This window comes from Burkholderia torrens (assembly GCF_984668525.1).
The window spans coordinates 623,068-735,715 of record NZ_OZ480211.1; the positions used below are offsets into that span (position 1 = coordinate 623,068).

Annotated in this window: 100 protein-coding genes, 1 other RNA gene and 1 pseudogene (2 of these 102 running past the window's edge); 50 read left to right on the forward strand and 52 right to left on the reverse strand. The window is 67.8% G+C overall.

Annotated features, from left to right (window positions below):
- Positions 1-537, reverse strand: partial view of a polyamine aminopropyltransferase gene (gene speE / locus AC5LXX_RS02880; protein WP_493410413.1) — the 5' portion only. 321 nt of this gene lie to the left of the window's left edge; the window shows 537 of its 858 coding nt (coding positions 1-537); its start codon is at positions 535-537; the stop codon falls past the left edge of the window.
- A gap of 218 nt (positions 538-755) precedes the next feature.
- Between speE and tkt the strand changes: the two genes are divergently transcribed.
- Together tkt and gap are read left to right on the forward strand one after the other, a co-directional pair.
- Complete coding sequence (tkt, locus tag AC5LXX_RS02885) at positions 756-2,828, forward strand: transketolase (protein WP_124455365.1); 2,073 nt, start codon at positions 756-758, stop codon at positions 2,826-2,828.
- A gap of 87 nt (positions 2,829-2,915) precedes the next feature.
- Entirely contained in the window at positions 2,916-3,926 is a 1,011-nt protein-coding gene (gene gap, locus AC5LXX_RS02890) for a type I glyceraldehyde-3-phosphate dehydrogenase (RefSeq protein WP_166964849.1), read from the forward strand.
- A 77-nt stretch (positions 3,927-4,003) separates the two neighbouring features.
- Here gap and AC5LXX_RS02895 read toward each other — a convergent pair whose 3' ends face one another.
- Positions 4,004-4,894 (reverse strand): LysR family transcriptional regulator, encoded by an 891-nt coding sequence (locus tag AC5LXX_RS02895; protein ID WP_493410414.1) that lies wholly within the window; start codon positions 4,892-4,894, stop codon positions 4,004-4,006.
- Between the two features lie 151 nt (positions 4,895-5,045).
- Between AC5LXX_RS02895 and AC5LXX_RS02900 the strand changes: the two genes are divergently transcribed.
- Complete coding sequence (locus tag AC5LXX_RS02900) at positions 5,046-5,819, forward strand: SDR family NAD(P)-dependent oxidoreductase (protein WP_493410415.1); 774 nt, start codon at positions 5,046-5,048, stop codon at positions 5,817-5,819.
- 13 nt (positions 5,820-5,832) lie between these two features.
- Complete coding sequence (locus AC5LXX_RS02905) at positions 5,833-6,891, forward strand: L-idonate 5-dehydrogenase (protein WP_124455368.1); 1,059 nt, start codon at positions 5,833-5,835, stop codon at positions 6,889-6,891.
- Between the two features lie 108 nt (positions 6,892-6,999).
- Here AC5LXX_RS02905 and AC5LXX_RS02910 read toward each other — a convergent pair whose 3' ends face one another.
- Positions 7,000-8,199, reverse strand: coding sequence for an MFS transporter (locus tag AC5LXX_RS02910; RefSeq protein WP_493410416.1), 1,200 nt, complete (start codon positions 8,197-8,199; stop codon positions 7,000-7,002).
- 296 nt (positions 8,200-8,495) lie between these two features.
- Here AC5LXX_RS02910 and cynR point away from each other — a divergent pair, with 296 nt between their 5' ends.
- Positions 8,496-9,386, forward strand: a complete 891-nt coding sequence (gene cynR, locus AC5LXX_RS02915; protein WP_493410417.1) for a transcriptional regulator CynR — start codon at positions 8,496-8,498, stop codon at positions 9,384-9,386.
- Between the two features lie 36 nt (positions 9,387-9,422).
- On the opposite strand, the gene AC5LXX_RS02920 is transcribed toward cynR, so the two are convergent.
- Positions 9,423-10,145 carry a FadR/GntR family transcriptional regulator gene (locus AC5LXX_RS02920; protein WP_493410418.1) on the reverse strand — a complete coding sequence of 241 codons (723 nt, stop codon included), beginning with the start codon at positions 10,143-10,145 and terminating at the stop codon, positions 9,423-9,425.
- A 213-nt stretch (positions 10,146-10,358) separates the two neighbouring features.
- On the opposite strand from AC5LXX_RS02920, the gene AC5LXX_RS02925 reads away from it, so the two are divergent.
- The 3 genes from AC5LXX_RS02925 (at position 10,359) to AC5LXX_RS02935 (ending at position 13,339) form a co-directional block, all read left to right on the forward strand.
- A complete protein-coding gene (locus AC5LXX_RS02925) occupies positions 10,359-11,678 on the forward strand; it encodes a C4-dicarboxylate transporter DctA (RefSeq protein WP_124455372.1) in 1,320 nt (439 codons plus the stop codon).
- Between the two features lie 105 nt (positions 11,679-11,783).
- The gene (gene alc / locus AC5LXX_RS02930) at positions 11,784-12,791 is read left to right on the forward strand and encodes an allantoicase (RefSeq protein WP_493410419.1); all 1,008 of its coding nucleotides are present in this window, start codon (positions 11,784-11,786) and stop codon (positions 12,789-12,791) included.
- A 14-nt stretch (positions 12,792-12,805) separates the two neighbouring features.
- On the forward strand, positions 12,806-13,339 hold the full coding sequence (locus AC5LXX_RS02935; protein ID WP_124455374.1) for an ureidoglycolate lyase: 534 nt from the start codon (positions 12,806-12,808) through the stop codon (positions 13,337-13,339).
- A 113-nt stretch (positions 13,340-13,452) separates the two neighbouring features.
- Here AC5LXX_RS02935 and fur read toward each other — a convergent pair whose 3' ends face one another.
- Positions 13,453-13,881: a ferric iron uptake transcriptional regulator gene (gene fur / locus AC5LXX_RS02940; RefSeq protein WP_006400349.1), complete on the reverse strand. Its 429-nt coding sequence runs from the start codon at positions 13,879-13,881 to the stop codon at positions 13,453-13,455.
- 141 nt (positions 13,882-14,022) lie between these two features.
- Between fur and AC5LXX_RS02945 the strand changes: the two genes are divergently transcribed.
- From AC5LXX_RS02945 to AC5LXX_RS02985, 9 genes are all read left to right on the forward strand, one after another.
- Entirely contained in the window at positions 14,023-14,823 is an 801-nt protein-coding gene (locus AC5LXX_RS02945; RefSeq protein ID WP_124455375.1) for an outer membrane protein assembly factor BamE, read from the forward strand.
- Positions 14,824-14,886: 63 nt separating this feature from the next.
- On the forward strand, positions 14,887-15,684 hold the full coding sequence (dapB, locus tag AC5LXX_RS02950) for a 4-hydroxy-tetrahydrodipicolinate reductase (RefSeq protein WP_124455376.1): 798 nt from the start codon (positions 14,887-14,889) through the stop codon (positions 15,682-15,684).
- 17 nt (positions 15,685-15,701) lie between these two features.
- Positions 15,702-16,370, forward strand: coding sequence for a MotA/TolQ/ExbB proton channel family protein (locus AC5LXX_RS02955; protein WP_124455377.1), 669 nt, complete (start codon positions 15,702-15,704; stop codon positions 16,368-16,370).
- A gap of 24 nt (positions 16,371-16,394) precedes the next feature.
- Positions 16,395-16,853: an ExbD/TolR family protein gene (locus AC5LXX_RS02960; protein ID WP_493410420.1), complete on the forward strand. Its 459-nt coding sequence runs from the start codon at positions 16,395-16,397 to the stop codon at positions 16,851-16,853.
- Between the two features lie 181 nt (positions 16,854-17,034).
- Entirely contained in the window at positions 17,035-19,629 is a 2,595-nt protein-coding gene (gene leuS, locus AC5LXX_RS02965) for a leucine--tRNA ligase (RefSeq protein ID WP_124455379.1), read from the forward strand.
- Between the two features lie 38 nt (positions 19,630-19,667).
- Positions 19,668-20,219 carry an LPS-assembly lipoprotein LptE gene (locus AC5LXX_RS02970; RefSeq protein ID WP_322083753.1) on the forward strand — a complete coding sequence of 184 codons (552 nt, stop codon included), beginning with the start codon at positions 19,668-19,670 and terminating at the stop codon, positions 20,217-20,219.
- An 18-nt stretch (positions 20,220-20,237) separates the two neighbouring features.
- The gene (gene holA / locus AC5LXX_RS02975; protein ID WP_124455381.1) at positions 20,238-21,332 is read left to right on the forward strand and encodes a DNA polymerase III subunit delta; all 1,095 of its coding nucleotides are present in this window, start codon (positions 20,238-20,240) and stop codon (positions 21,330-21,332) included.
- Positions 21,333-21,499: 167 nt separating this feature from the next.
- On the forward strand, positions 21,500-22,771 hold the full coding sequence (locus AC5LXX_RS02980) for a glutamate-5-semialdehyde dehydrogenase (protein ID WP_493410421.1): 1,272 nt from the start codon (positions 21,500-21,502) through the stop codon (positions 22,769-22,771).
- Between the two features lie 23 nt (positions 22,772-22,794).
- Positions 22,795-23,217, forward strand: a complete 423-nt coding sequence (locus tag AC5LXX_RS02985; protein WP_493410422.1) for a CopD family protein — start codon at positions 22,795-22,797, stop codon at positions 23,215-23,217.
- A 102-nt stretch (positions 23,218-23,319) separates the two neighbouring features.
- Here the strand turns inward: AC5LXX_RS02985 and AC5LXX_RS02990 are convergent, their stop codons facing one another.
- On the reverse strand, positions 23,320-24,168 hold the full coding sequence (locus tag AC5LXX_RS02990; protein ID WP_493402318.1) for a MurR/RpiR family transcriptional regulator: 849 nt from the start codon (positions 24,166-24,168) through the stop codon (positions 23,320-23,322).
- A gap of 294 nt (positions 24,169-24,462) precedes the next feature.
- Here AC5LXX_RS02990 and edd point away from each other — a divergent pair, with 294 nt between their 5' ends.
- The 4 genes from edd to AC5LXX_RS03010 all read left to right on the forward strand — a co-directional run bounded on the left by edd (position 24,463) and on the right by AC5LXX_RS03010 (position 29,062).
- Positions 24,463-26,319, forward strand: a complete 1,857-nt coding sequence (gene edd / locus AC5LXX_RS02995; RefSeq protein WP_493410423.1) for a phosphogluconate dehydratase — start codon at positions 24,463-24,465, stop codon at positions 26,317-26,319.
- A 19-nt stretch (positions 26,320-26,338) separates the two neighbouring features.
- On the forward strand, positions 26,339-26,965 hold the full coding sequence (gene eda, locus AC5LXX_RS03000; RefSeq protein ID WP_493410424.1) for a bifunctional 4-hydroxy-2-oxoglutarate aldolase/2-dehydro-3-deoxy-phosphogluconate aldolase: 627 nt from the start codon (positions 26,339-26,341) through the stop codon (positions 26,963-26,965).
- 218 nt (positions 26,966-27,183) lie between these two features.
- Positions 27,184-28,545, forward strand: coding sequence for a GntP family permease (locus AC5LXX_RS03005; RefSeq protein WP_493410425.1), 1,362 nt, complete (start codon positions 27,184-27,186; stop codon positions 28,543-28,545).
- A gap of 13 nt (positions 28,546-28,558) precedes the next feature.
- Positions 28,559-29,062, forward strand: coding sequence for a gluconokinase (locus tag AC5LXX_RS03010; protein WP_493410426.1), 504 nt, complete (start codon positions 28,559-28,561; stop codon positions 29,060-29,062).
- Positions 29,063-29,136: 74 nt separating this feature from the next.
- Here the strand turns inward: AC5LXX_RS03010 and AC5LXX_RS03015 are convergent, their stop codons facing one another.
- Entirely contained in the window at positions 29,137-29,784 is a 648-nt protein-coding gene (locus AC5LXX_RS03015) for a TetR/AcrR family transcriptional regulator (RefSeq protein ID WP_493410427.1), read from the reverse strand.
- A gap of 277 nt (positions 29,785-30,061) precedes the next feature.
- Here AC5LXX_RS03015 and AC5LXX_RS03020 point away from each other — a divergent pair, with 277 nt between their 5' ends.
- Complete coding sequence (locus AC5LXX_RS03020; RefSeq protein WP_493410428.1) at positions 30,062-31,483, forward strand: NAD(P)/FAD-dependent oxidoreductase; 1,422 nt, start codon at positions 30,062-30,064, stop codon at positions 31,481-31,483.
- Positions 31,484-31,558: 75 nt separating this feature from the next.
- Here AC5LXX_RS03020 and purB read toward each other — a convergent pair whose 3' ends face one another.
- On the reverse strand, positions 31,559-32,947 hold the full coding sequence (gene purB, locus AC5LXX_RS03025; RefSeq protein ID WP_124455391.1) for an adenylosuccinate lyase: 1,389 nt from the start codon (positions 32,945-32,947) through the stop codon (positions 31,559-31,561).
- A gap of 255 nt (positions 32,948-33,202) precedes the next feature.
- On the opposite strand from purB, the gene AC5LXX_RS03030 reads away from it, so the two are divergent.
- The 6 genes from AC5LXX_RS03030 to AC5LXX_RS03055 all read left to right on the forward strand — a co-directional run bounded on the left by AC5LXX_RS03030 (position 33,203) and on the right by AC5LXX_RS03055 (position 39,062).
- Positions 33,203-34,156, forward strand: coding sequence for a LysR substrate-binding domain-containing protein (locus tag AC5LXX_RS03030; RefSeq protein ID WP_124455392.1), 954 nt, complete (start codon positions 33,203-33,205; stop codon positions 34,154-34,156).
- A gap of 282 nt (positions 34,157-34,438) precedes the next feature.
- On the forward strand, positions 34,439-35,725 hold the full coding sequence (locus tag AC5LXX_RS03035) for a Glu/Leu/Phe/Val family dehydrogenase (protein WP_124455393.1): 1,287 nt from the start codon (positions 34,439-34,441) through the stop codon (positions 35,723-35,725).
- A 219-nt stretch (positions 35,726-35,944) separates the two neighbouring features.
- Entirely contained in the window at positions 35,945-36,838 is an 894-nt protein-coding gene (locus AC5LXX_RS03040) for a glutamate/aspartate ABC transporter substrate-binding protein (RefSeq protein ID WP_185658228.1), read from the forward strand.
- Between the two features lie 84 nt (positions 36,839-36,922).
- Entirely contained in the window at positions 36,923-37,663 is a 741-nt protein-coding gene (locus AC5LXX_RS03045) for an amino acid ABC transporter permease (RefSeq protein ID WP_027788374.1), read from the forward strand.
- Positions 37,663-38,340 carry a glutamate/aspartate ABC transporter permease GltK gene (gene gltK / locus AC5LXX_RS03050; protein WP_006483854.1) on the forward strand — a complete coding sequence of 226 codons (678 nt, stop codon included), beginning with the start codon at positions 37,663-37,665 and terminating at the stop codon, positions 38,338-38,340. Before AC5LXX_RS03045 ends, gltK begins: the two co-directional genes overlap by 1 nt.
- Entirely contained in the window at positions 38,337-39,062 is a 726-nt protein-coding gene (locus AC5LXX_RS03055; protein ID WP_011350949.1) for an amino acid ABC transporter ATP-binding protein, read from the forward strand. The genes gltK and AC5LXX_RS03055 overlap by 4 nt, the downstream gene beginning before the upstream one ends.
- A 96-nt stretch (positions 39,063-39,158) precedes the next feature.
- Here the strand turns inward: AC5LXX_RS03055 and AC5LXX_RS03060 are convergent, their stop codons facing one another.
- Together AC5LXX_RS03060 and AC5LXX_RS03065 are read right to left on the reverse strand one after the other, a co-directional pair.
- Entirely contained in the window at positions 39,159-44,384 is a 5,226-nt protein-coding gene (locus tag AC5LXX_RS03060) for an autotransporter outer membrane beta-barrel domain-containing protein (RefSeq protein ID WP_493410429.1), read from the reverse strand.
- Positions 44,385-44,987: 603 nt separating this feature from the next.
- The gene (locus AC5LXX_RS03065; RefSeq protein WP_493410430.1) at positions 44,988-45,911 is read right to left on the reverse strand and encodes a class II glutamine amidotransferase; all 924 of its coding nucleotides are present in this window, start codon (positions 45,909-45,911) and stop codon (positions 44,988-44,990) included.
- Positions 45,912-46,116: 205 nt separating this feature from the next.
- Here AC5LXX_RS03065 and pyrC point away from each other — a divergent pair, with 205 nt between their 5' ends.
- On the forward strand, positions 46,117-47,181 hold the full coding sequence (pyrC, locus tag AC5LXX_RS03070) for a dihydroorotase (protein ID WP_493410431.1): 1,065 nt from the start codon (positions 46,117-46,119) through the stop codon (positions 47,179-47,181).
- A gap of 60 nt (positions 47,182-47,241) precedes the next feature.
- Positions 47,242-47,653: RNase P RNA component class A (gene rnpB, locus AC5LXX_RS03075), an RNA gene on the forward strand.
- A gap of 70 nt (positions 47,654-47,723) precedes the next feature.
- Here rnpB and AC5LXX_RS03080 read toward each other — a convergent pair.
- Together AC5LXX_RS03080 and AC5LXX_RS03085 are read right to left on the reverse strand one after the other, a co-directional pair.
- Entirely contained in the window at positions 47,724-48,188 is a 465-nt protein-coding gene (locus AC5LXX_RS03080; protein WP_175028623.1) for an OsmC family protein, read from the reverse strand.
- Between the two features lie 411 nt (positions 48,189-48,599).
- Positions 48,600-48,905 carry a hypothetical protein gene (locus AC5LXX_RS03085; protein WP_493410432.1) on the reverse strand — a complete coding sequence of 102 codons (306 nt, stop codon included), beginning with the start codon at positions 48,903-48,905 and terminating at the stop codon, positions 48,600-48,602.
- Positions 48,906-49,216: 311 nt separating this feature from the next.
- Between AC5LXX_RS03085 and rplM the strand changes: the two genes are divergently transcribed.
- The 3 genes from rplM to erpA all read left to right on the forward strand — a co-directional run bounded on the left by rplM (position 49,217) and on the right by erpA (position 50,652).
- Positions 49,217-49,645 carry a 50S ribosomal protein L13 gene (rplM, locus tag AC5LXX_RS03090; RefSeq protein ID WP_041490553.1) on the forward strand — a complete coding sequence of 143 codons (429 nt, stop codon included), beginning with the start codon at positions 49,217-49,219 and terminating at the stop codon, positions 49,643-49,645.
- 10 nt (positions 49,646-49,655) lie between these two features.
- The gene (gene rpsI / locus AC5LXX_RS03095) at positions 49,656-50,048 is read left to right on the forward strand and encodes a 30S ribosomal protein S9 (RefSeq protein WP_006476904.1); all 393 of its coding nucleotides are present in this window, start codon (positions 49,656-49,658) and stop codon (positions 50,046-50,048) included.
- A gap of 229 nt (positions 50,049-50,277) precedes the next feature.
- Positions 50,278-50,652, forward strand: coding sequence for an iron-sulfur cluster insertion protein ErpA (erpA, locus tag AC5LXX_RS03100; protein WP_124449485.1), 375 nt, complete (start codon positions 50,278-50,280; stop codon positions 50,650-50,652).
- A 107-nt stretch (positions 50,653-50,759) separates the two neighbouring features.
- Here erpA and AC5LXX_RS03105 read toward each other — a convergent pair whose 3' ends face one another.
- Positions 50,760-51,908, reverse strand: a complete 1,149-nt coding sequence (locus AC5LXX_RS03105; RefSeq protein WP_493410433.1) for an anhydro-N-acetylmuramic acid kinase — start codon at positions 51,906-51,908, stop codon at positions 50,760-50,762.
- A gap of 142 nt (positions 51,909-52,050) precedes the next feature.
- Between AC5LXX_RS03105 and tyrS the strand changes: the two genes are divergently transcribed.
- Genes tyrS through AC5LXX_RS03120 form a run of 3 tightly spaced genes read left to right on the forward strand, consistent with a single transcriptional unit; the run spans position 52,051 to position 54,433 of the window.
- Positions 52,051-53,292: a tyrosine--tRNA ligase gene (gene tyrS, locus AC5LXX_RS03110; RefSeq protein ID WP_493410434.1), complete on the forward strand. Its 1,242-nt coding sequence runs from the start codon at positions 52,051-52,053 to the stop codon at positions 53,290-53,292.
- Positions 53,289-53,747, forward strand: coding sequence for a D-aminoacyl-tRNA deacylase (gene dtd / locus AC5LXX_RS03115; protein WP_059834559.1), 459 nt, complete (start codon positions 53,289-53,291; stop codon positions 53,745-53,747). The genes tyrS and dtd overlap by 4 nt, the downstream gene beginning before the upstream one ends.
- Before the next feature lie 23 nt (positions 53,748-53,770).
- Positions 53,771-54,433 carry a histidine phosphatase family protein gene (locus AC5LXX_RS03120; protein ID WP_493410435.1) on the forward strand — a complete coding sequence of 221 codons (663 nt, stop codon included), beginning with the start codon at positions 53,771-53,773 and terminating at the stop codon, positions 54,431-54,433.
- 54 nt (positions 54,434-54,487) lie between these two features.
- Here AC5LXX_RS03120 and AC5LXX_RS03125 read toward each other — a convergent pair.
- The 10 genes and pseudogenes from AC5LXX_RS03125 to AC5LXX_RS03170 form a co-directional block, all read right to left on the reverse strand.
- A pseudogene (locus AC5LXX_RS03125) lies at positions 54,488-54,688 on the reverse strand (ParB/Srx family N-terminal domain-containing protein); the annotation flags it as partial.
- A gap of 38 nt (positions 54,689-54,726) precedes the next feature.
- Positions 54,727-55,680, reverse strand: coding sequence for an oxygenase MpaB family protein (locus tag AC5LXX_RS03130; RefSeq protein WP_493410436.1), 954 nt, complete (start codon positions 55,678-55,680; stop codon positions 54,727-54,729).
- 25 nt (positions 55,681-55,705) lie between these two features.
- A complete protein-coding gene (gene ruvB / locus AC5LXX_RS03135) occupies positions 55,706-56,776 on the reverse strand; it encodes a Holliday junction branch migration DNA helicase RuvB (RefSeq protein WP_493410437.1) in 1,071 nt (356 codons plus the stop codon).
- Between the two features lie 108 nt (positions 56,777-56,884).
- Positions 56,885-57,466, reverse strand: coding sequence for a Holliday junction branch migration protein RuvA (ruvA, locus tag AC5LXX_RS03140; RefSeq protein WP_493410438.1), 582 nt, complete (start codon positions 57,464-57,466; stop codon positions 56,885-56,887).
- A gap of 165 nt (positions 57,467-57,631) precedes the next feature.
- Positions 57,632-58,174 (reverse strand): crossover junction endodeoxyribonuclease RuvC, encoded by a 543-nt coding sequence (gene ruvC, locus AC5LXX_RS03145; protein ID WP_124449473.1) that lies wholly within the window; start codon positions 58,172-58,174, stop codon positions 57,632-57,634.
- Between the two features lie 159 nt (positions 58,175-58,333).
- Positions 58,334-59,899 carry a bifunctional phosphoribosylaminoimidazolecarboxamide formyltransferase/IMP cyclohydrolase gene (gene purH / locus AC5LXX_RS03150; protein ID WP_493410439.1) on the reverse strand — a complete coding sequence of 522 codons (1,566 nt, stop codon included), beginning with the start codon at positions 59,897-59,899 and terminating at the stop codon, positions 58,334-58,336.
- A 44-nt stretch (positions 59,900-59,943) separates the two neighbouring features.
- Complete coding sequence (locus AC5LXX_RS03155; protein WP_006476892.1) at positions 59,944-60,177, reverse strand: Fis family transcriptional regulator; 234 nt, start codon at positions 60,175-60,177, stop codon at positions 59,944-59,946.
- Positions 60,174-61,241, reverse strand: coding sequence for a tRNA dihydrouridine synthase DusB (gene dusB / locus AC5LXX_RS03160; protein WP_322081903.1), 1,068 nt, complete (start codon positions 61,239-61,241; stop codon positions 60,174-60,176). Before dusB ends, AC5LXX_RS03155 begins: the two co-directional genes overlap by 4 nt.
- A gap of 137 nt (positions 61,242-61,378) precedes the next feature.
- Complete coding sequence (locus AC5LXX_RS03165; protein ID WP_493410440.1) at positions 61,379-62,566, reverse strand: UbiH/UbiF/VisC/COQ6 family ubiquinone biosynthesis hydroxylase; 1,188 nt, start codon at positions 62,564-62,566, stop codon at positions 61,379-61,381.
- Between the two features lie 37 nt (positions 62,567-62,603).
- Positions 62,604-63,989: an aminopeptidase P N-terminal domain-containing protein gene (locus AC5LXX_RS03170; protein WP_124449463.1), complete on the reverse strand. Its 1,386-nt coding sequence runs from the start codon at positions 63,987-63,989 to the stop codon at positions 62,604-62,606.
- Positions 63,990-64,171: 182 nt separating this feature from the next.
- Between AC5LXX_RS03170 and AC5LXX_RS03175 the strand changes: the two genes are divergently transcribed.
- Entirely contained in the window at positions 64,172-64,786 is a 615-nt protein-coding gene (locus AC5LXX_RS03175; RefSeq protein ID WP_493410441.1) for a glutathione S-transferase family protein, read from the forward strand.
- Between the two features lie 104 nt (positions 64,787-64,890).
- Here the strand turns inward: AC5LXX_RS03175 and AC5LXX_RS03180 are convergent, their stop codons facing one another.
- From AC5LXX_RS03180 to AC5LXX_RS03195, 4 genes are all read right to left on the reverse strand, one after another.
- Complete coding sequence (locus AC5LXX_RS03180) at positions 64,891-66,510, reverse strand: FMN-binding glutamate synthase family protein (protein ID WP_124449460.1); 1,620 nt, start codon at positions 66,508-66,510, stop codon at positions 64,891-64,893.
- 118 nt (positions 66,511-66,628) lie between these two features.
- On the reverse strand, positions 66,629-67,804 hold the full coding sequence (mnmA, locus tag AC5LXX_RS03185; RefSeq protein WP_124449458.1) for a tRNA 2-thiouridine(34) synthase MnmA: 1,176 nt from the start codon (positions 67,802-67,804) through the stop codon (positions 66,629-66,631).
- Entirely contained in the window at positions 67,801-68,310 is a 510-nt protein-coding gene (locus AC5LXX_RS03190) for an NUDIX hydrolase (protein WP_493410442.1), read from the reverse strand. The genes mnmA and AC5LXX_RS03190 overlap by 4 nt, the downstream gene beginning before the upstream one ends.
- Positions 68,311-68,558: 248 nt before the next feature.
- Positions 68,559-69,479 (reverse strand): LysR family transcriptional regulator, encoded by a 921-nt coding sequence (locus AC5LXX_RS03195; RefSeq protein WP_493410443.1) that lies wholly within the window; start codon positions 69,477-69,479, stop codon positions 68,559-68,561.
- Between the two features lie 80 nt (positions 69,480-69,559).
- On the opposite strand from AC5LXX_RS03195, the gene AC5LXX_RS03200 reads away from it, so the two are divergent.
- Positions 69,560-70,483 (forward strand): carbon-nitrogen hydrolase family protein, encoded by a 924-nt coding sequence (locus AC5LXX_RS03200; protein WP_493410444.1) that lies wholly within the window; start codon positions 69,560-69,562, stop codon positions 70,481-70,483.
- Positions 70,484-70,542: 59 nt separating this feature from the next.
- Here AC5LXX_RS03200 and AC5LXX_RS03205 read toward each other — a convergent pair whose 3' ends face one another.
- Together AC5LXX_RS03205 and AC5LXX_RS03210 are read right to left on the reverse strand one after the other, a co-directional pair.
- Entirely contained in the window at positions 70,543-71,229 is a 687-nt protein-coding gene (locus tag AC5LXX_RS03205; protein ID WP_034182756.1) for a helix-turn-helix transcriptional regulator, read from the reverse strand.
- A gap of 73 nt (positions 71,230-71,302) precedes the next feature.
- The gene (locus AC5LXX_RS03210; protein WP_124449450.1) at positions 71,303-71,707 is read right to left on the reverse strand and encodes a VOC family protein; all 405 of its coding nucleotides are present in this window, start codon (positions 71,705-71,707) and stop codon (positions 71,303-71,305) included.
- 143 nt (positions 71,708-71,850) lie between these two features.
- Here AC5LXX_RS03210 and AC5LXX_RS03215 point away from each other — a divergent pair, with 143 nt between their 5' ends.
- Complete coding sequence (locus AC5LXX_RS03215; protein ID WP_493410445.1) at positions 71,851-72,012, forward strand: toxin-antitoxin system, toxin component; 162 nt, start codon at positions 71,851-71,853, stop codon at positions 72,010-72,012.
- 73 nt (positions 72,013-72,085) lie between these two features.
- On the opposite strand, the gene AC5LXX_RS03220 is transcribed toward AC5LXX_RS03215, so the two are convergent.
- The 6 genes from AC5LXX_RS03220 to AC5LXX_RS03245 all read right to left on the reverse strand — a co-directional run bounded on the left by AC5LXX_RS03220 (position 72,086) and on the right by AC5LXX_RS03245 (position 79,754).
- Positions 72,086-73,387, reverse strand: coding sequence for a THUMP domain-containing class I SAM-dependent RNA methyltransferase (locus tag AC5LXX_RS03220; protein ID WP_493410446.1), 1,302 nt, complete (start codon positions 73,385-73,387; stop codon positions 72,086-72,088).
- Positions 73,388-73,542: 155 nt separating this feature from the next.
- Positions 73,543-75,666, reverse strand: coding sequence for a site-specific recombinase (locus tag AC5LXX_RS03225; protein WP_493410447.1), 2,124 nt, complete (start codon positions 75,664-75,666; stop codon positions 73,543-73,545).
- 462 nt (positions 75,667-76,128) lie between these two features.
- Positions 76,129-76,854, reverse strand: a complete 726-nt coding sequence (locus tag AC5LXX_RS03230) for a PqiC family protein (protein WP_493402349.1) — start codon at positions 76,852-76,854, stop codon at positions 76,129-76,131.
- Positions 76,851-78,470, reverse strand: a complete 1,620-nt coding sequence (locus AC5LXX_RS03235; RefSeq protein ID WP_493410448.1) for a PqiB family protein — start codon at positions 78,468-78,470, stop codon at positions 76,851-76,853. Before AC5LXX_RS03235 ends, AC5LXX_RS03230 begins: the two co-directional genes overlap by 4 nt.
- Positions 78,463-79,092: a paraquat-inducible protein A gene (locus AC5LXX_RS03240; protein ID WP_493410449.1), complete on the reverse strand. Its 630-nt coding sequence runs from the start codon at positions 79,090-79,092 to the stop codon at positions 78,463-78,465. The genes AC5LXX_RS03235 and AC5LXX_RS03240 overlap by 8 nt, the downstream gene beginning before the upstream one ends.
- On the reverse strand, positions 79,089-79,754 hold the full coding sequence (locus AC5LXX_RS03245) for a paraquat-inducible protein A (RefSeq protein WP_493410450.1): 666 nt from the start codon (positions 79,752-79,754) through the stop codon (positions 79,089-79,091). Before AC5LXX_RS03245 ends, AC5LXX_RS03240 begins: the two co-directional genes overlap by 4 nt.
- A 257-nt stretch (positions 79,755-80,011) precedes the next feature.
- On the opposite strand from AC5LXX_RS03245, the gene AC5LXX_RS03250 reads away from it, so the two are divergent.
- The 4 genes from AC5LXX_RS03250 (at position 80,012) to AC5LXX_RS03265 (ending at position 83,265) form a co-directional block, all read left to right on the forward strand.
- Positions 80,012-80,572 (forward strand): cytochrome b, encoded by a 561-nt coding sequence (locus tag AC5LXX_RS03250; RefSeq protein ID WP_124449436.1) that lies wholly within the window; start codon positions 80,012-80,014, stop codon positions 80,570-80,572.
- Between the two features lie 8 nt (positions 80,573-80,580).
- Positions 80,581-81,141, forward strand: coding sequence for a YceI family protein (locus AC5LXX_RS03255; RefSeq protein ID WP_034187440.1), 561 nt, complete (start codon positions 80,581-80,583; stop codon positions 81,139-81,141).
- Between the two features lie 71 nt (positions 81,142-81,212).
- Positions 81,213-81,794: a YceI family protein gene (locus AC5LXX_RS03260; protein ID WP_006476873.1), complete on the forward strand. Its 582-nt coding sequence runs from the start codon at positions 81,213-81,215 to the stop codon at positions 81,792-81,794.
- Positions 81,795-81,987: 193 nt separating this feature from the next.
- A complete protein-coding gene (locus tag AC5LXX_RS03265; protein ID WP_493410451.1) occupies positions 81,988-83,265 on the forward strand; it encodes an MFS transporter in 1,278 nt (425 codons plus the stop codon).
- Between the two features lie 12 nt (positions 83,266-83,277).
- Here AC5LXX_RS03265 and AC5LXX_RS03270 read toward each other — a convergent pair whose 3' ends face one another.
- The 6 genes from AC5LXX_RS03270 to queA form a co-directional block, all read right to left on the reverse strand.
- The gene (locus AC5LXX_RS03270; RefSeq protein WP_493410452.1) at positions 83,278-84,822 is read right to left on the reverse strand and encodes a S41 family peptidase; all 1,545 of its coding nucleotides are present in this window, start codon (positions 84,820-84,822) and stop codon (positions 83,278-83,280) included.
- A gap of 217 nt (positions 84,823-85,039) precedes the next feature.
- Positions 85,040-85,990 carry a protein translocase subunit SecF gene (gene secF / locus AC5LXX_RS03275; protein ID WP_124449430.1) on the reverse strand — a complete coding sequence of 317 codons (951 nt, stop codon included), beginning with the start codon at positions 85,988-85,990 and terminating at the stop codon, positions 85,040-85,042.
- Positions 85,991-86,008: 18 nt separating this feature from the next.
- A complete protein-coding gene (gene secD, locus AC5LXX_RS03280) occupies positions 86,009-88,030 on the reverse strand; it encodes a protein translocase subunit SecD (protein ID WP_493410453.1) in 2,022 nt (673 codons plus the stop codon).
- A 106-nt stretch (positions 88,031-88,136) separates the two neighbouring features.
- The gene (gene yajC, locus AC5LXX_RS03285) at positions 88,137-88,460 is read right to left on the reverse strand and encodes a preprotein translocase subunit YajC (protein ID WP_006476868.1); all 324 of its coding nucleotides are present in this window, start codon (positions 88,458-88,460) and stop codon (positions 88,137-88,139) included.
- Positions 88,461-88,701: 241 nt separating this feature from the next.
- Complete coding sequence (gene tgt / locus AC5LXX_RS03290) at positions 88,702-89,889, reverse strand: tRNA guanosine(34) transglycosylase Tgt (protein ID WP_493410454.1); 1,188 nt, start codon at positions 89,887-89,889, stop codon at positions 88,702-88,704.
- A gap of 196 nt (positions 89,890-90,085) precedes the next feature.
- Positions 90,086-91,153, reverse strand: coding sequence for a tRNA preQ1(34) S-adenosylmethionine ribosyltransferase-isomerase QueA (gene queA, locus AC5LXX_RS03295; RefSeq protein ID WP_493410455.1), 1,068 nt, complete (start codon positions 91,151-91,153; stop codon positions 90,086-90,088).
- Between the two features lie 167 nt (positions 91,154-91,320).
- Between queA and recG the strand changes: the two genes are divergently transcribed.
- The 4 genes from recG to katG all read left to right on the forward strand — a co-directional run bounded on the left by recG (position 91,321) and on the right by katG (position 97,532).
- Positions 91,321-93,633: an ATP-dependent DNA helicase RecG gene (gene recG / locus AC5LXX_RS03300; protein ID WP_493410456.1), complete on the forward strand. Its 2,313-nt coding sequence runs from the start codon at positions 91,321-91,323 to the stop codon at positions 93,631-93,633.
- A 127-nt stretch (positions 93,634-93,760) separates the two neighbouring features.
- Positions 93,761-94,720, forward strand: coding sequence for a hydrogen peroxide-inducible genes activator (locus AC5LXX_RS03305; protein WP_069255817.1), 960 nt, complete (start codon positions 93,761-93,763; stop codon positions 94,718-94,720).
- Positions 94,721-95,115: 395 nt separating this feature from the next.
- Positions 95,116-95,244, forward strand: coding sequence for a hypothetical protein (locus tag AC5LXX_RS03310; RefSeq protein WP_493410457.1), 129 nt, complete (start codon positions 95,116-95,118; stop codon positions 95,242-95,244).
- A 101-nt stretch (positions 95,245-95,345) separates the two neighbouring features.
- Positions 95,346-97,532, forward strand: a complete 2,187-nt coding sequence (gene katG, locus AC5LXX_RS03315; RefSeq protein WP_493410458.1) for a catalase/peroxidase HPI — start codon at positions 95,346-95,348, stop codon at positions 97,530-97,532.
- A 65-nt stretch (positions 97,533-97,597) separates the two neighbouring features.
- Here the strand turns inward: katG and AC5LXX_RS03320 are convergent, their stop codons facing one another.
- Positions 97,598-97,834 carry a hypothetical protein gene (locus tag AC5LXX_RS03320; RefSeq protein WP_493411136.1) on the reverse strand — a complete coding sequence of 79 codons (237 nt, stop codon included), beginning with the start codon at positions 97,832-97,834 and terminating at the stop codon, positions 97,598-97,600.
- A 428-nt stretch (positions 97,835-98,262) separates the two neighbouring features.
- Between AC5LXX_RS03320 and ubiA the strand changes: the two genes are divergently transcribed.
- Complete coding sequence (gene ubiA / locus AC5LXX_RS03325; RefSeq protein WP_493410459.1) at positions 98,263-99,126, forward strand: 4-hydroxybenzoate octaprenyltransferase; 864 nt, start codon at positions 98,263-98,265, stop codon at positions 99,124-99,126.
- A gap of 101 nt (positions 99,127-99,227) precedes the next feature.
- On the opposite strand, the gene proC is transcribed toward ubiA, so the two are convergent.
- From proC to AC5LXX_RS03355, 6 genes are all read right to left on the reverse strand, one after another.
- Positions 99,228-100,040, reverse strand: coding sequence for a pyrroline-5-carboxylate reductase (gene proC, locus AC5LXX_RS03330; RefSeq protein ID WP_493410460.1), 813 nt, complete (start codon positions 100,038-100,040; stop codon positions 99,228-99,230).
- A 52-nt stretch (positions 100,041-100,092) separates the two neighbouring features.
- Positions 100,093-100,791: a YggS family pyridoxal phosphate-dependent enzyme gene (locus tag AC5LXX_RS03335; protein ID WP_493410461.1), complete on the reverse strand. Its 699-nt coding sequence runs from the start codon at positions 100,789-100,791 to the stop codon at positions 100,093-100,095.
- Between the two features lie 129 nt (positions 100,792-100,920).
- Positions 100,921-102,147, reverse strand: a complete 1,227-nt coding sequence (glcF, locus tag AC5LXX_RS03340; RefSeq protein WP_493410462.1) for a glycolate oxidase subunit GlcF — start codon at positions 102,145-102,147, stop codon at positions 100,921-100,923.
- A gap of 7 nt (positions 102,148-102,154) precedes the next feature.
- Positions 102,155-103,243 (reverse strand): glycolate oxidase subunit GlcE, encoded by a 1,089-nt coding sequence (glcE, locus tag AC5LXX_RS03345; RefSeq protein ID WP_493410463.1) that lies wholly within the window; start codon positions 103,241-103,243, stop codon positions 102,155-102,157.
- A gap of 185 nt (positions 103,244-103,428) precedes the next feature.
- Complete coding sequence (locus AC5LXX_RS03350; RefSeq protein WP_124449406.1) at positions 103,429-104,922, reverse strand: FAD-linked oxidase C-terminal domain-containing protein; 1,494 nt, start codon at positions 104,920-104,922, stop codon at positions 103,429-103,431.
- A gap of 40 nt (positions 104,923-104,962) precedes the next feature.
- On the reverse strand, positions 104,963-106,372 hold the full coding sequence (locus AC5LXX_RS03355; protein WP_493410464.1) for an FAD-binding oxidoreductase: 1,410 nt from the start codon (positions 106,370-106,372) through the stop codon (positions 104,963-104,965).
- 136 nt (positions 106,373-106,508) lie between these two features.
- On the opposite strand from AC5LXX_RS03355, the gene AC5LXX_RS03360 reads away from it, so the two are divergent.
- Both AC5LXX_RS03360 and hmpA read left to right on the forward strand, forming a co-directional pair.
- Entirely contained in the window at positions 106,509-107,060 is a 552-nt protein-coding gene (locus tag AC5LXX_RS03360; RefSeq protein WP_493410465.1) for a cob(I)yrinic acid a,c-diamide adenosyltransferase, read from the forward strand.
- A gap of 94 nt (positions 107,061-107,154) precedes the next feature.
- The gene (gene hmpA / locus AC5LXX_RS03365) at positions 107,155-108,363 is read left to right on the forward strand and encodes an NO-inducible flavohemoprotein (RefSeq protein ID WP_493410466.1); all 1,209 of its coding nucleotides are present in this window, start codon (positions 107,155-107,157) and stop codon (positions 108,361-108,363) included.
- A gap of 78 nt (positions 108,364-108,441) precedes the next feature.
- Here hmpA and aroG read toward each other — a convergent pair whose 3' ends face one another.
- From aroG to AC5LXX_RS03385, 4 genes are all read right to left on the reverse strand, one after another.
- A complete protein-coding gene (gene aroG, locus AC5LXX_RS03370; RefSeq protein WP_124449397.1) occupies positions 108,442-109,515 on the reverse strand; it encodes a 3-deoxy-7-phosphoheptulonate synthase AroG in 1,074 nt (357 codons plus the stop codon).
- A gap of 396 nt (positions 109,516-109,911) precedes the next feature.
- Positions 109,912-111,378 (reverse strand): metalloprotease TldD, encoded by a 1,467-nt coding sequence (tldD, locus tag AC5LXX_RS03375; protein WP_059528967.1) that lies wholly within the window; start codon positions 111,376-111,378, stop codon positions 109,912-109,914.
- An 85-nt stretch (positions 111,379-111,463) separates the two neighbouring features.
- Positions 111,464-112,291: a carbon-nitrogen hydrolase family protein gene (locus tag AC5LXX_RS03380; protein ID WP_493410467.1), complete on the reverse strand. Its 828-nt coding sequence runs from the start codon at positions 112,289-112,291 to the stop codon at positions 111,464-111,466.
- Between the two features lie 51 nt (positions 112,292-112,342).
- Positions 112,343-112,648: the 3' portion of a YhdP family protein gene (locus AC5LXX_RS03385; protein ID WP_493410468.1), read on the reverse strand. 3,897 nt of this gene lie beyond the right edge of the window; the window shows 306 of its 4,203 coding nt (coding positions 3,898-4,203); its start codon lies off the right edge, out of view — the gene reads right to left on this strand; the stop codon is at positions 112,343-112,345.

Consider the following 112,648-nt stretch of genomic DNA (forward strand, 5'->3'; position numbering starts at 1 on the left):
AATGCGCTTGAGCCGCGCGTAGAACGCGCGCGTATAGAGGCCGGCCGCCGGCGAGTCGGGCGGCGTGAGGTCGAACACGACGAGATCGAAATGCTCGACGGTCGATTCGACGAAATGCGCGGCGTCGCCGATCACGACCTCGACGCGCGGGTCGTCGAGCGCGCCCTGGTGCACGTCGTCGAGATAGCGGCGCGCCATCCCGATCACTTCGTCGTCGAGCTCCGCGATCACGATCCGCTCGAGGCACGCGTGCTTGAGCAACTGGCGCGCCGCACCGCCGTCGCCGCCGCCGAGCACGAGCGCCTTCCTCGGCGACGGGTGCGCGAGCGCGGCCGGGTGCGTCATGCACTCGTGATAGACGTACTCGTCGCCGACCGACGTCATCGGCCGGCCGTCCAGCGTGAACAGGCGGCCGAGCTGCGGCGTTTCCCAGACTTCGATCTGCTGGTGCGGGGACGCGACGTGCGCGAGCCGCCGGGCATTCGGGAAGCCGTAGGTGGCGTGGGGCGTAGGGTGAAAGAGAAGCGTGGTGCTCACGGGCGGGGCCACTCGGGGGCAGGCAGTTCCGACGTCTGAATTATAGGAGGCCGGCGCTTTGACGGAAAACCGTGCCGGAACACTACGCGCGGACAAGGGAAATGTCAGCCCATCTGTTAAAATGACGAGCTTTGCAGCCCCGTCCGTAGGCTCCGTCCGCTTCGCGTCCGTCAGGCGCCGCACCGCGCGCCGGGAACGATTGACGCTCGAGCTTCCGGATGCCGCCGTGCCCCCGTTTCCTCGACTCGTTCTCCGGACTCGACATGACGACTTCGTCTCCCGCCTCCACCACCCTGATGGCCAACGCGATCCGTGCGCTCGCGATGGACGCCGTCCAGCAAGCGAACTCCGGCCACCCCGGCATGCCGATGGGCATGGCCGAAATCGGCGTCGCGCTCTGGTCGCGCCACCTGAAGCACAACCCGACGAACCCGCACTGGGCCGACCGTGACCGCTTCGTGCTGTCGAACGGCCATGGCTCGATGCTGCTGTACTCGCTGCTGCACCTGACCGGCTACGACCTGCCGATCGAAGAGCTGAAGAACTTCCGCCAGCTGCATTCGAAGACGCCGGGCCACCCGGAATACGGGATCACGCCGGGCGTCGAGACGACCACCGGCCCGCTCGGCCAGGGCCTCGCGAACGCGGTCGGCATGGCGCTCGGCGAAGCGCTGATGGCCGACGAGTTCAACCGCGACGGCGCGAAGATCGTCGATCACCACACGTACGTGTTCCTCGGCGACGGCTGCCTGATGGAAGGCATCTCGCACGAAGCCTGCTCGCTCGCGGGCACGCTGAAGCTGAACAAGCTGATCGCGCTGTACGACGACAACGGCATCTCGATCGACGGCGACGTCGTGAACTGGTTCCACGACGACACGCCGAAGCGCTTCGAAGCATACGGCTGGAACGTGATCCCGAACGTGAACGGCCATGACGTCGACGCGGTCGACGCGGCCATCGCGAAGGCGAAGCTGTCGGACAAGCCGACGCTGATCTGCTGCAAGACGGTGATCGGCCAGGGCGCGGCAACCAAAGCGGGCGGCCACGACGTGCACGGCGCGGCGCTCGGCGCGGAAGAAATCGCGAAGACGCGCGAAGCGCTCGGCTGGAAGTGGGAGCCGTTCGTGATTCCGCAGGAAGTCTACGCGGCATGGGACGCGAAGGAAGCCGGCAAGCGCGCTGAAACCGAATGGGACGCGACGTTCGCTGCTTATCGCGCCAAGTTCCCGGCAGAAGCCGCCGAATTCGAGCGCCGGATGGCCAACCAGCTGCCGGCCGACTGGGCCGAGAAGGCGGCAGCGATCATCGCCGGCGCGAACGAGCGCGGCGAGACGGTGGCGACCCGCAAGGCGTCGCAGCAGGCGATCGAAGGCCTGGCTGCCGCGCTGCCCGAACTGCTCGGCGGCTCGGCCGACCTGACCGGCTCGAACCTGACCAACTGGAAGGCGTCGAAGGCGGTCCGCGCGAATCCCGAAGGCCCGGGCGTCGCGCTGGGCAACCACATCAACTACGGCGTGCGCGAATTCGGCATGAGCGCCGCGATCAACGGCCTCGCGCTGCACGGCGGCCACAAGCCGTTCGGCGGCACGTTCCTGACGTTCTCCGACTACAGCCGCAACGCGCTGCGCGTCGCCGCGCTGATGAAGGTGCCGTCGATCTTCGTGTTCACGCACGATTCGATCGGCCTCGGCGAAGACGGCCCGACGCACCAGTCGATCGAGCACGTGTCGAGCCTGCGCCTGATCCCGAACCACGACGTGTGGCGTCCGGCCGACACGGTCGAGACGGCCGTCGCGTGGACGCACGCGGTCGCCGCGGATCGTCCGTCGAGCCTGATCTTCAGCCGCCAGAACCTCGCGTTCAACCCGCGTACCGACGCGCAGATCGCGAACATCGCGAAGGGCGGCTACGTGCTGAAGGACTGGGACGAAGAGATCGTCGCGCGCAAGATCATCCTGATCGCGACGGGCTCGGAAGTCGAACTCGCGATGAAGGCCGTCGAGCCTCTCGCGCAGCAGGGCATCGCGGCGCGCGTCGTGTCGATGCCGTCGACCAACGTGTTCGACCGCCAGGACGCCGAATACCGCGAACGCGTGCTGCCGCACGGCGTGCGCCGCGTCGCGATCGAAGCGGGCGTGACGAGCTTCTGGCACAAGTACGTCGGCCTCGAAGGCGGCGTCGTCGGGATCGACACGTTCGGCGAATCGGCGCCGGCCGGCGTGCTGTTCAAGTACTTCGGCTTCACCGTCGAACACGTCGTCGAGACCGCGAAGGCCGTACTGGCCTAAGACCATAAGCGACGCGCGCCGCCCCTCGCGCGCGTCGCACCGTGAAGCTGCACGAAACGAATTTTTTCAGCCATCAGGAGATAGACCATGACGATTCGCGTCGCAATCAACGGCTACGGCCGTATCGGCCGCAACACGCTGCGCGCGTTTTATGAAAACGGCAAGAAGCACGATCTCGAGATCGTCGCGATCAACGACCTGGGTGATGCGAAGACCAACGCGCACCTGACCCAGTACGACACCGCGCACGGCAAGTTCCCGGGCGAAGTGTCGGTCGACGGCGACTACCTCGTCGTGAACGGCGACAAGATCCGCGTGCTGGCGAACCGCAACCCGGCCGAACTGCCGTGGGGCGAGCTGGGCGTCGACGTCGTGATGGAATGCACGGGCTTCTTCACGACGAAGGAAAAGGCGAGCGCGCACCTGAAGGGCGGCGCGAAGAAGGTGATCATCTCGGCGCCGGGCGGCAAGGACGTCGACGCGACGATCGTCTACGGCGTGAACCACAACGTGCTGAAGGCCGAGCACACGGTCATCTCGAACGCATCGTGCACGACGAACTGCCTCGCGCCGCTCGTCAAGCCGCTGAACGACAAGATCGGCCTCGAAACCGGCCTGATGACGACGATCCACGCGTACACGAACGACCAGGTGCTGACGGACGTTTATCACGAAGACCTGCGCCGCGCGCGCTCGGCCACGCACAGCCAGATCCCGACGAAGACGGGCGCGGCTTCGGCCGTCGGCCTCGTGCTGCCGGAACTGAACGGCAAGCTCGACGGTTACGCGATCCGCGTCCCGACGATCAACGTGTCGATCGTCGACCTGTCGTTCATCGCAAAGCGCGATACGACGGTCGAGGAAGTCAACGCGATCATGAAGGAAGCATCGGAGGGCGCGCTGAAGGGCATCCTCGGCTACAACGAAGCACCGCTGGTGTCGATCGACTTCAACCACAACCCGGCTTCGTCGACGTTCGACGCGACGCTGACCAAGGTGTCGGGCCGCCTCGTCAAGGTGTCGAGCTGGTACGACAACGAGTGGGGTTTCTCGAACCGCATGCTGGATACGGCAGTCGCATTCGCGAACGCGAAGTAATCGCGCACGTTGCGCGGCCGCTGCGAGGCGGCTTGCGCAGCGAACGAGCCCGGCCCGGGGTTTCCCGGCCGGGTTTTTTATTGCCCGGCGTTCGCCGTCACCTGCTCGATCGCATCGACGAACGCCCGCTTCAGCGCGCTGTCGAGATCGGTCCACGCGAGGCCGATGCCGCTGCGATGCCCGGCCAGGTCGAGCGGCCGCGCGAGCACGTTCGGCGGCAGCGCGCTCGCGGCTTCCGCCGGGATCAGCCCGATCCCCATTCCCGCCGCGACGAGCGCGAGCATCGTCGTGAATTCCCCGAACTCCTGTGCAATCTCGAGCGTCGTGCCCGCGCGGCTCAGCGCGAGCAGCATGTCGTCGTGAAAGCCGGGCGCGTAGCGGCGCGCGAGCACGAACGCCGGCTGGCCGCGCAGCGCGGCCGGCGAGATCGCATCGTGCGCGGCCAGCGGATGGCCGAGCGGCAGCGCGACGACGAATCCTTCCTCGAGCACCACGCGCGTGTCGATGCCCGCATACGCGGCCGGCAGCCGGATCATCCCGAAATCGATCCGCCGGTCGCGCAGCGCGGCGATCTGGTCGGGCGTCGGCATGTCCTTCAGTTCGAGCGCGATCAGCGGATAGCGCTCGCGCATCGTGCGCAGCACGGCCGGCAGCAGCGCGGGCAGCACCGACGACACGAACGCGATCCGCAGCGTGCCGATTTCGCCGCGGCTCGACAGCCGCGCCAGCTGCTCCGCGCGCGCGGCCTGCTGCAGTGTGGCGCGCGCCTCGGGCAGGAACACGCGCCCCGTGTCGCTCAGTTCGACCTTGTGCCGGTCGCGCTCGAACAGGCGCGCGCCCAGTTCTTCCTCGAGTGCCTTGATCTGCATGCTCAGCGCGGGCTGCACGATGAACAGGCGCTGAGCGGCGCGCCCGAAATGCAGCTCTTCCGCGAGCGTGACGAAGGCGCGCAATTGCTTGAGTTCCATGGGCGGCAGGCTCGGGAAGGCGGTAATCAGATTTCATGATAACCGGATCAAAAAAGACCATTGGCACGGGTTCCGTCCGGCGGCGCAAGATAGCGTCGACGCGAGACCGGCCGCGATGGGCCGCCGGCTCGACTGGCACGAGGAGACATCCATGACCCATGCGCTTGACCGGTTCCGCCTCGACGGCCGCCGCGCACTGATTACCGGCTCCGGACGCGGGATCGGGCTGACGCTCGCCCGCGGGCTCGCGGAAGCCGGCGCCGCGATCGTCATCAACGATCGCAATGAGGAGAAGGCCGCGACGCTCGCGCGCCAGTTCCGCGACGAAGGCTTCGCGGCCGACCATGCGGTGTTCGACGTGGCCGAGCACGGGCAGGTACGCGCGGCGATCGACGATTTCGAGGCGCGCGTCGGCGCGATCGACATCCTCGTGAACAACGCCGGCATCCAGCGCCGCGCGCCGCTCGACACATTCGAACCGGACGACTGGCATGCGCTGATGCGCGTGAACCTCGACGGCGTGTTCAACGTCGCGCAGGCCGTCGCACGGCACATGATCGCGCGCGGCCACGGGAAGATCATCAACATCTGTTCGGTGCAGAGCGAACTCGCGCGGCCGACGATCGCGCCGTATGCGGCGACCAAGGGCGCGGTGCGGATGCTGACGAAAGGGATGTGCGCCGACTGGGCACGCCACGGCATCCAGGCGAACGGCCTCGCGCCCGGCTACTTCGAAACCGAACTGAATCGCGCGCTGGTCGACGACGCGGCGTTCTCGGACTGGCTGTGCAAGCGCACGCCGGCCGGCCGCTGGGGGCGTGTCGACGAGCTGTGCGGCGCGGCGATCTTCCTCGCGTCGGCCGCGTCCGATTTCGTGAACGGCCAGACGCTGTTCGTGGACGGCGGGCTGACCAGTGCCGTCTGACAAGGAGCGTGTCATGCGTATGCGTTGCATGTGTGTGGTGATCCACGGGCCGAACGACCTGCGGGTCGAGGAGCAGGACGCGGGCGAGATCGGCCCGGGCCAGGTGCGCGTCGACGTCGCGATGGGCGGCATCTGCGGCTCCGACCTGCATTACTTCCGGCATGGCGGCTTCGGCGCGATCCGGCTGCAGCAGCCGATGGTGCTCGGCCACGAGGTGGCCGGCACGGTCGCGGAAGTCGCGCCGGACGTCACGTCGGTGAAAGTCGGCGACCGCGTCGCGGTCAACCCGAGCCGGCCGTGCGGCGCGTGCCGCTACTGCCTCGAAGGGCTGCCGAACCAGTGTCTCGACATGCGCTTCTACGGCAGCGCGATGCGGATGCCGCACGTGCAGGGCGCGTTCCGCAACGCGCTCGTGTGCGACGCGGTGCAGTGCGTGAAGGTTGCCGACCACGTGCCGCTGTCGCTCGCGGCGCTCGCCGAGCCGTTCGCGGTCGGGCTGCATGCGGTGTCGCGCGCGGGCCCGCTGATCGGCAAGCGCGTGCTCGTGTCGGGCTGCGGGCCGATCGGCGTGCTCGCGGTCGCGGCGGCGCGCGTGCACGGTGCGACGGAGATCGTCGCGACGGATGTCGTCGAGGCGCCGCTCGCGGTGGCGAGCGCGCTCGGCGCGGACCGCACGATCAATGCGGCGGCCGATGCCGGCTGGGTCGAGCGCTACGCCGCCGACAAGGGCACGTTCGACGTGATGATCGAGTGTTCGGGCAATGCGCGCGCGTTGCGCGACGGGCTGGACGTGATGCGGCCGCGCGGCGTCGTCGTGCAGCTGGGGCTCGGCGGCGACGTCAGCCTGCCGCAGAACGTCGTGGTCGCGAAGGAGCTGTCGATCTGCGGATCGTTCCGCTTCCACGCGGAATTCGCGCTCGCGGTGCAGCTGATCAATGCGGGGCGCGTCGACCTGCGGCCGGCCGTCACGCGCGTGTTCCCGATGCGCGACGCGAACCTCGCGTTCGAACTGGCCGGCGACCGGCAGCGCGCGATGAAGGTGCTGATCGATTTCGCGGACGCGGCCGCGTGAGCGGCCGGCGCTGGCGCGTCACGCACGGTATCGACGTCGTCAAACAGGCACGCCCGCGATTCGCGCGGCGTGCCTTTGTTCGTCAGGCGGCGGAAGCGGACGGCCGCATTACTGTGTGACCTGCCGCGTGCCGGCGCGCTGCGAGGCGAGCCACAGCGCGAGCAGCACGCCCGACAGCGCCGCGCCGGCAATGCATACGCCGCGCCAGCTGTCGATGCGGTACGCGACGCTCGCCGCGAACGACCCGAACGCGCCGCCGATGAAGTAGCTCGTCAGGTAGATCGTCGTCACGCGGCTGCGCGCGTTGCCGGCCAGCGCGTAGATCACGCTCTGGTTCGAGATGTGCGTGCCCTGCACGCCGATGTCGAGCAGCAGGATGCCGGCGATCAGCGCCGCGAGCGAGTGCGAGCCGGTCGCGATCAGCGCGAACGACGCGAGCACGGCCGCCGCGAACAATCCCGTCGCGGCATTGCCGTGGCCGCGATCGACGAGCCGGCCGGCCGACGTCGCCGCGAGCGCGCCCACCGCGCCGACGACGCCGAACAGGCCGATCCGGCCTTCGGAATAGCTGTACGGCGGCTGGCTCAGCAGGAACGTGAGGCCCGTCCACAGCAGGCTGAAGCACGCGAACACGAGCGCGCCGTAGGTCGAGCGCAGCGCGATCAGCGGTTGTGCGCGCACCAGCGCGACGAGCGACTTCATCAGGGCCGCATAGTCGAGGCGCGTGTCGCGGCGATCCTTCGGCAGCTTCGCGGCGAGCACGCCGGTCAGCGCGAGCACCATCACCGCGGCGACGCCGTACACCGCGCGCCAGCCGAACCAGTCGGCGATCGCGCCGGCCGCGACGCGCGCGAGCAGGATGCCGAGCAACAGGCCGCTCATCACGGTGCCGACCGCGCGGCCGCGCGAGCGCGCGTCGGCAAGCGATGCCGCGAACGGCACGAGCAGCTGCGTCGAGCAGGTGACGAAGCCGACCGCGACGTTCGCGACGACGAACATCGTGAAGTTCGTGCTGAACGTGACCGCGGCCAGCGCGACGACGTTGAGCATCAGCAGCCGCACGATCAGCGTATGGCGGTTGACCGCGTCGCCGAGCGGGACGATCAGCAGCAGGCTCGCCGCATAGCCGAGCTGCGTCAGCGTGACGAGATAGCCGAGTTCGGTCGGCGCGCGGCCGAAGCTGTGCGCGATCGCGGCGAGCAGCGGCTGCGCGTAGTAGATGTTGCCGATGACGATGCCGCACGCGCAGGCGAACAGCAGCGTCATGCCGCGGGTCAGGGGAGGATGGTTGTCTTGATGCGGTTCCATGGTCGCGAAAAAACAGCGGCACCGGCCGGCGGCACGGGACCGTCGGCTGCGCGAGGTGATGGAAATCGGGGCCGGCGTCAACGGATCGGCGGTGAACCGATGCGCGCCGGGCGAAACGCGGCCGGGCCCCGATCGGGCGGGCGGCGGATCGTCGTGCGGCGGGCCCGTGCGGGCCGCTTCGGTGCGGTGACAGGCGAGGCACGGGAGCGGATGTGCGTATGATGCGGGAATCGTCCCATAGCGTCCAAGACTGGATCGTTATGGTATCCATTGGTGAAACCAATACATTGGCCGCGATGCTTCTCCGCCACATACGCTATTTCCTGGCCGTCGCCGAGGAGCGCAGTTTCACGCGCGCGGCCGACGCGCTGCACGTGTCGCAGCCGACTTTGTCGCAGCAGGTGCGCCAGCTCGAGGACACGCTCGGCGTGCAGCTGTTCGACCGTTCGGGCCGCGCGGTGCGGCTCACCGAATTCGGCGAGGTCTATGCGCGCCACGCGCGCGCCGCGCTGCACGAGCTCGAAACGGGCGAGCGCGCGCTGCACGACGTCGCCGATCTCGGCAGCGGGGCGCTGCGGCTCGCGATGATGCCGACCTTCGCGGCCTACCTGAGCGGCTCGCTGATCGACGGCTTCCATGCCGATTATCCGAACGTCGCGCTGACGATCGACGCGATGCCGCAGGAGCGCATCGAGGCCATGCTCGCCGACGACCGGCTCGACGCGGGTTTCGCGTTCATGCCGCCGCGTGCGCCGGACATCGATGCGCTGCCGCTATGGGACGAGCCGCTCGCGCTCGTGACGGGCCGCACGCACCGTCTCGCGCGGCGCCGCCGCGCGCTGACGCCGGGCGAGCTCGGCGGCGAGCCGCTGGTGCTGCTGAGCCGTGCGTTCGCGACGCGCGAGCGCATCGACCGGTATTTCGTCGAGCATGGCGCGCGGCCGAAGATTGCGATCGAGACGAACACGATCAGCGCGGTGCTGGAGCTCGTGCGATGCGGCCGGCTCGCGACGGTACTGCCCGACGCGATCGCCCGCGCGAGCGGCGACCTGTGCGCGCTGGAGATCGATCCGCCGCTGCCGACGCGCACGGCCGCGCTGCTCACGCGCAAGGGTGCGTACCGCAGCGTCGCGGCACGCGCGTTCATCGAGCGCGCGCTCGCGTATCGCGATCCGCAGGAAGGGTGACCGGAACGACCGCGCGGCTGGGGCGCCGGCGGCGCGTTACGCGCCCGGCGTCGGGAAGAAGATGCCCGCGCGCTGCGCGGCGTTCGCGATGTGCGTTTCGATCGCGGTGCCCGCGGCGGCCGCGTCGCGCGCGATCAGTGCATCGACGATCGCGCGGTGCTCGTGCCACGTCGACAGCAGCAGCTCGCGCCGGTAGAACGGCATGCGCTGGCTTTCCTTCATGATGTCCGCGCTGCTGCGCAGGATGGACTCGATCGCCGCGTTGCCGGCGAGATGGATGATCCGCATGTGGAAGTCGAAGTCGAGCTGCGACGCTTCGTCGATCGCGTTGTCGGTCAGCGCGACGTGCAGGTCGGCGAGGTTGTCCTCGAACCATGCGATGTCGGCGTCGCTGACGACGTGCGCGGCCATCCGCGCGGCGAATCCTTCGAGCGCATAGCGCATCTGGTACGTGTCGGGCGGCGACGACTGTTCGGCGAACTGCCACGCGTGCGCGGCCGATGCCTGCGCGCTTTCGACGTAGACGCCCTTGCCTGCCCGGATGCGCAGCATCCCGAGCGCCTCGAGCGTCGACAGCGCCTCGCGCAGCGACGCGCGGCTGATCTCCAGCTCCTCGGAGAGCTGGCGTTGGGCCGGCAGCAGGCTGCCGACCGGATAAACGCCTGCCTCGATCCGTTCGCGGATCGTCGCGATGGCGGCGTCGGTCACGGTATGCGGAACGTTTTTCATGATGTGAACGATGGCCGGTCTGACCGGCATTGTAATCCGCACGCAGGCGGTGCACGACCGTCCTACGGGAAAGCCACGATCCGCCCCTTTCCAAGTGCGCCGAGACCGGGCGGGGAGGGGCGGGAAATCCCTATTTTGTCCGTCCTTGACGTCACTATATCGGCTTCCTACTATCCACCATAACATCACTGGTCTTACCAGTATGAACAGACGAAACTGCAACCGTTGGATCGGGAGAGCGCCGTGTCGAAATTCCTCAATTCGCTGTTTGGCCGGGTAGTCGTCGCATTGATCCTGGGGGTCGCGCTAGGCGCGTTCTTCCCGCACTTCGCCGAGTCGCTGCGGCCGCTCGGCGACGGCTTCCTGAAGCTCATCAAGATGGTCATCGGCCCGATCGTGTTCTGCGTCGTGGTCAGCGGCATGGCCAATGCGGGCGACCTGAAGAAGGTCGGCCGGGTCGGCCTGAAGGCCGTCGTCTACTTCGAGGTGATGACGACGCTCGCGCTCGGCATCGGGCTCGTCCTCGCATGGCTCACGCGTCCGGGCGTCGGGATGAACATCGACCTGCGCTCGCTCGACGCGGCGTCGCTCGCGACGTACGCGAAGAATGCCGAAGGCCTGAAGGACACGGCCGGCTACCTGATGAAGATCATCCCCGAGACCGCGATCGACGCGTTCGCGAAGGGCGACATCCTGCAGATCCTCGTGTTCGCGGTGCTGTTCGGCTCCGCGCTGTCGCTGCTCGGCGACAAGGCGCAGCGCGTCAATTCGCTGATCGAGGAACTGTCGCACGTGTTCTTCCGGATCATCGGCTTCATCATCAAGCTCGCGCCGCTCGGCGTGCTCGGCGCGATCGCGTTCACGACCGGCAAGTACGGCGTCGCGTCGCTCAAGCAGCTCGGCTACCTCGTCGCGGTGTTCTACCTGAGCTGCTTCGTGTTCGTCACGGTCGTGCTCGGCGCGGTGATGCGGCTCGCGGGCTTCTCGGTGTTCAAGCTGATCCGCTACCTGCGCGAGGAACTGTCGATCGTGCTCGGCACGGCGTCGTCGGACGCGGTGCTGCCGCAGGTGATGAGCAAGCTCGAATACATGGGCATCAAGGATTCGACGGTCGGCCTCGTGATCCCGACCGGCTATTCGTTCAACCTCGACGGCTTCTCGATCTACCTGACGCTCGCGGTGCTGTTCATCGCGCAGGCCACCAACACGCCGCTGTCGACGCATGACCTGATCGTCGTGCTGCTCGTGTCGCTCGTCACGTCGAAGGGCGCGCACGGCATCCCCGGTTCGGCGATCGTGATCCTCGCGGCGACGCTGTCGGCGATCCCCGCGATTCCCGTGCTCGGCCTCGTGCTGATCCTGCCGGTCGACTGGTTCGTCGGCATCGCCCGCGCGCTGACCAACCTGATCGGCAACTGCGTCGCGACGGTCGTCGTCGCGGTGTGGGAAAACGACATCGACCGCGCCCGTGCGAAACGCGTGCTGGACCGCGAGCTGCGTTACGTGGCCGACGCGCCGGGCAGCGCCGCACCGGTCGCCGGCGACCAGGCCCACGCGCTCTGAGCGCGACGCTCGCGCGGCGCGGCGCCCCTGGCCGCACCGCCGCGAACGAATTTCCCGTGACCGGCGCGCCGACGCGCCGGCGCTTCTCAAAATAATGGAGACGACATGGCAGCCCCCATCCTCGATCCGAACGCGCCGGCTTTCACGCGGCGTTACATGAACCTCGCCGACCCGCGCCTCGGTGCGCAGGCGCTGCTCGCCAGCGACGAATTCTTCGCGCCGAAGGAGCGCATGCTGAATCCGGAGCCGGCCGTGTTCATTCCCGGCAAGTACGACGACCACGGCAAATGGATGGACGGCTGGGAAACGCGCCGCAAGCGCACGACCGGCCACGATTTCTGCGTGGTGCGCCTCGCGCGGCCGGGTGTGATTTACGGCGTCGATCTCGATACGAGCCACTTCACCGGCAACTTCCCGCCGGCCGCGTCGATCGAGGCGTGCGCGGTCGACGGCGACACGCCGCCCGACGGCACCGAATGGCGCACGATCGTCCCCGCGACGACGCTGCAGGGCAATTCGCATCATTACGTGAGCGTCGACGACGCGCGGCCGGTCACGCACCTGCGCGTGAACCTGTATCCGGACGGCGGCCTCGCGCGCTTGCGCGTGTACGGCCAGCCGCAGCGCGACTGGCGTCACGTGCCGGCCGGCGAGCTCGTCGATCTCGCGGCGATCGAGAATGGCGGTTATCTGGTGGCCGCAAACAACCAGCACTTCGGGCCGGCGTCGCAGATGCTGATGCCGGGGCGCGGCGCGAACATGGGCGACGGCTGGGAAACGCGGCGGCGCCGCGAGCCCGGCAACGACTGGGCGATCGTCGCGCTCGCGCGGCCGGGCATCATCCGGCGCGTCGAGGTCGACACGGCGTTCTTCAAAGGCAACTTCCCCGACCGCTGCTCGCTGCAGGCCGCGCACGTCACGGGCGGCACCGACGATTCGCTCGTCACGCAGGCGATGTTCTGGGCCGAATTGCTCGGCGAACAGAAGCTGCAGATGGATCACGTGCACACGTTCGATCAGCTCGCCGCGCTCGGCCCGGTCACGCACGTGCGCTTCAACATCTTCCCGGACGGCGGCGTGTCGCGCCTGCGTCTGTGGGGCGAGCCGGCCTGAAGGAGGGCGACGTCATGACCGGATCCCGCATCCTGCGCGTCGAGCGCCTGACCCGCGAGGCGTTCGCGCCGTTCGGCGACGTGATCGCGCTCGAAGGCGCGCGGCACTTCCCGATCAACGGCGGCACGACCGAGCGCTTTCACGATCTCGCGACGATCGACGTGTGCGCGGACGGCGGCCGGCCGCTCGTCAGCGTGTTTCGCGCGCAGCCGCGCGCGCTGCCGGTCGCGGTCACGTTGATGGAGCGCCATCCGCACGGCAGCCAGGCGTTCATCCCGCTCGCGGCCGTGTCGCGCTATGCGATCGTCGTCGCGCCGGCCGGTGACTTCCGGCCCGACGCGATGCGCGCTTTCCTCGCCGAGGGCTGGCAGGGCGTGAACTATGCGAAGGGCGTCTGGCACCATCCGCTGCTCGCGCTCGACGCGGTCAGCGATTTCGTGATCGTCGATCGCGGCGGCCCGCAACCGAACTGCGACGAGATCCCGCTCGAGGTCGCCTGGGCGCTCGAGTTCGAGCCGGCCTGCGCGAGCGTCGAAGGGCATTCGTAAGCGTTGCGGCCGGCCCGCGCGACGCGACCCGACCCGACCCGAAAAGAACCACGGCCCGGGCGGCGAGATGCCGGCCGGGCCGTGCTGCGTGCGTGACGCGCGCGAATCAGCGATCAGTGCTTGCGGTGCGGGCAGTTCTCGGTCGTGCACGAACCGTACATCGCGAGCGAGTGCTCCTGGAGCCGGAAGCCGCGCTCCTTCGCGATCGCCTGCTGGCGGCTTTCGATCTCGGCATCGAAGAATTCCTCGACGCGGCCGCAATCGAGGCACACGAGGTGGTCGTGGTGCGAGCCTTCGTTCAGCTCGAACACGGCCTTGCCGGATTCGAAGTTGCTGCGCGACAGCAGGCCGGCCTGCTCGAACTGCGTGAGCACGCGGTAGACGGTGGCGAGCCCGATGTCGAGCTGCTCGTTGAGCAGGTTGCGGTAGACGTCTTCTGCGGTCAGGTGGCGTACCGGGCTCTGCTGGAAGATCTCGAGAATCTTGAGGCGCGGTAGGGTGGCCTTTAGCCCGATATTCTTGAGATCCGTCGGATTGGTCATGGCTAGGCGTCCCTAGAGTACAATGCAGGGCTTCAATGTTACCGGCTTTTCGCCGTTCCAGAAACACGCGCGGCCTGTTCGCGGGCCAGCACGGTGAAGGAAATGATCCCAGAATCGCTTTCGCACTTTCAGAGGAGTCGCATGCGGAGTGCCATCATCGCTGCCGCCGCCGTCGTCGCGCTGGCGGGTTGTTCGTCGTACGACAGCGTGACGCAGCGCATTGCGCAGAGCATCACGCCCTATCGGATCACCGTCGTGCAGGGCAACTTCGTGTCGCAGGAGAAAGCCGCGCAGTTGCAGGCCGGCATGACGCGCGAGCAAGTCCGCGCGCTGCTCGGCACTCCGCTGCTCGCGGACATGTTCCACGCGGATCGCTGGGATTACCTCTTCTACTTCAAGCGCGGCTCGACGTCGATCGTCCAGCAGCGCGACCTCGTGGTGACTTTCTCGGGTGACCGTCTCGCGAGCTGGAGCGGCGCCGACAACCTGCCGTCCGAGCTCGACCTGCTGGCCGACATCGACGGCGACCGCGGCGGCAAGAAGGCGAAGGCTGCCGCAGCGGCGAAGAAGGCGTCCGAAGCCGCCGCCGCGAGCGCTGCGCAAGCGGCGAACGCGCCGGCGCCCGAGGCTGTCGCCAGCCCGGCGGCCAGCGCAGTGGTCGACCAGGATGCGAACGCACAGGCTGCCCGCGCGGCGAACCGCGCGACCAACCAGGTGTCGGGGCAGGGTTCGGGGTCGCGCCGGTTCACGCCGGCCGCGCAGGCTTCGGGCGGCGCGCCGGTGCCGGGCGGCCAGCCGCCGGGCGCCGCGCCGGCGATCCAGCCGCAGTTCCAGTTCCATCGTCCGCCGCAGCCGAACGTGTCGAACGAGGCGTCGCCGCCGGTCGGCCCGCAAGGCTCCGACAACCTGCAGAACCAGCCGCTCACCGCGCCGGCGCAGTAAGCCCGGCTTGCGGAACCAGGGCGGCTCGCGCCGCCCGCCTTTAGACCTGTCGTGTAGAAAGCCATGAAGATTGCGATTGCCGGCGCATCGGGCCGAATGGGCCGGATGCTGATCGAAGCCGTTCTCAACGAACCCGACGCGCAGCTCGTCGGCGCGCTCGACCGCGCCGATTCACCGTTCCTCGGCCAGGACGCCGGTGCGTTCCTCGGCAAGGAAACCGGGATCAAGCTGACCGACGACCTCGACGCCGTGTTCGCGCAGGCCGACTATCTGATCGACTTCACGCGCCCGGAAGGCACGATGGCCCACATCGCGGCCGCGCTGCGCCACGACGTGAAGCTCGTGATCGGCACGACCGGCTTCACCGCCGAGCAGAAGGCCGAGCTGCAGGCTGCTGCGGGCAAGATCGGCATCGTGTTCGCGGCGAACATGAGCGTCGGCGTGAACGTCACGCTGAAGCTGCTCGAATTCGCGGCGCAGCATTTCTCGCACGGCTACGACATCGAGATCATCGAGGCGCACCACCGCCACAAGGTCGATGCGCCGTCGGGCACCGCGCTGATGATGGGCGAAGCCGTCGCCGGCGCGCTCGGCCGCTCGCTCGACGAGTGCGCGGTCTACGGCCGCCACGGCGTGACGGGCGAGCGCGATCCGTCGTCGATCGGCTTCGCGGCCGTGCGCGGCGGCGACATCGTCGGCGACCACACCGTGCTGTTCGCCGGCGTCGGCGAGCGCATCGAGATCACGCACAAGTCGTCCAGCCGCGTGTCGTACGCGCAGGGCGCGCTGCGCGCGGTCCGCTTCCTGTCGGCGCGCGGCGCCGGCCTGTTCGACATGCAGGACGTGCTCGGCCTGCGCTGACCCACGGGGAAACTCCGATGGCGATACCCACCGGCGTTGTCCACTACCTTGAAAGCGGCGATGCGATCACGCATGCGGTCGCCTATGTCCTGCTGGCGATGTCCGTCGCCAGCTGGTGCTTCCTTTTCATGAAAGCCTGGCTCCTGGTCCGCGCGAAGCGGCAGGGGCCGCGTGCGCTCGCCGCGTTCTGGCGCGCGCCGTCGCTCGACGCGGGCATCGCCGCGCTCGCCGGCGCCGATCGCGAGCGCGTGTTCGTGCCGCTCGCCGAAGCCGCGCGCGACGCCGCTGGCGACCACGACCCGGCCGCGCTGGCCGCGCGCGTCGAGCGCGGCGAACGCGTGCTGCGTGCGCTGCGCCACGCGATGCTGCGCTCGCAGCGGCGTCTCGAATTCGGCCAGGTGCTGCTCGCGTCGATCGGTAGCACCGCGCCGTTCGTCGGGCTGCTCGGCACCGTGTGGGGCATCTATCACGCGCTCGGCAGCATCGCCGCGAGCGGGCAGGCGCAGATCGAGAACGTCGCGGGGCCGGTCGGCGAGGCGCTGATCATGACCGCGTTCGGACTCGTCGTCGCGATTCCGGCGGTGCTGGCCTACAACATCCTCGGGCGGCTCGTCCGGCAGCTCGCCGAGGAACTCGACGGTTTCGCGCGCGACCTGCACGTGTTCGTGTGCGCGGAAGGCGCCTGACTCAAGGCCCCGGGAGGAGCGACCATGGCATTCGGCGGGCTCGAGCACCACAAGACGTCCGCGCCGATGGCGGAGATCAACATGACGCCGCTGATCGACGTGATGCTCGTGCTGCTCGTCATCTTCATCATCACCGCGCCGCTGATGACGCACGCGATCCGGCTCGACCTGCCGAAGGTCGCGGCCAGCGTCGCGCGCGACACGCCGCAATCCGTCACCTTGTCGATCGACGACGCTGGCAAGCTGTACTGGGACGACACGCCCGTCGCGCTCGACGCACTGCCCGCGCGCTTCCGGGCCGCCGCCGAGGGCGGCACGCCGCCCGAACTGCGGCTGCGCGCATCGCGCGCGACGCGCTACGACGTGATCGCGCAGGTGATGGGCGCCGCGCAGGCCGCGGGCCTCACGCGGATCGGCTTCGTGACCGACATGCCGCCGCAGGCCGGCGCTGCCGCCCCGGCCGCCGCCGCGCCGAAACCCTGACACGCCGTCGTTGCGGGCCCCGGCCCGCGAGACCGGCCGTGCGGGCCGGCGCGGGCGGTATAATCGACGTTTTTCCCGGCCCGGAAGCAGCCCGCCTGTTCCTGCGCCGGGCAAGCACGCCTTTCGATCCACTTCTGCGCGCGAGCCGTCGCGCCGCTTAAAGCCTAGCCCGAACCACACCATGCACGAAAGATACGTACCCGCCGACGTCGAAGCCGCCGCCCAGGGCGACTGGCGCGCAGCCGATGCCTACAAGACGCAGGAAGATTCGCAGAAGCCGAAGTTCTACTGCGTGTCGATGCTGCCGTACCCGTCCGGCAAGCTGCACATGGGTCACGTGCGGAACTACACGATCAACGACGTGATGTACCGCTATCTGCGGATGAACGGCTACAACACGCTGATGCCGATGGGCTGGGACGCGTTCGGGATGCCGGCCGAAAACGCCGCGATGGCGAACGGCGTGCCGCCCGCGAAGTGGACCTACGACAACATCGACTACATGAAGGGCCAGATGCAGTCGATGGGCCTCGCGATCGACTGGTCGCGCGAGATCGCGACGTGCAAGCCCGACTACTACAAGTGGAACCAGTGGCTGTTCCTGAAGATGCTCGAGAAGGGCATCGCGTACAAGAAGACGGGCACCGTGAACTGGGACCCGGTCGACCAGACCGTGCTCGCGAACGAGCAGGTGATCGACGGCCGCGGCTGGCGCTCGGGCGCGCTCGTCGAAAAGCGCGAGATCCCGATGTACTACCTGCGGATCACGCAGTACGCCGATGAGCTGCTGAACGACCTCGACGGCCTCGGCTGGCCCGAGCGCGTGAAGATCATGCAGCAGAACTGGATCGGCAAGAGCTTCGGCGTGAACTTCGGCTTCCCGTACGAACTCGACGGCGAGCAGGCGCTGCTGCGCGTGTTCACGACGCGCGCCGACACGATCATGGGCGTCACGTTCTGCGCGATCGCGGCCGAGCACCCGCTCGCCACGCGCCTCGCACAGGGCAAGCCGGAACTGCAGGCGTTCATCGACGAATGCAAGCGCGGCGGCGTCGCCGAAGCCGACGTCGCGACGATGGAGAAGAAGGGCGTCGCGACGGGCTTCTCGGTCAAGCACCCGCTCACCGGCGAGCCGGTCGAGGTGTGGATCGGCAACTACGTGCTGATGAGCTATGGCGAAGGCGCGGTGATGGGCGTGCCGGGCCACGACGAGCGCGATTTCGCGTTCGCGAAGAAGTACGGCCTGCCGATCAAGCAGGTGATCTCGGCCGAAGGCCAGGCGTACTCGCTCGACGCATGGCAGGAGTGGTACGGCGACAAGGAAACCGCGGTCTGCGTGAACAGCGGCAAGTACGACGGCCTGCGCTACGCGGAAGCGGTCGATGCGGTCGCGGCCGACCTGAACGCCGGCGGCTTCGGCGACAAGCAGGTCACGTGGCGCCTGCGCGACTGGGGCGTATCGCGCCAGCGCTACTGGGGCACGCCGATCCCGATCATCCACTGCCCGTCGTGCGGCGACGTGCCGGTGCCGGAGCAGGACCTGCCGGTCGTGCTGCCGGAAGACCTCGTGCCGGACGGCTCGGGCAACCCGCTCGCGAAGTCGGAAGCGTTCCTGAACTGTTCGTGCCCGAAGTGCGGCGCGGCCGCGAAGCGCGAAACCGACACGATGGACACGTTCGTCGATTCGTCGTGGTACTTCTCGCGCTACACGGCGCCGGACGCCGACACGATGGTCGACGCGCGCACCGATTACTGGATGCCGATGGACCAGTACATCGGCGGCATCGAGCACGCGATCCTGCACCTGCTGTATTCGCGCTTCTGGACCAAGGTGATGCGCGACCTCGGCCTCGTGAAGTTCGGCGAGCCGGCGAAGAACCTGCTCACGCAGGGGATGGTGCTGAACGAGACGTTCTACCGCGAAGACGCATCGGGCAAGAAGACCTGGTACAACCCGGCCGACGTGACGGTCACGCACGACGACAAGGGCCGCCCGGTCGGCGCGACGCTGAACGCGGACGGCGAGCCGGTCGTGCTCGGCGGCATCGAGAAGATGTCGAAGTCGAAGAACAACGGGGTCGATCCGCAGGTGCTGATCGACCTGTACGGCGCCGATACCGCGCGCCTGTTCGTGATGTTCGCCGCACCGCCCGAGCAGCAGCTCGAGTGGTCGGGCTCGGGCGTCGAAGGCGCGAGCCGCTTCCTGCGCCGCGTGTGGAGCTTCGGCTACGGCAACCGCGAAGCGCTCGCCGCCCGTGCGGGCTTCGATGCAGCCGCGCTCGGCGAAGCCGACAAGGCGCTGCGCCGCGAGATCTACAGCGTGCTGAAGCAGGCCGATTTCGACTACCAGCGCCTGCAGTACAACACGGTCGTGTCGGCCACGATGAAGATGCTGAACGCGATCGACGGCGCGAAGGGCGCGACGCCCGGCGTGCTGCGCGAAGCGTACGGCGTGCTGCTGCGCGTGCTGTACCCGGTCGTGCCGCACGTCACGTTCGAGCTGTGGAAGGCACTCGGCTATGCGGACGAATTCGGTCCGCTGCTCGACGCGCCGTGGCCGAAGGTCGACGAGGCCGCGCTCGAGCAGGCCGAGATCGAACTCGTGCTGCAGGTGAACGGCAAGGTGCGCGGCGCGCTGAAGGTCGCGAAGGACGCGAGCCGCGAGGCGATCGAAGCCGCGGCAGTGGCCGACGAGGCATTCGCGAAGTTCAGCGACGGCAAGCCGGCGAAGAAGATCGTCGTCGTGCCGGGCCGCCTCGTGAACATCGTCGTCTGACGGCCGCCGGCCATCGGACGTACCCAGAAGGAGCGAAGGTGATCCGCAGATCGTTTTTGATGCTCGTCGGCAGCGCGGTCGCGCTGTCGGCATGCGGCTTCCAGTTGCGCGGCCAGCAGGACTACGCGTTCAAGCACCTGCTGGTGGCCGGCGCGCCGGCGCCCGTCGAGGCGCGCCTCGTGCGCCTCGTCGAGGCCGGCAGCGACACGAAGATCGTCAAGTCGGCGGACGACGCCGACGCCGTGCTGCGCATGTGGGAGTCGCGTGGCCAGAACACGCTGACGCTCAACAAGTACGGCTCGGCGCAGGAATACGCACTGTTCTATACGCTGAACTACACGCTGACGAGCAAGGACGGCACCGTGCTGATCCCGCCGAGCGCGATCGCGCTGAACCGCGCGATGACGTACAGCGACCAGTACACGAACGCGAAGGCGCAGGAAGCCGACATCCTGTACGGCGACATGCAGAACGATGCGGTCGACCAGCTGATGCGGCGTCTCGCGATCGTCCACTCGCTGACGCCGGCGCCGGAGGACGTGGTGCCGGGCGTGGCGCCGCGCGCGCCGCTGCCGCCGCCGCCGCTCTGATCGACGGCGCACGTAGCGATGCAATTGCGACTTGATGCGCTGGAGCCGCACCTCGCGAAGGGGTTGGCCGGGCTCTATACCGTCTTCGGCGACGAGCCGCTGCTCGCGCAGGAAGCGTGCGACCGCATTCGTGCGGCCGCGCGCGCGGCCGGCTTCACCGAGCGTTCGGTGCATACGGTCGAGCGCGGCTTCGACTGGAGCGTGCTGCTCGGCGCGACCCAGGCGATGTCGCTGTTCGGCGAGCGTCAGCTGATCGAGCTGCGCATTCCGTCGGGCAAGCCCGGCAAGGAAGGCGCCGATGCGCTGAAGACGCTCGCGGCCACGCCCAACCCCGACGCGCTGATGCTCGTCACGTTGCCGCGTCTCGATGCGGCCACGCAGAAATCCGCGTGGTTTACCGCGCTGCAGAACGGCGGCGTCGCGCTGAAGATCGATCCGGTCGACCGCGCGCAACTGCCGAACTGGATCGGCCAGCGTCTCGCGATGCAGGGCCAGCGTGCCGCACCCGGCGACGACGGGCGGCGTGCGCTGCAGTTCATCGCCGAGCGCGTCGAGGGCAACCTGCTCGCCGCGCACCAGGAAATCCAGAAGCTCGGGCTGCTGTATCCGCAAGGCGCGCTGTCGTTCGAGCAGGTGCACGACGCGGTGCTGAACGTCGCGCGCTACGACGTCTTCAAGCTGAACGAAGCGATGCTCGCCGGCGACGCCGCGCGGCTCGCGCGGATGATCGACGGGCTGAAGGGCGAGGGCGAGGCGATCGTGCTCGTGATGTGGGCCGTCGTCGAGGAATTGCGCACGTTGCTGCGGATCAAGCGCGGCGCGACGGCCGGCAAGCCGCTGGCGACGCTGCTGCGCGAGAACCGCGTGTGGGGGCCGCGCGAGCGGCTGATCGGCCCCGCGCTGAACCGCGTGTCGGAAGGCGTGCTCGAGAAGGCGCTCGCGTTCGCCGCGAAGCTCGACCGGCAGGTCAAGGGGCTCACGGCCGTCGCGCCGGGCCGCCGCACGCAGGACGAACCACCGCCCGATCCGTGGGACGGGCTGTTCCAGCTCGCGATGACGGTCGCGGGCGCGCGCGGCGAGCGACCGCCGACCGCGGGTCGTGTGCGACGCTAAGTCCCGTCAGGGCCTCCAGCGCGCGCTGCGCAACCCGCTTACAATGTTTTGATTGCTGGCGCGGCCTCCCGGCCGCTGCTTCGCCGGATGGCCGTCCCGCCGATGGCCATGCCACGCTTCCCCACGAATTCATGCCGCCCCGCGCGGCTCGCTTCTCGAGTCACACGATGGATATCGATCAGTACATGACCGACCTGGGCCGTCGCGCCCGGCACGCTTCCCGCGCGATGGCGCGCGCCAGCACGGCCGCGAAGAACGCGGCGCTCGACGCAGTGGCCCGCGCGATCGAACGCGACGCGCAGGTGCTGAAGGACGCAAACGCGCGTGACGTCGCCCGCGCCCGTGAAAAGGGGCTCGATGCAGCGTTCGTCGACCGCCTGACGCTGTCGGACAAGGCGCTGAAGACGATGGTCGAAGGGCTGCGCCAGGTCGCGTCGCTGGCCGATCCGATCGGCGAGATCGGCAACCTCAAGTACCGCCCGAGCGGGATCCAGGTCGGCCAGATGCGCGTGCCGCTCGGCGTGATCGGCATCATCTACGAATCGCGCCCGAACGTGACGATCGACGCGGCCGCGCTGTGCCTGAAGTCGGGCAACGCGACGATCCTGCGCGGCGGCTCCGAAGCGCTCGAATCGAACGCGGCGCTCGCGAAGCTGATCGGCGAAGGGCTCGAGGCGGCCGGGCTGCCGCAGGACGCGGTGCAGGTCGTCGCGACGGCCGATCGCGCGGCGGTCGGCAAGCTGATCACGATGACCGAATTCGTCGACGTGATCGTGCCGCGCGGCGGCAAGAGCCTGATCGAGCGCCTAATCAACGAGGCACGCGTGCCGATGATCAAGCACCTCGACGGCATCTGCCACGTGTACGTCGACGATCGCGCCGATCTCGCCAAGGCGCTGACCGTCTGCGACAACGCGAAGACGCATCGCTACGGCACCTGCAACACGATGGAGACGCTGCTCGTGTCGAGCGGCATCGCGGCCGCGCTGCTGCCGCCGCTCGGCAAGCTGTATCGCGACAAGCAGGTCGAGCTGCGCGTCGACGCGGCTGCGCGCGCGGTCCTCGCCGATGCGGGCGTCGGCCCGCTCGTCGACGCGACCGAGGAAGACTGGCACACCGAATATCTCGCGCCGGTGCTCGCGATCAAGGTCGTCGACGGCCTCGACGCCGCGATCGAGCACATCAACCATTACGGCTCGCATCACACCGATGCGATCGTCACCGAGGATCACGACCGCGCGATGCGTTTCCTGCGCGAAGTCGATTCGGCGAGCGTGATGGTCAACGCGTCGACGCGCTTCGCGGACGGTTTCGAATTCGGCCTCGGCGCGGAAATCGGCATCTCGAACGACAAGCTGCACGCACGCGGCCCCGTCGGCCTGGAAGGGCTGACGTCGCTGAAGTACGTCGTGCTCGGGCACGGCGAAGGCCGTCAGTAAGTCAACCGCGAGGCGCACAATCGATGGCAATGCTCTGGGTCAAGACGTTCCATATCGTTCTGATCGCCGCGTGGTTCGCGGGGCTCTTCTACCTGCCGCGCATCTACGTGAACCTGGCCATGGAGACCGATCCGGCCGCGGTACGGCGCCTGCTGCTGATGGCACGCAAGCTGTTCCGCTTCATGACGATGATCGCGGTGCCGGCGCTCGCCTGCGGGCTGTGGCTCTGGCTCGTGATCGGCATCGGGCAGGGGCAGGGCTGGATTCACGCGAAGGTGACGGTCGTGCTGCTGCTCATCATCTACCACGCGTACTGCGGGCACCTGCTGCGCGTGTTCGAGCGCGGCGAGAACCGCCGCACCGACAAGTGGTATCGCGTGTTCAACGAGCTGCCGGTGCTCGGCATGCTCGTGGCCGTCGCGCTGGTCGTGATCAAGCCGTTCTGAACGGCGCGGCCGGCCGGTACGTTGCCGCAGCTGCATGCACAACGGCGCCCCGAGGGGCGCCGTTGTGCGTTTACGTGCTGTTGCGTTTCGCGCGGCGCCGGTTCAATCCTTCGTGCCGTCGTCGATCCGGCGGCGCGTGATCGCTTCCTTCGCGCGGCCGACCCGTTCCATCAGCGCGGGGCCGCGCGATAGCGCGACGCCGACCGCGAGGATGTCGCCGATCGCGAGATGCGACATCCTCGACGTCATCGGCGAGAACACGTCCGTTTCCTCGGCGACGTTCGACGCGAGGCTCACGGTTGCGAGCTTCGCGAGCGGCGAATGGCTCTGCGTGATCGCGACGACTTTCGCGCCGCATGCGAGCGCGGAGCGTGCGGCGTCGACGATGTCGCGCGTGCGGCCGGTGTTCGAGATCGCGACGACGACGTCGTGCGGCCCGAGCAGCGCCGACGACATCGAGAAGGTGTGCGGATCCGAGTACGCGACGCTCGGCACGCCGAGCCGGAAGAACTTGTGCTGGATGTCCTGCGCGGCGATACCCGAGCCGCCGGCGCCGTAGAACTCGATCCGCGACGCGTTCGACAGCAGCGCGATCGCCTCGGCGACGCTGCCGGCAGACAGGCTGTTGCGCACTTCGATCAGTGCGCCGATCGTACGGTCGAACACCTTGCCGATGATGCCGGGCGCCGGTTCGTCGGGCTCGACGTCGCGGTAGACCGACGACACGCCCGGCGCGACGCTCTGCGCGAGCCGGATCTTGAATTCGCGAAAGCCGCTGCAGCCGAGCGCCTGGCAGAAGCGCGCGATGGTCGGCTGGCTGACGCCCGCGCGCGTCGACAGCTCGGTCATCGCGAGGTCGAGCACCTCGCGCGGCGCGGCGAGGATGTAGTCGGCGAGCTTGCGCTCGGAGGGGCGCAGGTCGGCGCGGATCGCTTCAATGCGAGGCAGCATGGGACGGCATGTGGAAATCGGGTTCGGATGAGCGAGTGTATCGCAATCGAATTGTAGAAAATCTACACGAAAATACTAGCGTCATCGTCGAGCTTTTGATGCGGTTGTAACAGGCGTAATTAGGGTTTTCACTAGTTAATGCCTTGCTGGTAGCGGGAATGAGGGTTGCGTGTCGTTCGATCCACATTGCATGCTTGTAGTTTTTCTACTAGACTGGCTTCGTTCGATCGACGAAGCTCGACCGTCCCCACGATTCCAACCGCCGGTGTCGGCCGGCATACAGGAGCGCCCAGCATGACGTCGCTGCACCCCACTCTGGCGAAGGTCACCGAACGCGTGATCGCCCGCAGCCAATCGACCCGTTCCGCCTATCTGCAGCGCATCGACGGCGCGCAGGGCAAGTTTCCGGCACGCGGCGCGCTGTCGTGTGCCAACCTCGCGCACGGCTTCGCGGGCCTCGAAGGCAACGACAAGTTCTCGATCAAGGCGATTCGCGAGCCGAACATCGGCATCGTGTCCTCGTACAACGAGATGCTGTCCGCGCATGCGCCGTACAAGGATTTCCCCGAGATCATCAAGGCGGCCGCGCGCGAGAACGGCGGCGTCGCCCAGTTCGCGGGCGGCGTGCCGGCGATGTGCGACGGCGTCACGCAGGGCAACCCGGGGATGGAGCTGTCGCTGTTCTCGCGCGAAGCGATCGCGATGGGCACGGCGATCGCGCTCACGCACAACATGTTCGACGCGGCGCTCTGCCTCGGCATCTGCGACAAGATCGTGCCGGGCCTCCTGATCGGCGCGCTGCAGTTCGGCCACCTGCCGACGATCTTCGTGCCGGCCGGCCCGATGACGAGCGGCCTGTCGAACGACGACAAGGCGAAGATCCGCCAGCAGTTCGCGACCGGCCAGGTCGGCCGTGACGCGCTGCTCGAAGCCGAATCGGCCGCGTATCACGGCCACGGCACCTGCACGTTCTACGGCACCGCGAACAGCAACCAGATGCTGATGGAGCTGATGGGGCTGCACCTGCCGGGCTCGGCATTCGTTCATCCGCACACGCCGCTGCGCACCGCGCTGACGGCCGAGGCCGCGCGCCGCGTGCTCGACCTGACCGTCGAGCGCGGCCACTACACGCCGATCGGCCATGTGATCGACGAGAAGGCGATCGTCAACGGGATCGTCGCGCTGCTCGCGACGGGCGGCTCGACCAACCACACGCTGCACCTCGTCGCGATCGCCCGCGCGGCCGGCATCCTGATCGACTGGAACGACTTCGACGAGCTGTCGGCCGTCGTGCCGCTGCTCGCGAAGATCTACCCGAACGGCAAGGCCGACGTGAACCATTTCCACGCGGCGGGCGGCGTCGCGTTCCTGGTGCGCAACCTGCTCGAAGGCGGGCTGCTGCACGAGGACGTGACGACGGTCGCCGGCAAGGGGCTCACGCACTACACGAAGGAGCCGAAGCTGATCGACGGCAAGCTGACGTGGGTCGACGGCGCGGCCGAGAGCCACGACACGAAGGTGCTGCGCGGCATTCGCGAGCCGTTCCAGCCGGACGGCGGCCTGCGCCTGATGCAGGGCCGGCTCGGCCGCGGCGTGATCAAGATCTCGGCGGTCGCGCCCGAGCACCGCAAGGTGACGGCGCCGGCGATCGTGTTCGACTCGCAGGAAGCCGTGCAGGAAGCGTTCGATCGCGGCGAGCTGAAGCGCGATTTCGTCGCGGTCGTGCGCTTCCAGGGCGCGCGTGCGAACGGGATGCCCGAGCTGCACCGTTTGACGCCGCTGCTCGGCGTGCTGCAGGATCAGGGCTTCCATGTCGCGCTGGTCACCGACGGCCGCATGTCGGGCGCGTCGGGCAAGGTGCCGGCCGTGATCCACGTATCGCCGGAAGCGCTGCTGGCCGGCCCGCTCGGCAAGGTGAAGACGGGCGATACGCTCGTGATCGACGCGGAAGCCGGCGTGCTCGACATCGAGGTCGACGACGCCGAGTGGCGTGCGCGCCCGGTCGCGCAGCCGCAGCACCAGGCTGAGAACGAGGTCGGGTTCGGGCGCGAACTGTTCGGCGTGTTCCGCGCGGCCGCCGCGCCGGCCGAGCAGGGCGCATCGGTTTTCGGGACGCTGGTCGGCGAAACGGCCGCCCACGTCGCCGCATGAATTTCAAGGAGCCAATTCAATGAAGACGATTGCTGAAATCGTGAAGCTGGGCCCGGTCATTCCGGTGCTCGCGTTCGACTCGGTCGAGCAGGGTGAAAACGTGTCGCGCGCGTTGCACGCGGGTGGCGTGAAGGTGCTCGAGATCACGCTGCGCACGCCGGCCGGCCTGGAGGCGATCCAGCGCGCGAGCCAGCTCGCGGACGACATCGTCGTCGGCGTCGGCACGATCACGAAGCCGGAGCACTGCGCGCAGGCGAAGCGCGCGGGCGCCACGTTCGGCGTGTCGCCGGGCCTGACGAAGGAACTGCACCTCGCGTCGCTCGACGCGGGCCTGCCGCTGCTGCCGGGCGTGATGACGCCGAGCGACATCATCCAGGCGCTCGAATTCGGCTACGAGATCGTGAAGTTCTTCCCCGCGCAGCAGGCGGGCGGCGTGCCGATGCTGCAGGCGTTCCACGGCCCGTTCCCGGCGCTGAAGTTCTGCCCGACCGGCGGCATCACGGTCGACACCGCGCCGAATTTCCTGAAGCTGCCGAACGTCGTGTGCGTCGGCGGCTCGTGGCTCACGCCGAAGGCCGCGCTCGCCGCGCAGGACTGGGCCGAAGTCACGCGCCTCGCGCAAGCCGCGAGCCAGCTGCTCCGTTAATACTTGTATGAAATGAAGAATCGGCCCTCGGAAGCAAGCGTTAGTGCTTGTTTTTCCGAGGGTTTTTGCTGATGGAACCGGTTCTATCCGCAGGCCGCAAAGATAAGTAAAATTCAGCGTCCTGACGGGGTGGGTACCCCCCGTGTTTCGGAGACTCGCATAGCCGGGCATACTCGCTACAACTCGCCCGGTTCGAACAATTCTAGGAGGAGTGCCACATGGGGGCTGTCCAAGGCAGCATGCTGCTCGTATTCACGCTGATCGCGATTGCCGCGCTGATCCTGATGATCGCGCGCTACAAGATCTACCCGTTCCTGGTGCTGATCATCGTTTCGCTCGGCCTCGGTCTCGTCGTCGGCATGCCGATGGACAAGATCGTCAAGTCGTTCGAGACGGGCACCGGCGGCACGCTCGGCCACATCGCGATCGTCGTCGGCCTCGGCACGATGCTCGGCAAGATGATGGCCGAATCGGGCGGCGCCGAACGGATCGCGACCACGCTGATCGACTGGTTCGGTGAAAAGAACATCCACTGGGCGATGATGTTCGTCGCGATCATCGTCGGCCTGCCGGTGTTCTTCGAAGTCGGCTTCGTGCTGCTGATCCCGATCGCGTTCAACGTCGCGAAGCGCACCGGCAAGTCGCTGCTCGTCGTCGGCCTGCCGATGGTGGCCGGCCTGTCCGTCGTGCACGGCCTGATCCCGCCGCACCCGGCCGCGCTGCTGGCCGTCCAGCAATACGGCGCCGATATCGGCAAGACGATCGCGTTCGGCCTGCTCGTCGGCGTGCCGACCGCGATCATCGCGGGCCCGCTGTTCGCGCTGACGATCTCGAAGTTCGTGAAGCTGCCGGAAAACAACCCGCTCGCCGCGCAGTTCGTCGATTCGCGTACGGATGGCAGCAAGCGCGAACTGCCGAGCTTCGGCATCACGCTGTTCACGATCCTGCTGCCCGTCGTGCTGATGCTCGTCGGCAGCTGGGCCGACCTGGTGTTCACGCCGAAGTCGCTGCCGAACAACCTGCTGCGCTTCGCCGGCAACTCGGACGTCGCGCTGCTGATCGCCGTGCTCGTGAGCTTCTTCACGTTCGGCAAGCTGCAGGGTTTCAACCGCGACCAGATCCAGAAGTTCTGCAGCGAGTGCCTGGCGCCGATCGCCGGGATCACGCTGATCGTCGGCGCGGGCGGCGGCTTCGGCGGCGTCCTGCGCGACAGCGGGATCTCGCAGCAGATCGTCGAGACCGCGAAGCACGCGCACCTGTCGCCGCTGCTGCTCGGTTGGTTCGTCGCGGCGCTGATGCGTCTCGCGACGGGTTCGGCGACGGTCGCGATGACGACGGCTTGCGGCATCGTCGCGCCGATCGCGGCGGCGGCCGGCACGACGGTCAGCCCGGAGCTGCTGGTGCTCGCCACGGGCTCGGGCTCGCTGATCTTCTCGCACGTGAACGACGGCGGCTTCTGGCTGATCAAGGAATACTTCGGGATGACGGTCGGTCAGACGTTCAAGACCTGGTCGTTGCTCGAAACCATCATTTCAGTGCTTGGTCTGGGCTTTACGCTGCTGCTGAGCATGGTTTTGTAACAAGGGGTAGTCAATGATTCTGATCGCAATGGGCGTGTCGGGCGCAGGCAAGTCGCTGATCGGCGAAATGCTGGCGGAACGCCTGTCGTGCAGCTATACCGATGGCGACGCGTTTCACAGCGCGGCGAACAAGGAGAAGATGCACAACGGCATTCCGTTGACCGACGACGACCGCTGGCCGTGGCTGCGCACGATCCGCGCGGCCATCGAGGAAAAGCAGCATGCCGGCGAAACGGCCGTGTTCACGTGCTCGTCGCTGAAGCGGTCGTACCGCGACGTGCTGCGCGGCACCGACACCGATGTGCGGTTCGTGTATCTGAAGGGTTCGTTCGAGGTGTTGCAAGAGCGCCTGAAGAGCCGCACCGGCCATTTCTTCGATCCGTCGCTGCTGAAGAGCCAGCTCGACACGCTCGAGGAGCCGGGCCCGGACGAAGCGATCGAGGTCAGCATCGAGCTGACGCCCGAGCAGATCGTCGATCATGTCATGCTGAAGATCGGCATTGCGCAGCAGCACTGAGCGCGGTTCGCGGCAATCGTCATGGAAAAGGCGCCTTCGGGCGCCTTTTTCGTTGGTGGCGGCGCGAACGCCGGTCAGGCCGGGCGTGCGCGTTGCGCGATGCCGTCGAGCAGCACGTCGAGCATCGTGTCGTACACGACCGCAGGATCGAGCTGCGCATAGAGCGGGGCGGCCGATTTGACGAGCGGATGCGCGGCGTCGGACAGTGCGTTCATCTCCGCGAGCTCGACGTCGTTCGCGGCACGCGTGAGGCCGCCGGCTTCGGCGGCGGCCAGGCCGATCACGCTTGCATACCAGCCGACGCACACCGACGGCAGCGCCGCGCGCGGGATGCCGGCGTCGGTCAGCGCGCGATGTACGGCCTCGATATGCGCGAGATCGGCCGGCCCGGTACTCATGTGCCGTTGCAGCAGCGCGAACGCGGCAGGGTAGCGCAGCGCGAGTGCGCGGTACTGGCGCGCGAGGTCGCGCAGCCGCTCGCGCCACGGCAGCGACGGGTCGACCGGCACGAGCGAGCGCGACAGCGCGTTCGCGATCGCGCGGCTCAGGCCGTCCTTCGACTTGAAGTGGTACAGCACGCTCATCGGGTCGCAGCCGACCGACTGCGCGAGCTTGCGCACGCTGAACGCGGCTTCGCCGACGTCTTCGAGCAGCGCGAGCGCGGCCGCGACGATCGCGTCCTTGTCGAGGCCGCGCGGGCCCTGGGCGGGTTTGTCTTTCATCGAGGCGGGCTGGCATGCCGGCGCGGCGCCGGCTGTAAACTTGACGAAAGCTTATTCTACACTGTAGAATTATTTCTGCGGTGTAGAAATTGGGTGTCCCGGCACCTTTCAATGCGTGCTTTCGCACGGTCCGGGATCCAGGCAGACACGAGCGTGCCTGCCGTCAACACGGGCCATCGCGCCCTTTATTTCGTTGACACCCAAGTGGAACCGGCTGCCCCACCCGCGAAGCCAAACGGCTCTTCGACAGGCGGCCCAAGACCATGCAAGTGCAATCATGACTTCCAACAACAAACCCCTGATCCAGGGCGAATCGCGTTTCGAACCCACGCAACTGAATATCGAGCAGGACAATTGGAACTGGTGCGACCCGGCCCGCTACGACAGCGAGCGTCCGGCCAACTGGTACGAGGCGTCGCTGTCGCGCCACGCGAACGGCGCGCCGCTTGCGCACGACGCCGTGTGCGACGTGCTCGTGATCGGTGCGGGGCTGCTCGGCGCATCGGCCGCGCTGCATCTCGCGGAAGCGGGCGTCGACACGATCCTCGTCGACAAGCATCACGTCGGCTCGGCCGCGTCCGGCCGCAACGGCGGGCAACTGACGCCCGGCCTCGCGCGCTGGGAAGCGGCCGACATGATCGACCACCTGTCGCACGACGACGCGAAGCGGCTGTGGCGTTTCGCATCGGCCGAATCGATGGACCTGATCGATGCGATCGGCGCGCGCTACGCGCTCGAGCTCGACCGCAAGCGCGGCCACGTCACGGCGGCCGTTCACCCCGGCCACATGAGCGCGCTGCTCGACGGCGCGGATGCGCGCCGTCATCTCGGCGACGCGGGCGTGACGCTCGTCGGCCGCCATCAGCTGCACGACGAATACGTGCGCTCGGGGCTGTACCATGGCGCGGCGATCGACGCGCTCGGCGGGCAGATCCATCCGCTCGCGCTGGTGCGCGGCCTCGTGCACGGCTTCCGGCTGAACGGCGGCGCGCTGTTCGAGGGCACCGAGGTGCTCGAACTCGACGAGACGCCGGCAGGCGTCGTTGCGACGACGCCGGGCGGCACGATCACCGCGCGCAAGGGTGTCGTGCTCGCGCTGCACAACACGACGTTCCGGCTGCTCGACGACGGCACGGCGACCACGGTGCCGTTCTTCACGTACGTGAGCGTGACGGCGCCGCTCGACGTCGATGTCGCGACGCTGATGCCGGCCGGCATGCCCGTGTACGACACGCAGTTCCAGATCGACTACTACCGGCCGGTGCGCGGCAACCGGCTGCTGTTCGGCGGGCAGGGCACCGGCAGCTGCTGGGCGCAGCCCGACGTCAATGCGTATCTGCTGACGCGGCTGAACACGGTGTTTCCGCAGGCCGACGGCAGCTTCGCGCTCGACTACTGCTGGAGCGGCGTCAGCGATTTCACGCTGAACGGCGCCACCGACAGCCGCAAGACCGACGGCCGCGTGCCGATGTACATGGTGCAGGGCTGGAGCGGCCACGGCGTCGCGCAGACGGTGCGGATCGGCAAGGCGATCTGCGACGATTTCGTCGGTCGCAACGACGATTTCTCGATGCTCACGGGCATCGATCACCGCGCAATTCCGCTCGGCCGGCAGTTGTCGCCGATCGCGATTCCCGCCGCGAAGGCCGCGATGAGCGTGATGAGCGCGCTCAACCCGGGGCGGATGATTTCGTTCTGACCGGCTGAGGCAGGCAACAAAAAGCCCGATGCGATCGCTCGCATCGGGCTTTTTTACGTGCAGGGACGGCGGTGCTTACGCGATCCGCTTCGCGAGTTCGACGGCCTTGCCGATGTACGACGCGGGCGTCATCGCGAGCAGGAGATCCTTCGCGTCCTGCGGGATCGCGAGCGTGCCGACGAACTCCTGCAGCGCTTCGCGCGTGATGCCCTTGCCGCGCGTCAGTTCCTTCAGCTGCTCGTACGGGTTCTCGATGCCGTAGCGGCGCATCACCGTCTGCACCGGCTCGGCCAGCACTTCCCAGCAGTTGTCGAGATCTTCGTTCAGGCGCTGCGGGTTCACTTCGAGCTTGTCGAGGCCGCGGATCAGCGAGTCGTACGCGAGCAGCGAGTAGCCGAGCGCGACGCCCATGTTGCGCAGCACCGTCGAGTCGGTCAGGTCGCGCTGCCAGCGCGACACCGGCAGCTTGTCGGCGAGGTGGCGCAGCGTCGCGTTCGCGAGGCCGAGGTTGCCTTCCGAGTTCTCGAAGTCGATCGGGTTGACCTTGTGCGGCATCGTCGACGAGCCGATTTCGCCGGCCTTCGTCTTCTGCTTGAAGTAGCCGACCGAGATGTAGCCCCACACGTCGCGGTCGAGGTCGAGCAGGATCGTGTTCGCGCGCGCGACGGCGTCGAACAGCTCGGCCATGTAGTCGTGCGGCTCGATCTGGATCGTGTACGGGTTGAACGTGAGCTTCAGGCGGTTTTCGATCACGTCGCGCGAGAACGCTTCCCAGTCGAATTCCGGATACGCGGACAGATGCGCGTTGAAGTTGCCCACCGCGCCGTTCATCTTGCCGAGGATCTCGACCTTCTCGATACGCGTGATCGCACGGGCGAGACGCGCGGCGACGTTCGCGAGTTCCTTGCCGAGCGTCGTCGGGCTGGCCGGCTGGCCGTGCGTGCGCGACAGCATCGGTTGCTCGGCGTGCGCGTGCGCGAGCGCGACGAGGCGCTGGTAGACCGTGCGCAGTGCCGGCAGGATCACGTGTTCGCGCGCGCCGGCGAGCATCATCCCGTGCGACGTGTTGTTGATGTCCTCGGACGTGCACGCGAAGTGAATGAATTCGCTGGCCTTCTCGAGTTCGGCCTGGCCCTTCACCGATTCCTTCAGCCAGTATTCGACGGCCTTCACGTCGTGGTTCGTCACGCGCTCGATTTCCTTGATGCGGGCGGCATCGTGCGCGGTGAAGCGCTCGGCGAGCTGCAGCAGGAACTGCTCGGACGCATCGGAGAAGCGCGGGACTTCCGCGAAGCCGGCGCGCGACAGCGCGATCAGCCAGTGCACCTCGACGGTGACGCGGTGGCGCATGAAGGCGGCTTCGGAGAGCCAGTCGCGCAGCGCTTCGGTCTTGCTGGCGTAGCGGCCGTCGATGGGCGAGAGCGCGGTGAGGGCGAAAAGCGTATCGGGACGAGTGTCGGACATGATCGGGCAGGGCCTTTTGGGGCCGGGGCGAACGAGGGAAGGAGAATCCGGCATTTTACCATTGGCGCGCGGCGATCCCGGCCGAACCGGTCCAGCCGCGGCTGCCACGGGCGAGCGATGCTCGGGCGGTGCACGAATGGCGTGCCGGCGCTCGCCCGCGCAGGCCCGCCGGGCCGCGCGCCAAGCCGCCGGCCGGCCCCGCCCGCCGGTAGAATGCAGGCTTCTTCCCGACCGCCGCCCGCCGCGCCCGCCTGCATGGAACTGAAATGGCTCGAAGACTTCGTCTCGCTCGCGGAAACGCGCAGCTTTAGTCGCTCCGCCGAACTGCGGCACGTGTCGCAGCCGGCGTTTTCGCGGCGGATCCAGGCGCTGGAAGCATGGCTCGCGACCGAACTGATCGACCGTTCGGTCTATCCGACGCGGCTCACGCAGGCCGGCCAGATCTTCTACGAGCAGGCGCTGACGATGCTGTCGCAGGCGCACGAGGCGCGCACGCTGCTGCGCGGCCACGTCGGCGCGCCGGTGCCGACGATCGAGTTCGCGGTGCCGCACACGCTGTCGCTCACGTATTTCCCGCGCTGGCTGCAGCGGATCGAGGCGAAGATGGGCCAGGTCCACACGCGGCTGCGCGCGCTGAACGTGCACGACGCGGTGCTGTCGCTCGTCGAGGGCGGTTGCGATCTCGTGATGGGCTACCACCACCCGAGCCACCCCGTCGCGCTCGACCCGGCGCGCTACGACATGCTGATCCTCGGCAGCGAGCCGATCAGCCCGTTCTCGGCGCCCGGCCGCGCGGGCCGGCCGCGCTATACGCTGCCCGGCGCGGCCGATGCGCGCGTGCCGTACCTGTCGTATACGCCGAACGCGTATCTCGGCCGGATGACCGAGGTCATCATCGCGAACGCGCCGACGCGGCTGTTCCTCGACCGCGTCTACGAAACCGACATGGCCGAAGGGCTGAAGGCGATGGCGCTCGCGGGCCACGGCGTCGCGTTCCTGCCGCACAGCGCGGTCGAGGATGCGGTCGCGGGCGGCCGCCTGATCCGGCTCGACCGGTCGGTTCGCGGCGGCGCGCATCCGTTCACGCTGACGATGGAGATCCGGCTGTACTGCGACAAGCTCGCGCTGCAGGGCGACGATCCGCGCCAGAAGCTCGTGCGTGCGCTATGGGACGTCGTGCGCGACGAGCTGCGCGACACCACGCATTAACCGCCGGCGGTTAATTTTCCGCGGCCGGTCAGGCGCGGCCGGCTGACGGCACGCTTGCGGCGCCTGTCGGACGGCTGTCCGGCGGCCGGCCCGCACGCATTCCCTTCGATTTTTCGCCGACGCGATGCACGGCTGATCGCGGGCGTTCTTGCGCAAATCGACCGCGGATTTGCGAAAAATCGCGATCATGCAAGAAACGCATAATCGAATAAGCAAACGGCATTGGATAAAAAAAACGGGTTTTTCGACAATGTGCGCACTTCGTTGAACGTTGGAGCATCCATGTCTTCGCAACAGCAGTCCATCCCGTCCTACCTGCACGCCGACGATCTCGGCCCGTGGGGCAACTACCTCCAGCAGGTCGATCGCGTCGCACCGTACCTCGGTTCGCTGTCGCGCTGGCTCGAAACGCTGAAGCGTCCGAAGCGCATCCTGATCGTCGACTGCCCCATCGAGCTCGACAATGGTACCGTCGCGCACTTCGAAGGCTATCGCGTGCAGCACAACGTGTCGCGCGGCCCGGGCAAGGGCGGCGTGCGCTACCACCAGGACGTGACGCTGTCGGAAGTGATGGCGCTGTCGGCATGGATGTCCGTGAAGAACGCAGCAGTGAACGTGCCGTACGGCGGCGCGAAGGGCGGCATCCGCGTCGACCCGCGCAAGCTGTCGCGTGGTGAGCTCGAGCGCGTCACGCGCCGCTACACCAGCGAAATCGGCATCATCATCGGCCCGAACACCGACATTCCGGCACCGGACGTCAACACCAACGAACAGGTGATGGCGTGGATGATGGACACGTACTCGATGAACCAGGGCCAGACGTCGACCGGCGTCGTGACCGGCAAGCCGATCGCGCTCGGCGGTTCGCTCGGCCGCAAGGAAGCAACGGGCCGCGGCGTGTTCGTCGTCGGCTCCGAAGCGGCGAAGAAGAAGGGCCTGGAAATCGAAGGCGCGCGCATCGCGGTGCAGGGCTTCGGCAACGTCGGCGGCATCGCGGCGAAGCTGTTCCAGGAAGCCGGTGCGAAGGTGATCGCGGTGCAGGATCACACGGGCACGATCTACCAGCCGGGCGGCCTCGATTCGAACAAGCTGCTCGACCACGTCGCCCGCACGGGCGGTGTCGCGGGCTTCGAAGGCGCCGAGCCGATGCCGAACGACGAGTTCTGGACGGTCGAGACCGACATCCTGATCCCGGCGGCACTGGAAAACCAGATCACCGAGAAGAACGCAGCGAAGATCCGCACGAAGATCATCGTCGAAGGCGCGAACGGCCCGACGACGACGGCGGCGGACGACATCCTGAGCGCGAACGGCGTGCTCGTGATCCCCGACGTGATCGCGAACGCGGGTGGCGTGACCGTGTCGTACTTCGAGTGGGTGCAGGATTTCTCGAGCTTCTTCTGGACGGAAGACGAGATCAACCACCGCCTCGAGCGCGTGATGCGCGAAGCGTTCGCCGGCGTGTGGGCGGTCGCGGAAGAGCACAAGGTGACGGTGCGTACGGCGGCGTTCATCGTCGCGTGCAAGCGCATCCTGATGGCGCGCGAAATGCGCGGCCTCTACCCCTGATCGTCAACTATGATCAATTCATGACGCAATCCATCCGATTGCGGAAATGAACCCTCGCGGGCGGTGCCGAATCCGGCATCGCCCGCGCGCGCATTCGGGGTGCCTGAAGCCGGGAGGACGGCTTCGTACAGGGCGATTCGTAGTGCGGTAAACAACCAGTACTTTCAAAAATATTACTTTGATACACTGGCGCGGGTTTTAGCCAAGGAGATGACCAAAATGAAATACCACAAGGCAGTCCTGATGGTCGCGGCGCTCTGCGCGTTCGCAAGCGGCGCGCATGCTCAGGAGACGGGCACGCTGAAGAAGATCAAGGACACGGGCGTGATCGCGCTGGGCCACCGCGAATCGTCGATTCCGTTCTCCTACTATGACCAGAACCAGCAGGTGGTCGGCTATTCGCGCGAGTTCCAGCTGAAGGTGGTCGACGCGGTGAAGAAGAAGCTGAGCCTGCCGAACCTGCAGGTGAAGAACATCCCCGTGACGTCGCAGAACCGCATCCCGCTGGTGCAGAACGGCACGGTCGACATCGAGTGCGGCTCGACGACCAACAACCTCGAGCGCCAGCAGCAAGCTGCATTCTCCGACACGATCTTCGTGATCGGCACGCGCCTGATGACGAAGAAGGATTCGGGCGTCAAGGATTTCGCCGACCTGAAGGGCAAGACGGTCGTGACGACTGCCGGCACGACGTCGGAGCGCCTGCTGCGCAAGATGAACAACGACAAGCAGCTCGGCATGAACATCATCAGCGCGAAGGATCACGGCGATTCCTTCAACACGCTGGAATCGGGCCGCGCGGTCGCGTTCATGATGGATGACGCGCTGCTCGCGGGCGAGCGCGCGAAGGCGAAGCAGCCGGGCGAATGGGTGATCGTCGGCACGCCGCAATCGGAAGAAGCCTACGGCTGCATGATGCGCAAGGGCGACGCCGACTTCAAGAAGGTCGTCGACGACGCGATCTCGCAAGTCGAGAAGTCGGGCGAAGCCGCGAAGATCTACGCGAAGTGGTTCGAGAACCCGATCCCGCCGAAGGGGCTGAACCTGAACTTCCCGCTGTCCGATTCGATGAAGAAGCTGTACGCGAACCCGAACGACAAGGCGCTCGACTGACCGAACGGCCGTTGATGCAGAAATGACGCTAATGAGACGGAAGGAGCCACGCTTCTTCCGTCTCTTTTTGCTGGAGTCTTGCCCATGTCTTACCACTGGAACTGGGGCATCTTCCTGAGCCCCGTGTCGACCGGCGAGCCGACGACTTATTTCGGATGGCTGATGTCCGGCTTCTGGGTGACGATCGAAGTGTCGCTCGTCGCCTGGGTCATCGCGCTGATCGTCGGATCGCTGTTCGGCGTGCTGCGCACGGTGCCGAACAAATGGCTGTCCGCGATCGGCACCGTGTACGTGTCGATCTTCCGGAACATTCCGCTGATCGTGCAGTTCTTCGTCTGGTATCTCGTGATACCCGAGCTGCTGCCCGCATCGATCGGCACGTGGATCAAGCAGTTGCCGCCGACCACGCAGTTCTTCACCGCGTCGATCATCTGTCTCGGGCTGTTCACGGGCGCGCGCGTGTGCGAACAGGTGCGCTCGGGGATCAACGCGCTGCCGAAGGGCCAGCGCGCGGCCGGCCTCGCGATGGGTTTCACGCAATGGCAGACGTATCGCTACGTGCTGCTGCCCGTCGCCTACCGGATCATCGTGCCGCCGCTCACGTCGGAATTCCTGAACATCTTCAAGAACTCCGCCGTCGCGTCGACGATCGGCCTGCTCGACCTGTCCGCGCAGGCGCGCCAGCTCGTCGACTACACCGCGCAGACCTATGAGTCGTTCATCGCGGTCACGCTCGCGTACGTGATCATCAACCTCGTCGTGATGGCGTTCATGCGCTGGATCGAAGGCCGCACGCGGCTGCCCGGCTATATCGGAGGCAAGTGATGCATCAGTTCGACTGGAGTAGTATTCCCGGCGCGCTGCCGACGCTGTGGTCGGGGGCGGTCGTCACGTTCAAGATCACGCTGATCGCGATCGTGGTCGGGATCGTCTGGGGCACGCTGCTGGCGCTGCTGCGGCTGTCGGGCGTCAAGCCGCTCGCGTGGTTCGCGAAGGCGTACGTGACGGTGTTCCGCTCGATCCCGCTCGTGATGGTGCTGCTGTGGTTCTTCCTGATCGTGCCGCAGGTGCTGCAGGGCGTGCTCGGGCTGTCGCCGACGATCGACATCCGCCTCGCGTCGGCGATGGTCGCGTTCTCGCTGTTCGAAGCCGCGTATTATTCCGAGATCATCCGCGCCGGCATCCAGGCGGTGCCGCGCGGGCAGGTGAACGCCGCGTTCGCGCTCGGCATGAACTACGCGCAGGCGATGCGCCTCGTGATCCTGCCGCAGGCGTTCCGCGCGATGGTGCCGCTGCTGCTCACGCAGGCGATCGTCCTGTTCCAGGATACGTCGCTCGTGTACGTGATCAGTCTCGCGGACTTCTTCCGCACGGCGGCCAACATCGGCGATCGCGACGGCACGACCGTCGAGATGGTCCTGTTCGCCGGCGCATGCTATTTCGTGATTTGCTCGTTGGCGTCTGCTCTCGTCAAGGGTCTCCAGAAAAAGGTCACAAGATGATTTCCATCAAGAACGTTTCGAAGTGGTACGGCCAGTTTCAGGTCCTCACCGACTGCACGACCGAGGTCAAGAAAGGTGAAGTGGTCGTCGTGTGCGGCCCGTCGGGCTCCGGCAAGTCGACGCTGATCAAGACCGTCAACGGCCTCGAGCCGTTCCAGCAGGGCGAGATCCTCGTGAACGGCCAGTCGGTCGGCGACAAGAAGACGAACCTGTCGAAGCTGCGCTCGAAGGTCGGGATGGTGTTCCAGCATTTCGAGTTGTTCCCGCACCTGTCGATCACCGAGAACCTGACGCTCGCACAGGTCAAGGTGCTCGGCCGCGGCAAGGACGAGGCGAACGAGAAGGGCATGAAGCTGCTCGACCGCGTCGGCCTGAAGGCGCACGCGCACAAGTTCCCGGGGCAGCTGTCGGGCGGCCAGCAGCAGCGTGTCGCGATCGCGCGCGCGCTGTCGATGGACCCGATCGCGATGCTGTTCGACGAGCCGACGTCCGCGCTCGATCCGGAGATGATCAACGAAGTGCTCGACGTGATGGTCGAACTCGCGCAGGAAGGGATGACGATGATGGTCGTCACGCACGAGATGGGCTTCGCGAAGAAGGTCGCGCACCGCGTGATTTTCATGGACAAGGGCGCGATCGTCGAGGACGACCGCAAGGACGATTTCTTCTCGAATCCGAAATCGGAACGCGCGAAGGACTTCCTCGCGAAGATCCTGCACTGAGCGTTCGCGCGTTTTGCGCGCGCCCATGCAAAAACCGCCCGGCATGCAGCCGGGCGGTTTTTTTCGTCCGCGGGTGGCGTGCGTGCCCCCCGCTCGTTACCAGCTGTACCGGTAGCCCACTTGCCCGACGATCCCGCGCCGGTAGTCGCCGCCGATGTTGCGCGCGATCTTCGCGTTCGCGTACAGCTCGCCGGACTTGCCGAAGCCCGCGGTCACGCCGACACCGAGTTCGTACCAGGTGCGGCCGAGATGCGTCGCGAACGGCGTGCCGCCGACGACGGTCTGGCCCGGCGACAGGAAGTCGTGCAGCACGTCGGCCGTGAAGTACGGCGTCGCGGCGCCGCCGCCCGCATCCGACTGAAGGTTCGGCCGGAAGATGCGCACGCCGACGCGGCCGCGCAGCGCGTTCGTCGTCGTGCCCGAGACGGCCGACACGTTGTCGTCGAACCCGTTCAGCTTCAGGTACTGGTACATCAGCTGCGCTTGCGGCTCGATCGCGATCGGCGTGCTGCCGATCGCGAACGGCTTGCCGACTTCCTGCGACAGCGCGATACCGAAGCCGTTCTGCGACGCCTCGTTGCCGTAGCTGTCGCGATAGCGGTTGCCGTAGTGCGTGACCTGCCCGACGCTGTCGAAGTAGGTGCCGTCCGGCAGGTAGCGTGTCCAGTAGCCGCCGACGCTCTGCGCGTGCATCTCGACCGAGCCGGTCGACGTCGACAGGTTCTGCGTGTCGGCGCGCGCCATGTCGCTGAAGCTCGCGTTCGACACGCCGATGCTGGCCGTCACGCCCGCATGCGTGCTGCCCGCGCCGTTCGGCGCCTGGTCGAGCGTCCAGTCCTTGCCGAACTGCGCGAAGAACGTGCGCTCGTCGGCCGCAAAGCGGCCCGCGTTCGCATCGAGGCTCTGGCCGCCGATCCGCCCCCATACGCCGTCGCGGTTGCTGGGCTGCTGCTTCTCGACGTTGTAGATGTCGCCGACGCGCTCGTGCAGCTTGCCGAGCGTCGAGAAGCCGTAGTCGGCGTTCAAGAGCGGCGTGAGCGCATAGCCTGCGACACCCGGGCGATACGCGAGCGTGCCGCCGTTGCCGTTCCCGTTGTTGCCGCCGTCGCCGCCGCCGGACGGGTGGATCGGGTCGCCGGGGTCGGTCTGGTCGAGCTGCGAGCGCAGGTACCAGCCGTTCGCGTCGCTTTGACCGCCGCGATAGAGCCGGTATTCGTACGCGCCAGCCTGCACGGGCCCGGCGAGATGGAAGGCCGACGCGGTGGTCGTGCCGCCGTTGGCCGTGACGACCACCGGAATCCCGTCGCCGGTCGTCTGCGCGCCGGTGCCGGCCGTGTTCGCGATCTTCAGGCCCGTCGTGCCGCTCGCGGCGCCGCCGTTCACGATCAGCCGGTCGGTCGGCGACGCGTCGGCGCCGAGATACGTGTTGAGCGCGATCGTGCCGCCGTTGCCGACGTAGCTGCCGGTCGTCAGCGTCTTGTAGCTGCCGGTGAGCGTCGGCGAACCGACCGGTGCGGCGAACGCGACGAGGCCCGCGTTGTTCAGGCTGCTCAGGACCGAGCTGCCCGTCATGCGCCACGTGCTCGAGCCATCGACCGTCAGCGCGACCGGATCGATCTTGCCGGTCAGCGTCGTGCCGTTCGCGAGGAACACGTTGCCGGTGCTCGATGCGTCGGAAACGATGTCGCCCGCGAGGTTCACGGCCGATGCGTTGAACGTCACGTTGCTGCCGTTCGCGAGGTTCAGCAGCGTGCCGTTGCCGGCCGTCACGACCGTGCCGTTGCGCACCGCGATGTCGGCCGTGCCGCCGCGCGCGGCGAAGGCCGGCCCGGCGACGGACGTCACGCTGCCGCCGTCGACCAGGACCGAATTCGTCGCGCCGTTCGCGAGCGTGTCCGACGTCAGCACGCCGGCCGTCGCGCCCTTGAGTGTCGTACCGGTCAACGCGAGCACGCCGCCGCTGTTCGCGGTGGCGCCGTTGCCGGCCGCGCTGCCGATCGACGAACCCGTATCGTCGACGCGCCCGCCGTTCTGCGCGACGATGCCGTCGGCTGCGCTGCCCGACGTGGTGAATGTCGTGCCGGACATCAGCGCAGTCGCACCGCTGTCGATGACGACCGCATGCGCACCGGCGCCGGTCGTCGCGACCGTCGCGCCGTTGGCCGCGAGCGCCGAATCGGCTCCCGACACATACAGGCCGCGCGCGTTGGCGCCGGCGGTGCGGACGACCGTCGCCGCATCGGTCGCGATATGCGCGCCCGCCCCGGTCGACGTGACGCCGTCGGCGCCGGTGCCGGTCGTGGCGATCTGCGTGCCGGCGAGCGCGATGGTCGCGTTCGTGCCGAGGTTGCGGATCCCGCTGCCCGATCCGCCGGCTGCGATCGACGTCGCGCCGGCCACGATGCCGCCGCCGGTGACGGTCGAGTCGATCAGCACGCCGTCGGCGCTGCCGTTCGCGATCACCGTGCCGGCGCCCGACAGCGCGACCGATGCGCCGGCGCCCGTCAGGCGCACACCCGCGATGCCGTCGTCGGCTTCGATCGAGCCGGCGTTGGCGAGCGTCGCCGATGCACCCTGCACGAGCGCGCCCGTGCCGTTCGACACGCGGATCGTCGATGCATTGCTCACCGTGCCTTGCGTGCCGACGACGACGCCCGTCGAGCCGGCGCCGGTCAGCAGTACCGTGTTGCGGTTATCGAGGGTGCCGAGGTTTTGCGCGACGAAGCCCGTCACGCCGGCGGTCGACGACGTCACGGCGGCATGGTTGGTCAGCGTCGTCGCGACCGGCCCACCGGCGTTCGCGCCGGCGAGATCGTGCGCCTGTCCGTCGACGACGCCCGCGATCGCGCCGGCCGCGTTCAGGTTGATCGTCGCACCCGCGTCGATCGTGCCGTTCGCGCCGCCCTCGACCGCGATCGCGATGCCGTTCGCGCCGTTGACGTTGTAGGTCGCGTTGCCGGTCGACAGCGTCGTGCCGGCGTCGGTCGCGAGCACGCCATGCGCACGCTGGCCGTTGACGTCGGTCGTCAGCGTACCGGCCGCCGACGTGCCCGTGTAGGCCGCGCCGCCCGCGACGCGGAACAGCGTCGAATCGTCGGTGTCGACGCTGAGGTGCTGCGCGGCGACGTTGATCTTCGAGCCTGCGCCGTACGCGTAGAAGCCGATCTGGTTCGTGCCCGACGTGAAGGCCGGCACCGCGTTCGCGCCGACGTTGATCGTCGCGCCCGAGCGCGCGTGCACGCCGATCGCGCCGGTGCCCGTCAGGTTGAGCGCACCGTCGAGCGTGGCCGTGGCGCGCGGTCCTTCGGCCCACACGCCGTAGTTGCGCGTGCCCGATGCCGGGTCGAGGCCGCCGGCCACGTCGATCGTGCCGGTCGACGTCGCGGCCGTCGCTTGCGTGCCGGTCCCGACGACCATGATGCCGATGCCGTTCACGCCATTCAGCGTGATGGTGCCGGTGTTGGTCACGGTCGCGGCCGTATCGGCCGCGAGCATGCCGACGTTGGCGAGCGGTGTGCCGGGCGCTGCACCGTTGACGACGATCGAGCCCGCGTTGGTCAGCGTGCCGGACGTCGAGCCGAGGCTCGCCAGCGCGGCGCCGTTCTGCGTCTGCGAGCCGATCACGATCGTGCCGAGGTTGCTCGCGGTACCCGACGCGCCGAGCAGGATGCCGTACGCGTGCGCGGCGAGCGCGACGTCGTTCGTCGTTCCGCCGGGTGCGTACTGCGCCGAGCGGCCGAGGTAGATCGTGCCGCCGGCTTCGTTCGTGAAGCTGCCGCCGGCGACGAGGCCGCCGATCACCTGGCTGTCGAGCGTCGTCGCGTTGACGCCGACGTTGAGCGTGCCGGCGTTCGATGCCGTCGCGCCGCCCGTCACGGCGACCGCGTAGTTCTGCAGGGCCGGCTGGTTGCCGTCGAGCGTCCATGCGCCGACGTTCATCACGCCGTTGTTCACGAACGTGGTGCCCGCGCCGTTCGCAAACACGCCGTTGCCTTCGGTGTACGCGTGGTAGTTGAAGTTGTTCGGCGGCGCGCTGCCGCCGGTGTCGAAATCGTCTCCGGATGCATACCCGGACGAGATCGTGCCGTTGTTGACGCCGCTTGCGCCGCTCAGCAGGCGCACCAGCGTGAAGTCGCCGGACAGGCGCCCGTCGTTGACGAAGCGCGCACCGTTTTCCGCGAGGACGGCCGAGCTGGAGTCGATCGTATTGACGCCGCGGAAGTCGATCTGGCCGTCCTTGCCGATCTGCAGCGTCGCGTTCGCGCCCGTGCCGTGCATCGCCGACAGGTGATCGATCGGCAGCGTGTTCTTGTCGCCCGCGGACACGGTGTTCCGATACTGGAAGCTTTCCTGCGAGAACGTGACGGCCTGGCTGAATGCGCTGTCGTAGGCGGCCTGCGAGCCGAGCGCGCCGCTTTGCACCGAGCGCACGAGAAAGTCGTTGTACGCGGCGAGCGATGCGGCGTCGGTGACCTTCCACGTGCTGCCGTCGAACGCGGTGAAGGTGCCCGCGTAGGCCGGCACGTCGAGCTGGCGGTTGCCGACGGCGCCGCCGTCCGCAAGATAGTCGCCGGTGGTGAACCGGATCTGGTTGCGCGAGTTCCAGGTGACGGTGCTTTTCGCGGCGCCTGTGCCGTCCGCGAAGGTCAGGTCGGTCTGCTTCGCGGCCATTTCGATCGCGTTGCCGGCTGCGTCGGGCGCGTTCGCCGCATTGCCGATCGACACGTTGAGCGTGCCGCCGGTCGCGGCGACGGTGCCGATGCGCGTGTTCACGTACTGATTGCCGTTCACGTCGTGGTAGACGGGCACTTGGGTCGCACCGGCCGTCGACGCGGTGAACGCGGACGAGTCGTAGGTCGCGACCGACGTGTGAGTGCTGGTGATCGAGTCGGGCGTGCTGACGCTGTGCGTCTTGCCGCCGAGCGACAGCAGCGGCTGGCTCGGGTTGCCCGACACGATGGTCGTGCTGCCGATCGGCGTGAGCGTGTAGCCCGGGTCACTGCCGGCGCCGGTCCATGCGCCCGACACGGCGACGGTGTCGCCGCCCGACACGGTGGCGGCGCCGGCCAGGTTGTCGTTGACGGTCGGGCTGAAATTGCCGGTCGTGCAGGCGCCGCCGCTCGCGACGGCCGAGCCGCCGCCGCACGTCGATGCGTGTGCGGGGCCGGCCGACAGGACGGCCAGCAACGCGCCGAGCGCTGCGGCACGACGGCCGGCACCCGATTCGCCGCCCGAGCGCTTGCCGCGCGCCCGTGCCGTTTCCGCCACTGCGATCCAGCAGCCGGCGGCTTCGCTCCATATCGATCGAAATGAGTGATTCACGACAAGCCTCTCTTTCTTGTTTTGAAGTGGCATTCGCCGCAACTCGGCGAATTCGCATTCCGCGGTAGAGAAATAATTCGAAAGGGTGTGCGGCGACTATGGCTGCGTGTCGCGCCAATCGTGTTTCGTTACACCGGGGATGGGCGGAGTCTACTGATTCAGGCCGCGGGCGATGATCGAGAAATCGGGAAATGTAAGGATGCCAACCGTAATAGGTCGTATTTTTGATTTGTGTGGTTAATCGAACCGAAGGCCTTGCCGGCAATGGGTCGGCAGGACTTGATGGAAATCCGGGAAGGCTGGCGGGGTAGGTGGGGTAGCGTACGGTTTGGCAGAAACGGATGCGCTAAAACGCGCGCCCGCGATTTTATTGATTAGGCGGGTATTACTGATTTTGATTGATTTGATTTTTTATTTTCGCTCTTAAATTAATAAAATCCAGCGAATTTCTCATGGCGTCGATTCACTGCGCCGGATGGCGTCCTTAATGAAACGTCCCTGGTGGGGGCGCGGCGATTTTCACCGGCGAAGGTCGTCGCCGCATCCGGCGTGAGGTTTGCTCGAGCGGGGCAGGAAACGGGTGCGGCGCGCGCCGCACCGCGTTCAGAAGTCGATCGCGTCGTCGGCGTCGCCGTCGGTGGCGGTGGCGGTGGCGGTGGCGAGTGCCTCGCGGGCGTCGCGCGGTGCGGACGCCGATGCGTCGAGCGCCGGATTGCGCAGCTTCTCGAGCACGCGTTCGGGCACCGGGATCTGCATCCGTGCGGCGACGTCGCCGCACTGGAACATGATCAGCTCGCCCGGCTCGAACGCGGTCCAGACTTCGTTGTCGGTGAGCGGCTGCGTCGCGATCACAGCGACGCGATCTTCCGGCGTCGTGTATTTCGCGAAGTCGATCGACAGGTCTTCGTCGACGAGATGCGCGGTCGAGAACGGCCAGCGCCGCACGAGATAGTGCAGCCGCGTCGAGCAATGCGCGAAGAGCGCCTGGCCGTTCGACATCAGGAAGTTGAACACGCCGTGATCGGTGATCCCGCGCGTGAGCTCGCCGACCCGCTCGAACAGCTCGGGCAGCGGCGGCTGCGCACCGGGAAAGGCCTCGCGCAGCCCCTGCATCAGCACGCAGAACGCCTGTTCGCTGTCGGTCGTGCCGACCGGGTGGTAGACGCTGCCGTCCATGTCCGGCGCGTAGTCCTGCAGGTCGCCGTTATGCGCGAAGATCCAGTGCCGGCCCCACAGCTCGCGCATGAACGGATGGCTGTTCTCGAGCAGGATGTGCCCCTGCGTCGCCTTGCGGATGTGCGCGATCGTGTTCTTGGACTTGATCGGGTAGCGCTTGACCATTTCGGCGATCGGCGAGGTGGCCGATGCCTGGTGATCGATGAACAGGCGGCAGGCTTTATCTTCGAAGAACGCGATGCCCCAGCCGTCGGCATGGTGATCGGTCAGCCCGCCCCGGGCCGCGAAACCGGTGAAGGAGAATGTGACGTCCGTCGGCGCGGCGCAGTTCATTCCTAAGAGTTGGCACATTTTACTTGGGGCGGCAGGCTGAAGCGGGGGGTAACGAACCGGGCGAACCCCGGTACAATGCGGCTTCTAGCATATCACCGAGCCCTGAGCGGTAAAAAGCGGATTCCGCTGGCCAAAGGTCCCGTGTTGCGGTTTGCCGTCAGTCGGCCCGCACACGCGCGTTCCGGCCCCGCCGACGGCAAGCCCGTTCCTCACGACGCCTCCTATGACTGCCTCGAACGCTTCCTCCCCGGCGACGCTCTCGCTCGCCCGTCCCGACGACTGGCACCTGCACCTGCGAGACGGCGACATGCTGGCCGCCGTGCTGCCGCACACCGCGCGCCAGTTCGGCCGCGCGATCGTCATGCCGAACCTGAAGCCGCCGGTGACGACCACCGCGCAGGCGCAGGCCTATCGCGAGCGCATCCTCGCCGCGCTGCCGGCGGGGATGACGTTCGAACCGCTGATGACGCTGTACCTGACCGACAACACGCCGCCCGACGAGATCCGTCGCGCGCGCGAAAGCGGCTTCGTGCACGGCGTGAAGCTGTATCCGGCCGGCGCGACGACGAATTCCGACCACGGCGTCACCGATTTCGCGAAATGCGCGAAGACGCTCGAGGCGATGCAGGAAACCGGCATGCCGCTGCTCGTGCACGGCGAGGTGACCGATGCGTCGATCGACCTGTTCGACCGCGAGAAGGTGTTCATCGACCGCGTGATGACGCCGCTGCGCCGCGATTTCCCGGGCCTGAAGGTCGTATTCGAGCACATCACGACGAAGGACGCGGCCGACTACGTGCGCGACGCCGACGCGGCGCCCGGCCTGCTCGGCGCGACGATCACCGCGCACCACCTGCTGTACAACCGCAACGCGCTGTTCGTCGGCGGGATTCGCCCGCATTACTACTGCCTGCCCGTGCTGAAGCGCGAGACGCATCGTGTGGCGCTGGTCGAGGCCGCGACGTCCGGCAACCCGCGCTTCTTCCTCGGTACCGACAGCGCGCCGCATGCGCGCGACGCGAAGGAAACGGCGTGCGGCTGCGCCGGCTGCTACACGGCACTGCACGCGCTCGAACTGTACGCGGAAGCGTTCGACACGGCCGGCGCGCTCGACAAGCTGGAAGGGTTCGCGAGCTTCTTCGGCGCCGATTTCTACGGGCTGCCGCGCAGTGCCGAGACGGTCACGCTGCGTCGCGAGGCGTGGGAGCTGCCGCGCGAGATCTTCGCGGGCGACACGCCGGTCGTGCCGCTGCGCGGCGGCGAGACGATCGGGTGGAAACTGGCGTGACCGATGCGCCGCTGCGCGCGTGCTGCCGACGGCGGCGCGCAGTGCTAGAATGCGCGTCGCAAAGCAGGCCAGGCAGTCGCGGCCTCGCCGCCTTCGGGCGGGCGGGGGCGAGGAAAGTCCGGACTCCACAGGGCAGGGTGATGGCTAACGGCCATCCGTGGCGACACGCGGAACAGGGCAACAGAAAGCAAACCGCCGATGGCCCGGCGCAAGCCGGGATCAGGTAAGGGTGAAACGGTGCGGTAAGAGCGCACCGCGGCGACGGCGACGTTCGCCGGCACGGTAACCTCCACCCGGAGCAATTCCAAGTAGGCAGGCGCGCATTTTCGGATGCAGGACGGGGCCCCCGTCTCGTCTGCGGGTAGGAAGCTTGAGCGCGTCAGCAATGGCGCGCCTAGAGGAATGGCTGCCACGCGTTGTGCGCTTCGGCGCGCAGCGTGCACAGAATCCGGCTTATCGGCCTGCTTTGCCGTTCGAATGCGAAAGGGCCGGCGTCTCCTTGCGGAGCGCCGGCCCTTTTTTCATGCGCGCGTGCCGTGCGTTCAGGCGGCGACGATGTCGAACGAATGCGTGAGTTCGGCCGTCTTCGCGATCATGATCGACGCGGAGCAGTATTTGTCGTGCGACAGGTTGATCGCGCGCTCGACCGTGCCCGGGTTCAGGTTGCGGCCCGTGACGGTGAAGTGGAAATGCACCTTCGTGAACACCTTCGGATCTTCGCTCGCGCGCTCGGCCTTCAGCGTGACCGAGCAGCCGGTGACTTCCTGGCGGCTCTTCTTCAGGATCAGCACGACGTCATAGGCCGTGCAGCCGCCGGTGCCGAGCAGCACCATTTCCATCGGACGCGGCGCGAGGTTGTGGCCGCCGCCCTCGGGCGCGCCGTCCATCGCGACGAGATGCCCGCTGCCGGTCTCGGCGGAAAACGCCATGCCGTCCTGGCCCATCCAGCTTACTTTGCATTCCATGCTTGCACTCCAGCGTTGCCTGATTCGGATTCGATCCGGCATTGTAGCCCGCCGTGCAACGGTCGGCTGATGCGCTGCACGACGTGCAATGCCGGCGCCGCGCGGGCAGGGTGCCAGACGGTAATTTCCGTGCTTGTTTTAGGGGTTTTGCTCTAGGCGAGGGCGATCCCGCCTGTGCCCGTCATGACCAGATAATTGATTTTAAAAGGGAAATTCGATTCTAGATCCCGTCGTCTCGAAATTTCACATCATGGTGGTGGATTTCGTAATGCAAATTTTCTTGTGCGGCCGGCGACGCGTTCGTATAATGAGTCTCATTGGTTGTCGCGCTGCGGCAACCTCCGAATGTCTCCTCCACCCTCCTCCTAGAGGTGGATTAAGCCCGAACCAGCCGTTCGGGCTTTTTTTCGTCCCGTGCAAACCTCGGCGCGCGATTTGCACACGCCGGCAGCGTCACGCGGGCTGCCGCGCGACGGGCTGCGATGTCGCGTCGGGCGCCGTGCCGCGCAAGCGTGCGTCAGGCGCCGGCGCTTGGGCGGCCGATGCATGGCCGTGACCGCGCGCGCAGAAGTGGCGGACGCGTTCGCGCACCGCGCGCAGGCGGGCGACGCGATCCTCGGCATGGGTGCTCCGGGCTTCGGCGATGCGCGCATCGAGTGCGTCGAGCTTGGCTTCGCAGCTGGAGTGGGCGGCGACGGCGGGCGCCGCGGCGGCCAGCAGTGTGGCCGCGAAGAAGGGCGTAAGTCGTTGTTTCATCATGCTTGTTTGTTGTTTTCCGTGTTCGGCCGGTCTGGCGCGGCAAGGTCAGGTGCCGCGCGTCGATGGGTGCCGCCCCGGGCGCTCGGTTCGCCTGGCAAGTTGGGGCACGACCGGATTTTGGCCCATTTCGGCCGCCGCGGACACGGGACGTGGATTCCCTTTGACCGCGTCGCCGTATTTCCTTTATAATTCAGGGCTTTTCCGCATTCATGCCCACGGAAAAAGAACAGGGAGAGCCTGCACCGCGCCTTGAAGCGCACACAGACAAGCAGGACGAACACATCGGGCAAAGCATTTTTTTTGGATCGATCATGAAGACGTTTTCCGCAAAAGCCCATGAGGTGACGCGCGAATGGTACGTGATTGACGCGACGGATAAGGTTCTCGGCCGTGTTGCCAGCGAAGTGGCACGCCGTCTGCGCGGCAAGCACAAGCCTGAGTTCACCCCGCACGTCGACACCGGTGATTTCATCATCATCGTCAACGCGAGCAAGTTGAAGGTCACGGGCAACAAGACGCTGGACAAGAAGTACTACCGTCACTCGGGCTACCCGGGCGGTATCTATGAAACGACGTTCGGCAAGATGCAAGAACGCTTCCCGGGCCGTGCGCTCGAGAAGGCGGTCAAGGGCATGCTGCCGAAGGGCCCGCTCGGCTACGCGATGATCAAGAAGCTGAAGGTCTACGCAGAAGCGACGCATCCGCACTCGGCTCAACAGCCGAAGGCGCTCGAGATCTAAGGGGACCCACATGATCGGTAACTGGAACTACGGTACGGGCCGCCGCAAGAGCGCAGTCGCACGTGTCTTCATCAAGGCTGGCAAGGGCGACATCATCGTCAACGGCAAGCCCATCGCTGACTACTTCTCGCGTGAAACGTCGCTGATGATCGTGCGTCAACCGCTGGAACTCACGAACCACGGCCAGACGTTCGACATCAAGGTCAACGTCAACGGCGGCGGCGAAACGGGTCAGGCAGGCGCAGTGCGTCACGGCATCACCCGTGCACTGATCGACTACGATGCGACGCTGAAGCCGTCGCTGTCGAGCGCAGGGTTCGTCACGCGCGATGCGCGTGAAGTCGAGCGTAAGAAGGTCGGTCTGCGCAAGGCACGCCGCGCGAAGCAGTTCTCGAAGCGTTAATTCCGCTTCAGTGCCTCGCCGCCTTCGGGTGGCGTCCGCCAAAAAAACCGCCAGCTTTCACGCTGGCGGTTTTTTTATGCCTGCTTGTTTGCCCGCGCCCAGGCCGCTGTCGCGGCGGCCCGCGCGGGCAGGTTTGATGAAATCGACAAGAACCTATTGATTTCATGGACTTCAGCACGATCTTCTGATCGGCCCTACAATAGCGGCTAAAGCTTTTTGGAGAGTTCGAATGAACGCTGTTACCGAATCCGCAGCAACGACGACCACCGATATGCCGCTGCCGTTCGTCTTCACCGACGCCGCGGCCGACAAGGTCAAGCAACTGATCGACGAAGAGGGCAACCCCGACCTGAAGCTGCGCGTGTTCGTGCAGGGTGGCGGCTGCTCCGGCTTCCAGTATGGCTTCACGTTCGACGAGGAAGTCAACGAGGACGACACCGTGATGAACAAGAACGGCGTCCAGCTCCTGATCGACTCGATGAGCTACCAGTACCTGGTCGGCGCCGAGATCGACTACAAGGACGACCTCAACGGCGCCCAGTTCGTGATCAAGAACCCGAACGCGACCACCACCTGCGGGTGCGGTTCGTCGTTCTCGGTCTGAGCGCACGCCAGATCCGCGCCGGTTCGCTGGAATGAAAAACGGGGCTTCATGCCCCGTTTTTTTATGCGCACGTGCCGTGCGGCACCTGCCGCGCGGCACGTATCGCGTCAGCGCGGATAGAGCGCGCCGAGCACACGGTTGCCGGCCGCACCGGTCACCGTCGCGAGATTGCCGGGCTGGCGCGCGGTGAAGCGGTAGGCGAGCCATGCGAACGCGAGCGCCTCGACCTGCTGCGGCGGCACACCGAGCGCGGCCGTCGTATCGACGGTCGCCGGTACGCTGGCCTCGTGCAGCGCGTGCCGGAGCCCGTCGAGCAGCACCGGATTGCGTGCGCCGCCGCCGCATACGAAGACAGCCTTGCAGCCCGAGGCGTGCCTGGCGATCTCGCGTGCGATCGACACGGCGGTCAGTGCGGTGAGCGTCGCCTGTACGTCCTCCGGCACGACCTGTGCGAACGCGGCGAGCTTCGCGTCGAGCCAGGCAGGGTTGAACAGGTCGCGTCCGGTGCTTTTCGGCGGCGCTGCGGCGAAATACGGTTCGTCGAGCAGCGCGTCGAGCAGCGGCGCGTGCACGGTGCCGCGCGCGGCGAACTTGCCGCCGTCGTCGTACGGCTTGCCCAGATGGCGGGTCGCCCATTCGTCGAGCAGCGCGTTCGCGGGGCCGCAGTCGAAGCCGCGCACGTCGCCGCCTTCGCCGGGCAGGATCGTGATGTTGCTGATTCCGCCGAGATTGCAGACGACGCGCGTTTCGCCCGGCGCGCCGAACACCGTCGCATGGAACGCCGGCGCGAGCGGCGCGCCGTGGCCGCCCGCGGCCACATCACGGCTGCGGAAATCGGCGATCACGTCGACCTGGGCCAGTTCGGCGAGCAGCGCCGGGTTGTTGAGCTGCCGCGTATAGCCGCGTTCGGGGCGATGACGCACCGTCTGGCCATGTACGCCGATCGCGCGGATCTCGTCGCGCGACAGACCGGCCGTGCGTTGCAATTCGTGGCAGCACACCGCATAGCGCGTGACGAGCGCGTTCGCCGCGAGCGATTCGCGGTCAATCTCGTCGTCGCCGGGCTGCTGCAGCGCGAACAGCGCGTCGCGCAGCGATTGCGCGAAGCCGACGAACGCTTCCGCGAGCACGACCGGTGCACGGCCGGTCTCGAAACGCACGGCGACGCCGTCGACGCCGTCCATGCTGGTTCCCGACATCAGCCCGAAGTAGATGCCGTCGGCCGGATGGGCGTGTTGCGGCTGTCGTTGCGGCACGTTGGGTTCTCCTGGATCGTGCGGCGCGGGCCGGTGCCGCGCGCCTTGCGCCCGATTATCCGCGCAACCTGACGCGCCGTTAAGCGATGCGCGCGCAAGTTATGGGAAAATCCCTGTTTTTGCGACATTCTTCCTGGCACCGATGAGCACCGAACCCAGTTCCAAGCCTGTTTTCCCGATCACCGACGAAGTCCGGCATGCGCTCGCCGTCACGAAGCGCGGCGTCGACGAGCTGCTGATCGAGGAAGAGTTCGCGCAGAAGCTCGCGCGCAGCGCGGCCACGAACACGCCGCTTCGCATCAAGCTCGGCCTCGACCCGACCGCGCCCGACATCCATATCGGCCACACGGTCGTGCTGAACAAGATGCGTCAGCTGCAGGATCTCGGCCACACGGTGATCTTCCTGATCGGCGATTTCACGTCGCTGATCGGCGATCCGTCGGGCCGCAACGCGACGCGCCCGCCGCTCACGCGCGAGCAGATCGAATCGAACGCGAAGACCTACTTCGAGCAGGCCGCACTCGTGCTCGATCGCGACAAGACCGAGATCCGCTACAACAGCGAATGGTCGATGCCGCTCGGCGCGGACGGGATGATCAAGCTGGCGTCGCGTTACACGGTCGCGCGGATCCTCGAGCGCGAGGACTTCACGAAGCGCTTCCAGGGCGGCGTGCCGATCTCGATCCACGAATTCCTGTACCCGCTGATGCAGGGTTACGACTCGGTCGCGCTGAACGCCGACCTCGAGCTCGGCGGTACCGACCAGAAGTTCAACCTGCTGGTCGGCCGCGAACTGCAGAAGCAGTACGGCCAGGAACAGCAGTGCATCCTGACGATGCCGCTGCTCGAAGGCCTCGACGGCGTCGAGAAGATGTCGAAGTCGAAGGGCAATTACGTCGGCATCAGCGAGAAGCCGACCGACATGTTCGGCAAGCTGATGAGCATCTCGGACACGCTGATGTGGCGTTACTTCGAGCTGCTGTCGTTCCGCAGCCTCGACGAGATCGCGGGCTTCAAGCGCGAGGCCGAAGGCGGCCGCAACCCGCGCGACTTCAAGGTGCTGCTCGCGCAGGAAATCGTCGCGCGGTTCCACTCGCAGCCTGACGCCGAGCGCGCGCTGGAGGACTTCAACCACCGCGCGAAGGGCGGCGTGCCGGACGACATTCCGTCGGTCACGCTCGCCGGGGCGCCGCTGGCGATCGGCCAGTTGCTGAAGCAGGCCGGCCTCGTGCCGTCGACGAGCGAAGCGCTGCGCAACATCGAGCAGGGCGGCGTGAAGATCGACGGTGCGACGGTCTCGGACAAGGGCCTGAAGGTCGACGCCGGCGAGTTCGTCGTGCAGGTCGGCAAGCGCCGCTTCGCGCGCGTCACGCTGACCGCATGATCGCGCTGATCCAGCGCGTGAAGCGCGCCGACGTGCGCGTCGGCGAGCGCACGACCGGCGAGATCGGCGCGGGCCTGCTCGCGCTGGTCTGCGCGGAACGCGGCGATACCGAGGCCGCCGCCGACAAGCTGCTCGCGAAGCTGCTCGGCTACCGCGTGTTCAGTGACGCAGCCGGCAAGATGAACCTGCCGGTGTCGAACATCGACGGCGAGGGCCGCGCCGGCGGCCTGCTGCTCGTGTCGCAGTTCACGCTGGCGGCCGATACCAACAGCGGGCTGCGTCCGAGCTTCACGCCGGCCGCGCCGCCCGACGAAGGCGCGCGGCTGTTCGACTATTTCGTCGCAGCTGCGCGGGCGCGCCATCCCGTGGTCGAGACGGGCGAGTTCGGCGCCGACATGCAGGTGTCGCTCGTCAACGACGGCCCCGTGACGTTCTGGCTGCAAGTGCGGCCCTGATTCTTTCCCGGAGACGCGCCGCGATGGCCACCACGCAGATTCTTTTCATCCGCCATGGCGAGACGGCCTGGAACCGCATCAAGCGCATCCAGGGTCATATCGACATCCCGCTGGCCGACACCGGGCTCGCGCAGGCGAAGCGGCTGGCGGCCCGGCTCGAACGGGAGGCACGCGACGGCGCGCGGATCGATGCCGTGTATTCGAGCGACCTGATGCGTGCGCAACAGACCGCCCAACCCTTTGCCGATGCGCTCGGCCTGCCGCTGCAGTTGCGCGAAGGGTTGCGCGAACGCTCGTACGGCGCGTTCCAGGGGCACGACAGCACCGAGATCGAGACGCTGTTCCCGGACGCGTACGCGGCCTGGCAGACGCGCGATCCGGGTTTCGCGCCGGAAGGCGGCGAGTCGCAGCGCGAGCTCTACCATCGTGTGCTGCACGCGCTCGAACCGATCGTCGCCGCGCATCCGGGCGGCCGGATCGCGTGCGTCGCGCACGGCGGCGTGCTCGATTGCGTGTACCGTTTTGCGAACGGAATCGAGTTGTCGGCGCCACGCACTTACCCGCTGCTCAACACGAGCATCAACGTCGTCGATTATGTTGATGGCCGCGCGCAGGTTGTGCAGTGGGCCGACGTGTCGCATCTGGAAGCGGCGAGCGACGACGACGGGTACCGCAAGGTGCTCTGAGTCTGCGGGCCCCGCACGGCATCGCCGGTCGGGGCGTCTGTCGCCGCGTGCCGCTTACCGCGGCAACCCGTGGCGGGTCTTGTAGTCGAGCGCGTACGCGATCTTGCCCGGTTTGTCGGCCGTGATCGGCTGGCGCAGCTTGTCGAATTCCCCCTTGCTGTATTTCTTCCCGCCGTTGATCGCATCGGCGCGCCCGAGGTCGGCGCCCGTCTTGCCGTCGATCACCGGGTCCGTTGCCGCGACCATCCGCGTCGACGTGACAGCAAATTGAAATGATCGGAAGAAGCGGATCGTCAGGCGGACGAGGTGCCGTCGGGAGGCGACGCGGTCGCGCGACGGCGTGCGCGTTTCGACGCGCCGTTGACGAGCGCCCAGCGCAGCACGGGGGCGACGGCCCGCACGCCGGGCCGGACCACTGCGCGTCGTAGCGGCGCGAACGTCGACACGCCGAGCAGGCGTTGCGCCCAGGGCGGCAGCAGGTCGATGCCCGCATGCATCATCAGCGACGCGGCCGGCCGCAGCGCGGGAGTCGCGACCGGCGCATTCAGCAGGATGTCCATCACGTCGAAGGTGTGCGGCCCGGCCTCGAGTTCCGGCTGCATGCGCGCGAGATAGGCGGCGACCTCGGCGCGCGAACGCGGCACTCCTTGCGCGCCGAGAAGCTCGGCGATCAAGGCCGTTTCGGCGTAGTAGCGGTCCTGCAGCTCGCCCGACAACGACGGATTCACGTAGCGCAGATGCGCGGCGAGGAAGCTCGACACTTCCGCGACATGTACCCAGGTCAGCAACGCCGGATCGTCGGCGCGGTACGGCCGGCCGTCAGGCGCGGTGCCCGAGATGCCCGCATGGATCGATTTCACGCGCTCGATCAGCGCGAGGGCGTCCGCGCGGCTGCCGAACGTCGTACCCGTGATGAACGTGGCGGTGCGCCGCAGGCGACCAAGGATGTCGGTGCGAAACGACGAGTGATCCCAGACGCCCGCGAGCGCGAGCGGATGCAGCGCCTGCAGCAGCAGCGCGGCGATGCCGCCCGTCATCATCGACGTGAAGTCGGCATGCACGCGCCAGCAGATGGCATCGGGGCCGAACAGCCCCGGGTCGCCGGGCGGTGAAGAGAGATCGAGCGACGGGCCGCCGCCGCCCGCCGTGAGGTGCGTGATGCCGGCCACGAGCCGCTTGCGGATGGGCTCGGCCCAGCGCGGGCCCGGTGCGGGCGCGACGGGGTGGCGGCTGGGCGGCGTGGTCATGGCGGGGGCGGCTCGGGCGACGGGGCTACTTCCCGTCGGGCGTGTCCCATTCGCCGCGTTCGGCGCGGCCGGTGTCGGGCGCCGACAGCCCGAAGTGGCGATACGTGAGCTGCGTCGCAACGCGCCCGCGCGGCGTGCGCTGCAGGAAGCCCTGCTGGATCAGGTACGGTTCAAGCACATCCTCGATCGTGTCGCGCTCCTCGCCGATCGCGGCCGCGAGGTTGTCGATGCCGACCGGGCCGCCGTCAAACTTGTAGAGGATCGCTTCGAGCAGCTTGCGGTCCATCAGGTCGAAGCCGACCGGGTCGACGTCGAGCATCGCGAGCGCGGCGTCGGCCACCGCTGCCGTGATCTGGCCGTCGGCCTTCACTTCCGCGAAGTCGCGCACGCGGCGCAGCAGCCGGTTCGCGATCCGCGGCGTGCCGCGCGAGCGCTTCGCGATTTCCAGCGCGCCGTTCGGATCGATCTGCGCATTCAGCAGCGACGCCGAGCGCCGCACGATGCGCGACAGTTGATCGGCGTCGTAGAACTCGAGCCGCGCGACGATCCCGAAACGGTCGCGCAGCGGGTTGGTGAGCATCCCCGCGCGGGTGGTCGCGCCGACCAGCGTGAACGGCTGCAGGTCGAGCTTCACGCTGCGCGCGGCCGGACCTTCGCCGATCATGATGTCGATCTGGTAATCCTCGAGTGCCGGATACAGGATTTCCTCGACGACCGGCGACAGCCGGTGAATCTCGTCGATGAACAGCACGTCGTTGGCTTCGAGGTTCGTCAGCAGCGCGGCGAGATCGCCCGCGCGCTCGAGCACGGGGCCCGACGTCTGGCGCAGGTTCACGCCCATTTCGCGCGCGATGATGTGCGCGAGCGTCGTCTTGCCGAGACCCGGCGGCCCGAACAGCAGCACGTGGTCGAGCGGCTCGGAGCGGCGCTTCGCGGCTTCGATGAAGATCTCGAGCTGGCCGCGCACCTTTTCCTGGCCGACGTAGTCGTCGAGCTGGCGCGGCCGCAGCGCACGTTCGAACACCTCCTCGTGCGACGAGGCGGGCGTGGCGGCGATGATCCGCTGCTCGGTGGCGAGTTTGTCGGTTTCAATCATGCGGCCATTGTACCGCGCGACGCGTTCCGGCCAACCTGGCCGAACGGCCGACTGGCGGGCGGTGCGGCGCCGCGCGACACTGGCTTCGACGGCCGGATGAGCCGTGCGTTACGCCTTCGACAGCGCCTTCAGCGCGAGCTTGATGCCTTCGGACACGCCGGTGCCGGCCGGCACGTTCTTGATCGCGGCGAGGCCTTCCTTCTCGGAGTAGCCGAGCGCGAGCAGCGCGTTGAGGATGTCGGTCGCGTGGTCGGACGGCGACGCGGCGCCGGCGAGCGCACCGAGGTCGGCGCCGAGCTTGCCCTTCAGTTCGAGCAGCAGGCGCTCGGCCGTCTTCTTGCCGATGCCGGGCAGGCGCGTGAGGCGTGCGGCGTCCTGCATCGTCACGGCCTGCGCGAGCTCCTGCACGCTCATGCCGGACAGCACGGCGAGCGCCATGCGCGCGCCGATGCCGGTGATCTTCAGCAGCTCGCGGAAGGTCGTGCGTTCCTGCGGCGTCAGGAAGCCGTACAGCAGGTGCGCGTCCTCGCGGACGATCTGCTGCGTGAGCAGCACGATGCGCTCGCCCGCCTGCGGCAGGTTGTAGAAGGTGCTCATCGGCACGTCGATTTCGTAGCCGACGCCGTTGCAGTCGACGAGCAGATGAGGCGGATTCTTTTCGAGCAGGATGCCGGCGATGCGACCGATCATGGAAGGCGAGGCGAGAGGAATAAAGCGCGAGTGTAGCGCACGCGCGGCGCAATGCCGATGGGCCTGGCCGTCAGGCCGAAGCGATGCATGCCGAGGTTGCGCCGCGCGCGGTGCAAACGGTCGCGGCGACCGGCCCGGCGTGCCGGGCGACCGCGCACGCGGGCGTCAGCCGACCAGCCGTCCGCGCCGCACGCGCAGCCCTTTCTTCGCGAGCGCCGGCGCGAGGCCGCTGATCGTGCCGAGCGTATTGCCGCTGTGTGCGTGGCAGATCGCCATCCCGAGCGCGTCGGCCGCGTCCGAGCCCGGCTGGCCGGAAAGGCTGAGCAGGCGCGTGACCATTTCCTGCATCTGCGTCTTGGTCGCGCGGCCGTAGCCGACCACCGCCTGCTTCAGTTGCAGCGCCGTGTATTCGGCAACCGGCAGGCCGCCCGCGACGAGGCCGCAAATCGCGGCGCCGCGCGCCTGGCCGAGCAGCAGCGTCGACTGCGGGTTCACGTTGACGAACACCTGTTCGATCGCGGCCTGGTCGGGCGCATGTTCGCGCACGATCGTCGAGACGCCCTGGAAGATCGTGCCGAGCCGGGTGGCCAGGTCGGCCGTCGGCGTGCGGATCACGCCGCTCGTGACATAGGCGAGCCGGTGGCCGCTGACGTCGATGACGCCGAAGCCGGTGACGCGCAGGCCGGGGTCGATGCCGAGAATTCGCATGAGTGAGGAGAATTGCCTGATGCAGCGATACTACAACGATTGGTGCGACGCGCCGGCCGCACGGTTGCGTGCAAAGGCGCCGCGCAATGAAAAACCCGGCGGGTGCAGCTCGTGCACCGTCGCCGGGTTTCATGCCGCAGCCGCGCGGGCTGCATCCGATCAGTGACGGAAGTGGCGCACGCCCGTCAGGACCATCGCGATGCCGTGCTCGTCGGCTGCCGCGATCACTTCGTCGTCGCGCATCGAGCCGCCCGGCTGGATCACGCAGGTCGCGCCGGCCGCCACGACGACGTCGAGGCCGTCGCGGAACGGGAAGAACGCATCCGACGCGACCGCCGAACCGGCCAGCGTGAGGCCCGCGTTCTGCGCCTTGATGCTGGCGATGCGCGCGGAATCGACGCGGCTCATCTGGCCGGCGCCGACGCCGAGCGTCATGCCGTTGCCGCAGAACACGATCGCGTTCGACTTCACGTACTTCGCGACGCGCCATGCGAACAGCAGGTCGTCCATTTCCTTCGCGGTCGGCTGGCGCTTCGTGACGACGCGCAGCTCGCTCGGCTGCACGTTGCGCGAGTCGAGCGACTGCACGAGCAGGCCGCCGCCCACGCGCTTCAGGTCGAATGCGTTATGGCCGTCGCCCAGCGCGATCTCGAGCAGGCGCACGTTCTGTTTCGCGGCGAACACCTGCTTCGCGGCGTCGGAGAACGACGGGGCGATCAGCACTTCGACGAACTGCTTCGCGACAGCCTGCGCGGCCGCTTCGTCGACTTCGCGGTTGAACGCGATGATGCCGCCGAAGGCGGAAGTCGGATCCGTCTGGAACGCCTTCGCGTACGCGTCGGCCGAGTCGTTGCCGACCGCGACGCCGCACGGGTTCGCGTGCTTGATGATCACGCAGGCCGGCGCGTCGAACGTCTTCACGCATTCCCACGCCGCGTCCGAATCCGCGATGTTGTTGTACGACAGTTCCTTGCCCTGCAGCTGGCGGTAGTTCGCCAGCGCGCCGGCCGGCGTCGCGAGGTCGCGGTAGAACGCGGCGCTCTGGTGCGGGTTCTCGCCGTAGCGCAGGTCCTGCACCTTGTCGAACGCCAGGTTCAGCGTGGCCGGGTACGCGCTGCGCGACGCGTGCTTCAGCTCGTCGGTCAGGCTCGTCAGGTAGTTCGTGATCGCGCCGTCGTATTGCGCGGTGTGCGCGAACACCTTCGTCGCGAGGCGGAAGTTGGTCGGGTAGCCCACCGTATTGCCGTTCGCCTTCATTTCATCGAGCACGACAGCGTAGTCGGCCGGATCGACGACGACCGTCACGTCGCGGTGGTTCTTCGCGGCCGAGCGCAGCATCGTCGGGCCGCCGATGTCGATGTTTTCGATCGCGTCGGCGAGCGTGCAGTCGTTCTTCGCGATCGTCGCGACGAACGGGTACAGGTTCACGACGAGCAGGTCGATCGTCGGGATGCCGTGCTGCTCCAGCGCCTGCATGTGCTCGGGCAGGTCGCGGCGGGCGAGGATGCCGCCGTGCACCTTCGGGTGGAGCGTCTTCACGCGCCCATCGAGCATTTCCGGAAAGCCCGTGTAATCGGCCACTTCGGTAACGGGCAGGCCGGCGTCGGCGAGGAGTTTCGCGGTGCCGCCGGTCGACAGCAGCTTGACGCCGAGGTCGGACAGCGACTTCGCGAAGTCGACGATGCCGGTCTTGTCGGAAACGGAAATGAGCGCTTGCTTGATCATGATGGAACCACCAATAGCCAGGGAAACGGGGACGGGACGGCTGCCTACAGCAGGCCGTGCTGCTGCAGCTTCTTGCGCAGCGTATTGCGATTGATGCCGAGGTACTCCGCGGCGAGCGACTGGTTGCCGCCTGCCTGTACGAGCACGACCTCGAGCATCGGCTTTTCGACGCAGGACATCACCATTTCATAGACGTCGTGCGGATTGGAGCCGTCTAGATCCCGGAAATACACGTCCAGGCTCTCGCGGACACATTGTTCGATGTTGTGCTTGCTCATGCTGCTAACTGGTTATGGTCGTCCGACTCGCGCTGGCCGTTTTCCTCTTCGTCATCGACGTAGACGAGGTGGTCCGACACCGCCTTTTGCGCCTCGAAGAAGGCATTGACGGCGGCGAGCTGCTCGCGGGAGGAATCGAGCGTGTTCATCCTGTGCCGGAACCCGTTGGCACCGGAAAGGCCGCGAGTGTACCAGCCGATGTGCTTGCGCGCAGTACGGACGCCCGTGAATTCACCATAGAAAGCGTAGTGGTCTTCCAGGTGTTCGTTCATCACGTGCTGGATCTCGTCGATCAGCGGCGGGGGCAGCAGCTCGCCGGTTTGCAGGAAATGATCGATTTCGCGGAACAGCCACGGCCGACCTTGCGCGGCACGACCGATCATCAGCGCGTCGGCGCCGGTTGCGTCGAGCACGGCCTTCGCTTTCGCGGGCGACGTGATGTCGCCGTTTGCAACGACCGGAATCCGTACGGCCGCCTTCACGGCCGCGATGGTGTCGTACTCGGCATCGCCGCGGTACAGGTCGGCGCGCGTGCGGCCGTGCACGGTGAGCATCGAGATGCCGGCGGCTTCGGCCAGGCGCGCGACCGTGATCGCATTCTTGTGCTCGCGGTCCCAGCCGGTGCGGATCTTCAGCGTGACGGGCACCGCATCGGGCCCCGTGCCGACCGCCGCGACGACGGCCTCGACGATCCGCTGCACGAGCGGCTCGTTCTGCAGCAGCGCGGAGCCGGCCGCGACGTTGCAGACCTTTTTCGCCGGGCAGCCCATGTTGATGTCGATGATCTGCGCGCCGTTGTCGACGTTGTAGCGGGCCGCTTCGGCCATCATCGCCGGATCGGCGCCGGCGATCTGCACCGCGATCGGCTCGACTTCGCCTTCGTGGTTCGCGCGCCGCATCGTCTTCGCGCTTTTCCACAGCTGCGCGTTGGACGCGACCATCTCGGACACGGCGTAACCGGCGCCCAGCCGCTTGCAGAGCTGGCGGAACGGACGATCCGTCACGCCGGCCATCGGGGCGACGAACAGGTTGTTACGCAATACGTGAGGGCCGATAACGGGCATCGCAATGGCGCCGCCCGCGACCGGCGCGGGCAGGGGAAGGGAAGACGGAAACGCGCATTTTACCGTATTCCCATGCCCCGCCGATTTGACCCGGTTTGCCTGGCCTGCGCGCGCGCATCACGCGGCGCGCCCGCGCGTCAGTTGCGCTGGCCGAACATCATCTGGCGCGCGATTGCCTTCTTGAGCGGCGGCACGAATTCGAGCGCGGTGAGCGCCGCGCCGCGCAGCAGCGGAAGCGGGCCCGAATCGATCGTAAACAGCCGCGCCAGCGTGTCGGTCGCGCCGATCGTGAAGCGCCGGTCGAGCGCGCGGCGTGCGTTGAAGGTGGCGAGCGCGGTCGCTTCGAAGCCTTGCGCGGACAGTGTGTCGACGAGCGTATGCGCATCGCGCAGCCCGAGGTTGAGCCCCTGGCCCGCGACGGGGTGCAGGGTTTGCGCGGCATTGCCGACGATCGCGACGCGGCCGCTGACCAGGGTTTGCGCGGCATTCAGGCCGAGCGGGAAAGACGCGCGGCCGGCAATGGCGACGAAGTCGCCCATGCGTGCGCCGAACGCGCTGCCGAGCTCGCGCAGGAACGCGTCGTCGGGCAGCGCGGCACGCCGTGCCGCTTCGTCGGGCGTGCAGCACCAGACGAGCGAGTAGTCGGCCTGGCGCGGACCGCCGAGCGGCAGCAGCGCGAGCGGGCCTTCATGCGTGAAGCGTTCCCACGCGACGTTCGGGCGCGGCGCCGATACCGTGACCGTGCCGACGAGCGCGGTCTGCCCGTAGTCGCGGCGATGCTTGGCCGTATCGGCCTGCTGTTCGTGGAACAACCCGCCTTCGGCATTGATGACGATCCGCGCGCGCAGCGTGCGTTCGCCGTGCGGGCCGTCGAGCGTCAGCGTGACGCCGTCGGCGTCTTGCTGCGGCGCGCGCGCGGTGGTCGACGTGAGCCAGTCGACGCGCGTGTTCCGCACGGCGCCCGCGAGCGCCTGCACGATCGAGCCGTAGCGCACGACATAGCCGAGCGCGGCGAGGTCGTGCTCGTCGCGGTCGATCAGCGTGCGGCCGAAATGGCCGCGCTGCGATACATGGATATGTTCGATCGGCGTCGCGTCGGCGGGCCACGCAAGCGTGTCGAGCAGCACGCGGCTGCCGTGCGACACCGCGATCGCGCGCGGGTCGTTCGCGCTCGCGGCCGGTTCGCGCGCATCGATCAGCGCGATCGATGCGTGCTGCGTCGCGCTGCGGCGTGCGAGCCAGCCGGCGAGCGCGAGCCCGACGGGGCCCGCGCCGACGATGGCGAGGTCGTAGTCCGGCGTGGCCGGGGAGGAAGCGGTGGTCATCTTGATTCGTGAAACGGTGGTAACGGTCGGCGGCCGGTCATGCGCCCGCGCGCATCAGCGCTTCGATCTCGTCGGCGTCGACCGGCACGCCGCGCGTGATCAGTTCACAGCCGTGCTCGCGCACGATCGCATCGTCCTCGATGCGGATGCCGATGTTCCAGTACTCGGGCGGCACGTCGTCGGCCGCACGCACGTACAGGCCGGGCTCGACCGTCAGCGTCATGCCGGGCTTCAGCGTGCGCCACGGCAGCGCGCCGTTGCCGTCGCGCTCGGCGAGCCGCTCGCGGTAGTCGCCGCAATCGTGCACGTCCATCCCGAGCCAGTGGCCCGTGCGGTGCATGTAGAAGCGCGTGTACGCGCGCTCGGCGATCACGTCGTCGACCGACGAGAAGCGCGCCTTCGGGATGATGCCGGTGTCGAGCAGCCCCTGCGCGAGCACGCGCACGGCCGCATCGTGCGGCGCCTCGAACGGCACGCCCGCGCGCGTCGCATCGATCGCGGCCTGCTGAGCGGCGAGCACGATGTCGTACAGCGTGCGCTGCGCGGGCGAGAAGCGCCCGTTGGCCGGGAACGTGCGCGTGATGTCCGACGCATAGCCGTCGAGTTCGCACGCGGCGTCGATCAGGATCAGGTCGCCGTCCCGCGCGGCCGCGTTGCCGGCCGGGTAGTGCAGCACGCATGCATTCGCGCCGGCCGCGACGATCGAACCGTACGCCGGCGACTGCGCGCCGTGCTTGCGGAACAGGTACAGCAGCTCGGCCTCGAGTTCATATTCGCGGATGCCGGGGCGGCACACCTGCATCGCGCGGCGGTGCGCGAGCGCGGAGATGTGCGCGGCGCGCATCATGATCGCGAGTTCGTGTTCGTCCTTCACGAGCCGCATGTCGTCGAGCAGCGGCGTGAGATCGAGCAACGCGTCCGGCGCGGCGACGCCCGTGCGTGCCAGCGCGCGCACCGCGTCGATCCAGCCCGCGAGCTGGCGATCGAAATCGGCCGATGCACCGAACCGGTAGTGCACGGTGCCCGCGTCGGCGAGCAGGCGCGGCATCTCGGTGTCGATCACGTCGACCGCGAATGCCGCGTCGAAACCGAACGCGTCGCGCGCGGCGTCGGGTCCGTAGTGAAAGCCCTCCCAGATCTCGCGGTCGACATTCTTGCCGCGGCAGAACAGGATCGACTCCGGCGCGCCGTGCGGCGCGGCCGCGTTCAGCACGAGCACGGCGTCCGGCTCGGTGAAGCCCGTCAGGTAGTGGAAGTAGCTGTCGAACCGGTACGGGTAGGCCGTATCGCGGTTGCGCAGCAGTTCCGGCGCGGTGGGAACGATGGCGACGCCGCCGCCCGCGGCACGCAGTGCGGCGAGCACGCGTTCACGGCGCTGGCGGTAGACGTCGACGGCGATGGCGGTATCGATGGGCGCATTCATCGTGCGATTGTAGCGCCGCGCGACGCCGTGCGTGAAAGAGGGGCGGCAAGCCGCGCCGGAAGGCCCGCGCGGCGGTTGTTGCAAACCATCCACAGGCCGGACGGGCGATTTTCTGTCACGCGATGCTGGCCGGTTATGATCGACGACAACGTATACTCTCGGCGGTTCCCCAAAAAAGGCAGATGATGAAATTAATCGGTTCGCTCGGCAGCCCGTACGTCCGCAAGGCGCGGATCGTGCTTGCTGAAAAGAAGATCGACTACAAGCTGGAGCTCGAGGACGTGTGGGCGCCGGAGACGGATATTCATGCTTCGAATCCGCTCGGCAAGGTCCCGTGCCTCGTGATGGAGGATGGTGCCGCGGTGTTCGATTCCCGCGTGATCTGCGAATACGTCGATACGCTGTCGCCGGTCGGCAAGCTGATTCCGCAATCGGGCCGCGAGCGCGTCGAGGTCCGTTGCTGGGAAGCGCTGGGCGACGGCGTCCTCGACGCAGCCGTCGCGATCCGTCTCGAACACACGCTGCGGGAAGAAGCGCAGCGCAGCGCGAGCTGGATCGCGCGCCAGCAACGCAAGATCGACGACGCGCTCGTCGCGATGTCGCAGGGCCTCGGCGGCAAGACGTGGTGCGTCGGTAATCATTACACGCTCGCCGACATCGCACTCGGCTGCGCGCTCGGCTATCTCGATTTCCGGATGCCCGAGCTCAACTGGCGCGATCGCCACCCGAACCTCGACAAGCATTTCGTGAAGCTGCAGCAGCGGCAATCGTTCGCCGATACGCTGCCGCAGACCTGAGCCGCGGCGTTCGAATCTACGCATTCGGCAGACAAAAGAAAAGCGCCCCGCGGGGCGCTTTCTTTTTGCCGAACAGGCCGCCGCCGGAGCGGGGCGGCCGCGCGTCACTCGATCGACGCGTACACGGCTTCGCCGAGCGTGAACGAATCGCTGCGCGCGATGGGCCACCACTTGTCGTACAGCGAGAAGCCGCAGGTCCGGCCGTCGAGCAGCGCGCCGGGCTTCAGGTACTTCAGCAACTGCGACATCAGCCGCACCTCGTGCGGCGCGACCCGCTGCACGATGTGATGCGCGCGCAGCTCCGACGGATGTCCGAGGCCGGCTGCCTGCACGAGTTCCTGCAGCGCATGCAGCGTATTGCGGTGGAAGTTGTACACGCGCTCGGCCTTGTCGGGCACGACGAGCGCGCGCTGGCGCACCGGGTCCTGCGTCGCGACGCCGGTCGGGCAGCGGTCGGTATGGCAATGCTGCGCCTGGATGCAGCCGACCGCGAACATGAAGCCGCGCGCCGAGTTCACCCAGTCCGCGCCGATCGCGAGCGTGCGGGCGATGTCGAACGCCGTGATGATCTTGCCGCTCGCGCCGATCTTCACGCGGTCGCGCACGCCGATCCCGACGAGCGTGTTGTGCACGAGCAGCAGCCCTTCCTGCAGCGGCACGCCGACGTGGTCGGTGAATTCGAGCGGCGCCGCGCCGGTGCCGCCTTCCGCGCCGTCGACGACGATGAAGTCGGGCACGATGCCGGTCTCGATCATCGCCTTCGCAATGCCGAAGAATTCCCACGGATGGCCGATGCACAGCTTGAAGCCGGTCGGCTTGCCGCCCGACAGCGTGCGCAGCCGGTCGACGAATTCGAGCAGCCCGCGCGGCGTCGAGAACTCCGAGTGCGTCGCGGGCGAGATGCAGTCCTTGCCCATCGGCACGCCGCGCGTCTCGGCGATTTCCGGCGTGATCTTCGCGGCCGGCAGCACGCCGCCGTGGCCGGGTTTCGCGCCCTGCGACAGCTTCACCTCGATCATCTTGACCTGCGGATCGGCGGCCTGCTTCGCGAACTTGTCGGGATTAAAGGTGCCGTCGTCGTTGCGGCAGCCGAAGTAGCCGGACGCGATTTCCCAGATGATGTCGCCGCCGTTCTCGCGGTGGTACTTCGACAGCGAGCCTTCGCCGGTGTCGTGTGCGAACCCGCCTTTCTTCGCACCGAGGTTCAGCGAGCGGATCGCGTTCGCGGACAGCGAGCCGAAGCTCATCGCCGAGATGTTGAAGATCGAGATGTCGTACGGTTGCGCGCGATTCGCGCCGACGCGGATACGGAAATCGTGGTTCGGCAGCTTCGTCGGCGCAAGCGAGTGGCTGATCCATTCGTGCGCGACGGCCTTCACGTTCAGCTCGGTGCCGTACGGCCGGTTGTCGGCGACGTTCTTCGCGCGCTGGTACACGAGGCTGCGCTGCGCACGCGAGAACGGCTTCTCGTCGGTGTCGTCCTCGACGAAATACTGGCGGATTTCAGGTCGGATGAATTCGAACAGGAAGCGGAAGTGGCCCCAGAGCGGGTAATTGCGCAGGATCGCGTGACGGTCCTGGTTCAGGTCGTACACGCCGAGCGCGACGAGGGCGACGGGGATGAGGATCCACAGCCAGGAAAGGACGTGGGCCGACGCGAGCGCGGCCGCAGCGACGAGCAGCAGGACAGCGCACCACATCGCGAGGTAGCGTCTTGAAAGCATGGGGACTCCGTAAGAATCTTGAAATGCCGCCATGCGTACGCTGCGCGGCGGCGCGCCGGCCGCAGCGGAATCATGTTCCGCCGGGCGCAGCGTGCCGCAAGTCTAAACCGAATATGTGTCAGCGTGCGTCGGCGAGCGCCGGCGCGTGGCCGGCCGCCGCGGCCCGACCGGGCTGGCCGGTGGCTGCGGATTCGATGATGCCGCCGCCGAGACAGATCTCGCCGTCGTACAGCACGGCCGACTGGCCGGGCGTGACGGCCCACTGCGCGTCGTCGAATGCGAGCGAGAAGCGCGCTTCGCCTGCCGCGCCCGGTGCCGCGGTGCCGATCGCGGCCCGGCCGAATGCGCATGCCGCATCGGCCTGCCGGTAGCGCGTCTTCGCGCCGCACGCGAAACCGTCGGCCGGCGGCTCGCCGGCGACCCAGCTCACGTTGCCGGCGACGAGCTCGCGCGACAGCAGCCACGGATGATCGTGGCCCTGCACGACGTACAGCGTGTTCGACGCGATGTCCTTCGCGGCGACGAACCACGGTTCGCCGCTGCCGCTCTTGCTGCCGCCGAGGCCGATGCCCTTGCGCTGGCCGAACGTGTAGAACGCGAGGCCGATGTGCTCGCCGACCACCTTGCCGTCGGGCGTCTTCATCGGGCCGGGCTTCGTCGGCAGGTAGCGGTTCAGGAAGTCGCGGAACGGCCGTTCGCCGATGAAGCAGATGCCGGTCGAATCCTTCTTCTTCGCGTTCGGCAGCCCGATCTGCGCGGCGATCTCGCGCACCTTCGTCTTCGGGATCTCGCCGAGCGGGAACATCGTCTTCGACAATTGCGCCTGGTTCAGCCGGTGCAGGAAGTACGACTGGTCTTTCGTATGATCGAAGGCCTTCAGCAGTTCGAAGCGTCCGTCGCGCTCGCGCACGCGCGCATAGTGGCCGGTCGCGATCATTTCCGCGTCGAGCGACATCGCGTGGTCGAGGAACGCCTTGAACTTGATCTCGGCGTTGCACAGCACGTCCGGGTTCGGCGTGCGGCCGGCCGAGTATTCGCGCAGGAACTCGGCGAACACGCGGTCCTTGTATTCGGCGGCGAAGTTCACGGCTTCCACGTCGATGCCGATCAGGTCGGCCACCGACACGACGTCGATCCAGTCCTGGCGCGTCGAGCAGTATTCGCCGTCGTCGTCGTCTTCCCAGTTCTTCATGAACAGGCCGACCACGTCGTAGCCCTGTTCCTTCAACAGCCACGCGGTCACCGACGAATCGACGCCGCCCGACATGCCCACTACCACACGGCGCTTGCTCATTTGTTGACCGCCTGACGTTCGAATGCTTCGGGGCGCGGCGCGACCGAATGCGTATGCACGAAATCGAGCGGAATGCGCCGCCCGGCGAGATAGTCGTCGACGCAGCGCATCACCGCGGGCGAGCGATGCCGCTCGCTGCACGCGCGCAGTTCGTCGGCCGTCATCCACAGCGTGCGGACGATACCTTCGTCGAGCACGTGGCCCGCGACCGGTTCGCCGGCCTTGCCGCAGAACGTGAAGCGCAGGTAGGTCGCGCCGGCGGTGCCGGGGCGGTCGTAATGCGCCAGGTAGACGCCGACGAGTGCGTCGGGCGTGAACGGGTGCGCGGTTTCCTCGAGCGTTTCGCGGATCACGGCGTCGGCCAGCGTTTCGCCGGCCTCGAGATGGCCGGCCGGCTGGTTGATGCGCAGGCCCGTCGAGGTTTCTTCCTCGATCACGAGAAAGCGGCCGGTGTGCTCGACGAGCGCGGCGACCGTGACATGCGGGGTCCAGATTTCGGGTTTCATGGTTCGGCATTTTACCGGTTGCGCCTGAACGCTGCCGGCCGTCACGCTGGATGTATCCGACCCCGTAAGCGTTGCGTCTCGCCGGCGCGCTGCGACGCAGGCTGGGCTGGTGCGGCATCCACGTACGATCGATCGCGCGGAGCGGGGCGCCGCAGCCGTCGCCTCGGGGTGAAAAACGGCGCCAGCGCGGGGTGGTGCGTACACGGCACGCGCGGCCGGCGTAGCCGGCAACGCCGCCGCGTATGCGTTCATGGCTCGACGAGGCGCGCGACGCAGGCGGCGATCGTGTCGCGGACGCGCACGATCGCCGGGTCGCGCTGCGTGCTCGTGCGCCAGCCGATTTCCACCGGGTAGCGCGGCAGGTCGACCGGGCACGCGAGCGCGCGCAGCGGCGTCGATCGGGCGATCGCGTGCGCTGCATGCGCGGGAATCGTCGCGATCGCGTCGGAGCCGGCGAGCAGGTACGGCAGCGCGGCGAAATGCGTGGTCGACGCCGCGACGCGCCGCTTGTGGCCGAGCGCGGCCAGCGCCTCGTCGACGATCCCGATCACGCCGCCCGACGACACGAGCAGGTGGTCGCGCCGCAGGAAATCGGCGAGCGTCAGCGTGTGCGGCGGCCGCTCGCGGGCGGCCGGATCGATCAGGCACGCGTAGCCGCCCGTCGCGACCGCACGCCGGCTCAACCCGCTCGCCGAGAACCCGCCCGACGCGATCGCGAGATCGACGCCGTGCCGCAGCAGCGCGTCGCCGGCGATGCCGCTGTGGGTCTGCCGGAAGATCAGCCGGATGCCTGCGGCTTCCCGCGCGACCGCATCGATCAGCGCGCGGCCGAGCGCGATCTCGAAGTCGTCGGACAGCCCGACCGAGATCGTGCGGCCGACGCGGTCGCCGCTATCGGCCGCGATCGCGAGGCTTTCGCGGCAGCGGTCGAGCGCGTCGGACAGGATCGGCTTCAACTCGTCCGCGCGCGGCGTCGGCGCGAGCCCGCGGCCGGTGCGCACGAACAGCGGATCGGCGTAGATCACGCGCAGCCGCCCGAGCGCCGCGCTGACGGCCGACTGCGTGAGGTCGAGGCGCAGCGCCGCGCGGCTCGCACCGCCTTCCTCGTACAGCGCCTCGAACACCTTCAGCAGGTTCAGGTCGAGACCGGCGATATCATCTGCGTTCATGACACATATCTTTCTATCGATTTGATCGATGACATCTTATCGATAAAGATGGCGGCATCCCATTCACCGGAGTTGCCACCATGTCCACGTCAGTCATTGCCGCATTGCAGATCGGTGCATCGCCCGCCGGCACGCGGGCCACGCTCGACACGATCCTCGGCTACGAAACCGCGATCCGCGACAGCGGCGCGTCGCTCGTCGTGCTGCCCGAGGCCGTGCTCGGCGGCTATCCGAAAGGCGAGATCTTCGGCACGCGGCTCGGCTACCGGCTGCCCGAAGGCCGCGACGCGTATGCGCGCTACGCCGCGCAGGCCATCGACGTGCCGGGGCCCGAGACCGACGAGCTGGCCGCGCTGTCGCAGCGCACGGGCGCGAGCCTCGTGGTCGGCGTGATCGAGCGCGGCGGCAGCACGCTGTACTGCACGGCGCTGTTCTTCGATCCGCGCGACGGGCTCGTCGCGAAGCACCGCAAGCTGATGCCGACCGGCACCGAGCGGCTGATCTGGGGGCAGGGCGACGGCTCGACGCTCCCCGTCGTCGAAACGGCCGCCGGCCGCGCGGGTGCCGCGATCTGCTGGGAGAACCACATGCCGCTGCTGCGCTGCGCGATGTACGCGAAAGGCGTGCAGATCTGGTGCGCGCCGACCGTCGACGAGCGCGACCTGTGGCAGAGCTCGATGCGGCACATCGCGCATGAAGGGCGTTGTTTCGTCGTGAGCGCGTGCCAGGTGCAGCCGTCGCCGCGTGCGCTCGGCATCGACGTGCCGGGCTGGGACCCCGAGCGGCCGCTGATCCGCGGCGGCAGCGTAATCGTCGGGCCGCTCGGCGACCTGCTGACCGAGCCGCTGGTCGGCGAGGCCGGGCTCGTGACCGCGCGCATCGATACCGACGAACTGGTGCGGGCGCGCTACGACTTCGACGTCGTCGGCCACTACGCGCGGGCCGACGTGTTTTCGCTGCACGTCGACGAGCGGCCGAAGCGGCCGGTGGTGTTCAGCGGGTAATGGAGGAAGGGCGGGCGCCGCACGGCGGCGGCGCGCATCGCACCCGCCGCCGTACCGCGTCAGCGCATCGGCGCTTCCGCGATCCGCATGTAGTCGGCGATCCGCCGTCCTTCCATGTCCGGAAACTGCTCGTGAACGGTGATGTCGCCCATCCGCGCGATGTCGAAGGTGCGGAAATCGTCGCGCAGCTCGCACCACGCGCCGATCGTCCAGCGCCCGCCCCAGTAGACGAGCCCGAGCGGCCATACGCGCCGTTGCGAATGCGCGCCGAGCCGGTCGCGATAGCCGAAGCTGACGATGTGGCGCGTGTCGATGGCCTGGTGGATCGCGTCGACCTTCGCGCAGAACGTCTCGTCGATGTGGAACGACGGCGCGAACACGGGCAAGCGGTCGAGCGCCGTGCGCTTGTCGGCCGGCATCGCCGACGCGATCTTCGCGAGCGCCGAGCGCGCGCCGCTCGCGAAGCGCGCACCGCCCCAGGTCTCGAGCATCCGCGCGCCGGTGGCGAGCGCCGCAAGCTCCTCGGCCGTGAACGTGAGCGGCGGCAGGCTCGCGTTGCGGTTCAGCCGGTAGCCGATGCCGGCTTCGCCTTCGATCGGCACCCCAGACAGTTGCAGGTCGCGCACGTCGCGATAGACCGTGCGCGGCGACACCGACAGCCAGTCGGCCAGCTGCTGCGCGGTCGTGAGACGACGCCCGCGCAGCAGCTCGGCGATCTGGAACAGGCGGTCGGCACGACGGGTCATGACAGCACCTCGATTCCTCTGGCGACGGGGACTTCGCGATGATAGCGCCGCGCCGGCACGCTGACCGGTGCGCTCAGTGGCATTTCGGCGCGTGCAGGCCGACGCGGTTGCCTTCGGTATCGATCAGGTAGCCGACGTAGCCGTAGTTGTTCGGCAGCTCGACGACCGAGCCCTGCACGACGCCGCCCGCGCGCTTCACGCGTTCGAGCGCCGCGACGACCGATTCGCCGGCGTTCAGGTAGACGAGCACGCCGTTCGCGCTCGGCTTGATCTGCTGCGGATCGAACACGATGCTGCCGCCGGTGCTCGACGCATCGCGATCGAATATCGCCATCGGCACGCCGCCGATGATTTCGCGCTGCAACGTGGTTTGCAGCACGGTTTCGTAGAAGCGGATCGCGCGTTCGAAATCGAGGGAAGGGATGTCGAACCACGCGATCGCGCGTTCGAGGGTTGCGGTGGCCGTTGCGGACGTCATGACGAGCTCCTTGTTGCGTTGTTATACGGGGTCGGTTTGGAAACCAGCCTGCATTGCGCCGGGATTGCAGTGTGAGCGCCGGCTGCTGACACCGTATTGTCAGTAGAGTTGTCATCAATCCGGACGAGCCGCACGAGGGCGTCGTGAAGCCGACCGTCACGTACGACGGGCTCGTGCCCGGCGCGGAGATGGATCGCGGGATTCGCGGCGGCTGGCCGGTCGTGCTGTCGAGTCTGAAGCCGCTGCTCGAGACGGGGCACGCGCTGCCGTTCACGATGGGGCGCCGGGACGGCTCGAAGCACTGACGGCTGCGCAAAAGCACAGGGGCCGCAATAGCGGCCCCCGGGACGTCGTGGCGTGTGGACGCGTGCGGACGGCTTACGCGTCGCCTTCCGGTGCGGCCGGGCGCGCCTTCACGCTGCCGGCGATCAGGTCGAAGCGGAACAGCCGGCATTCGAGCGCGCCGTTGAACAGCGGCGTCTTCGCCGATTCGCGCAGCCGCAGCTGGCCCGGCAGCGAACGGTCGGACGTCAGCAGGAACGCCTGCCAGCCCGTGAAGCGCTGCTTGAGCGCATCGCCGAGCACGTTGAAGAACTCGCTGTCCGGCGCGTCGGTGTGCGTGCGGCGGAACGCGTCGTCGTTGCCGCGGTTGCGGCCGGTTTCGCGCACCTCGCCGCGTGCGCTGCGGCCGCGGACTTCAATCCGCTCGCCGTACGGCGGGTTCGCGAGGATGATGCCTGGCGTGTCGCACGGCGGCGTCATCCCGCGCGCGTCGACCTGCTTGAGCCATACCGACGGCACGCCCGCGCGCTCGAGGTTCGCGCGCGCCTTCTCGAGCATGTCGCCGGAGATGTCGCTGCCGTACACGCCGAGCGCGTCGTTGCGCTTGCCGCGCGCCGCGCGCTTCGCGTCCAGTGCCGGAACCTTCAGGCCCTGCCACGCGGTGATGTCGTACTGCTTGAGCTTCTCGAAGCCGAACCGGCGTTCGACGCCGGGCGCCACGCCGAGCGCGATTTGCGCGGCTTCCGCGAGGAACGTGCCGCTGCCGCACATCGGGTCGTACAGCGCGGTGCCGGGCGTCCAGCCGGTCAGGCGCAGGATGCCGGCCGCGAGGTTCTCGCGCAGCGGTGCCGCACCCTTGTCGAGGCGCCAGCCGCGCTTGAACAGCGGCTCGCCCGACGTATCGAGGTACAGCGTGCACTCGTTGACGGTCAGGAACGCAAAAACGCGCACGTCCGGCGCACCGGTGTCGATGCTCGGGCGCGAGCCGGTTTTCTCGCGCATCCGGTCGCAGATCGCATCTTTCACGCGCAGCGTCGTGAATTCCAGGCTTTTCAGCGGCGACTTGATCGCGGTGATGTCGATGCGCAGCGTCTGCGTCGACGCGAACCAGCGTTCCCACGGCTGCTCGAGCGCGAGCGCGTAGACGTCCTGTTCGTTGCGGTACGCGCCGTGCGCGATCTTGAGCAGGATCCGGCTCGCGATCCGCGAATGGAGGTTCGCGGCCATGCCGGCGGCCCAGCCGCCGCTGAAATGGACGCCGCCCGGCACCTGCGCGCCCGCGGTGAACGGCGCGCCGTTCAGGTGGCGGCCGGCGATTTCGGCCAGCTCGGCGGCAAGCGCCGCTTCGAGGCCGCGCGGGCAGGGGGCGAAGAATTCGTACAGGGTGGGCGAGGACATAAGGCGGGTAAGGACGTGCAAAAGTCCACTATTGTACGCGGCGCGGCCGGCCGGGGCCGGCGTTTCGGCACAGCGACGCCGGCGCCGCGGCCGATTTCGCGCGCCGGGCGGCGATGCGGCGGCGCCCGGCCGGGCACCGCCACGCCGCCGCGGGCTCAGTGCGAGCCGGACTGGCCGGCGCGCGCGGGCTGGCCGCCGGCCGGCCAGAACAGCGCGAGCGGATTCGACAGCACCGTGCGGACGATCGCGGCGACGAGCGCGCGCACCTTGGTCGGGCGCAGGCTGCGCGAGCGCACGGCCATCGTGAAGGCGAGCGCGAAGCTCACGAGCACGTTGAGGATCGCCATGCTGAGCACGCCGGCGGCGGCCCACCACAGTTCGGGCGTACTCAGCGCCCCCTTGCCGAGCACGCCGAGCGCGACCCCGATCGAGCCGGCCGACAGCGTCACGTGACGCACCTCGAACGGGAACATGAACACGCTGACGATCGCCGGGATCAGGCCGAGCATCAGGCCGAGGCCGACGTTCGCGACCACGCCGGCGACGTTCGACCGGCAGAAGTGCGCGAGCTTCGCGGCGCCGGCCGCGCCGAGCGTGATGCGCAGGCGGCGGTTGTACGTGAGCGCGTCGCCCACGCGGTGCAGCACGAACCAGTTGTCGGCCCAGCCCGCGAGCAGGCTCGACGCCCACAGCAGCACGCCCGTCAGCGCCGCGTAGAACGGCGTCGGGCCGAGCAGCGAGAACGAGTGCAGCGTCGCATGCGCCTTCTCCGGCGAGATCAGGTTCGTGTGCAGCACGTTGCCCGCGAACAGCTGCACGAGCAGGCACACGGGCAGCACGACGAGCACGTTGCCGGAAATCGCGGCCGCCTGCGTGCGGATCAGCGCGATCACCGACGACACGAACGCCTTCACGCCTTCCTCGTGGCCGGTGTCGTCGAGTTCGCGCGCGAGCGTCGGCGCGGTCATCGCGGGCTGCTTGGTCGCGAGCGTGAAGTGCAGGAAGTGCATCAGCATGAAGCTGGCCGCGTAGTTGACGCCCGCGAGCAGCCCTTCGAGCATCGATTGCAGGTGCGCGCCCGTGATCGCGAATTTCACGCAGACGGTCACGACGGTGACGAGGCCGCCGCCCGCGGCCATCCGCAGCATCTTCAGGTACTCGGCGCGGCCGCGCGAGATGTAGTGCTCGCCGGTGTCCGCGTTGGTCTCGACGAGCTTGCGCGCGAACAGCGAAAAGTTGCTGCGCACGAGGTGCGTGACGCTCTGGCTGTTCTGGTTCGCATCGACGAGCTCGGCCGTCAGACGTGCCATCCCGTGCAGGTCGTCGCGCGCCATCCACGCGTTCAGCAGCGTTTCCGCACGCAGGATGCGCATGCGCATCCGCTCGACCTGGAACACGATGTCGACCGACACGCCGTTGCGGTACAGGTGCGAGAACACGTCGTCGACGGCGATCCGGCATTCGTCGAGCAGCACGCGCAGGTAATTCACCTCGTGCAGCAGCTTGCTCGGGTCGCCGCCGTCCTCGACGGCCGCGTGCGCGGTCTCGACCGCGAGCATCGCGCGCGTGAGGCGGTAGAACGGCTGCGATTCGAGCGGCCTGCGCGCGTCGTCGTCGGACAGCCGGCTGCGCACCGTCTGCGACAGGCCGGTCGAGCTGACCTGGCAGGTCAGGTTGTGCAGTGCGGCCAGCAGATCGCGCGAGAACGAGCCGGGCTCGTGGCGCTCTTCCTCGGTGACGTCGAACGAGATCAGCTCGGCGAGGCGTGCGAGCAGGTCGTCGGGCAGCGCGTCGATCCACTTCGCGTCTTCCGGCGTCGGGAACATCAGCGTGAACAGCGCCGACAGCTCGCGGCGGTTCGGCGCGGGCGGGATCAGCGACGAATCGATCCGCTCGAACAGCGCGCCGAAGAAGCCCGAGTGCACGGGCATGCCGGCGTCGCACAGCAGCGAGATGCCGTCGCACTCGCGCAGGATGCCGCGCAGGATGCGCGCGGCGTGCGCTTTCCAGGCGGGGTTGCGGTCGAGCACGTGGAACAGGTAGCGCAGCCGCGCATGGGCCGGATACGCGCGCATGTCGGCGTCGCGCTCCGCCGGGGTGTCCTGCGCGGCCTGCATCGTGCCGTTGCGGCGCAGCCAGTGCGCGAGCTCGATCAGCCATTCGCTGCGCTCGGCGTACGACGCGTCGGCGTCGGCGTGCGCGAGCAGCGCATCGAGCTGGTGACCGGCATTGCGCGACGCGCGCCACTTCTTGATCAGGGTCGTCAGGGAACGAAACATAAACGGAATAGCGAAAGCCCTGGACGGGCGGGTTCGGGATGCCGGCCGGGGAAGCGGCACGGCGCCGGGAGAACGGGTGAGACGGGGCCGGTAGCCGGGCGATGCGCGGCGACCCGCGATGCGGCTGCCCCGCTGCGCTGCACGCCGATCGCGTGCGGGCGCCGGGAGGCACGGCGGCCGGGCCGAACGCGGCCCGGTGCCGCTGGCTGCGCGCACGACGAACGGCGCGGGCCGGAAAGTGCGTAGGATCGTCAATCGGGCCGGAAAACGCAAGCCGACCGCGTCGACTGGCGCCGGTTCCGGCCGACTTTGACAAACAATGCAAACTCGCCGTTCGGCCGATGACGGCGATGCGCGGGACCGGTCGTGGCGGCGCGATTTCGCCGGTAACGGCCGGCGATCGCAACCGGATGCGCCGCGCAGGAGCGCGCTGCTGCGAACGCTCGCCTGCGCGCTGCCCGCTTACGCGCCGGACTTGCCCGTCGCGCCGGCGTCGCCGCCCGACGTCGGGTTGGCCGGGCACGGCACGACCGGCGCAGCGGCCGCCTTGCTGCCGGACGCGGGCGTCGTCGCGGCTGCCGCGCCACGGCGCGCCGCCATCGCGCGCACGCCGGCCGCGGCCTGCGTCGCGATCACGTCGAGCGCGCGCCGGTGGCCGGCGACGAGCGCGTCGTAGCCGTCGGCGACCGGTTCCGCGACGCTCGTGCGGCAGGTCATCACGGCCTGCGTGGCGAGCGAGCGCACGCTCCACACGGCATCGACCGCCGCGCGCTTGCCCGGCCACGATTCGAAGCGCTGCACGTTCACGCTGATCCGATACACCGGCACGCCGGGCGGGTACGCGGAATTCGCGACGTCGATCGTGCCGAGCTGCGCGGCGAGATCGTCCGACAGCGCGCGGCGGATCTCGTCGGCGGGCGGCGCCGCCCAGCGTTCCTGCTCGAGCACGTCGACCTGCGCGGCGTTCTTCTGCACGACCAGCTGGTTCTTCGCGACCTGCTCGGGTACGCCGACCGACGGCACCTCGATCAGGAACGCCGGGTTGGCCGGCGCGGTGCGCACGGGCGCCGCGGCGTCGGCCGGGCTGAGCGTGTAGAACCGCGCGGGCGGCGAGCTGCACGCGGCGAGCGCGAGTGCGGCGAAGGCCGCCGCCGCGCCGCTCGCGAAACCGTTCACGCGTGTCGTCATTGTTGATCTCCTGGCTTGCCCTTGAGCAGCGATTCGGGGTGGCGCTCCAGATAGTCGGCGAGCGCGTTCAGCGACTGCAGCGTGCGCGTCAGTTCCTTCAGCGCGCCGCGCACGTCGGACTGCAGCGGAGAATCCTGCTGCAGCGTCGCCTCGGCGGTCGAGAAGGTCTGCTTCGCGGCCGACAGCGTGTCGCGCGCTTCCGGCGCGACCTGCGTGTCGAGCTGCTTGAACAGCTTGTCGGCGTTCGACAGCGCGCTGTTCAGGTTCGCGCCGATCTGGTCGAACGGCACCTTGTCGAGCTTCTTCGCGATGTCGGCGACCTGCAGCTGCAGCTCGTCGAGCGTGTTCGGCACGGTCGGCAGCTCGAGCGGCTGGCGCGCCGTGTCGATCTTCACGACCGGTGCCTTCGGGAAGAAGTCGAGCGCGACGTACAACTGGCTCGTCAGCAGGTTGCCGGTGCGCAGCTGGCCGCGCAGCCCGTGCTGGACGAGCCGCTCGACGATTTCGCGCCGCGCCGGTTCGCCCTTGCTCTCGATCGTCTCGCGGAAGCGGCGGCCGAGGCGTTCCGGGTAGACGTTCATCGTCACCGGCATCAGGAAGTTCTTCGTCTTCGGATCGAAGTCGATGCCGATGTTCGTCACTTCGCCGAGCACGATGCCGCGGAAGTCGACTGGTGCGCCGACGGCGAGCCCGCGCAGCGACTGGTTGAAGTTCATCACGACCTGCAGCGGCTGGCCGTCCGGGTCGCGCATCGCGTCGCCCTCGTCGGAGCCGAGGCGGAACGTCGTGTTGTTCGGCGCGGTCGTGCCACTGCCCTGGTTCGGCGGCGTCTGGAATGCGATGCCGCCGAGGATCACCGTCGCGAGCGACTGCGTGTTCAGCTTCAGGCCGCTCGAATCGAGCCGCAGGTCGACGCCGCTCGCCTGCCACCAGCGCGTGTTCATGCCGACGTACTGGTCGTACGGCGCATTGACGAACACGTTGAACGTGACGCCCGTGCCGTCCTTGTCGAGCGAGAAGCCGACCACCTGGCCGACCTGCACGCGGCGGTAGTAGACCGGCGAGCCGATGTCGACCGAGCCGAGCGAATCGCCGCGCAGCACGTATTGCGTGCCTTTCTGGTCGCCTGTGACGGCCGGCGGCGTCTCGAGGCCCGTGAAGTCGGTCAGCGAGTCCTGACCGTGGCCGGCGTCGACGCCGATGTATGCGCCCGACAGCAGCGTGCCGAGCCCCGACACGCCGGTCGCGCCGATGCGCGGCCGCACGATCCAGAAGCGCGAGCCCTTGACCGCGAAGTCCTCGGCCTCCTTCTTGAGCTGCACCTGGACGAGCACGCGTGACAGGTCCTTCGACAGCTTGATCGTCTTGACCATGCCGATCTCGACGTCCTTGTACTTGACTTGCGTCTTGCCCGGCTCGAGGCCTTCCGCGCTGTGGAAGCTGATCGAGATTTCCGGGCCGCGCTCGCGCACGGACTTGATCACGAGGCCGATGCCGATCAGCGCGGCGATCAGCGGCACGAGCCAGACGAGCGACGGCAGCCAGCCGCTTTTCGTCGAGATCGCCGGATCGGGCGGTCGGGGCGCGTCGTGCTGCGGGCCTTGTGGACTATTCATGGTGATTCCCTGAGGTTTCGACTGGATCCCAGATCAGGCGGGGATCGAACTGCATCGACGCGAGCATCGTCAGGATCACGACCGAACCGAACGCGAGTGCGCCGGGGCCGGCCGTGATGACGGCGAGCGAACGGAAATGGACGAGCGCGACGGTGAGCGTCACGACGAAGATGTCGAGCATCGACCAGCGGCCGATGCGCTCGACGATCCGGAACAGGCGCGTGCGCTGCAGCGGCCGCCATGCGGCGCGGCGCTGCGCGCTGCTGACGAGGATCGTCAGCACGCCGAGCTTGAGCATCGGCACGAGGATGCTCGCGACGAACACGACGACCGCGAGCGGCCAGTCGCCGGACGTCCAGAAATAGATGACGCCGCTCATGATCGTGTCTTCCTGCGAGCCGACGATCGACGACGTGCGCATGATCGGCAGCAGGTTCGCCGGAATATAGAGGATCGCGGCCGCGATCAGCAGTGCCCACGTACGCATGATGCTGTTCGGCTTGCGGAAGTGAAGCGTGCTGCCGCAGCGCACGCAATGCGCGTGCGGATGGTCGATCGTCTGCACGAGCCCGCATGCGTGACAGCTGGCATAGCCCTCGCGGGCGGCGGTCGGCATCGTCATCGGCGGGGGGCTTCCGGCAGTGGTGCGGTGTCGTCGGGCCGCGCGGGCGAGCGCCCGGCGCGCAGGTCGTCGGCCATGTCCCACAGCGTGCGCGGATCGAACATCAGCACGACGGCGGTCATCAGCGTGAGTGCGCCGAACGCGAACAGCGCCGCGTCGGGCACGACGCGCGCGAGGCTCACCATCTTCACGATCGTCACGAGGATCCCGAGCATGAACACCTCGATCATCCCCCACGGCCGCACGAGCTGGATCGTGCGCAGCACGAAGTTGAGGCCCGGCGGCACGACGCCACGCCGGATCGGCAGCAGCACGTAAAGCAGCGCGGCCATCTCGACGAGCGGGAACAGCACGGTCGAACAGAACACCATCACGCCGACGATCGCCATGTCCTGATGCCACAGCGCGTCGATCGCGCCGATCAGCGTCGTCTGCACGCGGGTGCCGTTCAGGTCCATTTCGAGGATCGGGAACGCCTGCGCGATGACGAACGTGACGAGCGCCGCGACCGCAAGCGCACTGATTCGCTCGATCTGCGTGGTGCTGTCGCGATACAGCAGCGCGTCGCACCGCGGGCAGCGCGCGATTTCGCGGCGCGCGAGGTGCGGTTTATGCAACAGTGCGTCGCATTCGTGGCAGGCAATCAGGTCGTGTCGTTGCATGGGAAAAGCAGTTGTGCGACGGGCGGGGGACGCGTCGACGGGGCCGGAACCCGCGCCAATCTTACCAAAAGGCCTTTTTCGATGCGTCAAGGATCGTGAGTTTTGTGACCGGTCGGTAACATGACGGGAAGCCGTCAGCCGGCTGACGCGCCTGTTCTCGGAGTCCGCGCGCGTCAAAAGGTTGCGGTAGCATGGCGCCCTTGACAAGCGTCGGACGAATGCCCGGCGCAGCTGTTCGCTGAACTGAGGAATCCAAGATGGCATCGAAATCGCCGCCGGCCGCGCCGGCACGCTACGCGCATACCGCGATCGCGCTGCACTGGCTGATCGCGCTGCTGATCATCTGCGGCTTCGCGCTCGGCTGGGTGATGACCGACATCCCCGGCTTCACGCCGACGAAGCTGAAGTACTTCTCGTGGCACAAGTGGATCGGCGTAACGGTGTTCGCGCTGGCCGTCGTCCGGGTGCTGTGGCGCGCGACGCACGTGCCGCCGCCGCTGCCGGCCGATACGCCGGCCTGGCAGCGCGCGGTATCGCACGGCGTGCACATGCTGCTGTACGTGCTGATGATCGCGATCCCCGTGACGGGCTACCTGTACAGCTCGGCGTCGAACATCCCGGTCGTCTACCTGGGCATCGTGCCGTTGCCGCGGCTGATCGACCCCGATCCGGCGCTCAAGGAAACCTTCAAGACACTCCACGTGTCCTTGAATTACATTCTGCTTGCACTCGTCGCGATGCACGTGCTCGCGGCGCTCAAGCACCAGTTGTTGGACCGCGACGGCCTGCTGTCGCGGATGCTTCCCTCTGCCAAATGAAGGATCCCATGAAAGTGTCTTTCTCCCGCTCCATGCTGACCGCGTTCGCCGCGGCGGCACTTGTCGCGTCGGGCGCGGCGCACGCCGATGTCGATCTCGCGAAGAGCAAGGTGTCTGCCGTGTCGAAGCAGATGAACGTGCCGACCGAAGGCGCGTTCAAGAAGTTTTCCGCGCAGGTGAAGTTCGACCCGGCGAAGGCCGCGCAGGGCAGCGCGCAAATGACCATCGACATCGCGAGCTTCGACCTCGGCGACAAGATGTACAACGACCAGGTCGCCGGCAAGGACTGGTTCGACGCCAAGGCGTATCCGCAGGCGACGTTCGTGTCGTCGGCGATCGCGCCGGCCGGCGGCAACAAGTACAACGTGACCGGCAAGCTGACGATCAAGGGCAAGTCCGAGACCGTCACGGTGCCCGTCACGGTCGCGCAAAGCGGCGCGACGCAGACGTTCGACGGCGTGCTGCCGATCAAGCGTTCGGCCTTCAACGTCGGCACCGGCGAATGGAAGGACACGTCGATCGTCGCCGACGAAGTGCAGATCAAGTTCCATCTCGTTGCCACGAAGTAAGCGGCGGGTTGCCGCCTCGACTTCAACTGAATGCCGCGCGAGGGCGCGGCGCCGTTTCCAGGAGAAAAAGTTTGAAAAAGCATCTGATCATCGCCGCCGGCGCGCTGGCCGCTTCGCTGTCGTTCTCGGCCTTCGCCGAAAGCGCGACCTACCAGTTCGACCCGAGCCACACGTACCCGAGCTTCGAGGCCGATCACTTCGGCGGCTTGTCGGTCTGGCGCGGCAAGTTCGACAAGTCGAGCGGCACCGTGACGCTCGACCGCGCGGCGAAGACCGGCACGGTCGACGTGACGACCGACATCGCGTCGATCCACACGGGCAGCGCGAAGCTCGACGAGCACCTGCAGACGGCCGAGTTCTTCGATGCGGCCAAGTTCCCGCAGGCGAACTACAAGGGCACGATCAAGTTCGACGGCGACAAGCCGGTGTCGGTGGTCGGCAACCTGACGCTGCACGGCGTCACGAAGCCGCTCACGCTGAAGATCGATTCGTTCAAGTGCATGCCGCACCCGATGCTCAAGCGTGAAGTGTGCGGCGTCGACGCGGTCGGCGAATTCAGCCGCGACGACTTCGGTCTCGACTACGGCAAGCAGTACGGCTTCAAGATGAAGACGAAGCTGCTGATCACGGCCGAAGCGGTCAAGCAGCAGTAAGTCATTCCGACGAGGCCGGCCATCGTGCCGGCCGCGCGGGCAAACCGCCGCGCTCCCGTTACCGGGGGCGCGGCGGTTTTTTTTGCGCGCCTATAATCGCCCGAGCGCAGCATGCGGCCATGCGGCGCCGGGCGGGCCGACGGCGCGAGCATGGCCGCCTCGAACAGAACGTACAACGACATGGAGATCGCCGATGCATGCCGCCACGCAGTCCCGTTCCATTGCCTCGTCGCCGCGCGTCTGGCGCGCGGTGGTCGCCGCGTCGATCGGCAATGCGCTCGAGTGGTTCGATCTCGTCGTCTACGGCTTCTTCGCGGTCACGATCGCGAAGCTGTTCTTCCCGGCCGGCAACGACACCGTGTCGCTGCTGCTCACGCTCGGCACGTTCGGCGTGTCGTTCTTCATGCGGCCGCTCGGCGCGATCGTGCTCGGCGCGTATGCCGACCGCGCGGGCCGCAAGGCCGCGCTCACGCTGTCGATCCTGCTGATGATGGCCGGCACGCTGATCATCGCGGTGCTGCCGACCTACGAGACGATCGGCGTCGCCGCGCCGGTGATCCTCGTCGCCGCGCGGCTGATGCAGGGCTTCTCGGCCGGCGGCGAGTTCGGCAGCGCGACCGCGTTCCTCGCTGAGCACGTGCCGGGCCGGCGCGGTTTCTTCGCGAGCTGGCAGGTCGCGAGCCAGGGGCTCACGACGCTGCTCGCCGCCGGCTTCGGCACCGTGCTGAACGCGCAGCTCTCGGCCGCGCAGATGGCATCGTGGGGCTGGCGCGTGCCGTTCTTCTTCGGGCTGCTGCTCGGGCCCGTCGCGTACTACATCCGCACGAAGGTCGACGAGACGCCCGAATTCCTCGCGGCCGAAGGCACCGCGAATCCGCTGCGCGACACGTTCGCGTCGCACAAGGCGCGCCTGGTTGCCGCGATGGGCGTGGTTGTACTCGGCACCGTCGCCACCTATCTCGTGCTGTTCATGCCGACCTACGGCGTGAAGCAGCTCGGCCTCGCGCCGTCGGCCGCGTTCGCGGCGATCCTCGTCGTCGGCGTGATCCAGATGGCGTTCGCGCCGCTCGTCGGCCACTGGTCGGATCAATACGGCCGCGTGCGCGTGATGATCGCGCCGGCCATCGGCATCCTCGTGCTGATCTACCCGGCGTTCGCGTACCTCGTCGCGCATCCGGGCTTCGGCACGCTGATCGCGCTGCAGGTGTTGCTCGCCTTCCTGATGACGGGTTACTTCGCGGCGCTGCCGGGCCTGTTGTCCGAGGTTTTCCCGGTGCAGACACGCACGACCGGGATGTCGCTCGCGTATAACGTCGCGGTGACGATCTTCGGCGGCTTCGGGCCGTTCATCATCGCGTGGCTGATCCGCGCGACCGGGATGAAGACCGCGCCGAGCTTCTACCTGATGTTCGCGGCCGTGCTGAGCCTCGCGGCGCTGGTCGTGCTGCGCAAGCGCTTCGGTTTCCGATAGACAGGCGGCGCGTCAGCGGTCGGTGCGCTCGCACACCGGTTGCGCCGGCATCAGCTGCGCCGGCGCGTCGATGGTCCGCACCGGGCGCCCCGCGAGCGCGGCGAGCGCCTGCTGAAGCTGCCAGTCGGCGGCCGTGCCGAACGCGCGCTGCGGCAGTGCCGTGCTCCTCGCCGTATCGACCTTCGCGCGCACGCGCGCGTCGCGCAGCTTCTGCCGCGCCTTGCGCACCTGCGCGAACGGGTCGGGCGCCAGCCGGTCAGCATACGACGCCCGCGCGAGATCGGCTTCGCGGTACCACAGCAGCACGCCGTCGACGTCCGAGTCGCGGCGCGGCGGCACGAGCCAGTCCGGCACGACACCGTAGCCGTCCATCGGGCAACCGTTCGGCCGCAGGTTGCGCGCGTACGTGAAATTCAGGCGCGTGCCGTCGATCAGGTCGACGCCCGTCTGTGCGAGCCCCTTCCCGTAGGTCGGCATGCCGAGCAGTTTCGCGCGGCCGAGATCCTTCAGCGCGGCCGCGGTCGCCTCGGCGGCCGACGCGCTCTGTCCGTCGACGAGCACGACGAGCGGCACGGTGCGCCACCAGTCGTCGGCCTGCAGCGGCGCGAGCGGATCCTGCCCGTGCATGACGGGCAGTTCGTAGTCGGGCCAGTTGGTCGTGTAGCGGCGGCGGTGCGTGTCGCCGCGCTCGACCGTCACCATCGCGGTGCGGTCGCGTCCCGCGAACAGCGCGGTGATGCCGATTGCCGCATTGAGCGCACCGCCACCGTTGATGCGCAGGTCGAGGATCAGCCCTTTCACCGGCGGGCCCGCGCGTCGTGCGGCCTGCACGGCGTCGACATAGTCGCCGACCGCCGGCTCCGGAAAGCTCGACAGCCGCGTGTACAGGAGGTCGCCGTCGAGCCGCTTCGCGATCGCCGGATGCGGCTTGACGATCGCGCGCACCGGCGCGAAGGTCAGCACCGCATGCTGCGGGCCACGCTGCACCGTGAGCTTCAGCGGAACGCCCGCGTCGCCCTTAGCCAGTTTCAGGAGCTCGCCGCTGTCGATGCCGACGACGCTCCTGTCGTTCATCGCGACGACGAGATCGTCCGACCGCACGCCGGCCTTCTCGGCCGGTGCGTCGGGAATCACGTCGATGATGTGCAATCCGTCGGGCCGCGTCTCGAACACGATCCCGATGCCCGGCGTACCGTCGCGCACCCGCCGCTCGTCGTCGCGCCGTTCCTGCTCCTCCTTCGCGTTGAAGAAACGCGCGTACGGCAACGTCTTGATGCCGTCGTGGGTCGCGGCGTCGAGCAGCGCGCCGATGTCGACGTCGGTCAGGTGCTGTTTCTTCAGTACTTCGACGGCCGCCTTCAGTTCACAGAGCTGCGGTTCCCAGTCGGGCGGGCAGGGCGAGGGCGGTTGGGCGGCGGGTACCGAAGCGGCGGATGGCGAAGTGACGGGCAGCGAAGCGGCGGCTGGTGCAGACGCCGGTTGCGCACCGGCGAGCGACGCATACGGGAACGCGGCCGCGGCGGCTGCGCAGACGGCAAGGCGACGAACGACATGCATGGGAGGCATCATCGGGACTGCACGTTCGGACGGGTGGCGACGGTGCCTGCCCGGCCGGCGCGCGGCCGGCATGGAGCGGGGCAGGGCGGTGACGATTGTAGCCGACGCCCGCGACGGTGCAGGTCGGGCCGGCCGCGGGCCGCATCGCGGCGACGCGTGCATAAAAAAGCCGGCCCAAACGGGCCGGCCTTGCTTTGATGCCGAAGCAGCGGGGCGCTTAAACCTGCGCGCCTGCGTTCGGATCGTCCGGGTCGTGCGCGGCCTTCTTGTCCTTGATCAGGTCTTCGCGCTTGATGCCGAGCCACATCGCGAGCGAGCCCGCGACGAACACCGACGAGTAGATGCCGAACATGATGCCGACCGTCAGCGCGAGCGCGAAGTAGTGCAGCGTCGGGCCGCCGAAGAAGAACATCGACAGCACCATCATTTCCGTCGACGTGTGCGTGATGATCGTACGCGACATCGTGGTCGTGATCGCGTGGTTGATCACTTCCTGCACGCTCATCTTGCGTTCGCGGCGGAACGTTTCGCGGATCCGGTCGAAGATGACGACCGACTCGTTGACCGAGTAGCCGAGCACCGCGAGGATAGCCGCGAGCACCGCCAGCGAGAACTCCCACTGGAAGAACGCGAAGAAGCCGAGAATGATCACGACGTCGTGCAGGTTGGCGATGATGCCCGCCACCGCGTACTTCCATTCGAAGCGGAACGACAGGTAGATCACGATGCCGATCACGACGCACGCGAGTGCGAGCAGGCCATCGGTCGCGAGCTCCCGGCCGACCTGCGGGCCGACGAACTCGACGCGCTGCAGCGTGACGTCCGGGCTCTGCGCCTTCAGCGCGCCCATCACCTGGTCGCTCTGCTGCGCGGACGTGAGGCCTTCCTTCAGCTGCAGGCGGATCAGCACGTTGCGCGACGTGCCGAAATTCTGCACCTGCGCGTCGGCATAGCCGAGCTTGCCGAGCGTCGCCCGCACGGGTTCGAGCTCCGCGGCCTGCTGGTACTGCACCTCGATCACCGTACCGCCGGTGAATTCGACGGACAGGTGCAGCCCGCGGTGGAACAGGAAGAACACGGCGGCGAGGAACGTGACCAGCGAGATCACGTTGAACACCAGCGCGTGCCGCATGAACGGAATGTCTTTACGGATGCGGAAAAATTCCATGGTCTCGTCTCCGGGGCCTTATTGGGTCGAGCCCGGTTTCTTCGGCGACACGCGTTGCTGCGCGCGGTTGCGCAGCTGCGGCTTGCCGGTGCGCGGCGCGTTGCCCTGCGCCGGGGCGGCGAGCTTCGCGGCGCGCGCGGTGTCGGTCGATTCGTCCGCGTCGGTGAACGACGCGGCGGCTGCGGCGCCTTCCGGCTTCCACACCTGGCCGATCGCGAGCGACTTCAGCTTCTTGCGGCCGCCGTACCAGAGGTTGACGATCCCGCGCGAGAAGAACACCGCGGAGAACATCGACGTCAGGATACCGAGGCAGTGCACGATCGCGAACGCGCGGACCGGGCCCGAGCCGAACGCGAGCAGCGCGAGGCCGGCGATCAGCGTCGTGACGTTCGAGTCGAGAATCGTCGCCCACGCATGCGCGTAGCCGGCCTGGATCGCGAGCTGCGGCGGCTGGCCGGCGCGCAGTTCTTCACGCACGCGCTCGTTGATCAGCACGTTCGAGTCGATCGCCATGCCGAGCGCGAGTGCGATAGCCGCGATACCGGGCAGCGTCAGCGTTGCCTGCATCAGCGACAGCACGGCGACGAGCAGCAGCAGGTTCACCGACAGGCCGATCACCGACACCACGCCGAACAGCATGTAGTACGCGATCATGAACACGGCGATCGCGCAGAAGCCCCAGATCACCGAGTGGACGCCCATCTTGATGTTGTCGGCGCCGAGGCTCGGGCCGATCGTGCGTTCCTCGATGATGTCCATGGGAGCGGCGAGCGAACCGGCGCGCAGCAGCAGCGCGAGGTCGGCCGCGGCCTGCGGCGTCGGCTGGCCCGTGATCTGGAAGCGGTCGCCGAGTTCGGACTGGATCGTCGCGACCGTCAGCACTTCGCCCTTGCCCTTCTCGAACAGCACCATCGCCATCGGCTTGCCGATGTTCTCGCGCGACACCGCGCGCACCGAGCGGCCGCCCGCCGAGTCGAGGCGGATGTTGACCGACGGACGCTGGTGTTCGTCGAAGCCGGCCGACGCATCGATGATGCGGTCGCCGGTGAAGATCACGTCCTTCTTCAGCAGCACGGGCGCCTGGTTGCCCTGCGTGAACAGCTCCTCGCCCGGCGGCACGGGGTCGTTCGGGTTCGGGTGCGTGTTGATCGGGTCGGCAAGGCGCGCCTCGAGCGTCGCGGTGCGGCCGATGATGTCCTTCGCCTTCGCGGTGTCCTGCACGCCCGGCAGTTCGACGACGATGCGGTCGCTGCCTTGCTGCTGCAGGATCGGCTCGGACACGCCGAGCTCGTTCACGCGGTTGTGGAGCGTCGTCAGGTTCTGCTTGAGTGCGGCGTCCTCGACGGACTTCTGCACGGCCGGCGTGAACGTGCCGACGACTTGCGTGCCGCCGCCGCCGGGCTGCGTCGCCCATTGCAGTTCGGTGATCGACGCGGCGAGCACCTTGCGGGCGTCGTCCGCCGTCTGCGCATCGCTGAAGTTGACGACCACGGACTGGTCGACGCGGCTCACGCCGCCGTCGCGGATGTTCTTGTCGCGCAGCAGCGAGCGTGCGTCGGATGCGTCGGAGTCGAGCTTCTTCGTGAGCGCGCCCGTCATGTCGACCTGGAGCAGGAAGTGCACACCGCCGCGCAAGTCGAGGCCGAGATACATCGGCAGCGCGTGCAGGGCCGTCAGCCAGCGCGGCGACGCGCTCTGCAGGTTCAGTGCGACGACGTACTGCGGATCGTTCGGGTCGGCGTTCAGCGACTTCTGCAGCAGGTCCTTGACGCGCAGCTGCGTATCGGTGTCCTTCAGGCGCACGCGGATGTTCGCGTTGGTCGCCGTGTTCTCGAAGGTGACGTCGTCCGGCGTGATCTGCGCGGACGCGAGCGCCGCTTCGACCTGGGTCAGCGTGGTCGAGTCGAGCTTGACCGTGGCCTTGCCGCTCGACACCTGCACCGCCGGCGCTTCGCCGAAGAAGTTGGGCAATGTGTACAGAAGGCCGATGGCGAGCGCCACGACCATCACGACATATTTCCAGAGTGGATAACGATTCATGAGGGGGCCGAACGGGTGGTTGGCGTGAAAGCGTCGCGTCCGGCGCCGCGGCGGCCCGCTCTCTCAGGCGGGCACGGCGCGGGGAGCCGGACGCTCGGTGAAGGCCTTACAGCGACTTGATCGTGCCCTTCGGCAGAATGGTCGTGACGGCAGCCTTCTGCACGGTGATTTCGGTGCCTTCGGCGATTTCGACGCCGATGTAGCCTTCGGTGACCTTCGTCACCTTGCCGACGAGGCCACCGCTCGTGACGACTTCGTCACCCTTGGCCATGGCCGCGAGCATGTTGCGGTGTTCCTTCTGGCGCTTCATCTGCGGACGGATCATGATGAAGTAGAGCACCGCGAACATCAGGATGAGCGGCAGGAAGCTCATCAGGCTCGATTCGGCGCCACCGGCACCTTGCGCGAAGGCATTGGAAATGAACGGCACGTTGGTCTCTCCGTAGGGGAAGATCGAAAAATAAGCCGGTTATTCTACCACCGGCCCCATCCGCAAACGGATCGGCAAATGCGCTTTCGGATCAAGCTGTTAAAGCGCGAACCGACACCGTTACGGTTTATATGGAAAGGCAATTGTAATATTTGGCGGTCGTGTCGGGTCGTCGGGGCGTTTCATTTAGTACTCGTCCTATGCGACGAACCGCCGCGCAAGCCATCGCGCGCCCGACCGGTCAGTCGACCCCTCTCGCACGATCCTCCGCGAAGCGCTGGCGGAATGCGTCGAACGTATGCGTTTCGATCGCCTCGCGGATCTCGCTCATCAGCTGCAGGTAGTAGTGCAGGTTGTGGATCGTGTTGAGCTGCGCGCCGAGGATTTCGCCGACGCGGTGCAGGTGATGCAGGTAGCCGCGCGAGAAGTTCTGGCACGTGTAGCACGTGCAGCTCGCGTCGAGCGGCTTCAGCGAGTTCTTGTGCGTCGCGTTGCGGATCTTCACGTCGCCGAAGCGCGTGAACAGCCAGCCGTTGCGCGCGTTGCGGGTCGGCATCACGCAGTCGAACATGTCGATGCCGTTCGCGACGCCCTCGACCAGGTCCTCCGGCGTGCCGACGCCCATCAGGTAGTGCGGCTTGTTGGCCGGCAGCTTCGGGCCCACGTGCTGCAGCACGCGCATCATGTCTTCCTTCGGCTCGCCGACCGACAGCCCGCCGATCGCGAGGCCGTGGAAGCCGAGTTCGGCGAGGCCCGCGAGCGATTCGTCGCGCAGGTCCTCGAACATCCCGCCCTGGACGATCCCGAAGAGGGCATTCGGGTTGCCGAGCCGGTCGAATTCGTCGAGCGAGCGCTTCGCCCAGCGCAGCGACATGCGCATCGAGTCGGCCGCTTCCTTGTGCGTGGTCGGCACGCCGTTGGTCGCGTACGGCGTGCACTCGTCGAACTGCATCACGACGTCGGAGTTCAGCACCTTCTGGATCTGCATCGACACTTCCGGCGACAGGAACAGCTTGTCGCCGTTGATCGGCGACGCGAACGTGACGCCGTCCTCGGTGATCTTGCGCAGGTCGCCGAGCGAGAACACCTGGAAGCCGCCCGAGTCGGTCAGGATCGGCTTGTTCCAGCCCATGAAGCCGTGCAGGCCGCCGTGCGCGTCGATCGTGTCGAGGCCCGGGCGCAGCCACAGGTGGAACGTGTTGCCGAGGATGATCTGGGCCTTGATCTCGTGCAGCTCACGCGGCTGGATCGCCTTCACGGTGCCGTACGTGCCGACCGGCATGAAGATCGGCGTTTCGACCGTGCCGTGGTTGAGCTTCACGCGGCCGCGGCGCGCGTGGCCGTCGGTCGTCAGCAGTTCGAATTCGAGCCCGTTCGCCGGGCGGTCGTGCACGGGGGCGTGCGTATCGTGGGATGAACCTTCGGTCATCGCGTCATTCTCCTTGCCACCGAAGAACAGTTCGGCGCATGTTGGAAACGCCGCCGGGCAACCGGCGGCGGGGAAAAGCGGGTGCGCGCATCGTAGCGCGTACGGCGGAAAACGGGGCAACAGCGCTGGACGCGACCGCGCGGCGCGCAACGGCTGCTGGCAATCGCAGGCCGGTGCGTGTTCGCGCCCGCCGCGCCTAAGCGCCCGGCGCCTCTGGCGTGTCGCGCCGCGTGAGCAGCATCGCGTCGCCGTAGCTGAAGAAGCGGTAGCGTTCGGCGATCGCGTGGCGGTATGCGGCACGGATCGTCTCGACGCCCGCGAACGCGGACACCAGCATCAGCAGCGTCGACTTCGGCAGGTGGAAGTTCGTGACGAGCCGGTCGACCACGCGGAACCGGTAGCCGGGCGTGATGAAGATGTCGGTCTCGGCCTGCGTCGCCGCGAGCGGGCGGCCCGCTTCGTCGGCCGAGCGCGCGGCGGCTTCGAGCGCGCGCATCGACGTCGTGCCGACGGCGATCACGTTGCCGCTGCGTGCGCGGGTCGCGGCGATCCGGTCGACCAGCGACTGCGGCAGGTCGTACCACTCGCTGTGCATCTTGTGCTCGGCGATGTTGTCGACGCGCACCGGCTGGAACGTGCCGGCGCCGACGTGCAGCGTCAGCGTCGCGCGCTCGACGCCCATCGCGTCGAGCTTGTCGAGCAGCGGCCGGTCGAAGTGCAGGCCGGCCGTAGGAGCTGCGACCGCGCCCGGATTGCTCGCGTAGACGGTCTGGTAGCGCGTCTCGTCGGTCGCGTCGGGATCGTGCTCGATATACGGCGGCAGCGGCAGGCGGCCGAACTGCTCGATCAGGTCGAGGCACGGCGCGGGGAAGTGCAGCGTGAAGAACGGCTCGACGCGCTCGCCGACCGTCACGTCGAAGGCGTCGGCGAGACGCAGCGTCGTGCCGGCGCCCGGCGACTTGCTCGCGCGGATCTGCGCGAGCGCCGTGTGCGTGCCCGTCACGCGCTCGATCAGCACCTCGATCCTGCCGCCGCTGGCCTTCTGGCCGAAGAACCGCGCCTTCAGCACCTTGGTATCGTTGAAGACGAGCAGGTCGCCGGGCGCGATGCACGACGGCAGCTCGGCGAAATGGCGGTCGACGAAGCGTGCGGGCTCGACGCTGCGGTCGACCTCGAGCAGGCGGCTCGCGGTGCGATCGGGCAGCGCGGTTTGTGCGATCAGCTCGGGCGGCAGATTGAAATCGAAATCGGAAAGCGTGAACATGCGGGCTGGTTCGAAGCGGCCGGCGGGCGTCGCCGGCAGGGCGGAAACGCGTAAATGGGGCGCGCGAGCCGCTATGATGACGGGATGCGCGGCCTGGCCGGCGTCGTTCGTTCGGACGACGTGAAAGCCGCTATTGTACTTGCCTTGCGAAGCACCCAGACGATCCGATGCCTGTGTCACCACGCCGTTCCTCCGCTGCCGTTGCCGATTCCGCCGATCCGTTCGACGCGGAGGACGTCGCGCCGCCCGCACAAAGTGCGGGAGCGCGTGCGGCGCCGCGCCGCGCCGGCCCGAAGCGCGGCGCCGACGGGCGGCTCGCGCAGCCGGCCGCCGCCGCGCCCGATGCCGAAGGCGCCGCCAGCGACGAAGCGGGCGCGGCCGGCACGAAGCGCAAGAAGAAGGCGGCCGCCGACAAGCCGGTGAAGACCGTCGACAAGCTCGCGAAGCTCGGCCTCACGCGCTCGATCGATCTCGTGCTGCACCTGCCGATGCGCTACGAGGACGAAACCACGCTCACGCCGATCGGCGAGCTGCTGCCGGGCGGCATCGCGCAGACGGAAGGCGTCGTGTTCGACAACGAGGTCACATTCCGTCCGCGCCGCCAGCTCGTCGTGAAGATCCAGGACGACGACGGCGAGCACCTGGTGCTGCGCTTCCTGAATTTCTACGGGTCGCAGGTCAAGCAGATGGCCGTCGGCCAGCGGCTGCGCGTGCGCGGCGACGTGCGCGGCGGCTTCTTCGGCATGGAGATGGTGCATCCGGCCGTGCGCGTCGTCGAAGCCGATGCGCCGCTGCCGCAGGTGCTCACGCCTGTTTACCCGAGCACGGCCGGCGTGTCGCAGGCCTACCTGCGCAAGGCGATCGAGAATGCGGTCGAGCGCACGCCGCTGCCCGAGCTGCTGCCGCCCGAGATCCAGCGCGACTACCTGAAGCCGCTCGACGTGCCGACGCTCGAGCAGGCCGTGCGCATCCTGCACCACCCGCGTGTCGACTCCGACGAAGCCGCGCTGATGGACGGCTCGCATCCGGCTTGGACGCGCATCAAGTTCGAGGAGCTGCTTGCGCAGCAGCTGTCGCTCAAGCGTGCGCACGAGGAGCGTCGCACGCGCGCGGCGCCCGCGATGCCGCGCCGCACCGCGAGCGATGCCGATGCGCTGACGACGCGGCTCTACTCGGCGCTGCCGTTCACGCTGACGGGCGCGCAGGCGCGCGTCGTCGACGAGATCGCGCACGACCTCACGCTCGCGCACCCGATGCAGCGCCTGCTGCAGGGCGACGTCGGCAGCGGCAAGACGGTCGTCGCGGCGCTCGCCGCCACGCAGGCGATCGACGCCGGCTACCAGGCCGCGCTGATGGCGCCGACCGAGATTCTCGCGGAACAGCACGCGCGCAAGCTGCGCGCGTGGCTCGAGCCGCTCGGCGTCACGGTCGCGTGGCTCGCGGGCAGCCTGAAGGCGAAGGAGAAGCGTGCGGCGATCGAGGCGGCCGCCCTCGGCACCGCGCAGCTCGTGATCGGCACGCACGCGATCATCCAGGACACGGTCGAATTCGCGCGGCTCGGCCTCGTGATCGTCGACGAACAGCACCGTTTCGGCGTCGAGCAGCGTCTCGCGCTGCGCGCGAAGGCCGCGAACGCGGCCAACGGCGCGCGCGACTTCCAGCCGCACCAGCTGATGATGTCGGCCACGCCGATCCCGCGCACGCTCGCGATGACGTACTACGCGGATCTCGAGGTCTCGACGATCGATGAGTTGCCGCCGGGCCGCACGCCCGTGCTGACGCGCCTCGTCGGCGACGCGCGGCGCGAGGAGGTGATCGCCCGCGTGCGCGAGGCAGCGTTGACCGGGCGCCAGGTGTACTGGGTGTGCCCGCTGATCGAGGAAAGCGAGACGCTGCAGCTGCAGACGGCCGTCGAGACCTACGAGACGCTGGCGGCGGCGCTGCCCGAGCTGAAGGTCGGGCTCGTGCACGGCCGGTTGTCGCCGGCCGACAAGGCCGCCGTGATGGAAGCGTTCACGCGCAACGAAGTCCAGCTGCTCGTCGCGACGACCGTGATCGAGGTCGGCGTCGACGTGCCGAACGCGTCGCTGATGGTGATCGAGCACGCGGAGCGCTTCGGCCTCGCGCAACTGCACCAGCTGCGCGGCCGCGTCGGGCGCGGCACCGCGGCGTCGGTGTGCGTGCTGCTGTACACGGGGCCGCTGTCGCTGACGGGCCGCGAGCGGCTGAAGACGATGCGCGAGACGACCGACGGCTTCGAGATCGCGCGGCGCGACCTCGAAATCCGCGGCCCCGGCGAATTCCTCGGCGCGCGCCAGTCGGGCGCGGCGATGCTGCGTTTCGCGAACCTCGAGACCGACGGCTGGCTGATCGACCCGGCCCGCGAAGCCGCGACGCGGCTGATTGCCGCGTATCCCGAGGTCGTCACGCAGCATCTCGCACGCTGGCTCGGCGCGCGGGAGCAGTACCTGAAGGCTTGATTTGCCGGCCCGGGGCCGGATCGAAAGACCGTCGATCGACGCATCGCGATGCTGAGAAACTTGGCGAACCGGTGCCAGAGGGTGTATAAATTAAACCTATCGCCTGTATATCTCTGATTGACCCACAATGACGCTGACTGAATTGAAATACATCGTCGCGGTCGCGCGCGAACGGCATTTCGGCCGCGCGGCCGAAGCCTGCTTCGTGAGCCAGCCGACGCTGTCGGTGGCGATCAAGAAGCTTGAAGACGAGCTCAACGTGCAGATTTTCGAGCGCGGCGCGAGTGAAGTGAGCGTGACGCCGATCGGTGACCAGATCGTCACGCAGGCGCAGCGCGTACTCGAGCAGACCTTCGCGATCAAGGAGATCGCGAAGCAGGGCAAGGACCCGCTGGTCGGTCCGTTCCGCCTCGGCGTGATCTACACGATCGGGCCGTACCTGCTGCCGACGCTCGTCAAGCAAATGATCCAGCGTGTCCCGCAGATGCCGCTGATGCTGCAGGAGAACTACACGCTGAAGCTGCTCGAACTGCTGAAGCAGGGCGAGATCGACGCCGCGATCATGGCGCTCCCGTTCCCGGAAACCGGCCTGATGGTGCGTCCGCTGTACGACGAGCCGTTCGTCGTCGCATTGCCGGCCGGCCATCCGTGGGAGAAACGCGAGGAAATCGACGCCGAGGACCTGAAGCAGGAAACGATGCTGCTGCTCGGCAACGGCCATTGCTTCCGCGATCACGTGCTCGGCGTGTGCCCGGAGCTGATGCGCTTCTCGCAAACGGCCGACGGCATCCAGAAGACCTTCGAGGGCTCGTCGCTCGAAACCATTCGCCACATGGTCGCGAGCGGCGTCGGCATCACGGTGCTGCCGCGGATGTCGGTGGCCGAGATCGGGCCGCGCGCGAACGGCCCCGACGCCGAGCTGCTGTCGTACGTGCCGTTCAACGAACCGGTGCCCGACCGCCGCGTGGTGCTCGTGTGGCGCAAGAGCTTCACGCGGATGCCGGCGATCGACGCGATCAGCGACGCGATTGCCGCATGCGAGCTGCCGGGCGTCGCGAAGCTCGACATGCCGGCCACGATGAACTGAGCGCGCATCGCGCACGCACCTTTGGCGGCATGATGAACGGGGTCTTGCGACCCCGTTTATTTTTCCCTATCGCATAGATGAAATTTATTAAATTCAATTAATCAATAGGTATGGATAGAATCCTCTACATGGATCGGCGTCATGCCGGCGTCCGGTCCGCACGCTCGATGCAAGCGTCAAAGGAGGATGTCATGATGCGGTCGGTATTGCAGCACGCGCAGCGGAACATGCCGTCGCGCGACGCGGTCGTACATCGCGCCAGGGCGGCGGTCCGCAGCCTGCGTCCGATTGCGTTCGCGTACCTGGCGGACCGTGTGTACGGCGGATGAGTGCCGCCGCATGCCGGTCCTGTGTTCCCCCGATTTACCCGCCGTCGTGCCATGAGGGAGCATTGCATGCCCGAAAGCTGGAACACCACACGCCTCGCCGGCACGACGACTGCCGGCAGCGGCTTCCCCGAGCGCCTCGCCTGCGGCGCGTCGCGGCGGGAACGCGTGCCGAATGCCGCGCACGACATCCTGTAGTACGACAGGAGGACCCGCCTGTTCAGTTTCTTATCCCCCGCAATGCTCCACGAACCGCGCCCGGCACGTGGGGGCCTACGAGCAAGTAAAGGAGAAAACGCATGTCGAACGAAACGAAGTGCCCGTTCAACCACACCGCAGGCAGCGGCACGACGAACAAGGACTGGTGGCCGAATCAGCTGAACCTCAACGTCCTGCATCGGCATTCGGCGCTGTCCGATCCGATGGACAAGGATTTCGACTACGCCGAGGCGTTCAAGAAGCTGGATCTCGCGGCGGTCAAGAAAGACCTGCACGCGCTGATGACGACATCGCAGGACTGGTGGCCGGCCGACTTCGGCCACTACGGCGGCCTGTTCGTCCGGATGGCATGGCATAGCGCCGGCACGTACCGCACGGCCGACGGCCGCGGCGGCGCGGGCGGCGGGCAGCAGCGCTTCGCGCCGCTCAACAGCTGGCCGGACAACGTGAGCCTCGACAAGGCGCGCCGGCTGCTGTGGCCGATCAAGCAGAAGTACGGCCGCAACATCTCGTGGGCCGACCTGCTGATCCTGACCGGCAACGTCGCACTCGAATCGATGGGCTTCAAGACGTTCGGCTACGCGGGCGGCCGCGTCGACACCTGGGAACCGGACGACGTCTACTGGGGCTCGGAAAAGATCTGGCTGGAACTGAGCGGCGGCCCGAACAGCCGCTACTCGGGCAAGCGCGAACTCGAAAGCCCGCTCGCCGCGGTGCAGATGGGCCTCATCTACGTGAACCCGGAAGGCCCGGACGGCAACCCCGACCCGGTCGCCGCCGCGCACGACATCCGCGAGACGTTCGCGCGGATGGCGATGAACGACGAGGAAACGGTCGCGCTGATCGCGGGCGGCCACACGTTCGGCAAGACCCACGGCGCCGGTCCGGCGTCGAACGTCGGCCCCGAGCCGGAAGCCGCGGGCCTCGAGGAGCAGGGGCTCGGCTGGAAGAGCACGTTCGGCACGGGCAAGGGCAAGGACGCGATCACGAGCGGCCTCGAGGTCACGTGGACGTCGACGCCGACCCAGTGGAGCAACGATTTCTTCAAGCACCTGTTCAGCTACGAGTGGGAGCTGACGAAGAGCCCGGCCGGCGCGCACCAGTGGGTCGCGAAGGATGCGGGCGAAGTGATCCCGGATGCGTTCGACCCGTCGAAGAAGCATCGCCCGACGATGCTGACGACCGACCTGTCGTTGCGTTTCGACCCGGCCTACGAAAAGATCTCGCGCCGCTTCTACGAGAACCCGGCCGAGTTCGCCGACGCGTTCGCACGCGCATGGTTCAAGCTCACGCACCGCGACATGGGTCCGCGCGCGCGCTATCTCGGCCCGGAAGTGCCGGCCGAACACCTGCTGTGGCAGGACCCGATTCCGGCCGTCGACCACCCGCTGATCGACGCCGCCGACGTCGCCGCGCTGAAGGCGAAGGTGCTGGCGACGGGCCTGACGGTGTCGCAGCTCGTGTCGACCGCCTGGGCGTCGGCAGCGACGTTCCGCGGGTCGGACAAGCGCGGCGGCGCGAACGGTGCGCGCATCTGCCTCGCGCCGCAGAAGGACTGGGAAGTGAACCGTCCGGCCGAGCTCGCGAAGGTGCTCGCAACGCTCGAAGGCGTGCAGAAGGCGTTCAACGACGCGCAGACGGGCGGCAAGAAGGTGTCGCTCGCCGACCTGATCGTGCTGGCCGGTGCGGCCGGCGTCGAGCAGGCGGCGAAGAACGCGGGTGTCGCGGTGACGGTGCCGTTCGCGCCGGGCCGCGCGGACGCGACGCAGGAAGAGACCGACATCGAGGCAATGGCCGTGCTCGAGCCGCTCGCCGACGGTTTCCGCAACTTCCTGAAGCACGCATACAAGACGCCGGCCGAGGCGCTGCTGGTCGACAAGGCGCAACTGCTGACGCTGAGCGCGCCGGAGATGACGGTGCTGGTCGGTGGCCTGCGTGTGCTCGGCGCGAATGCGGGCGACGCGAAGCACGGCGTGTTCACCGATCGTCCGGAAGCGCTGACCAACGACTTCTTCGTGAACCTGCTCGACATGGGTACCGAATGGAAGCCGGTGTCGGCCGCGAACGACGTGTTCGAAGGGCGCGATCGCGCGACGGGCGAGGTCAAGTGGACGGGCACGCGTGTCGACCTGATCTTCGGCTCGCATGCGCAGCTGCGTGCGGTGGCCGAGGTGTACGGCAGCGCGGACGCGAAGGAGAAGTTCGCACGCGACTTCGTCGCGGCCTGGAACAAGGTGATGAACCTCGACCGCTTCGACCTCGCGTGAACGTCGCCGTGCGGTAGCGCGGCGAGGCAGTAACGGGAAACGGCCGGTCGTCCGACCGGCCGTTTTTACTGGACCACGGATTTCGTTGAAGGAGTGACGATCATGACGCAAATGATATTGAACATGCGCGCCGCATTGGCGGCGCCGAAGGTGCGGGCGCCGGCCGAGATCGCGCGGTACGTAGTCGGATTCGCGATCGTCATCGGCGGTGTGGCCGAACTGGTGTCACAAGCGCTGCACGCGATCGCGGCCGCCTGAACGCGGCGCGCGGTCGACAGGCAGGTAGTCGGATTCGCTTTCATTGCCCTGGTCCGTTGAATAAGGAGTCCGTATCATGTACGGAAAGACTTGCGCCGCGCCGATCGACTTCGGCATCCGCGACAACGACCGCAAGATGATCGCGGACGGCCTGCGGCGAGCGCCGAACCGAGCGCCGTCCTGCTGCCGACCAGCCGACGCAGCGCCTGCAGACGCATGAAAAGACCGCCTGGATGCTGCGTCCGCCGTTCGCGCAAGCGCGGCACGGCCGGGCCGGGGAGGGATACCCGTCGTTCCGATCCGCCGACGTGGTGAATCTGTCCCTTGATTGATGCGCGTTGCGGCACAGCCGCGTGCGGCGGGCCCGGGCCGTGTGTGCGCCCCCGTCGGCAGCCGGCTGCGGGTCGCTCCGACATGACGCGAAGCGCCGCTCGGCTCTAAAATGCCGGGGTTATCTTCCCGGTGCTTCGCCATGCTTGCCCGCTTTCCCCTGTATCTGCGGCTCGTCCGGATGGACAAGCCGATCGGCAGCCTGCTGCTGCTGTGGCCGACGCTCAACGCGCTGTGGATCGCGTCGGACGGCCATCCGCGCTGGCCGCTGCTCGTGATCTTCACGCTCGGCACGCTGCTGATGCGGTCGGCCGGCTGCGCGATGAACGACTACGCCGACCGCGATTTCGACCGTCACGTGAAGCGCACGGCCGACCGGCCGCTGACGTCGGGCAAGATCCACGCATGGGAGGCCGTCGCGATCGCGGTCGGGCTGTCGTTCATCGCGTTCCTGCTGATCCTGCCGCTAAACACGCTGACGAAGGAGCTGTCCGTCGTCGCGCTGTTCGTCGCGGGCTCGTATCCGTTCATGAAGCGCTTCTTCGCGATTCCGCAGGCCTATCTCGGCATCGCGTTCGGCTTCGGCATCCCGATGGCGTTCGCGGCCGTGCAGGACACGGTGCCGACGATCGCGTGGGTGATGCTGGTCGCGAACATCTTCTGGTCGGTCGCGTACGACACCGAGTACGCGATGGTCGATCGCGACGACGACATCAAGATCGGCATCCGCACGTCCGCGCTGACGTTCGGCCGCTTCGACGTCGCGGCCGTGATGGCGTGCTACGCGGTGACGCTCGGCATCTACGTGTGGATCGGCGTGACGCTCGGCTTCGGTCTCGTCTACTGGGCCGGCTGGGCCGCCGCGGCCGGCTGCGCGCTGTATCACTACACGCTGATCAAGGATCGCGAACGGATGCCGTGCTTCGCGGCATTCCGGCACAACAACTGGCTCGGCGGCGTGCTGTTCGCGGGGATCGCCGCGCATTACCTGCTGGCCGGCAACTGAACGACACACCGCGCGTCCTTGTGCGCGGCGCCAACGAAAAAGCGACCTGCCGGTCGCTTTTTTTACGTCCGGCGCCGGCAAAACCGGCGCCGCTGTCGCGCTTACGCGCGGCCGAGCTCGTCGCCCATTTCCTTCGCGCGTGCTTCGGCCGCGAGCGCGCCGCGCACGATCGCTTCCTTCACGCCCTGCGCATCGAATGCCGCGAGCGCGGCGGCCGTCGTGCCGCCCTTCGACGTCACGCGTTCGCGCAGCACGCTCGCCGGTTCGCCCGATTGCGCGGCCAGTTGCGCGGCGCCCGTGAACGTCGCGACCGCGAGCGCGCGGCCCTGTTCGTCGTTCATGCCGAGGCGGCGCGCGGCTTCCTGCAGCGCCTCGATGAAATAGAACACGTACGCGGGCCCGCTGCCCGAAATGGCCGTGACGGCGTCGAGCTGCGATTCGTCGTCGAACCACACGATCTCGCCGACCGCGCCGAGCACGTCCGACGCGAGTTCGCGGCCCGCCGTGTCGACGCCCGGCAGTGCGGCGAGGCCCGTCACGCCCATGCCGACCAGCGCGGGCGTGTTCGGCATCGTGCGCACGACGCGCGCGTAGTCGCCGAGCCAGCGCGCGAGATCCGTGCCGCGGATGCCGGCCGCGATGCTGATCACGAGCTGCGACGTCAGGTGCGGCGCGAGCGCCTGCGCGACGTCCTTCAGCACCTGCGGCTTCACCGCGAGCACGATCGCGTCGTAACCGGCGAGCGTCGCGTCGATGGCTGCGCCGGTGCGCACGCCGAATTGCTGCGCGGCGCGCGCGCGAACGTCTTCGTTGACGTCGATGGCATACAGGTCGTTAGCGGCGACGCCGCGCTTGATCAGGCCGCCGATCAGGGCCGCGGCCATGTTGCCGCCGCCGATGAATGCGATTTTCATGATGTCCGAATGAGCAAGTGAGTGAACGGAAAGGCGGAAGCGGGCGCAGCGCTCAGTGCGAGTAATCGCGCGCGCCGAAGATCGCGGTGCCGACGCGCACGATCGTCGCACCTTCGAGCACGGCCGCGTCGAGATCGGCGGACATGCCCATCGACAGCGTGTCGAGCGGCAGGCCGCCGGCGCGCAACGTGTCGAACAGCGCGCGCAGCGCGCGATGCGGCATGCGTTGCGCGTCGGTGTCGCCGGCCGGTTCGGGAATCGCCATCAGGCCGCGCAGCCGCAGCGACGGCAGCGCGGCGACCGCGCGTGCGACCTCGGCGACGTCGGCCGGCACGACACCGCTCTTCGACGCCTCGCCGCTGATGTTCACCTGCACGCACACGTTGAGCGGCGGCAGGTGCGCGGGGCGCTGTTCCGACAGGCGCTGCGCGATCTTCAGCCGGTCGACCGAATGGACCCAGTCGAAATGCTCGGCGACAGGGCGCGTCTTGTTCGATTGCAACGGCCCGATGAAATGCCATTCGAGGCTCGTGCGCAGGTCGGCGAGCGCATCGATCTTGTCGATCGATTCCTGCACGTAGTTTTCGCCGAATGCGCGTTGCCCGGCCGCGTGTGCGGCGCGCACGTCGTCGGCGGGAAACGTCTTCGACACGGCGAGCAGCGCAATGGTGGCGGGATCGCGGCCGGCCGCGCGGGCGGCGTCGGCAATGCGGCGATGAACGGATGCGAGACGGGCGGCAAGATCGGACATGACGGGCACGAAAGCAGGCACGGAGGCAGCCACGGAAGCGGGCATGAAGCCGATGCGCCGCGACACGCGCCGCATCGATCCGCTCATTATACGGACGCTGCGCGCCAGTCCGTCATTGGGGAGCAGCGCTCAACCGTACAGCAGATGCTCGACGAGCTGGACCCAGTGGGCGACCGGAATCTGCGTGCCGCTCTGCAGGTGGGCGATGCAGCCGATGTTGCCGGACACGATCATCTGCGGCTCGAGCGCCTGCAGCTTCAGCAGCTTCTGCTTGCGCAACCGGTACGACAGCGACGGCTGCGTCAGCGAATAGGTGCCGGCCGAGCCGCAGCACAGATGGCTGTCGGCCGGCAGCCGCACGTCGATGCCGAGCGTCTCGAGCAGCCGCTCGACCTTGCCGCGCGACTGCTGGCCGTGCTGCAGCGTGCACGGCGGGTGGTACGCGACCGTATGGATCGCGCGGCGCCGCGCGAGCGTCGCGAGTTCGGCCTCGAACGCGAGCAGCACGTCGGAGACGTCGCGCGTCAGCGACACGATGCGCTGCGCCTTCTCCGCGTAAGCCGGATCGTCGCGCAACAGGTGCGCGTATTCGAGCACCGTCGCGCCGCAGCCCGACGCATTCATCACGATTGCCTCGGCACCCTGTTCGACGTGCGGCCACCACGCGTCGATGTTGCGGCGCGCGTCGTCGAGCGCTTCGTCGTGATAGTTCAGGTGCAGGCGGATCGCGCCGCAACAGCCGGCGTCGGGCGCGACGATCGTCTCGATGCCGAGCGCGTCGAGCACGCGTGCGGTCGCGATGTTGATGTTGGGCAGCATCGACGGCTGCACGCAGCCGCCCAGCATCAGCATCTTGCGTGTGTGGGGGCGGTGCGGCCATTCGAGCAGCCGCGTGCGCGGCGGCACCTTGTCGCGCAGCCGCTTCGGCAGCAGCGGCCGCACATGCTGGCCGAGCCGCATCATGGGCGAGAACAGCGCGGCATTCGGCACGAGGCTCGCGAGCACGCGGCGCACGAGGCGCTGCTGCACGGGGCGCTGCACCTGTGCTTCGACGTGCTTGCGGCCGATCTCGACGAGCCGGCCGTACTGGACGCCGGACGGGCAGGTCGTTTCGCAGCTGCGGCACGTGAGGCAGCGGTCGAGGTGCTGCTGCGTGCTGCGCGTGACGGGCGCGCCTTCGACCATCTGCTTGATCAGGTAGATGCGGCCGCGCGGGCCGTCGAGTTCGTCGCCGAGGAGCTGGTAGGTCGGGCAGGTCGCGGTACAGAACCCGCAATGCACGCACTTGCGCAGGATCGCGTCGGCCTCGTCGCCGTCTGGCGTGTTGCGGATGAAATCGGCGAGGTTCGTTTGCATCGATCCCTCAGAGATCAGGGTAGAGCCGGCCGCGATTGAAGATGCGCGCGGGATCGAACGCGCTCTTCAGTCCGCGGTGGATTTTCATCATCGGGGCGGGAAGCGGCGTGAACACGCCCGCGCTGCGGTCGTACGCGTCGCCGGCGCGGAACAGCGTCGCGTGGCCGCCGGCCTGCTTCGCGCTCATGCGCACGGTCTGTGCGTCGGCATCGGTGATCCACCAGCGTTGCGCGCCGCCCCATTCCATCAGCTGGGTGCCGGGCAGGTGCATCGGTTCGGTGATCGACGGCAGCGCGAGGCGCCACAGTGCGTAGCCGGGCGGGATGCCGTTGAAGAACGGGTCGGTATGCTCGCGCAGGCCGGCCCAGAAGCGCTCGGCTTCGACTGCATCGACGACTTCGCCGCCGAGCAGCGTCTTCGCGGATTTCACGGCCGCTTCGGCGCCCGACAGGCGCAGCACGAGCGTGCCGTTGCGCCAGGCGCTCGCGCTGACGGGCAGCGGATGGCCGCCCCATTCGTTGAGCTTGCGCACCGCGTCGGTCGCGGTCATCTCGAACTTCAGCGTGACCTCGGCGACGGGCATGGGCAGTACCTTGATCGACAGGTCGAGCATCAGCCCGAGCGTGCCGAGCGCGCCGGCCATCAGCCGCGATACGTCGTAACCGGCGACGTTCTTCACGACCTGTCCGCCGAAGCGCAGCATGTCGCCGCGGCCGTTCATCAGCGTCACGCCGAGCACGAAATCGCGCGGGGCGCCGCAGGCGGCGCGGCGCGGGCCCGCGAGGCCGGCCGCGATGCAGCCGCCGACCGTGGCCGCGCGGCCGAAGTGCGGCGGCTCGAACGGCAGCATCTGGCCGCACTCGGCGAGGACGGTTTCAAGCTGCGCGAGCGGCGTGCCCGCGCGGACCGTGACGACGAGTTCCGCCGGGTCGTACGACACGACGCCCTGGAACGCCCGCGTGTCGAGTATTTCGCCCTCGAGCGCCTGGCCGTACCAGTCCTTGGTGCCGCCGCCGCGAATCCGCAGCGGCCGGCCGTCGGCACTGGCCGCGCGAATGCGCTCGGCCCATCCGGCGACGATGTCGTCCTCTTCCATGTTCGGTTGCTGCCTCGGCTTGTTGTTCGGTCGATTGTACCGGGGTGGCGCGATTCCACATCGCGACTATCCCTAAGCCCCGTATTGCAGATCGCATGCCCGCGTCGCCGCGCGAACGGGCCGCGCAGGCACGGCCGACCGCCGCGGCCCGGCCGCGGGCACCGGTCGCTGCGCGCGAGCGCCGCTCAGAAGCGCGGCAGGTCGGGGTGCGGCAGCAGCCCGCCGCGCACGTGCTGGCGACCGTACTCGGCGCAGCGCGCGCGGGTCGGGATGCCCTTGTCCGGGTTCAGCAGGCCGGCCGGATCGAAGGCACGCTTGACCGCGAAGAACGCGTCGCGCTCCTGCGGCGAGAACTGCACGCACATCGAATTGAGCTTCTCGATGCCGACGCCGTGCTCGCCCGTCACGCTGCCGCCGAATTCCACGCAGCATTCGAGGATTTCCGCGCCGAACTGCTCGGCGCGGTGCAGCTCGTCCGGATCGTTCGCGTTGTACAGGATCAGCGGATGCATGTTGCCGTCGCCCGCATGGAACACGTTGATGCAGCGCAGCCCGTAGCGCGTCTCGAGCTGTTCGATGCGCGCGAGCAGCGGGCCGATCGCGCGGCGCGGCACGGTGCCGTCCATGCAGTAATAATCCGCGGAAATGCGGCCGGCGGCCGGGAACGCATTCTTGCGGCCCGACCAGTAGCGCAGCCGCTCCTGTTCGTTGCGCGACACCTGGATGCGCGTCGCGCCGTGTTCGCGCAGCACGGCCGTCATCCGCACGATCTCCTCGGCGACTTCTTCCGGCGTGCCGTCCGATTCGCACAGCAGGATCGCCTTCGCGTCGAGGTCGTAGCCCGCGTGCGTGAACGCCTCGACGGCCTGGGTGGCCGGCTTGTCCATCATCTCGAGCCCGGCCGGGATGATGCCCGACGCGATGATCGCAGCCACTGCCTCGCCGCCCTTGACGACGTCGTCGAAGCTCGCCATCACGAGCTGCGCGGTCTGCGGCTTCGGGATCAGGCGTACCGTCACCTCGGTGACGATCGCGAACATCCCTTCGCTGCCGATCATCACCGCGAGCAGGTCGAGGCCCGGCACGTCGAGCGCGAGCGAGCCGAATTCGACGATCTCGCCGTCGATGGTCACCGCGCGCACGCGCATCACGTTGTGCACGGTCAGCCCGTATTTCAGGCAATGGACGCCGCCGGAGTTTTCCGCGACGTTGCCGCCGATCGTGCACGCGATCTGCGACGACGGATCGGGCGCGTAGTACAGGCCGTACGGCGCGGCGGCTTCCGAGATCGCGAGATTGCGCACGCCAGGCTGCACGGTCGCCGTGCGCGCGTACGGGTCGACTTCGACGATGCGCGTGAAGCGCGCGAGCGACAGCACGACGCCGAGCGCGATCGGCAGCGCGCCGCCCGACAGGCTCGTGCCGGCGCCGCGCGGCACGATCGGCACTTCCATGCGGCGGCAGATCTGCACGATCCGCTGCACCTGCGATTCGGTTTCCGGCAGCGCGACCGCGAGCGGCAGGCGGCGGTACGCGGACAGGCCGTCGCATTCGTACGGCGCGGTGTCTTCGTCGCGGTACAGCAGGCAGTGCGTCGGCAGCACGGCCATCAGCGCCTGCACGACTTCGCGCTGGCGCTGCGCGCGGGCCGCGCTCGACAGTTCGACGGGAGCGTTCATGGGGTCTCCTGCAGCAGGGGCGCGCGGTCGCGCCGCCGTGTCAGCACGTGAAAATCTTGCCCGGATTCATCAGGTTGCGCGGATCGAGCGCGAGCTTGATCGCGCGCATCGTGTCGATCGCGTTGTCGCCGTGCTCCTTCGGCAGGAAGCGCATCTTGTGCAGCCCGACACCGTGCTCGCCCGTGCAGGTGCCGCCGAGACGCAGCGCGCGCTCGACGATCCGGTCGTTGATGTGCTCGGCTTCGGCGAGCTCCTCGGGCTTGTCGGGGTCGATCAGGATCGCGACGTGGAAATTGCCGTCGCCGACGTGACCGACGATCGGGCAGGGCAGCGACGATGCGCGCAGGTCGACCTCGGTTTCCTCGACGCACGCGGCGAGCTGCGAGATCGGCACGCACACGTCGGTCGTCACCGCACGGCAGCCCGGCTTCAGCTGCAGCATCGCGAAGTACGCGTTGTGGCGCGCGGCCCAGAGCCGCGTACGGTCCTCGGGGCGCGTCGCCCATTCGAAGCCCTGGCCGTTGTTCTGGCCGGCCAGTGCCTGCACGAGTTCGGCCTGTTCCTTCACGCCGGCGTCGGTGCCGTGGAATTCGAAGAACAGCGTCGGCGCTTCGGTGAGCGTCAGGTTCGAATGGCGGTTGATCGAGCGCACCGCGAGCGCGTCGACGAATTCGACGCGCGCGATCGGCACGCCGATCTGGATCGTCTCGATCACCGTGCGGACCGCGTCGCCCATCGTCGGGAACGTGCAGGTCGCCGCCGACACGGCTTCGGGCAGCGGGTGCAGGCGCAGCGTGATCTCGGTGATCACGCCGAGCGTGCCTTCGGAGCCGACGAACAGGCGCGTGAGGTCGTAGCCGGCCGACGACTTGCGCGCGCGCGAGCCGGTTTTCACGACGCGGCCGTCGGCGAGCACCGCGGTCAGGCCGAGCACGTTCTCGCGCATCGTGCCGTAGCGTACGGCGTTGGTGCCCGATGCGCGCGTCGCGGTCATCCCGCCGATGCTGGCGTCGGCGCCCGGATCGATCGGGAAGAACAGGCCGGTGTCGCGCAGCGCTTCGTTGAGCGCCTTGCGCGTGATGCCCGGCTCGACCGTCACGGTCAGGTCTTCGGCGTTGATCGACAGCACGCGGTTCATTTCCGACAGGTCGAGCGACACGCCGCCGCGCACCGCGAGCAGGTGGCCTTCGAGCGACGAGCCGGCGCCGTACGGGATCAGCGGCACGCTGTAGAGCGAGCACAGCGACACGACTTCGCGCACGTCGTCGGTGCTGTGCGCGAACACGACGGCGTCGGGCAGTTGCGGATCGAATGGCGATTCGTCACGGCCGTGGTGCGCGCGGACCGCGTCGGCGGTCGACACGCGCTCGCCGAAGGCGGCGCGCAGCGCATCGAGCATGGCGGGAGGCAGCGGACGGCGCGTGGCGGCCGGCGGGGCAGGGTGATTCACGAATGTCTCCTGGCGGCTTGTCGAACTTTCGGTCCATTCTACGCTGTAACGCCCGCTGCGCCCGGCGCCGCGGGCTGCGATAATCGCGTTCCAGCCAACCGGGCCGCATCACGGCCGCGCACGAGAGGACATTCGCATGGGCAACCGCTTGAGCAAGATCGCCACGCGCACCGGCGACGACGGCACCACCGGCCTCGGCGACGGACGGCGCATCGGCAAGGACGACGAGCGGATCGCGGCGATCGGCGACGTCGACGAACTGAATTCGAACCTCGGCGTGCTGCTCGCCGAGACGCTGCCGGACGACGTGCGCACGGCACTCGTCACGATCCAGCACGACCTGTTCGATCTCGGCGGCGAGCTGTGCATTCCCGGCCACACGGTACTCGACGACACGCATCTCGCGCGCCTCGACCAGTGGCTCGCCGACTACAACGCGACGCTGCCGCCGCTGAAGGAATTCATCCTGCCGGCCGGCTCGCGCGCGGCGTCGCTCGCGCACGTGTGCCGGACGGTGTGCCGTCGTGCCGAGCGCTCGATCGTCGCGCTCGGCCGCCACGACACGCTCAACGATGCGCCGCGGCGTTACGTGAACCGACTGTCCGACCTGCTGTTCGTGCTGGCGCGCGTGCTGAACCGCGCCGACGGCGGAGCGGACGTGCTGTGGGAGCGCGGGCGCGTCCGCTAGCCCGCCGCAGCACGTTTGCGCACTGCGACAATTTGCCCGGGGGATGCTGTTTTTTAAACATGTATTGTGTGTGCATGTTTAACGGAGAACGAACATGACCCACATCACCGCTGACCAGATGGCTCGCGTGAAGGCCACTGCCCCTGTCCTCGCCGTTCATGGCGCGACGATCACGAAGCACTTCTACCAGCGCATGTTCGCGCGCCATCCGGAACTGAAGAACCTGTTCAACCAGACGCACCAGAAGACCGGCAGCCAGCCGGAGACGCTCGCGAAGGCCGTCTATGCGTACGCGGCGAACATCGACAATCTCGGTGCACTGGGCGGCGCCGTGTCGCACATCGCGCACAAGCACGCGAGCCTGAACATCCGTCCCGAGCATTACCCGATCGTCGGCGAGAACCTGCTTGCATCGATCGTCGAAGTGCTCGGCGACGCGGTCGACGCCGACACGCTCGAGGCATGGCGCGTCGCGTACGGCCAGCTCGCGCAGATCCTGATCGGTGCCGAGGCCAACCTGTACGCAGGTGCCGCATGGAGCGGCTTCCGCCCGTTCAAGGTCGCACGCAAGGTGCGCGAGAGCGGCGAGATCACGTCGTTCTACCTGACACCCGCCGATGGCGGCGCGGCGCCGACCTTCGAGCCGGGCCAGTACATCACGGTAAAGCGCTTCGTCGGCGATCTCGGCGTCGACCAGCCGCGCCAGTACAGCCTGTCCGATGCGCCGCACGGCAAGTGGCTGCGCATCTCGGTGAAGCGCGAGGCCGGCCAGCCGGAAGCGATCCCGGCCGGCAAGGTATCGACGCTGATGCACGACGGCGTGGAAGAGGGCGCGATCGTCGAGGCGACCGCGCCGATGGGTGAATTCTCGCTGAAGCGCGGCGTCGAGACGCCGGTCGTGCTGATCTCCGGCGGTGTCGGCCTGACGCCGATGGTGTCGATGGCGTCGACGCTGGTCGGCGAAGGCAGCCCGCGTGCAGTGCGGTTCGTCCATGCATGCCGTTCGGGCGCGGTGCACGCGTTCCGCGACTGGCTGAACGATATCGTCGGCGGGCATGCGAACGTCAAGCGCACGGTGCTGTACGAACTCGTCGGCCCGAACGATCGCGCCGGCATCGACCACGACCTCGAAGGGCGCCTCACGGCGGAACGCGTGCGGCAGTACGCGCTGGTGCCGGACGCCGATTACTACATCTGCGGCCCGATCGCGTTCATGAAGGCGCAGCGCGACGCGCTGGTCGCGCTCGGCGTCGCGCCGGAGCGCATCCATACCGAGATCTTCGGTTCAGGCGCGCTCGAATGAGGTGCCGACCGGCAATCGGCAGTCGATGAAAAAAGCCCGGCGCGAGCCGGGCTGTTTCGTTGTGCCGCAGGCAAACGATCAGTTGCCGCTGCCGCGCGCGACGCGGCGTGCCTTGACCGATTCCGCGAGGCCTTCGAGCACCTTCACGCTGTCGTCCCACGCGATGCACGCGTCGGTGATGCTCTGGCCGTAGGTCAGCGCGCAGCCTTCCTTCAGGTCCTGGCGGCCCTCGACGAGGTGCGACTCGATCATCACGCCGACGATGCGCTCGTCGCCGGCCGCGATCTGGCGGCCGATGTCCGCGCAGACGGGGATCTGGTTTTCGTGCTTCTTCGAGCTGTTCGCGTGGCTCGCGTCGATCATCAGGCGCGCGGCGAGGCCGGCCTTGCCGATGTCCGCGCAGGCGGCGTTCACGCTGTCCGCGTCGTAGTTCGGCGTCTTGCCGCCGCGCAGGATCACGTGGCAGTCCTCGTTGCCGGCCGTCGACACGATCGCCGAGTGGCCGCCCTTCGTCACCGACAGGAAATGGTGCGGCTGCGACGCGGCCTTGATCGCGTCGACCGCGATCTTCACGTTGCCGTCGGTGCCGTTCTTGAAGCCGACCGGGCACGACAGCCCCGACGCGAGCTCGCGGTGCACCTGCGACTCGGTCGTGCGCGCGCCGATCGCGCCCCACGAGATCAGGTCGGCGATGTACTGCGGACTGATCATGTCGAGGTATTCGGTCGCGGCCGGCAGCCCCATTTCGTTGATCTGCAGCAGCAGTTCGCGCGCGGTGCGCAGCCCTTCGTTGATCTTGAAGCTGTTGTCGAGGTGCGGATCGTTGATGAGGCCCTTCCAGCCGACCGTCGTGCGCGGCTTCTCGAAGTACACGCGCATCACGATTTCCAGTTCGCCCTTGAAGCGCTCGCGCTCCTTCACGAGCCGGCCCGCATACTCGATCGCCGCCTTCGTGTCATGGATCGAGCACGGCCCGATGACGACGATCAGGCGGTCGTCCATCCCGTGCAGGATGCGGTGCATCGACTGGCGCGAGTTGTAGATCAGCTCGGACGCGGCTTCGGAGCACGCGAATTCGCGGATCAGGTGGGCGGGCGGCGTCAGTTCCTTGAGTTCGCGAATGCGGACGTCGTCGGTGTTGTGCGGGGGCATGCTGTTTCTCCTTGGTTCCGGGCGCCGTTCGGTCAGTGGGCGTGCGGTAAATTCATTAATTCAAGCGATTCAGTGGTTTCGGTCGGGGCCGCGGAATCCGCTGCGGCGGCAACCGGGTGGCGAAGGGCGAAAAAAAACCGCCGGGTTCGCCGGCGGTTTTTTCGGGAATTTCGGTTGCGCTTTACGCGCCATCAACCCTCTCGATCCGCCAGCGGTCTGAGATACCAAAAAAAGTAAAAGTAAAACTTGGCGGACATGACGGAGATTCGGTTCGTCAAAAAGTTGATTCGGAATTTATACCGTGTCGCCGGACGGCTGGCAACCGGGAAACGTCAAAAATGCGGACAATCCGCGCGATTTCTGAAAAATGCGCGGATTGTCTGCGCCACGATGCGGTTATGCCGTACCGCCGACCGTCATCTTGTCGATGCGCAGGGTCGGCTGGCCGACGCCGACCGGCACGCTCTGGCCTTCCTTGCCGCAGACGCCGACGCCCGTGTCGAGCGACATGTCGTTGCCGATCATGCTCACGTATTTCAGCGATTCGGGGCCGCTGCCGATCAGCGTCGCGCCCTTCACCGGGTAGGTGATCTTGCCGTTCTCGATCATGTACGCCTCGGACGCCGAAAACACGAACTTGCCGTTCGTGATGTCGACCTGGCCGCCGCCGAAGTTCACCGCGTACAGGCCGTTCTTCACCGATGCGATGATTTCCTGCGGATCCTTGTCACCGTTCAGCATGTACGTGTTCGTCATGCGCGGCATCGGCAGCGCCGCGTACGACTCGCGCCGCGCGTTGCCCGTGACCGGCATCTTCATCAGGCGCGCGTTCAGCGTGTCCTGGATGTAGCCCTTCAGGATGCCGTCCTCGATCAGCGTCGTGCATTGCGTCGGGTTGCCTTCGTCGTCGATGTTCAGCGAGCCGCGGCGGTTCGGCAGCGTACCGTCGTCGACCACCGTCACGCCCTTGGCCGCAACCTGCTCGCCGATCCGGCCCGCGAACGCGGACGAACCCTTGCGGTTGAAGTCGCCTTCGAGGCCGTGGCCGATCGCCTCGTGCAGCAGCACGCCCGGCCAGCCCGGCCCGAGCACGACCGTCATCGCGCCGGCCGGCGCGGGGCGCGCGTCGAGGTTGACGAGCGCCGCGTGCACGGCGTCGTCGACGTAGCGCGACAGCACGTCGTCGGTGAAGTAGCCGTAGTCGAAGCGGCCGCCGCCGCCGCCGGAGCCGATCTCGCGGCGGCCGTTCTGCTCGGCGATCACCGTGACCGACACGCGCACGAGCGGGCGGATGTCGGCCGCGAGCGCGCCGTCGCTGCGGGCGACCAGCACGACGTCGTATTCGCCGGCGAGGCCGGCCATCACCTGCGTGATGCGCGGGTCGCGCCCGCGCGCCATCTGCTCGATGCGCTCGAGCAGCTTGACCTTGGCCGTCGCGTCGAGCGAGGCGAGCGGATCGGACGGCAGGTACAGGTCGCGGCCCGAGATGCCCTTCAGCGACGTCGCGGCCTTGATCTTCTGGCGGCCGCCGCCGGCTGCCGCGATGGCCTTGGTGGCCGCGGCGGCTTGCGCGATCGCTTCCGGCGACAGGTCGTCCGAGTACGCGAACGCGGTTCGGTCGCCCGCGACCGCACGCACGCCGACGCCCTGGTCGATGCTGAAGCTGCCCGATTTGACGATGCCTTCCTCGAGGCTCCACGCTTCGCTGCGGGTCGCCTGGAAGTACAGGTCCGCGTAGTCGACGCGGTGCGTGAAGATGTCGGCGATCGTGCGCGTGAGCAGGCTTTCGTCGAGGCCGTACGGCGTGAGCAGGATGTCCTTCGCCAGCGCGAGGTTGCGGATGCCGGGTTCGATGATGTTCATGCGGATATCGGGGTTTCTCAAAAAGTTGTCGGGTGCTGCTGGGCAGATGGGTTGGCCGCGCGGCGTTTCAAGCTGTGCGGCGGATTCAGGTCAGGACGCGGTGCCGCCACGCGGGCAGGCTCTGGCGCACGTCGGCCATGCGTTGCGGATCGACCGCGCCGAGCACGACGCTGGCGCCGACGTCGCGGACCGCGACGATCTCGCCCCACGGATCGATCAGCATGCTGTGGCCCCAGGTGCGCCGGCCGTTCTCGTGCTTGCCGCCCTGCGCGGCCGCGAGCACGTAGCACTGGTTCTCGACGGCCCGCGCGCGCAGCAGCGTTTCCCAGTGTGCGCGGCCCGTCGTATACGTAAACGCCGACGGGACGACGATCAGCGCGCAGTCGCCCATCCGGCGATACAGCTCCGGAAAGCGAAGATCGTAACAGACCGACAGGCCGACCCGCCCGAACGGCGCGTCGAACGCGACGACCGTATCGCCCGCGCGGATCGTGCGCGCCTCGTCGAACGACTCGTCGCCTTTCTCGAAGTTGAACAGGTGGATCTTGTCGTAGCGCGCGGCCTCGTTGCCGGACGGGTCGAACACGAGCGTCGTGTTCAGCACGCGGTCGGGCTCGGGCGCCTTCAGCGGCAGCGTGCCGCCGATCACCCAGATGCCGTGGCGGCGCGCGGCGTCCGCGAGGAAGCGCTGGATCGGGCCGTCCTGGTACGGCTCGGCGAGCGCGAGCTTGTCGGTGTCGCGATGGCCCATGAAGCAGAAATACTCGGGCAGCAGCACGAGCTGTGCGCCTTCGCCGGCGGCTTCCGCGATCAGGCGGCGCGCTTCGGCGAGATTGCGTGTGACGTCCGGCGTGCTCACCATCTGCAGCGCGGCGACCCGGAAGGGTGTGGCGGAACGGGTGTGGTCGGTCATCGCGGGATCGGTTGCTTCATAAATGGGGTGCGGCCCGGCGCCGTGCACGGCTCAATGACTCTGGTTCGCTGCATCGGCCGGACCGTGATTCATCTTACCCTGATCGCCCCGCACCCGCTCGATGTGCGGGTGCGCCCACGAGCCGGTGATCGCGTAGTCGAGCGCGAACGCATGCGACAGCGTCTCCGACAGCGCGTAGTTCGCGGCCAGCACGCCGATGCCGAGCAGCGGATTGATGACGGCGGCCCCGATCGCGGCTGCGCCCGCGCTGATTTTCGGCGCGACGTGCGCATGCAGATCCTGCGTCTCGGTGCCGAGATCGACCGCGCCGCGCACGGTGACGTTCGCGGGCCCCGT

What these genes read in the sequence shown, in the direction of transcription:
- tkt (WP_124455365.1), top strand. Translation starts at nt 756, where the DNA reads ATGCCGCCGTGCCCCCGTTTCCTCGACTCGTTCTCCGGACTCGACATG.
- gap (WP_166964849.1), top strand. Translation starts at nt 2,916, where the DNA reads ATGACGATTCGCGTCGCAATCAACGGCTACGGCCGTATCGGCCGCAAC.
- AC5LXX_RS02895 (WP_493410414.1), bottom strand. Translation starts at nt 4,894, where the DNA reads ATGGAACTCAAGCAATTGCGCGCCTTCGTCACGCTCGCGGAAGAGCTG.
- AC5LXX_RS02900 (WP_493410415.1), top strand. Translation starts at nt 5,046, where the DNA reads ATGACCCATGCGCTTGACCGGTTCCGCCTCGACGGCCGCCGCGCACTG.
- AC5LXX_RS02905 (WP_124455368.1), top strand. Translation starts at nt 5,833, where the DNA reads ATGCGTATGCGTTGCATGTGTGTGGTGATCCACGGGCCGAACGACCTG.
- AC5LXX_RS02910 (WP_493410416.1), bottom strand. Translation starts at nt 8,199, where the DNA reads ATGGAACCGCATCAAGACAACCATCCTCCCCTGACCCGCGGCATGACG.
- cynR (WP_493410417.1), top strand. Translation starts at nt 8,496, where the DNA reads ATGCTTCTCCGCCACATACGCTATTTCCTGGCCGTCGCCGAGGAGCGC.
- AC5LXX_RS02920 (WP_493410418.1), bottom strand. Translation starts at nt 10,145, where the DNA reads ATGCCGGTCAGACCGGCCATCGTTCACATCATGAAAAACGTTCCGCAT.
- alc (WP_493410419.1), top strand. Translation starts at nt 11,784, where the DNA reads ATGGCAGCCCCCATCCTCGATCCGAACGCGCCGGCTTTCACGCGGCGT.
- AC5LXX_RS02935 (WP_124455374.1), top strand. Translation starts at nt 12,806, where the DNA reads ATGACCGGATCCCGCATCCTGCGCGTCGAGCGCCTGACCCGCGAGGCG.
- fur (WP_006400349.1), bottom strand. Translation starts at nt 13,881, where the DNA reads ATGACCAATCCGACGGATCTCAAGAATATCGGGCTAAAGGCCACCCTA.
- AC5LXX_RS02945 (WP_124455375.1), top strand. Translation starts at nt 14,023, where the DNA reads ATGCGGAGTGCCATCATCGCTGCCGCCGCCGTCGTCGCGCTGGCGGGT.
- dapB (WP_124455376.1), top strand. Translation starts at nt 14,887, where the DNA reads ATGAAGATTGCGATTGCCGGCGCATCGGGCCGAATGGGCCGGATGCTG.
- AC5LXX_RS02955 (WP_124455377.1), top strand. Translation starts at nt 15,702, where the DNA reads ATGGCGATACCCACCGGCGTTGTCCACTACCTTGAAAGCGGCGATGCG.
- AC5LXX_RS02960 (WP_493410420.1), top strand. Translation starts at nt 16,395, where the DNA reads ATGGCATTCGGCGGGCTCGAGCACCACAAGACGTCCGCGCCGATGGCG.
- leuS (WP_124455379.1), top strand. Translation starts at nt 17,035, where the DNA reads ATGCACGAAAGATACGTACCCGCCGACGTCGAAGCCGCCGCCCAGGGC.
- holA (WP_124455381.1), top strand. Translation starts at nt 20,238, where the DNA reads ATGCAATTGCGACTTGATGCGCTGGAGCCGCACCTCGCGAAGGGGTTG.
- AC5LXX_RS02980 (WP_493410421.1), top strand. Translation starts at nt 21,500, where the DNA reads ATGGATATCGATCAGTACATGACCGACCTGGGCCGTCGCGCCCGGCAC.
- AC5LXX_RS02985 (WP_493410422.1), top strand. Translation starts at nt 22,795, where the DNA reads ATGGCAATGCTCTGGGTCAAGACGTTCCATATCGTTCTGATCGCCGCG.
- AC5LXX_RS02990 (WP_493402318.1), bottom strand. Translation starts at nt 24,168, where the DNA reads ATGCTGCCTCGCATTGAAGCGATCCGCGCCGACCTGCGCCCCTCCGAG.
- edd (WP_493410423.1), top strand. Translation starts at nt 24,463, where the DNA reads ATGACGTCGCTGCACCCCACTCTGGCGAAGGTCACCGAACGCGTGATC.
- eda (WP_493410424.1), top strand. Translation starts at nt 26,339, where the DNA reads ATGAAGACGATTGCTGAAATCGTGAAGCTGGGCCCGGTCATTCCGGTG.
- AC5LXX_RS03005 (WP_493410425.1), top strand. Translation starts at nt 27,184, where the DNA reads ATGGGGGCTGTCCAAGGCAGCATGCTGCTCGTATTCACGCTGATCGCG.
- AC5LXX_RS03010 (WP_493410426.1), top strand. Translation starts at nt 28,559, where the DNA reads ATGATTCTGATCGCAATGGGCGTGTCGGGCGCAGGCAAGTCGCTGATC.
- AC5LXX_RS03015 (WP_493410427.1), bottom strand. Translation starts at nt 29,784, where the DNA reads ATGAAAGACAAACCCGCCCAGGGCCCGCGCGGCCTCGACAAGGACGCG.
- AC5LXX_RS03020 (WP_493410428.1), top strand. Translation starts at nt 30,062, where the DNA reads ATGACTTCCAACAACAAACCCCTGATCCAGGGCGAATCGCGTTTCGAA.
- purB (WP_124455391.1), bottom strand. Translation starts at nt 32,947, where the DNA reads ATGTCCGACACTCGTCCCGATACGCTTTTCGCCCTCACCGCGCTCTCG.
- AC5LXX_RS03030 (WP_124455392.1), top strand. Translation starts at nt 33,203, where the DNA reads ATGGAACTGAAATGGCTCGAAGACTTCGTCTCGCTCGCGGAAACGCGC.
- AC5LXX_RS03035 (WP_124455393.1), top strand. Translation starts at nt 34,439, where the DNA reads ATGTCTTCGCAACAGCAGTCCATCCCGTCCTACCTGCACGCCGACGAT.
- AC5LXX_RS03040 (WP_185658228.1), top strand. Translation starts at nt 35,945, where the DNA reads ATGAAATACCACAAGGCAGTCCTGATGGTCGCGGCGCTCTGCGCGTTC.
- AC5LXX_RS03045 (WP_027788374.1), top strand. Translation starts at nt 36,923, where the DNA reads ATGTCTTACCACTGGAACTGGGGCATCTTCCTGAGCCCCGTGTCGACC.
- gltK (WP_006483854.1), top strand. Translation starts at nt 37,663, where the DNA reads ATGCATCAGTTCGACTGGAGTAGTATTCCCGGCGCGCTGCCGACGCTG.
- AC5LXX_RS03055 (WP_011350949.1), top strand. Translation starts at nt 38,337, where the DNA reads ATGATTTCCATCAAGAACGTTTCGAAGTGGTACGGCCAGTTTCAGGTC.
- AC5LXX_RS03065 (WP_493410430.1), bottom strand. Translation starts at nt 45,911, where the DNA reads ATGTGCCAACTCTTAGGAATGAACTGCGCCGCGCCGACGGACGTCACA.
- pyrC (WP_493410431.1), top strand. Translation starts at nt 46,117, where the DNA reads ATGACTGCCTCGAACGCTTCCTCCCCGGCGACGCTCTCGCTCGCCCGT.
- AC5LXX_RS03080 (WP_175028623.1), bottom strand. Translation starts at nt 48,188, where the DNA reads ATGCCGGATCGAATCCGAATCAGGCAACGCTGGAGTGCAAGCATGGAA.
- AC5LXX_RS03085 (WP_493410432.1), bottom strand. Translation starts at nt 48,905, where the DNA reads ATGATGAAACAACGACTTACGCCCTTCTTCGCGGCCACACTGCTGGCC.
- rplM (WP_041490553.1), top strand. Translation starts at nt 49,217, where the DNA reads ATGAAGACGTTTTCCGCAAAAGCCCATGAGGTGACGCGCGAATGGTAC.
- rpsI (WP_006476904.1), top strand. Translation starts at nt 49,656, where the DNA reads ATGATCGGTAACTGGAACTACGGTACGGGCCGCCGCAAGAGCGCAGTC.
- erpA (WP_124449485.1), top strand. Translation starts at nt 50,278, where the DNA reads ATGAACGCTGTTACCGAATCCGCAGCAACGACGACCACCGATATGCCG.
- tyrS (WP_493410434.1), top strand. Translation starts at nt 52,051, where the DNA reads ATGAGCACCGAACCCAGTTCCAAGCCTGTTTTCCCGATCACCGACGAA.
- dtd (WP_059834559.1), top strand. Translation starts at nt 53,289, where the DNA reads ATGATCGCGCTGATCCAGCGCGTGAAGCGCGCCGACGTGCGCGTCGGC.
- AC5LXX_RS03120 (WP_493410435.1), top strand. Translation starts at nt 53,771, where the DNA reads ATGGCCACCACGCAGATTCTTTTCATCCGCCATGGCGAGACGGCCTGG.
- AC5LXX_RS03130 (WP_493410436.1), bottom strand. Translation starts at nt 55,680, where the DNA reads ATGACCACGCCGCCCAGCCGCCACCCCGTCGCGCCCGCACCGGGCCCG.
- ruvB (WP_493410437.1), bottom strand. Translation starts at nt 56,776, where the DNA reads ATGATTGAAACCGACAAACTCGCCACCGAGCAGCGGATCATCGCCGCC.
- ruvA (WP_493410438.1), bottom strand. Translation starts at nt 57,466, where the DNA reads ATGATCGGTCGCATCGCCGGCATCCTGCTCGAAAAGAATCCGCCTCAT.
- ruvC (WP_124449473.1), bottom strand. Translation starts at nt 58,174, where the DNA reads ATGCGAATTCTCGGCATCGACCCCGGCCTGCGCGTCACCGGCTTCGGC.
- purH (WP_493410439.1), bottom strand. Translation starts at nt 59,899, where the DNA reads ATGATCAAGCAAGCGCTCATTTCCGTTTCCGACAAGACCGGCATCGTC.
- AC5LXX_RS03155 (WP_006476892.1), bottom strand. Translation starts at nt 60,177, where the DNA reads ATGAGCAAGCACAACATCGAACAATGTGTCCGCGAGAGCCTGGACGTG.
- dusB (WP_322081903.1), bottom strand. Translation starts at nt 61,241, where the DNA reads ATGCCCGTTATCGGCCCTCACGTATTGCGTAACAACCTGTTCGTCGCC.
- AC5LXX_RS03165 (WP_493410440.1), bottom strand. Translation starts at nt 62,566, where the DNA reads ATGACCACCGCTTCCTCCCCGGCCACGCCGGACTACGACCTCGCCATC.
- AC5LXX_RS03170 (WP_124449463.1), bottom strand. Translation starts at nt 63,989, where the DNA reads ATGAATGCGCCCATCGATACCGCCATCGCCGTCGACGTCTACCGCCAG.
- AC5LXX_RS03175 (WP_493410441.1), top strand. Translation starts at nt 64,172, where the DNA reads ATGATGAAATTAATCGGTTCGCTCGGCAGCCCGTACGTCCGCAAGGCG.
- AC5LXX_RS03180 (WP_124449460.1), bottom strand. Translation starts at nt 66,510, where the DNA reads ATGCTTTCAAGACGCTACCTCGCGATGTGGTGCGCTGTCCTGCTGCTC.
- mnmA (WP_124449458.1), bottom strand. Translation starts at nt 67,804, where the DNA reads ATGAGCAAGCGCCGTGTGGTAGTGGGCATGTCGGGCGGCGTCGATTCG.
- AC5LXX_RS03190 (WP_493410442.1), bottom strand. Translation starts at nt 68,310, where the DNA reads ATGAAACCCGAAATCTGGACCCCGCATGTCACGGTCGCCGCGCTCGTC.
- AC5LXX_RS03195 (WP_493410443.1), bottom strand. Translation starts at nt 69,479, where the DNA reads ATGAACGCAGATGATATCGCCGGTCTCGACCTGAACCTGCTGAAGGTG.
- AC5LXX_RS03200 (WP_493410444.1), top strand. Translation starts at nt 69,560, where the DNA reads ATGTCCACGTCAGTCATTGCCGCATTGCAGATCGGTGCATCGCCCGCC.
- AC5LXX_RS03205 (WP_034182756.1), bottom strand. Translation starts at nt 71,229, where the DNA reads ATGACCCGTCGTGCCGACCGCCTGTTCCAGATCGCCGAGCTGCTGCGC.
- AC5LXX_RS03210 (WP_124449450.1), bottom strand. Translation starts at nt 71,707, where the DNA reads ATGACGTCCGCAACGGCCACCGCAACCCTCGAACGCGCGATCGCGTGG.
- AC5LXX_RS03220 (WP_493410446.1), bottom strand. Translation starts at nt 73,387, where the DNA reads ATGTCCTCGCCCACCCTGTACGAATTCTTCGCCCCCTGCCCGCGCGGC.
- AC5LXX_RS03225 (WP_493410447.1), bottom strand. Translation starts at nt 75,666, where the DNA reads ATGTTTCGTTCCCTGACGACCCTGATCAAGAAGTGGCGCGCGTCGCGC.
- AC5LXX_RS03230 (WP_493402349.1), bottom strand. Translation starts at nt 76,854, where the DNA reads ATGACGACACGCGTGAACGGTTTCGCGAGCGGCGCGGCGGCGGCCTTC.
- AC5LXX_RS03235 (WP_493410448.1), bottom strand. Translation starts at nt 78,470, where the DNA reads ATGAATAGTCCACAAGGCCCGCAGCACGACGCGCCCCGACCGCCCGAT.
- AC5LXX_RS03240 (WP_493410449.1), bottom strand. Translation starts at nt 79,092, where the DNA reads ATGACGATGCCGACCGCCGCCCGCGAGGGCTATGCCAGCTGTCACGCA.
- AC5LXX_RS03245 (WP_493410450.1), bottom strand. Translation starts at nt 79,754, where the DNA reads ATGCAACGACACGACCTGATTGCCTGCCACGAATGCGACGCACTGTTG.
- AC5LXX_RS03250 (WP_124449436.1), top strand. Translation starts at nt 80,012, where the DNA reads ATGGCATCGAAATCGCCGCCGGCCGCGCCGGCACGCTACGCGCATACC.
- AC5LXX_RS03255 (WP_034187440.1), top strand. Translation starts at nt 80,581, where the DNA reads ATGAAAGTGTCTTTCTCCCGCTCCATGCTGACCGCGTTCGCCGCGGCG.
- AC5LXX_RS03265 (WP_493410451.1), top strand. Translation starts at nt 81,988, where the DNA reads ATGCATGCCGCCACGCAGTCCCGTTCCATTGCCTCGTCGCCGCGCGTC.
- AC5LXX_RS03270 (WP_493410452.1), bottom strand. Translation starts at nt 84,822, where the DNA reads ATGCATGTCGTTCGTCGCCTTGCCGTCTGCGCAGCCGCCGCGGCCGCG.
- secF (WP_124449430.1), bottom strand. Translation starts at nt 85,990, where the DNA reads ATGGAATTTTTCCGCATCCGTAAAGACATTCCGTTCATGCGGCACGCG.
- secD (WP_493410453.1), bottom strand. Translation starts at nt 88,030, where the DNA reads ATGAATCGTTATCCACTCTGGAAATATGTCGTGATGGTCGTGGCGCTC.
- tgt (WP_493410454.1), bottom strand. Translation starts at nt 89,889, where the DNA reads ATGACCGAAGGTTCATCCCACGATACGCACGCCCCCGTGCACGACCGC.
- queA (WP_493410455.1), bottom strand. Translation starts at nt 91,153, where the DNA reads ATGTTCACGCTTTCCGATTTCGATTTCAATCTGCCGCCCGAGCTGATC.
- recG (WP_493410456.1), top strand. Translation starts at nt 91,321, where the DNA reads ATGCCTGTGTCACCACGCCGTTCCTCCGCTGCCGTTGCCGATTCCGCC.
- AC5LXX_RS03305 (WP_069255817.1), top strand. Translation starts at nt 93,761, where the DNA reads ATGACGCTGACTGAATTGAAATACATCGTCGCGGTCGCGCGCGAACGG.
- AC5LXX_RS03310 (WP_493410457.1), top strand. Translation starts at nt 95,116, where the DNA reads ATGCCCGAAAGCTGGAACACCACACGCCTCGCCGGCACGACGACTGCC.
- katG (WP_493410458.1), top strand. Translation starts at nt 95,346, where the DNA reads ATGTCGAACGAAACGAAGTGCCCGTTCAACCACACCGCAGGCAGCGGC.
- AC5LXX_RS03320 (WP_493411136.1), bottom strand. Translation starts at nt 97,834, where the DNA reads ATGAAAGCGAATCCGACTACCTGCCTGTCGACCGCGCGCCGCGTTCAG.
- ubiA (WP_493410459.1), top strand. Translation starts at nt 98,263, where the DNA reads ATGCTTGCCCGCTTTCCCCTGTATCTGCGGCTCGTCCGGATGGACAAG.
- proC (WP_493410460.1), bottom strand. Translation starts at nt 100,040, where the DNA reads ATGAAAATCGCATTCATCGGCGGCGGCAACATGGCCGCGGCCCTGATC.
- AC5LXX_RS03335 (WP_493410461.1), bottom strand. Translation starts at nt 100,791, where the DNA reads ATGTCCGATCTTGCCGCCCGTCTCGCATCCGTTCATCGCCGCATTGCC.
- glcF (WP_493410462.1), bottom strand. Translation starts at nt 102,147, where the DNA reads ATGCAAACGAACCTCGCCGATTTCATCCGCAACACGCCAGACGGCGAC.
- glcE (WP_493410463.1), bottom strand. Translation starts at nt 103,243, where the DNA reads ATGGAAGAGGACGACATCGTCGCCGGATGGGCCGAGCGCATTCGCGCG.
- AC5LXX_RS03350 (WP_124449406.1), bottom strand. Translation starts at nt 104,922, where the DNA reads ATGAACGCTCCCGTCGAACTGTCGAGCGCGGCCCGCGCGCAGCGCCAG.
- AC5LXX_RS03360 (WP_493410465.1), top strand. Translation starts at nt 106,509, where the DNA reads ATGGGCAACCGCTTGAGCAAGATCGCCACGCGCACCGGCGACGACGGC.
- hmpA (WP_493410466.1), top strand. Translation starts at nt 107,155, where the DNA reads ATGACCCACATCACCGCTGACCAGATGGCTCGCGTGAAGGCCACTGCC.
- aroG (WP_124449397.1), bottom strand. Translation starts at nt 109,515, where the DNA reads ATGCCCCCGCACAACACCGACGACGTCCGCATTCGCGAACTCAAGGAA.
- tldD (WP_059528967.1), bottom strand. Translation starts at nt 111,378, where the DNA reads ATGAACATCATCGAACCCGGCATCCGCAACCTCGCGCTGGCGAAGGAC.
- AC5LXX_RS03380 (WP_493410467.1), bottom strand. Translation starts at nt 112,291, where the DNA reads ATGACCGACCACACCCGTTCCGCCACACCCTTCCGGGTCGCCGCGCTG.